Source organism: Pseudomonas sp. FP1742 (assembly GCF_030687145.1).
Classification (GTDB): domain Bacteria; phylum Pseudomonadota; class Gammaproteobacteria; order Pseudomonadales; family Pseudomonadaceae; genus Aquipseudomonas; species Aquipseudomonas frederiksbergensis_D.
In genome coordinates this window covers 1,725,071-1,838,869 of the sequence record NZ_CP117460.1, presented here as the reverse complement: position 1 = coordinate 1,838,869, position 113,799 = coordinate 1,725,071, and the positions used below count along the sequence as shown (strand labels likewise).

The 113,799-nt window shown below is 59.4% G+C and carries 113 protein-coding genes and 1 pseudogene (2 of these 114 only partly in view); 26 read left to right on the top strand and 88 right to left on the bottom strand.

Annotated features, from left to right (window positions below):
• A protein-coding gene (locus PSH64_RS08265; RefSeq protein WP_305480418.1) for a sorbosone dehydrogenase family protein crosses the window boundary here: on the top strand, positions 1-848 show its 3' portion. 466 nt of this gene lie to the left of the window's left edge; 848 of the gene's 1,314 nt are visible here — the last part of the coding sequence; its start codon lies off the left edge, out of view; it ends in the stop codon at positions 846-848.
• A 120-nt stretch (positions 849-968) separates the two neighbouring features.
• On the opposite strand, the gene PSH64_RS08260 is transcribed toward PSH64_RS08265, so the two are convergent.
• The 6 genes from PSH64_RS08260 to PSH64_RS08235 form a co-directional block, all read right to left on the bottom strand.
• Positions 969-1,631: an O-methyltransferase gene (locus PSH64_RS08260; RefSeq protein ID WP_305480417.1), complete on the bottom strand. Its 663-nt coding sequence runs from the start codon at positions 1,629-1,631 to the stop codon at positions 969-971.
• Between the two features lie 11 nt (positions 1,632-1,642).
• On the bottom strand, positions 1,643-2,179 hold the full coding sequence (locus PSH64_RS08255; RefSeq protein ID WP_305480416.1) for a C40 family peptidase: 537 nt from the start codon (positions 2,177-2,179) through the stop codon (positions 1,643-1,645).
• A gap of 165 nt (positions 2,180-2,344) precedes the next feature.
• On the bottom strand, positions 2,345-2,971 hold the full coding sequence (locus PSH64_RS08250) for a C40 family peptidase (protein WP_105339778.1): 627 nt from the start codon (positions 2,969-2,971) through the stop codon (positions 2,345-2,347).
• A gap of 226 nt (positions 2,972-3,197) precedes the next feature.
• On the bottom strand, positions 3,198-3,902 hold the full coding sequence (gene hda / locus PSH64_RS08245) for a DnaA regulatory inactivator Hda (RefSeq protein ID WP_007898944.1): 705 nt from the start codon (positions 3,900-3,902) through the stop codon (positions 3,198-3,200).
• Positions 3,903-4,289: 387 nt separating this feature from the next.
• Complete coding sequence (locus tag PSH64_RS08240) at positions 4,290-5,363, bottom strand: AI-2E family transporter (RefSeq protein WP_305480415.1); 1,074 nt, start codon at positions 5,361-5,363, stop codon at positions 4,290-4,292.
• Positions 5,364-5,395: 32 nt separating this feature from the next.
• Complete coding sequence (locus tag PSH64_RS08235; protein WP_105339780.1) at positions 5,396-6,454, bottom strand: DUF2066 domain-containing protein; 1,059 nt, start codon at positions 6,452-6,454, stop codon at positions 5,396-5,398.
• Positions 6,455-6,839: 385 nt separating this feature from the next.
• On the opposite strand from PSH64_RS08235, the gene purM reads away from it, so the two are divergent.
• From purM to PSH64_RS08210, 5 genes are all read left to right on the top strand, one after another.
• Entirely contained in the window at positions 6,840-7,898 is a 1,059-nt protein-coding gene (gene purM, locus PSH64_RS08230) for a phosphoribosylformylglycinamidine cyclo-ligase (RefSeq protein WP_105339781.1), read from the top strand.
• A complete protein-coding gene (purN, locus tag PSH64_RS08225) occupies positions 7,898-8,548 on the top strand; it encodes a phosphoribosylglycinamide formyltransferase (RefSeq protein WP_105339782.1) in 651 nt (216 codons plus the stop codon). Before purM ends, purN begins: the two co-directional genes overlap by 1 nt.
• Positions 8,549-8,556: 8 nt before the next feature.
• The gene (locus tag PSH64_RS08220; RefSeq protein WP_105339783.1) at positions 8,557-9,270 is read left to right on the top strand and encodes a DUF3108 domain-containing protein; all 714 of its coding nucleotides are present in this window, start codon (positions 8,557-8,559) and stop codon (positions 9,268-9,270) included.
• 231 nt (positions 9,271-9,501) lie between these two features.
• Complete coding sequence (locus PSH64_RS08215) at positions 9,502-9,918, top strand: OsmC family protein (RefSeq protein WP_007936063.1); 417 nt, start codon at positions 9,502-9,504, stop codon at positions 9,916-9,918.
• A gap of 61 nt (positions 9,919-9,979) precedes the next feature.
• Complete coding sequence (locus PSH64_RS08210; RefSeq protein WP_305480414.1) at positions 9,980-10,840, top strand: pirin family protein; 861 nt, start codon at positions 9,980-9,982, stop codon at positions 10,838-10,840.
• Between the two features lie 314 nt (positions 10,841-11,154).
• Here PSH64_RS08210 and htpG read toward each other — a convergent pair whose 3' ends face one another.
• The 3 genes from htpG to PSH64_RS08195 form a co-directional block, all read right to left on the bottom strand.
• A complete protein-coding gene (gene htpG / locus PSH64_RS08205) occupies positions 11,155-13,059 on the bottom strand; it encodes a molecular chaperone HtpG (RefSeq protein ID WP_305480413.1) in 1,905 nt (634 codons plus the stop codon).
• 81 nt (positions 13,060-13,140) lie between these two features.
• Positions 13,141-13,593, bottom strand: coding sequence for a PaaI family thioesterase (locus PSH64_RS08200; protein ID WP_105339786.1), 453 nt, complete (start codon positions 13,591-13,593; stop codon positions 13,141-13,143).
• Positions 13,590-14,066, bottom strand: a complete 477-nt coding sequence (locus PSH64_RS08195) for a PaaI family thioesterase (RefSeq protein WP_105339787.1) — start codon at positions 14,064-14,066, stop codon at positions 13,590-13,592. Before PSH64_RS08195 ends, PSH64_RS08200 begins: the two co-directional genes overlap by 4 nt.
• Positions 14,067-14,222: 156 nt before the next feature.
• Between PSH64_RS08195 and PSH64_RS08190 the strand changes: the two genes are divergently transcribed.
• Complete coding sequence (locus PSH64_RS08190) at positions 14,223-14,468, top strand: hypothetical protein (protein ID WP_105339788.1); 246 nt, start codon at positions 14,223-14,225, stop codon at positions 14,466-14,468.
• Between the two features lie 76 nt (positions 14,469-14,544).
• Here PSH64_RS08190 and PSH64_RS08185 read toward each other — a convergent pair whose 3' ends face one another.
• The 12 genes from PSH64_RS08185 to sdhC form a co-directional block, all read right to left on the bottom strand.
• A complete protein-coding gene (locus PSH64_RS08185; protein WP_105339789.1) occupies positions 14,545-14,946 on the bottom strand; it encodes an MAPEG family protein in 402 nt (133 codons plus the stop codon).
• Complete coding sequence (locus PSH64_RS08180; RefSeq protein WP_105339790.1) at positions 14,946-15,683, bottom strand: DUF599 domain-containing protein; 738 nt, start codon at positions 15,681-15,683, stop codon at positions 14,946-14,948. The genes PSH64_RS08185 and PSH64_RS08180 overlap by 1 nt, the downstream gene beginning before the upstream one ends.
• A gap of 164 nt (positions 15,684-15,847) precedes the next feature.
• Positions 15,848-17,161: a branched-chain amino acid transport system II carrier protein gene (gene brnQ / locus PSH64_RS08175; protein ID WP_105339791.1), complete on the bottom strand. Its 1,314-nt coding sequence runs from the start codon at positions 17,159-17,161 to the stop codon at positions 15,848-15,850.
• A gap of 359 nt (positions 17,162-17,520) precedes the next feature.
• Entirely contained in the window at positions 17,521-18,402 is an 882-nt protein-coding gene (sucD, locus tag PSH64_RS08170) for a succinate--CoA ligase subunit alpha (protein WP_007919877.1), read from the bottom strand.
• Positions 18,402-19,568: an ADP-forming succinate--CoA ligase subunit beta gene (sucC, locus tag PSH64_RS08165; protein WP_007919879.1), complete on the bottom strand. Its 1,167-nt coding sequence runs from the start codon at positions 19,566-19,568 to the stop codon at positions 18,402-18,404. Before sucC ends, sucD begins: the two co-directional genes overlap by 1 nt.
• Positions 19,569-19,767: 199 nt before the next feature.
• Positions 19,768-21,204 (bottom strand): dihydrolipoyl dehydrogenase, encoded by a 1,437-nt coding sequence (lpdA, locus tag PSH64_RS08160; protein WP_018925110.1) that lies wholly within the window; start codon positions 21,202-21,204, stop codon positions 19,768-19,770.
• Positions 21,205-21,314: 110 nt separating this feature from the next.
• On the bottom strand, positions 21,315-22,535 hold the full coding sequence (gene odhB, locus PSH64_RS08155; protein WP_105339793.1) for a 2-oxoglutarate dehydrogenase complex dihydrolipoyllysine-residue succinyltransferase: 1,221 nt from the start codon (positions 22,533-22,535) through the stop codon (positions 21,315-21,317).
• A gap of 42 nt (positions 22,536-22,577) precedes the next feature.
• Entirely contained in the window at positions 22,578-25,409 is a 2,832-nt protein-coding gene (locus PSH64_RS08150; RefSeq protein WP_105339794.1) for a 2-oxoglutarate dehydrogenase E1 component, read from the bottom strand.
• 262 nt (positions 25,410-25,671) lie between these two features.
• Positions 25,672-26,376, bottom strand: a complete 705-nt coding sequence (locus tag PSH64_RS08145) for a succinate dehydrogenase iron-sulfur subunit (protein WP_018925107.1) — start codon at positions 26,374-26,376, stop codon at positions 25,672-25,674.
• Positions 26,377-26,387: 11 nt separating this feature from the next.
• On the bottom strand, positions 26,388-28,160 hold the full coding sequence (gene sdhA / locus PSH64_RS08140) for a succinate dehydrogenase flavoprotein subunit (RefSeq protein ID WP_105339795.1): 1,773 nt from the start codon (positions 28,158-28,160) through the stop codon (positions 26,388-26,390).
• A 3-nt stretch (positions 28,161-28,163) separates the two neighbouring features.
• Positions 28,164-28,532 carry a succinate dehydrogenase, hydrophobic membrane anchor protein gene (sdhD, locus tag PSH64_RS08135; RefSeq protein ID WP_105339796.1) on the bottom strand — a complete coding sequence of 123 codons (369 nt, stop codon included), beginning with the start codon at positions 28,530-28,532 and terminating at the stop codon, positions 28,164-28,166.
• Positions 28,526-28,900, bottom strand: a complete 375-nt coding sequence (sdhC, locus tag PSH64_RS08130; RefSeq protein ID WP_305480412.1) for a succinate dehydrogenase, cytochrome b556 subunit — start codon at positions 28,898-28,900, stop codon at positions 28,526-28,528. Before sdhC ends, sdhD begins: the two co-directional genes overlap by 7 nt.
• 363 nt (positions 28,901-29,263) lie before the next feature.
• Between sdhC and gltA the strand changes: the two genes are divergently transcribed.
• Positions 29,264-30,553 carry a citrate synthase gene (gltA, locus tag PSH64_RS08125; RefSeq protein ID WP_105339798.1) on the top strand — a complete coding sequence of 430 codons (1,290 nt, stop codon included), beginning with the start codon at positions 29,264-29,266 and terminating at the stop codon, positions 30,551-30,553.
• Between the two features lie 569 nt (positions 30,554-31,122).
• On the opposite strand, the gene PSH64_RS08120 is transcribed toward gltA, so the two are convergent.
• The 3 genes from PSH64_RS08120 to PSH64_RS08110 form a co-directional block, all read right to left on the bottom strand.
• Positions 31,123-32,781 carry a cation acetate symporter gene (locus PSH64_RS08120; RefSeq protein WP_105339799.1) on the bottom strand — a complete coding sequence of 553 codons (1,659 nt, stop codon included), beginning with the start codon at positions 32,779-32,781 and terminating at the stop codon, positions 31,123-31,125.
• Entirely contained in the window at positions 32,778-33,089 is a 312-nt protein-coding gene (locus PSH64_RS08115; RefSeq protein ID WP_105339800.1) for a DUF485 domain-containing protein, read from the bottom strand. Before PSH64_RS08115 ends, PSH64_RS08120 begins: the two co-directional genes overlap by 4 nt.
• Before the next feature lie 295 nt (positions 33,090-33,384).
• On the bottom strand, positions 33,385-34,236 hold the full coding sequence (locus PSH64_RS08110; protein ID WP_105339801.1) for a glycine betaine ABC transporter substrate-binding protein: 852 nt from the start codon (positions 34,234-34,236) through the stop codon (positions 33,385-33,387).
• A 285-nt stretch (positions 34,237-34,521) separates the two neighbouring features.
• On the opposite strand from PSH64_RS08110, the gene PSH64_RS08105 reads away from it, so the two are divergent.
• Positions 34,522-36,117 carry a beta (1-6) glucans synthase gene (locus PSH64_RS08105; protein ID WP_305480411.1) on the top strand — a complete coding sequence of 532 codons (1,596 nt, stop codon included), beginning with the start codon at positions 34,522-34,524 and terminating at the stop codon, positions 36,115-36,117.
• Positions 36,118-36,193: 76 nt separating this feature from the next.
• On the opposite strand, the gene PSH64_RS08100 is transcribed toward PSH64_RS08105, so the two are convergent.
• Entirely contained in the window at positions 36,194-36,562 is a 369-nt protein-coding gene (locus tag PSH64_RS08100) for a hypothetical protein (RefSeq protein ID WP_105339803.1), read from the bottom strand.
• Between the two features lie 221 nt (positions 36,563-36,783).
• Between PSH64_RS08100 and PSH64_RS08095 the strand changes: the two genes are divergently transcribed.
• Positions 36,784-38,082 carry a serine/threonine protein kinase gene (locus PSH64_RS08095; RefSeq protein ID WP_105339804.1) on the top strand — a complete coding sequence of 433 codons (1,299 nt, stop codon included), beginning with the start codon at positions 36,784-36,786 and terminating at the stop codon, positions 38,080-38,082.
• Positions 38,075-38,863, top strand: a complete 789-nt coding sequence (locus tag PSH64_RS08090) for a VacJ family lipoprotein (RefSeq protein WP_305480410.1) — start codon at positions 38,075-38,077, stop codon at positions 38,861-38,863. Before PSH64_RS08095 ends, PSH64_RS08090 begins: the two co-directional genes overlap by 8 nt.
• Positions 38,864-38,942: 79 nt before the next feature.
• Here the strand turns inward: PSH64_RS08090 and PSH64_RS08085 are convergent, their stop codons facing one another.
• On the bottom strand, positions 38,943-39,857 hold the full coding sequence (locus PSH64_RS08085; protein ID WP_305480409.1) for a DUF808 domain-containing protein: 915 nt from the start codon (positions 39,855-39,857) through the stop codon (positions 38,943-38,945).
• 134 nt (positions 39,858-39,991) lie between these two features.
• On the opposite strand from PSH64_RS08085, the gene PSH64_RS08080 reads away from it, so the two are divergent.
• Positions 39,992-40,600: a TetR/AcrR family transcriptional regulator gene (locus PSH64_RS08080; RefSeq protein ID WP_305480408.1), complete on the top strand. Its 609-nt coding sequence runs from the start codon at positions 39,992-39,994 to the stop codon at positions 40,598-40,600.
• A 128-nt stretch (positions 40,601-40,728) separates the two neighbouring features.
• Here the strand turns inward: PSH64_RS08080 and PSH64_RS08075 are convergent, their stop codons facing one another.
• Both PSH64_RS08075 and PSH64_RS08070 read right to left on the bottom strand, forming a co-directional pair.
• Complete coding sequence (locus tag PSH64_RS08075) at positions 40,729-41,187, bottom strand: transposase (protein WP_305480407.1); 459 nt, start codon at positions 41,185-41,187, stop codon at positions 40,729-40,731.
• Between the two features lie 217 nt (positions 41,188-41,404).
• A complete protein-coding gene (locus tag PSH64_RS08070; protein ID WP_105339809.1) occupies positions 41,405-41,845 on the bottom strand; it encodes a heme-binding protein in 441 nt (146 codons plus the stop codon).
• A gap of 266 nt (positions 41,846-42,111) precedes the next feature.
• Between PSH64_RS08070 and gcl the strand changes: the two genes are divergently transcribed.
• The 6 genes from gcl (at position 42,112) to PSH64_RS08040 (ending at position 49,753) form a co-directional block, all read left to right on the top strand.
• Entirely contained in the window at positions 42,112-43,887 is a 1,776-nt protein-coding gene (gene gcl, locus PSH64_RS08065; RefSeq protein ID WP_018925088.1) for a glyoxylate carboligase, read from the top strand.
• A gap of 145 nt (positions 43,888-44,032) precedes the next feature.
• The gene (hyi, locus tag PSH64_RS08060; protein WP_105339811.1) at positions 44,033-44,815 is read left to right on the top strand and encodes a hydroxypyruvate isomerase; all 783 of its coding nucleotides are present in this window, start codon (positions 44,033-44,035) and stop codon (positions 44,813-44,815) included.
• Between the two features lie 148 nt (positions 44,816-44,963).
• Positions 44,964-45,854 carry a 2-hydroxy-3-oxopropionate reductase gene (locus tag PSH64_RS08055; protein ID WP_305480406.1) on the top strand — a complete coding sequence of 297 codons (891 nt, stop codon included), beginning with the start codon at positions 44,964-44,966 and terminating at the stop codon, positions 45,852-45,854.
• Between the two features lie 201 nt (positions 45,855-46,055).
• Entirely contained in the window at positions 46,056-47,336 is a 1,281-nt protein-coding gene (locus PSH64_RS08050; RefSeq protein WP_305480405.1) for a glycerate kinase, read from the top strand.
• Positions 47,326-48,741 carry a pyruvate kinase gene (gene pyk, locus PSH64_RS08045; protein ID WP_305480404.1) on the top strand — a complete coding sequence of 472 codons (1,416 nt, stop codon included), beginning with the start codon at positions 47,326-47,328 and terminating at the stop codon, positions 48,739-48,741. Before PSH64_RS08050 ends, pyk begins: the two co-directional genes overlap by 11 nt.
• A gap of 127 nt (positions 48,742-48,868) precedes the next feature.
• Positions 48,869-49,753, top strand: coding sequence for an urea transporter (locus tag PSH64_RS08040; protein ID WP_305480403.1), 885 nt, complete (start codon positions 48,869-48,871; stop codon positions 49,751-49,753).
• 42 nt (positions 49,754-49,795) lie between these two features.
• On the opposite strand, the gene PSH64_RS08035 is transcribed toward PSH64_RS08040, so the two are convergent.
• Positions 49,796-50,611, bottom strand: coding sequence for an alpha/beta hydrolase (locus PSH64_RS08035; protein WP_305480402.1), 816 nt, complete (start codon positions 50,609-50,611; stop codon positions 49,796-49,798).
• Positions 50,612-50,672: 61 nt separating this feature from the next.
• Complete coding sequence (locus tag PSH64_RS08030; RefSeq protein ID WP_305481123.1) at positions 50,673-53,246, bottom strand: autotransporter outer membrane beta-barrel domain-containing protein; 2,574 nt, start codon at positions 53,244-53,246, stop codon at positions 50,673-50,675.
• Positions 53,247-53,464: 218 nt separating this feature from the next.
• On the opposite strand from PSH64_RS08030, the gene PSH64_RS08025 reads away from it, so the two are divergent.
• Complete coding sequence (locus PSH64_RS08025; protein ID WP_305480401.1) at positions 53,465-54,289, top strand: ion transporter; 825 nt, start codon at positions 53,465-53,467, stop codon at positions 54,287-54,289.
• 106 nt (positions 54,290-54,395) lie between these two features.
• Positions 54,396-55,394 (top strand): sulfate ABC transporter substrate-binding protein, encoded by a 999-nt coding sequence (locus PSH64_RS08020; RefSeq protein ID WP_105339819.1) that lies wholly within the window; start codon positions 54,396-54,398, stop codon positions 55,392-55,394.
• Positions 55,395-55,552: 158 nt separating this feature from the next.
• Here the strand turns inward: PSH64_RS08020 and PSH64_RS08015 are convergent, their stop codons facing one another.
• On the bottom strand, positions 55,553-56,182 hold the full coding sequence (locus PSH64_RS08015) for a hypothetical protein (RefSeq protein ID WP_105339820.1): 630 nt from the start codon (positions 56,180-56,182) through the stop codon (positions 55,553-55,555).
• Between the two features lie 226 nt (positions 56,183-56,408).
• Between PSH64_RS08015 and PSH64_RS08010 the strand changes: the two genes are divergently transcribed.
• From PSH64_RS08010 to PSH64_RS08000, 3 genes and pseudogenes are all read left to right on the top strand, one after another.
• Positions 56,409-57,614, top strand: a complete 1,206-nt coding sequence (locus PSH64_RS08010) for an MFS transporter (protein WP_305480400.1) — start codon at positions 56,409-56,411, stop codon at positions 57,612-57,614.
• 244 nt (positions 57,615-57,858) lie between these two features.
• The gene (locus PSH64_RS08005) at positions 57,859-58,326 is read left to right on the top strand and encodes a helix-turn-helix domain-containing protein (protein ID WP_305480399.1); all 468 of its coding nucleotides are present in this window, start codon (positions 57,859-57,861) and stop codon (positions 58,324-58,326) included.
• Positions 58,323-58,397 (top strand): annotated as a pseudogene (locus PSH64_RS08000) (PIN domain-containing protein); the annotation flags it as partial. The gene PSH64_RS08005 and the pseudogene PSH64_RS08000, both read left to right, overlap by 4 nt.
• A 114-nt stretch (positions 58,398-58,511) precedes the next feature.
• Here PSH64_RS08000 and PSH64_RS07995 read toward each other — a convergent pair.
• The 10 genes from PSH64_RS07995 to ccmA form a co-directional block, all read right to left on the bottom strand.
• Complete coding sequence (locus PSH64_RS07995; protein WP_064619435.1) at positions 58,512-58,910, bottom strand: hypothetical protein; 399 nt, start codon at positions 58,908-58,910, stop codon at positions 58,512-58,514.
• A gap of 14 nt (positions 58,911-58,924) precedes the next feature.
• On the bottom strand, positions 58,925-60,127 hold the full coding sequence (gene ccmI / locus PSH64_RS07990; RefSeq protein ID WP_105339822.1) for a c-type cytochrome biogenesis protein CcmI: 1,203 nt from the start codon (positions 60,125-60,127) through the stop codon (positions 58,925-58,927).
• A complete protein-coding gene (locus tag PSH64_RS07985; RefSeq protein WP_018925074.1) occupies positions 60,120-60,593 on the bottom strand; it encodes a cytochrome c-type biogenesis protein in 474 nt (157 codons plus the stop codon). The genes ccmI and PSH64_RS07985 overlap by 8 nt, the downstream gene beginning before the upstream one ends.
• The gene (locus PSH64_RS07980; RefSeq protein WP_105339823.1) at positions 60,590-61,126 is read right to left on the bottom strand and encodes a DsbE family thiol:disulfide interchange protein; all 537 of its coding nucleotides are present in this window, start codon (positions 61,124-61,126) and stop codon (positions 60,590-60,592) included. Before PSH64_RS07980 ends, PSH64_RS07985 begins: the two co-directional genes overlap by 4 nt.
• Positions 61,123-63,126 (bottom strand): heme lyase CcmF/NrfE family subunit, encoded by a 2,004-nt coding sequence (locus PSH64_RS07975; RefSeq protein WP_305480398.1) that lies wholly within the window; start codon positions 63,124-63,126, stop codon positions 61,123-61,125. Before PSH64_RS07975 ends, PSH64_RS07980 begins: the two co-directional genes overlap by 4 nt.
• Before the next feature lie 3 nt (positions 63,127-63,129).
• The gene (gene ccmE / locus PSH64_RS07970) at positions 63,130-63,585 is read right to left on the bottom strand and encodes a cytochrome c maturation protein CcmE (protein ID WP_105339825.1); all 456 of its coding nucleotides are present in this window, start codon (positions 63,583-63,585) and stop codon (positions 63,130-63,132) included.
• Positions 63,582-63,758 (bottom strand): heme exporter protein CcmD, encoded by a 177-nt coding sequence (gene ccmD, locus PSH64_RS07965; protein ID WP_105339826.1) that lies wholly within the window; start codon positions 63,756-63,758, stop codon positions 63,582-63,584. Before ccmD ends, ccmE begins: the two co-directional genes overlap by 4 nt.
• A complete protein-coding gene (locus tag PSH64_RS07960; protein ID WP_305480397.1) occupies positions 63,755-64,510 on the bottom strand; it encodes a heme ABC transporter permease in 756 nt (251 codons plus the stop codon). Before PSH64_RS07960 ends, ccmD begins: the two co-directional genes overlap by 4 nt.
• A gap of 97 nt (positions 64,511-64,607) precedes the next feature.
• A complete protein-coding gene (gene ccmB, locus PSH64_RS07955) occupies positions 64,608-65,276 on the bottom strand; it encodes a heme exporter protein CcmB (RefSeq protein WP_105339828.1) in 669 nt (222 codons plus the stop codon).
• Positions 65,273-65,908: a cytochrome c biogenesis heme-transporting ATPase CcmA gene (gene ccmA / locus PSH64_RS07950; protein WP_105339829.1), complete on the bottom strand. Its 636-nt coding sequence runs from the start codon at positions 65,906-65,908 to the stop codon at positions 65,273-65,275. The genes ccmB and ccmA overlap by 4 nt, the downstream gene beginning before the upstream one ends.
• Positions 65,909-66,105: 197 nt before the next feature.
• Between ccmA and PSH64_RS07945 the strand changes: the two genes are divergently transcribed.
• Positions 66,106-67,680: a flagellar hook-length control protein FliK gene (locus PSH64_RS07945; protein ID WP_305480396.1), complete on the top strand. Its 1,575-nt coding sequence runs from the start codon at positions 66,106-66,108 to the stop codon at positions 67,678-67,680.
• Positions 67,677-68,006 (top strand): EscU/YscU/HrcU family type III secretion system export apparatus switch protein, encoded by a 330-nt coding sequence (locus PSH64_RS07940; protein WP_105339831.1) that lies wholly within the window; start codon positions 67,677-67,679, stop codon positions 68,004-68,006. The genes PSH64_RS07945 and PSH64_RS07940 overlap by 4 nt, the downstream gene beginning before the upstream one ends.
• A gap of 134 nt (positions 68,007-68,140) precedes the next feature.
• Here PSH64_RS07940 and PSH64_RS07935 read toward each other — a convergent pair whose 3' ends face one another.
• The 15 genes from PSH64_RS07935 to PSH64_RS07865 all read right to left on the bottom strand — a co-directional run bounded on the left by PSH64_RS07935 (position 68,141) and on the right by PSH64_RS07865 (position 83,368).
• Positions 68,141-68,533 (bottom strand): DUF2802 domain-containing protein, encoded by a 393-nt coding sequence (locus PSH64_RS07935; RefSeq protein ID WP_105339832.1) that lies wholly within the window; start codon positions 68,531-68,533, stop codon positions 68,141-68,143.
• Positions 68,534-69,019, bottom strand: a complete 486-nt coding sequence (locus PSH64_RS07930) for a chemotaxis protein CheW (protein WP_007938663.1) — start codon at positions 69,017-69,019, stop codon at positions 68,534-68,536. It abuts the gene before it with no gap.
• 74 nt (positions 69,020-69,093) lie between these two features.
• The gene (locus PSH64_RS07925) at positions 69,094-69,960 is read right to left on the bottom strand and encodes a CheW domain-containing protein (RefSeq protein ID WP_105339833.1); all 867 of its coding nucleotides are present in this window, start codon (positions 69,958-69,960) and stop codon (positions 69,094-69,096) included.
• Between the two features lie 30 nt (positions 69,961-69,990).
• Positions 69,991-70,779, bottom strand: coding sequence for a ParA family protein (locus PSH64_RS07920; protein ID WP_105339834.1), 789 nt, complete (start codon positions 70,777-70,779; stop codon positions 69,991-69,993).
• Positions 70,780-70,822: 43 nt separating this feature from the next.
• Positions 70,823-71,716, bottom strand: coding sequence for a flagellar motor protein MotD (gene motD / locus PSH64_RS07915; protein WP_105339835.1), 894 nt, complete (start codon positions 71,714-71,716; stop codon positions 70,823-70,825).
• A gap of 15 nt (positions 71,717-71,731) precedes the next feature.
• Entirely contained in the window at positions 71,732-72,472 is a 741-nt protein-coding gene (locus PSH64_RS07910) for a flagellar motor protein (RefSeq protein ID WP_007938659.1), read from the bottom strand.
• A complete protein-coding gene (locus PSH64_RS07905; protein WP_105339836.1) occupies positions 72,472-73,602 on the bottom strand; it encodes a chemotaxis response regulator protein-glutamate methylesterase in 1,131 nt (376 codons plus the stop codon). The genes PSH64_RS07910 and PSH64_RS07905 overlap by 1 nt, the downstream gene beginning before the upstream one ends.
• 49 nt (positions 73,603-73,651) lie before the next feature.
• Positions 73,652-75,904, bottom strand: a complete 2,253-nt coding sequence (locus PSH64_RS07900) for a chemotaxis protein CheA (protein ID WP_305480395.1) — start codon at positions 75,902-75,904, stop codon at positions 73,652-73,654.
• 37 nt (positions 75,905-75,941) lie between these two features.
• The gene (locus PSH64_RS07895; RefSeq protein WP_105339838.1) at positions 75,942-76,730 is read right to left on the bottom strand and encodes a protein phosphatase CheZ; all 789 of its coding nucleotides are present in this window, start codon (positions 76,728-76,730) and stop codon (positions 75,942-75,944) included.
• Between the two features lie 21 nt (positions 76,731-76,751).
• Positions 76,752-77,123, bottom strand: coding sequence for a chemotaxis response regulator CheY (locus tag PSH64_RS07890; RefSeq protein ID WP_003183998.1), 372 nt, complete (start codon positions 77,121-77,123; stop codon positions 76,752-76,754).
• 167 nt (positions 77,124-77,290) lie between these two features.
• Positions 77,291-78,031, bottom strand: coding sequence for an RNA polymerase sigma factor FliA (gene fliA / locus PSH64_RS07885; protein WP_007894214.1), 741 nt, complete (start codon positions 78,029-78,031; stop codon positions 77,291-77,293).
• The gene (gene fleN, locus PSH64_RS07880; protein WP_003222917.1) at positions 78,028-78,858 is read right to left on the bottom strand and encodes a flagellar synthesis regulator FleN; all 831 of its coding nucleotides are present in this window, start codon (positions 78,856-78,858) and stop codon (positions 78,028-78,030) included. Before fleN ends, fliA begins: the two co-directional genes overlap by 4 nt.
• 116 nt (positions 78,859-78,974) lie before the next feature.
• Positions 78,975-80,303, bottom strand: coding sequence for a flagellar biosynthesis protein FlhF (flhF, locus tag PSH64_RS07875; RefSeq protein WP_105339839.1), 1,329 nt, complete (start codon positions 80,301-80,303; stop codon positions 78,975-78,977).
• Between the two features lie 11 nt (positions 80,304-80,314).
• Positions 80,315-82,444, bottom strand: a complete 2,130-nt coding sequence (flhA, locus tag PSH64_RS07870; RefSeq protein ID WP_105339840.1) for a flagellar biosynthesis protein FlhA — start codon at positions 82,442-82,444, stop codon at positions 80,315-80,317.
• Positions 82,445-82,702: 258 nt separating this feature from the next.
• On the bottom strand, positions 82,703-83,368 hold the full coding sequence (locus tag PSH64_RS07865; RefSeq protein ID WP_305480394.1) for a hypothetical protein: 666 nt from the start codon (positions 83,366-83,368) through the stop codon (positions 82,703-82,705).
• A 442-nt stretch (positions 83,369-83,810) separates the two neighbouring features.
• Here PSH64_RS07865 and PSH64_RS07860 point away from each other — a divergent pair, with 442 nt between their 5' ends.
• Positions 83,811-84,095 (top strand): hypothetical protein, encoded by a 285-nt coding sequence (locus tag PSH64_RS07860; RefSeq protein ID WP_305480393.1) that lies wholly within the window; start codon positions 83,811-83,813, stop codon positions 84,093-84,095.
• A 30-nt stretch (positions 84,096-84,125) separates the two neighbouring features.
• Here PSH64_RS07860 and flhB read toward each other — a convergent pair whose 3' ends face one another.
• The 32 genes from flhB to pseF form a co-directional block, all read right to left on the bottom strand.
• On the bottom strand, positions 84,126-85,265 hold the full coding sequence (flhB, locus tag PSH64_RS07855; protein WP_305480392.1) for a flagellar biosynthesis protein FlhB: 1,140 nt from the start codon (positions 85,263-85,265) through the stop codon (positions 84,126-84,128).
• 3 nt (positions 85,266-85,268) lie between these two features.
• Complete coding sequence (fliR, locus tag PSH64_RS07850; protein ID WP_305480391.1) at positions 85,269-86,051, bottom strand: flagellar biosynthetic protein FliR; 783 nt, start codon at positions 86,049-86,051, stop codon at positions 85,269-85,271.
• 3 nt (positions 86,052-86,054) lie between these two features.
• The gene (gene fliQ, locus PSH64_RS07845) at positions 86,055-86,324 is read right to left on the bottom strand and encodes a flagellar biosynthesis protein FliQ (protein ID WP_007938648.1); all 270 of its coding nucleotides are present in this window, start codon (positions 86,322-86,324) and stop codon (positions 86,055-86,057) included.
• Positions 86,321-87,079, bottom strand: coding sequence for a flagellar type III secretion system pore protein FliP (gene fliP / locus PSH64_RS07840; protein WP_105339844.1), 759 nt, complete (start codon positions 87,077-87,079; stop codon positions 86,321-86,323). The genes fliQ and fliP overlap by 4 nt, the downstream gene beginning before the upstream one ends.
• On the bottom strand, positions 87,079-87,528 hold the full coding sequence (gene fliO, locus PSH64_RS07835) for a flagellar biosynthetic protein FliO (protein WP_305480390.1): 450 nt from the start codon (positions 87,526-87,528) through the stop codon (positions 87,079-87,081). The genes fliP and fliO overlap by 1 nt, the downstream gene beginning before the upstream one ends.
• On the bottom strand, positions 87,529-87,987 hold the full coding sequence (gene fliN, locus PSH64_RS07830) for a flagellar motor switch protein FliN (RefSeq protein WP_105339846.1): 459 nt from the start codon (positions 87,985-87,987) through the stop codon (positions 87,529-87,531).
• Positions 87,988-88,044: 57 nt separating this feature from the next.
• On the bottom strand, positions 88,045-89,013 hold the full coding sequence (fliM, locus tag PSH64_RS07825; protein ID WP_007938639.1) for a flagellar motor switch protein FliM: 969 nt from the start codon (positions 89,011-89,013) through the stop codon (positions 88,045-88,047).
• 9 nt (positions 89,014-89,022) lie between these two features.
• Positions 89,023-89,523, bottom strand: a complete 501-nt coding sequence (gene fliL, locus PSH64_RS07820) for a flagellar basal body-associated protein FliL (protein WP_105339847.1) — start codon at positions 89,521-89,523, stop codon at positions 89,023-89,025.
• Between the two features lie 225 nt (positions 89,524-89,748).
• Complete coding sequence (locus PSH64_RS07815; RefSeq protein WP_305480389.1) at positions 89,749-91,110, bottom strand: flagellar hook-length control protein FliK; 1,362 nt, start codon at positions 91,108-91,110, stop codon at positions 89,749-89,751.
• A 105-nt stretch (positions 91,111-91,215) separates the two neighbouring features.
• On the bottom strand, positions 91,216-91,563 hold the full coding sequence (locus PSH64_RS07810) for an Hpt domain-containing protein (protein ID WP_105339849.1): 348 nt from the start codon (positions 91,561-91,563) through the stop codon (positions 91,216-91,218).
• 32 nt (positions 91,564-91,595) lie between these two features.
• Positions 91,596-93,302 (bottom strand): fused response regulator/phosphatase, encoded by a 1,707-nt coding sequence (locus tag PSH64_RS07805; protein ID WP_105339850.1) that lies wholly within the window; start codon positions 93,300-93,302, stop codon positions 91,596-91,598.
• A gap of 5 nt (positions 93,303-93,307) precedes the next feature.
• Positions 93,308-93,613: an STAS domain-containing protein gene (locus PSH64_RS07800; RefSeq protein WP_105339851.1), complete on the bottom strand. Its 306-nt coding sequence runs from the start codon at positions 93,611-93,613 to the stop codon at positions 93,308-93,310.
• Positions 93,614-93,730: 117 nt separating this feature from the next.
• The gene (gene fliJ, locus PSH64_RS07795) at positions 93,731-94,180 is read right to left on the bottom strand and encodes a flagellar export protein FliJ (RefSeq protein WP_105339852.1); all 450 of its coding nucleotides are present in this window, start codon (positions 94,178-94,180) and stop codon (positions 93,731-93,733) included.
• Positions 94,181-94,186: 6 nt separating this feature from the next.
• Positions 94,187-95,545, bottom strand: a complete 1,359-nt coding sequence (fliI, locus tag PSH64_RS07790) for a flagellar protein export ATPase FliI (RefSeq protein ID WP_105339853.1) — start codon at positions 95,543-95,545, stop codon at positions 94,187-94,189.
• Complete coding sequence (gene fliH / locus PSH64_RS07785; protein ID WP_105339854.1) at positions 95,535-96,344, bottom strand: flagellar assembly protein FliH; 810 nt, start codon at positions 96,342-96,344, stop codon at positions 95,535-95,537. The genes fliI and fliH overlap by 11 nt, the downstream gene beginning before the upstream one ends.
• Before the next feature lie 7 nt (positions 96,345-96,351).
• Complete coding sequence (gene fliG, locus PSH64_RS07780) at positions 96,352-97,371, bottom strand: flagellar motor switch protein FliG (RefSeq protein ID WP_003184041.1); 1,020 nt, start codon at positions 97,369-97,371, stop codon at positions 96,352-96,354.
• Positions 97,364-99,151, bottom strand: a complete 1,788-nt coding sequence (gene fliF, locus PSH64_RS07775; RefSeq protein ID WP_105339855.1) for a flagellar basal-body MS-ring/collar protein FliF — start codon at positions 99,149-99,151, stop codon at positions 97,364-97,366. Before fliF ends, fliG begins: the two co-directional genes overlap by 8 nt.
• Before the next feature lie 15 nt (positions 99,152-99,166).
• Complete coding sequence (fliE, locus tag PSH64_RS07770; RefSeq protein WP_305480388.1) at positions 99,167-99,496, bottom strand: flagellar hook-basal body complex protein FliE; 330 nt, start codon at positions 99,494-99,496, stop codon at positions 99,167-99,169.
• Positions 99,497-99,774: 278 nt separating this feature from the next.
• Positions 99,775-101,160, bottom strand: a complete 1,386-nt coding sequence (gene fleR / locus PSH64_RS07765) for a sigma-54-dependent response regulator transcription factor FleR (protein ID WP_105339955.1) — start codon at positions 101,158-101,160, stop codon at positions 99,775-99,777.
• A gap of 5 nt (positions 101,161-101,165) precedes the next feature.
• On the bottom strand, positions 101,166-102,371 hold the full coding sequence (locus PSH64_RS07760) for a PAS domain-containing sensor histidine kinase (protein ID WP_181150616.1): 1,206 nt from the start codon (positions 102,369-102,371) through the stop codon (positions 101,166-101,168).
• 128 nt (positions 102,372-102,499) lie between these two features.
• On the bottom strand, positions 102,500-103,975 hold the full coding sequence (locus PSH64_RS07755; RefSeq protein ID WP_007894189.1) for a sigma-54 dependent transcriptional regulator: 1,476 nt from the start codon (positions 103,973-103,975) through the stop codon (positions 102,500-102,502).
• A gap of 172 nt (positions 103,976-104,147) precedes the next feature.
• Complete coding sequence (locus PSH64_RS07750; RefSeq protein ID WP_105339857.1) at positions 104,148-104,444, bottom strand: flagellar protein FliT; 297 nt, start codon at positions 104,442-104,444, stop codon at positions 104,148-104,150.
• A 10-nt stretch (positions 104,445-104,454) separates the two neighbouring features.
• Positions 104,455-104,850 (bottom strand): flagellar export chaperone FliS, encoded by a 396-nt coding sequence (fliS, locus tag PSH64_RS07745; RefSeq protein ID WP_105339858.1) that lies wholly within the window; start codon positions 104,848-104,850, stop codon positions 104,455-104,457.
• A 126-nt stretch (positions 104,851-104,976) separates the two neighbouring features.
• Positions 104,977-106,407: a flagellar filament capping protein FliD gene (gene fliD / locus PSH64_RS07740; RefSeq protein WP_105339859.1), complete on the bottom strand. Its 1,431-nt coding sequence runs from the start codon at positions 106,405-106,407 to the stop codon at positions 104,977-104,979.
• Positions 106,408-106,489: 82 nt separating this feature from the next.
• Positions 106,490-106,855, bottom strand: a complete 366-nt coding sequence (locus PSH64_RS07735; protein ID WP_105339860.1) for a flagellar protein FlaG — start codon at positions 106,853-106,855, stop codon at positions 106,490-106,492.
• Positions 106,856-106,927: 72 nt separating this feature from the next.
• A complete protein-coding gene (locus tag PSH64_RS07730) occupies positions 106,928-107,779 on the bottom strand; it encodes a flagellin domain-containing protein (protein ID WP_008072599.1) in 852 nt (283 codons plus the stop codon).
• Positions 107,780-108,033: 254 nt separating this feature from the next.
• Complete coding sequence (locus PSH64_RS07725; RefSeq protein WP_105339861.1) at positions 108,034-108,303, bottom strand: hypothetical protein; 270 nt, start codon at positions 108,301-108,303, stop codon at positions 108,034-108,036.
• Positions 108,300-109,592 (bottom strand): motility associated factor glycosyltransferase family protein, encoded by a 1,293-nt coding sequence (locus PSH64_RS07720; protein WP_105339862.1) that lies wholly within the window; start codon positions 109,590-109,592, stop codon positions 108,300-108,302. Before PSH64_RS07720 ends, PSH64_RS07725 begins: the two co-directional genes overlap by 4 nt.
• 97 nt (positions 109,593-109,689) lie before the next feature.
• Positions 109,690-110,616: a ketoacyl-ACP synthase III gene (locus PSH64_RS07715; protein WP_019648094.1), complete on the bottom strand. Its 927-nt coding sequence runs from the start codon at positions 110,614-110,616 to the stop codon at positions 109,690-109,692.
• Between the two features lie 230 nt (positions 110,617-110,846).
• Positions 110,847-111,899: a pseudaminic acid synthase gene (pseI, locus tag PSH64_RS07710; RefSeq protein WP_105339863.1), complete on the bottom strand. Its 1,053-nt coding sequence runs from the start codon at positions 111,897-111,899 to the stop codon at positions 110,847-110,849.
• The gene (pseG, locus tag PSH64_RS07705; RefSeq protein WP_305480387.1) at positions 111,896-113,395 is read right to left on the bottom strand and encodes a UDP-2,4-diacetamido-2,4,6-trideoxy-beta-L-altropyranose hydrolase; all 1,500 of its coding nucleotides are present in this window, start codon (positions 113,393-113,395) and stop codon (positions 111,896-111,898) included. The genes pseI and pseG overlap by 4 nt, the downstream gene beginning before the upstream one ends.
• Positions 113,392-113,799, bottom strand: partial view of a pseudaminic acid cytidylyltransferase gene (pseF, locus tag PSH64_RS07700; RefSeq protein WP_105339865.1) — the 3' portion only. Its footprint extends 288 nt past the window's final position; 408 of the gene's 696 nt are visible here — the last part of the coding sequence; its start codon lies off the right edge, out of view; its stop codon occupies positions 113,392-113,394. Before pseF ends, pseG begins: the two co-directional genes overlap by 4 nt.

Sequence of the window (113,799 nt, the reverse complement as noted above, 5' to 3'; positions counted from 1 at the left end):
TCGGCATGACCCTGGTTGGCAAAGACCTGTATGTCGCCGACACCGACCGTTTGCTGCGTTTTCACTATGAAAACGGCGAGACAGCGATCAAGGCACAGCCAATCAAAGTGGTCGATTTGCCGGGCGGCACGCGAAATCACCACTGGACCAAAAATGTCATCGCCAGTAAGGACGGCAGCAAGCTGTACGTCACCGTGGGTTCGAACAGTAACGTCGGCGAAAACGGCATGGATCAGGAGGAAGGTCGCGCGGCGATCTGGGAAGTGGATCGCGCCACCGGCAACCATCGGATCTTCGCTTCCGGGATTCGTAACCCGAACGGCCTGGCCTGGGAGCCTCAGAGCGGCGCACTGTGGACCGCAGTCAACGAGCGTGACGAAATCGGCAGCGACCTGGTGCCGGACTACATCACTTCAGTGAAGGACGGCGGGTTCTATGGCTGGCCTTACAGCTATTACGGGCAACACGTCGATGTTCGCGTCGAGCCGCAAAACCCTGATCTGGTCGCCAAGGCCATTGCACCGGACTACGCGGTGGGCCCCCATACCGCGTCCCTGGGCCTGACGTTTGCCGAAGGCAGCAAACTGCCCGCACCGTTCACTCAAGGAGCCTTCATCGGCCAGCATGGCTCCTGGAACCGCAAGCCACACAGCGGCTATAAAGTAATTTTCGTGCCGTTCAGCGCCGGCAAACCGAGCGGACAGCCGGTGGATGTGCTCACCGGCTTCCTCAACGACGAGGAAAAAGCCATGGGCCGGCCGGTGGGCGTGGTGATCGATCAGCAGGGCGGCCTGTTGGTGGCCGATGATGTGGGAAACAAGGTGTGGCGCGTTAGCGCGGCCAAATAATGGGATGACTGCAACATGAAAACCCTGTGGGAGCGGGCTCGCCCGCGATAGCGGCAGGCCAGGCTAAATCAATGTTGAATGTGCCGACGCCTTCGCGGGCAAGCCCGCTCCCACAGGGGATCAGCGTTTACGACAGATCGTGAGGCCATCGCCCAGCGGCAACAACGACAGATCCACCCGCGAGTCATCCTTCAAGGCACGATTGAGCGCCTGGATGGCTCGGGTGTCTTCGCTCTCGGGATTGGCCTCAAGCACCCGCCCGCTCCACAGCGTGTTATCGAACACCGCCAGACCACCGACCCGCAGCAAACGCAGCGCATGCTCCAGATAAGCCGGATAGTTGGCCTTGTCGGCATCGATGAAAATCAGATCGAAGTGCTCACCCTGCCCCTGCTGCTCAAGCTGTTCGAGGGTTTCCAACGCAGGTGCCAGACGCAGATCGATTCGCCCACCCACGCCTGCTTCCTGCCAGTACCGTCGGGCGGTGGCGTTGTAATCGCCAGGGAGATCGCAACAGATCAGCGAACCGTCATCCGGCAATGCCGCCGCCATGCACAAGGCGCTGTAGCCGGTGAAGGTGCCGACTTCCAGCAACCGCCTGGCGCCAATGAGTTTGACCAGCAATGCGAGAAACTGCCCTTGCTCTGGGGCCACCTGCCAGCGAGCCATGGGCAGCGCCTGGGTTTCGTCACGCAGGCGCTTGAGCAGCGGCGTCTCCCGCAGGGAAACGTCGAGCAGATATTGGTAAAGGGAATCGTCGAGATTGAGCGTGCGAGCGGTCATGACAACCTCCGCTATGGATTATGTGCCAAGTGCTCGGGTTGCAAGATGCGCTTGGCGCTTAGATAAGCTTTCTGCCAGTAAGCTTTGGACAAGCTGTCCAGCTTGACCGTGCCGCCCGTGGCAGGCGCGTGGACGAAGCGCCCTTCGCCGACGTAGATTCCGGCATGGCTGACCTGGGAGCCGCCATTGGTGGCGAAGAAGATCAGGTCGCCGGTTTGCAAGCCTTCCTTGCCGACGTTGGGAGCCTGCATGCCAATCATCTCGCGTGTAGAGCGCGGCAAGGAAATGCCTGCGACGTCGCGATAGACGTAACCGATCAGCCCGCTGCAATCGAACCCGGAATCCGGCGTGTTGCCGCCCCAGCGATAAGGTGTCCCCACCAGACCGAGCGCGCGAAACAGCACGTCTTCTGCCGCAGGGGAAAAGGCTTGGGAGGAACCGAAAACAATCGGCGCGCGAACCACCGGCGCAGGTGGCGGTGTGCGGCTGGCGCAGGCGCTGAGCAGCGCTGCGAAGAACATGAGTGCGAGGCGGGCCGACATCGTCATAAACAGAACATCCTGATCTGGCTGCGGCTTTTTCTGTCGAAACGACAGAAAAGAAAACCGCCTGCGCAGAACGCAGGCGGTTTGCCATCAATAATAGATCAGGATTCTAGCGGCTACGCAGCAAACTTCAAGTAAGACTTTAACTTCGCCTTACAAGTCGTACGTTTACTTGCGTGCGGTGACCATTGTCGGGGCCATCGCGAGGGCGCGCTTGGCCTCGATGAAGGTCTTGCTCCAGTAGCTGTCGCCCAGGCTATCGACCCGGACCCCACCGCTTTTGCGGCTGCTGGAATGGATGAACTGGTTGTCACCCACGTAGATCCCGGCGTGACTGACACGACCGCGACGACCATTGGTGGCGAAGAACAGCAGATCGCCCGGCTTGAGGGCGCTGCGAGCAACCAGCGGAGCATCAACGTTGATCATTTCGCGGGTGGAGCGCGGCAGGTTCATGCCGGCTTCTTCACGGAACAGATAACCGATGAAGCCGCTGCAGTCAAAGCCTGCCTCGGAAGTGCCGCCGAAACGGTAGCGGGTACCGATCAGGGACATGCCACGTTCGAGGATGCTGTCGGCCAGAACCGGAAGCTGGTACGACTTGCCGTCGGCGAAGTCTGCCAGTTCTTTATTGGTGGCCAGCTCTTCCTGGAAAAGAACGGAAGAAGACTGCGCGGTAACTGAATTTGAAACCCGCTGTTGTTGCTCTTGCTGAGACACTGGAGAGTGAGCAGCGCAACCGAACAACAGGGTGACGAGTGCGAGAGGCACGAGGGGTGCGAAGCGATTTAGCATGGGCACGACCGTGGCTGATAGTTGTAAAGAAGCCGAGACTATGCCCGCTATCGACTTCATTTGCAAATTCAATCGATCTTTATGTGACTTATCGGTTTCTCGTTAGCATCTAAGCGCTTAAGCCCGTTCTAGACATTCGCGCAGCCTGCAGCCCTGTAGGAAAGCGGATTTTCTGACGCCTGGAATATGCCGAAACCCGCGAAAAACCTGAGTCTCGCCAGGTTTTTTACCAACCCAGGGTTTCTTTCAGGAACGGGATTGTCAGCTTGCGCTGAGCTTGAAGAGAGGCCTGATCGAGGCGTTCAAGCAGCTCGAAAAGCGCACTCATGCTGCGGGTACCACGGGTCAAGATAAAATGCCCGACTTCGTCTGTCAGGTGCAGGCCACGACGGGAAGCACGCAACTGCAAGGCACGCAATTTGTCTTCGTCAGAAAGCGGACGCATCTGGAAGATGAGCGCCAGTGTCAGCCGAGACTTGAGGTCCGCCAGCTTCACCGGTAGTTCGCGCGGGGATGTCGACGCAGCAATCAGCAGACGCCGACCGCTGTCACGCAGACGATTGAACAGATGAAACAGCGCCTCTTCCCAATCCGCCTTGCCGGCGACTGCCTGCAGATCGTCCAGGCAGACCAGTTCGTATTGTTCGAGGTTGTCGAGGATTTCGATGCCGCGATCCAGCAACTCGGCCAACGGCAGGTACACCGCGGGCTCTCCCAACTGCTCGAAGCGCAGGCACGCCGCCTGCAACAAATGCGTGCGCCCTACCCCGTCCTTGCCCCAGAGGTAAATCAGGCTTTCCGTCCAGCCGGCATCGGCTTCGCAGAGCCGCTCGACATAGCCGAGTGCAGCGGCATTGGCGCCTGGGTAGTAATTGATAAAGGTGGCGTCATCACGCAGACGCACACCTAGGGGCAGCTGAATCGGTTTCATGCTGACTGAACAGTTCCAAAGGAACCGTTAGTGGCCTCTGTGTAAAGTTTGCGAAGTTTATACCCGTGAAGCTGACCGCACAATGCGACAGACCACAAGCAAAATCAAAGGTTTGCGTTAGGGGGCGTTCTCAATTGGTTTTCCCGCCGCGCCGTGTCTGCTGTTGTGCAGGGCAAGGCGCGAGAAGCGTGGTTTGGTCATTCCAAATAAGCTTCGAGCAACGCAGCCCTGCACAACAGCAGGCACGGCCCTTCGGGTTGTGCCTTAAAGCGGGCCAGGCTGCGTTGCAGGCCTTGGAAAGGGAACAACCATTTCCAGCGGCCTGCGCCTTGCCTGGCCCGCATTAAGGCGACAACGCGGCGGCCTGTCATGAGCGATCGAAATCCATTACAGCCTAGGCTCGTCGCTACCGCTGTAGATATCCGAATCCTTATACAAATCATGCATGTGGCGCACCAGGACCATGATCACCGCCGCCACCGGCAATGCCAGCAGCACACCGGTAAAACCGAACAGCTCGCCGCCGGCCAGAATCGCAAAGATCACCGCCACCGGGTGCAGGCCGATCCGGTCCCCCACCAGCAACGGCGTCAGAACCATGCCTTCCAGTGCCTGGCCGACCATGAACACCGCGACGATACCGATCATGGGATACAGATCGCCACCGAACTGGAACAGGCCGGCTATCAACGCCGCACCAATCCCGATGACAAACCCCATGTACGGCACGATCGCCGCCAGACCGGCAATCAGACCGATCAACAGTCCCAGCTCCAGCCCTATCATCATCAAGCCCGCGGCGTAAATCACACCCAGCGCCAGCATCACCAGCAACTGTCCGCGCACGAACGCCCCAAGCACTTCATGGCATTCCCCGGCCAGGGTCATGACACGCTCTTCACGATCACGGGGCAGCAGGCTACGGATCTTGGCCATCATCAGGTCCCAGTCACGCAGCAAGTAAAAACTCACCACCGGGATCAACACCAGATTGGCCAGCCAGCCGATCAACGCAAGGCCTGAAGCCGTTGCATGGCTCAGCACCACGCCGACAATGTCGGTGGTCTGCCCCATGTGCTCGCTGATCGCCGCCTTCAGCTTGTCGAACTTCCAGAAGCCCTCGGACAAGCCCAACTTCGATTGTGCCCACGGCAAGGCTGTGTGTTGCAGCCAATCGAGCATCTGCGGCGCCAGCTCATACAAGCGAAACAGCTGCTTGGCGAGCATCGGCACCAATACCAGCAGCAGCGTGGTGAGGATCAACGTGAACAACGCGAACACTGCCACCACGCCCCAGGTCCGCGACAGACCGAACTTCTCCAGCCGATCCACCAGCGGGTCGAACAGATAGGCCAGCAACAGCGCCACCAGGAACGGCGTCAGGATCGGATGCAACAGGTAAACAAACGCGCAAAGCAGGACCACCCCACCGAGCCAGAACCAACGCCGTGTATCGGCCATTTACCACTCCTGCTTCTATATAAAGAAAAAACCTACCAACGAAAACGCAACTGCGGTGTCGGTGCCGGGGCTGGCGCTGTGGTCGGCGCTGAACCGGCAGCTATCGGTTGAACCGGCGTCGCGGGCGCCGGCGTCTGACCGGCCGGGACTTCCTGCAATTTCGCCAGGGACAACTGGGCTCGCAACTGATCGGCGCTGCCGTTGACGCGATAAAGCACGCGGTCGCCATCGACACTCAGCAAACGCGCGCCAAATGGCTCCAGCAAACGCCCGAGCGTTGCATACCGCTCCAGACTCATCCCTTGCACTTCCAGCAATTGCTCGCCGGACGTCCCCGGCTTGGCGACGAAACGCGACGCCAGACGCTCGCTGACCGCCAGCATCACCGCATCGGCCACGGCGGCGGAATCGGCACCCTGCACGCTACCGGCTTCCTTCTGATCGCCCAACCACAGACGCCATTTCGCTTGCCACTGCCCCCCCTCTTCACGGGCATGCACCGCCAGCAAGGCATCGGCATTGTAACGGTCGGACGCACCCTGCAACGGCGCCGGGTCTGCGCTTTCCAGATTCGGTGCAGTGGCGACGATCTGTTCATTCAGGTCCGCCAGCGGCAAGCGCAGCGGCAGGCCACGGTGCTGAGCTGCCCGACGCAGCGGCGCAGCGCTGGCCTGACCATCGCCGACCAGGCTCGAACCTTCGGTGGAATCACTCAACCACCAGCCGAGGATCGACGGCCGATTGGCGCCCCACACGGCCAGCCCGGCACGACGCAAGGCCTGCTCGGTGGTGGCCGGGTCAAAATCGACTTTCAACACCTCCGGCGGCCCGGCGTCATAACCGAACTGACTGATGATCTGCTGAGGGTCTTTACGCACGGCCGCCAGGCCAGGGCTCTGCGCCGCCTTGGGATCGCCGGTCAAACGCAACACCAGCGTTTCCAGCGCCCGCTGAGTCGCCTGATCGCGCTCCTCCGGCGTCTGGCTGCTGACGGGCTCGCGTACTTGATAGAGGCCTTTGACGGTTTCGGCATGGCTGGTCAGGCTGACCACGGATAAACAGCCCACGAACAACAATTTAAGAAAACGCATGAAAGATTCCTGACGACAAGAGCGGCTGGAACAGACCGCATGAAGATGATTGAGCCTGGGCCTGTTGACCACAGACTCAAGCAAAACATTCACCGATCCCGGTAAGTTTTCGCACTGTCATAACGATAGACGGTTAACGTCGATACCTTATACAGCCATGTGGGACGCCACTAACACGGGCAATATCAGTTTTTTTAACGCGATATGCCCCTGCCCGTCGGCACGAGGATGGCCGCTGCCCCTCAAGCCTGATAAAATCGCGCGCCTTCGCAGACCGGCAACAGCCGGGTACTCTGAAATTCGCGTGAGGCAGTCGCCCCATCGATTTCGGCGTCCCCCGCTGGACTCGGTCGTTACCCCTGAATCCCCCCTAAAGGCCTGGATCATGAGCAAGCAACCCTCCCTGAGCTACAAGGACGCCGGTGTAGACATCGACGCCGGTGAAGCATTGGTCGAACGCATCAAGAGCGTCGCCAAGCGCACTGCGCGCCCGGAAGTCATGGGCGGCCTGGGCGGTTTCGGCGCCCTCTGCGAAATCCCGGCCGGTTACAAACAACCGGTGCTGGTCTCGGGCACTGACGGCGTCGGTACCAAGCTGCGCCTGGCGCTGAACCTGAACAAACACGACAGCATCGGCATCGACCTGGTGGCCATGTGCGTGAACGACCTGGTGGTGTGCGGCGCCGAGCCGCTGTTCTTCCTCGACTACTACGCCACCGGCAAACTGAACGTCGACACCGCCGCTCAGGTTGTGACCGGTATCGGCGCCGGCTGCGAACTGTCCGGTTGCTCCCTGGTCGGCGGCGAAACCGCTGAAATGCCTGGCATGTACGAAGGCGAAGACTACGACCTGGCCGGTTTCTGCGTCGGTGTCGTGGAAAAATCCGAAATCATCGACGGCTCGAAAGTCGCTGCCGGCGACGCCCTGCTCGCCCTGCCGTCTTCCGGCCCGCACTCCAACGGCTACTCGCTGATCCGCAAGATCATCGAAGTATCGGGTTCCGATATCGAGAGCATCCAGCTCGACGGCAAACCGCTGACCGACCTGCTGATGGCTCCGACCCGCATCTACGTGAAGCCGCTGCTCAAGCTGATCAAGGACACCGGCGCCGTCAAAGCCATGGCCCACATCACCGGTGGCGGCCTGCTGGACAACATCCCGCGCGTGCTGCCAAAAGGCGCTCAAGCGGTGGTTGACGTTGCGAGCTGGACCCGCCCGGCGGTGTTCGACTGGCTGCAAGAGAAAGGCAACGTCGACGAAACCGAGATGCACCGCGTGCTGAACTGCGGCGTCGGCATGGTTATCTGCGTGGCTCAGGAGCACGTTGAAACCGCGCTGAACGTCCTGCGTGAAGCTGGCGAGCAGCCATGGGTCATCGGTCAGATCGCCACCGCTGCCGAAGGCGCGGCCCAGGTCGAACTGAAGAACCTCAAGGCTCATTAATGTCCCAGACCTGTGATGTGGTGGTGCTGCTGTCCGGCACCGGCAGTAACTTGCAGGCCTTGATCGACAGCACGCGGACCGGCGACAGCCCGGCCCGCATCGCTGCGGTGATTTCCAACCGCGCCGACGCCTACGGCCTGCAACGCGCCAGGGACGCGGGTATCGATACCCGCACCCTGGATCACAAGGCTTTCGAAGGTCGCGAGGCCTTCGATGCCGCGCTGATCGAACAGATCGACGCCTTCAACCCCAAACTCGTGGTACTGGCCGGCTTCATGCGCATTCTCAGCGCTGGCTTCGTGCGCCACTACGCGGGTCGCCTGCTCAATATCCATCCCTCGCTGCTACCCAAATACAAAGGGTTACACACTCATCAGCGCGCGCTGGAGGCCGGCGACACGGAACACGGCTGCTCCGTGCACTTCGTCACCGAGGAACTCGATGGCGGACCACTGGTCGTACAGGCAGTAATACCGGTAGAGTTGCACGATTCGCCGCAGAGTCTGGCGCAGCGAGTCCATACCCAGGAACACCTGATCTACCCGATGGCCGTACGCTGGTTTGCCGAAGGTCGTTTATCACTCGGCGAACAAGGTGCTTTACTGGATGGGCAGTTACTCGCGGCCAGCGGCCACTTGATTCGAACCTAGGAGATTTTATGCGTCGTGCCCTGCTCTTCGCTTGCGCTCTGCTCGCCCTGCCGTTTGCGCAGGCCGCAGACCTTCAACCCTTCTCCGCCAGCTACACCGCCGATTGGAAACAGCTGCCCATGAGCGGCACCGCCGAGCGCAGCCTGACCAAGCAAGCCAATGGCGCCTGGAAGCTCAGCTTCAAGGCCTCGATGATGATCGCCAGCCTGACCGAAGAAAGCACCCTGACCCTGGACAAGGACACGTTGCTGCCGCAGTCCTACCACTTCGAACGTGGTGGCCTGGGCAAAGCGAAGAAGGCTGACCTGGATTTCGACTGGACCAACAAGATGGTCACCGGCATTGATCGCGGTGACGCCGTCAAGCTTCCGCTCAACCGCGGCATGGTCGACAAGTCCACCTACCAACTGGCACTGCAGCATGACGTGGCCGCCGGCAAGAAAAGCATGAGCTATCAGGTCGTCGATGCCGGCGAAGTCGATACCTATGACTTCCGCGTGCTGGGTTCGGAGAAAGTCGACACCAAGGCTGGCCAGATCGATGCGATCAAGGTCGAGCGCGTGCGCGATCCGACACAAAGCAAGCGCATCACCGTGCTGTGGTTCGCCAAGGATTGGGATTACCTGCTGGTCCGTCTGCAACAGGTCGAAACCGACGGCAAGGAGTACAACATCATGCTCCTCGACGGTACGGTCAACGGCAAGACGGTCAAAGGCAGCTGATCCGGACCGACATGAAAGCCCCGCAAACGCGGGGCTTTTTTTCGTCTGGTGTTTCGTTGGGAGGGAGCGATCAGCGCACAGTAAAACGTTGCTGGGCCAGTAGACGATCACCCTGGAACACCATGAAACGCCAAAGGGATCAAAAAGTGGAACGCCCGACTTGAGGAATACTCTATAAATTCAGGGTCTTTTTTGATCGAATGACTTTTCCTGATCCCTGCGAGGTTTCCCATGACTGTTACCGTCAATACTGTCTCCGCCGAAGGTTTTCGTCACAGCGTCCAGATCGATGACCATGAACTGTTTGCCGATGTCCCCAAGTCCAGTGGTGGTGAAGGCACCGCACCTGAGCCCCATGACTATTTCGACGCGGCCCTCGGCGCCTGCAAGGCCCTGACCCTGAAACTGTATGCGAAGAAGAAGGGCATTCCACTGACCGGCGTCGGGGTCGAGGTCAAGCGCGACAACAGTGAAGAGCAGAAAGGCAAATATGCCCTGCACGTCAAACTCACGCTCAAGGGCGTACTCACCGATGCCCAGCGCGACGAGCTGCACCGCGTGGCCGACCGCTGCCCGGTACACAAGCTGATGACCACCTCTGAAGTCAGTATCGAAACTCACCTGTCCGAAGGCGCCTTCAGCCAATAGCGGCAACGGCTGCGCAAGCGGGTTATGCTCCCTGCGTCACCCGCTCAGCCTGGAATGCACCATGAACACTCCGCTCGTGATCCGCCCCCGCGCCGAAGATGTCGAGGGCCAACCGATTTTTCGCCCATTGCCGTCGGCCAAATGTCGCAGCGTCGGGCCTTTCGTATTTTTCGACCACATGCTCGAAACCCGTTATCCACCGGGCAAAGGCATGAACATCCGTCAGCATCCGCATATTGGCCTGTCCACCCTCACCTACCTGTTCGAAGGACAAATCCAGCACAAGGACAGCCTCGGTTCCGATCAGGTGGTCAATGCCGGCGATGTCAGCTGGATGACCGCCGGCAGTGCGATTGCCCACGTCGAACGCACGCCCGAAGCATTGAAGAACAGTGGCGGTACGATGCACGGCTTACAGATCTGGCTGGCTTCGCCCAAGGACCGTGAGCACGGTCCAGGACACTACAGCCACCATCCAGCAGCCACGCTGCCCGTCAGCGAAAACCTTGGCGTGAAGATACGAATGATCGCCGGGAAGGGCTTTTGCCTTGAATCACCGGTCCCGGTGCTTTCGCCTACGCTGTATGCCGAATTGAACCTGCAAACGGCGACCACGCTGCTGATTCCCACCGAGCATGAAGAACGGGCGCTGTATGTGTTAAGTGGCGAGGCGCAGCTTGATGGCGAGTTGCTGGAGCCCTACACGCTAGTGGTGCTGCCGGCCGGGGAAGAAATGACACTGTTCGCCGAGAGCGACTGCCATGCCGTGCTGTTTGGCGGAGCGCCACTGGACGGGCCACGACGGATCAACTGGAATTTCGTGGCCAGCGATCCGGCATTGATCGATGAAGCACGTCGGCGCTGGGCGGCCGGGGATTGGCCGACAGTGCCGGGGGAAAGTGAGCGGATCGAACTGCCGTAGTGTCTGCATCGCCTGTCAATCCGTCATCGCGGGCAAGCCCGCTCCCACAGTTGACCGGGTCGTTCACAAAAATTGCATACGGCACAACTCCCTGTGGGAGCGGGCTTGCCCGCGAAGAGGCCCTGTCAGACAACGAGCCAGTCAGCGCCTGAAAACACATCTACCCTTGAACACTTCATCCTGCAGATTGTGCATCGACGTGAACGCGCGAGCCGCGGCTTTCGCGTCGCGCATCATTCACCGATGCACCACCACCGCCTCGCCCTGCCCCCAGAATGAAAAAACCCGCCGAAGCGGGTTTTTATACAACGCGGTTAAACCGACAGTTCAACCAACAGCTTGTTCAGCCGGCGCACATAAGCGGCCGGGTCTTTCAAGCTGTCGCCGGCTGCCAGGGCCGCCTGATCGAACAGGATGTGCGACAGGTCGCCGAAGCGCTCGTCGCTCTGCTCGTTGTCGAGCTTCTCGATCAGCGGGTGAGCCGGGTTGAATTCGAAGATCGGCTTCGAATCCGGAACCTTCTGACCGCTGGCTTCCAGGATCTGACGCATTTGCAGGCCCAGGTCCTGTTCGCCGATGGCCAGAATCGCCGGGGAATCGGTCAGACGGTGGGAAACCCGCACTTCAGCAACGGATTCACCCAAAGCAGTCTTGAGACGCTCAACCAGGCCTTCTTTGGACTTGGCGACTTCTTCCGCGGCTTTCTTGTCTTCTTCCGAATCCAGGTTGCCGAGGTCCAGGTCACCGCGTGCCACGTCGACAAAGCTCTTGCCGTCGAAGTCGTTGAGGTAGCTCATCAGCCACTCGTCGATACGGTCGGTCAGCAGCAGCACTTCGATGCCTTTCTTGCGGAAGACTTCCAGGTGCGGGCTGTTTTTGACTTGCGCGTAGGTTTCGCCGGTCAGGTAGTAGATCTTGTCCTGACCTTCCTTGGCGCGAGCCAGGTAGTCAGCCAAACCTACAACCTGTTCGCCATCGTCGCCCTGAGTGGAGGCAAAACGCAGCAGGCCGGCAATTTTTTCTTTGTTGGCGAAGTCTTCTGCCGGGCCTTCTTTCATGACCTGACCGAAGTTCTTCCAGAAGCCTTTGTATTGCTCAGGCTCGTTCTTCGCCAGTTTTTCCAGCATATCCAGAACGCGCTTGGTCAGCGCCGACTTCATGGAGTCGATGATCGGGTCTTTCTGCAGGATTTCCCGCGACACGTTCAGCGACAGGTCGTTGGAGTCGACCACGCCTTTGATGAAGCGCAGGTACAGCGGCAGGAACGACTCAGCCTGATCCATGACGAACACGCGCTGCACGTACAGCTTCAGGCCTTTCGGCGCTTCACGCTGGTACAGATCGAACGGAGCACGGGTCGGCACATAAAGCAGCGAGGTGTACTCGAGCTTGCCTTCGACCTTGTTGTGGCTCCAGCTCAGCGGGTTCTCGAAATCGTGAGCGACGTGTTTGTAGAACTCCTGGTATTCCTCGTCCTTCACTTCAGTGCGAGGACGAGTCCACAAGGCGCTGGCGCGGTTGACGGTTTCCCACTCAACGGCTGGCTTCTCTTCACCTTCAGCGGCGGCCACTTCTTTCGGCAACTCGATCGGCAAAGCGATGTGGTCGGAGTACTTCTTGATGATGTTGCGCAGACGCCAGCCATCGGCGAATTCGTCTTCACCGGACTTCAGGTGCAGAACGATGCGGGTGCCGCGATCAGCTTTCTCGACGGTGGCGATTTCAAATTCGCCTTCGCCCTTGGACGACCAATGCACGCCTTCGCCAGCAGCGAGGCCGGCACGGCGGCTGAATACGTCAACTTTATCGGCGACGATGAACGCCGAGTAGAAACCGACACCGAACTGACCGATCAGGTGCGAGTCTTTTTTCTGATCGCCAGACAGGTGCTTCATGAAATCGGCGGTGCCGGACTTGGCGATGGTGCCCAGGTGAGTGACCGCATCTTCACGGCTCATGCCGATGCCGTTGTCTTCGAGGGTGACGGTTTTAGCGTCCTTGTCGAAGCTCACACGGATTTTCAGTTCAGCGCCGCCTTCCAGCAATTCAGGCTTGGCCAGCGCTTCAAAACGTAATTTATCGACAGCGTCAGAGGCGTTCGAGATCAATTCGCGAAGGAAGATTTCCTTGTTGGAATACAGCGAATGGATCATGAGGTGCAGCAGCTGCTTCACCTCGGTCTGGAAGCCCAGGGTTTCCTTTTGAGTTTCCACACTCATGGTCATCAAACTCCAATCAGATGGCAGTGGCCGCGACCTTGAGGGTCGGCGGCGGGTTGTCCTCAGAGTTGGGGGCTGAGATCAGGATTTCAAGGGCTCTTCGATTTTGAAGTGGGCCCGGGCCGTGGCAATGGGCTCCGCTTCGGTACTTTGCCAGGCGGTAATCGCTACGTTTGCCACCCGCCGCCCCTGCCGGCAAACCTGGCATCGGGCCCAGGTATCGCGAAACTGCCCCGCGCGCAGGTAATCGAGGGAAAAGTCGATAATCTTCGGCACACCGGGCGAGCCGGTGCAAATCAGCAGGTGCAATGCTGCCGAGAGCTCCATGAACCCGGCGATCACCCCGCCATGAATCGCCGGCAGTAAAGGGTTACCAATGTTGTCCTTGTTGGCCGGAAGACGAAACAGCAACTCATCTCCTACCCGCGAGCATTCGACGCCGATCAGCTTGGCGTAAGGAATCAGGTGTAGCAGCGAGGCGTAGTCCCCCTGCGCATGAGCCTGTTGAAGTTGCTCCTTGAACGTGCCGGTCATTTCGCACCTCCAGCGATGACACCACCAAAACCTTTGGTGCCTTTGACGCCCTTGCCCATGCGCATGAAGGTCCCTACCACATGGGCAATGGGCTGTTCGGGGTCGTCCTGATAAGCAAAACCACGCGCGAAAATCACGTCGGTGGTTACTCGGTAACATTGGGCGAAGCCGTAAACGTCCTTGTGTGGCTCGGCGGCGTGCATGTAGTCGATGCGCAGGTCGAGCGTCGGACAGACTTCGAACTCGGGCAGCACACAGAGCGTGGCCATGCCGCAGGCGGTGTCCATCAGCGAGGTCAGCGCACCGCCATGAATCACCCCGGTTTGCGGGTTGCCGACGATCTGCGGGCTGTACGGCAAAATCACCGTCAACCCTTCATCGCTGGCGCTGTGGACGCGCATGCCAAGCACCTGACAATGCCGCAATGCCGAGAGGAATCGCGTCGCACGCTCAAAAACGGGGTTTTCAGCCATTTGATAAAACTCTTTTTAGTGTCCGGGCAAAGTAGCGGGCTAACGGGCAAAAGTTCCATGACAAAACAAACTTATATATCTGTGTGATTTGAGGAACTTAACCCTGATTGCTGTGCTCGAAAGGCCAGTAAATATTTTCCACCAGGAGAAACACCCATGCGTAAGACTTTAGCTATTGCCTTGATGTTGACCGCTTCCCTCGGTCTCGCCGCCTGCGATAAAAAATCCGAGGACAAAGCTCAAGATGCTAACCAACATGCAGAGCAAGCTCAGGAAAAAATGAGCGAAGCTCAGGATAAAGTGAACGACGCAGCGAAAGAAAACGCTGAAGCTGCCAAAGCTCAGGCCGAATCGAACGAAGCAGCAGCAAAAGAAGCCGCGCCAGCAGCACCTAAAAACTAAAAGCGTTTTTAGTGATAAAAGAAAACCCGCCAAGTGCGGGTTTTCTTTTATCTGAAATCTTGTTCGAATCGTGGCCTTAGAGCAAAACAGTCCTAAAAGTCGGACTAATCATCAGCAACAACGAAGACACTAATCCAACGAGCCACACCAGACTGCGCTGCCAGGCCAGATCAACCCAATAACACAGCAAATAGATAACCCGCGCGATCACGAAAATGATCGCCAGCGCATCGATCAGCCATCCCGCCGTTTGCGTGGTATGCGCCATCAACACCCCTACGGCAAACAGAATGAACGCCTCGATACTGTTCTGATGGGCCGCCAATGCCCGGGCGCCGAAACCGGTAAGTTGCGCCTGTTGTTGCCGTGGCAGGTGATTGTTGTAACCGCCCTGCTCTTTCATGGCCTTGGCCACTGGAATGCGAGCCACGTAAATCAACAAGGCGCTGATAAACACACACCAGAACGGAATACTCATCAAGCCGCCTCCTTGTTCAGCTCAGGCAATGGCGCCTCTGTTGGGGTATAGACCATCACGTCAAGAACGTCGGAGTGAAATTCGCGGCGATACAACACAAACACGACACCGGCGCTCATCAACATGAACAACCAGGGGCTGACAAACCACGCCAGCATGGTCATGCCGAAGTAATAGGAACGCAGACCGAAGTTGAACTGGTTGGCCGCCATGGAGATGACACGGGCGGCTCGGGACGCAAAGGCTTTACGCTCTTGCTCGGACACATGCCGCTCACCGATCATCGGTGCCGAGCCCACAAGGATGGCTGCAAAGTTGTACTGACGCATGCACCAGCTGAACGTAAAGAACGCATAGACAAACACCAGCGCCAGGCACAACAACTTGATCTCCGACATGCCTTGGGAAGCCTGTTGCACCATCGGGATATCCGCCAGCAACGATACAGCCCTTTCGGATGCACCCAATACCGTGAGAATACCGGCCAGGATAATCAACGTACTGGAAGCAAAGAATGAGGCGTTGCGCTCCAGGTTGCCGATCACACTGGCATCGGCAATACGGTTGTCGCGCAACAACATGCGGCGCATCCAGTCTTCGCGATACAGGTGCAGCACGCTGGCCAGGCATGCGGTATCACGGCCCTTCCATGTCGCGTAACGGGTGTAGCCACCCCAGCAGACGACAAACCAGAGCGCGGCGAGGATGTGGATCAGATTGGCGTGGACGAACGACATGCAGTTCCTTGTGATGTGTGGATGATGAAACCTGCGGATAGTGCTTCGACGTTAGCCCAAGTAAAAAGACACTGCATCACGCGCATAAAAAATGCCCCGTATCGATTGATACGGGGCATTTCCATTTGCACCTCAAACCCGCTTGTGGCGGACCATGAAGCGGCTTAAGCCAGTGCTTCTTCGCGCTTGCCCAGCAGCCGATCGCAGACCACGGCGACCACCAGGGTCATGACCGACGGCACCAGCCACGCCAGGCCCTGCTCGCTCAGCGGCAGGTGAGCCAGTTGAGCCGGCATCCAGTCAGCCAGACCGGCGCCCTTGAGCGCATCGATCATGCCGAAGATGAACGAGACCAGCATCACCGGACCGACGATACGGCCCTGCTCATGCCAGAAGTCCTTGCAGAAGCTCAGGGCTACCAAGGCGATGCATGGCGGGTAGATGGCGGTCAGCACCGGGATCGAGAACGCGATCAGCTTGGTGAGGCCCAGGTTGGACACCAGCAGGGAAAACGCGGCCAGGATGATTACCAGTGTCTTGTAGGACAGTGGCAGCACACGACTGAAGTATTCGGCACAGGCACAGGTCAGGCCGACCGCTGTCACCAGACAAGCCAGGGAGATCAGCACCGCCAGGAAACCACTGCCGAGCGAACCGAAGGTGTGCTGCACATAGGCATGCAATACCGCCGCGCCATTGGTAGCGCCGACGGCTACTTCATGGCTGCCCGAACCGAGTCGGAACAGACTGACGTAAACCAGCGCCAGACCCACGCCGGCAATCAGCCCGGCGATGATCGCGTAACGGGTGATCAACGCTGGCGATTCCACGCCTCGGGAGCGGATCGCATTGACGATGACAATGCCGAAGACCAGCGCCCCCAGGGTATCCATGGTCAGGTAACCATTGATGAAGCCCTGGGAAAACGGTGCCGCTACGTATTCAGGGGTGGCCACGCCGATATCACCGGCCGGCAACGCGAACGCAGCGATGCCGAGAACGGCCAGGGCGATGATTTTCAGCGGCGCGAGGAAACGTCCTACGGTATCCAGCAGACGGCCCGGGTAGAGCGAAATGAAGAACACCAGCAGGAAGTACACCGAGCTGTAGAGAAACAGCGCCAGGGGGCTCTCGCCGGTCAACGGCGCCAAACCCACTTCGAACGACACGGTCGCGGTGCGCGGTGTTGCGAACAACGGGCCGACCGCGAGGTAACACGCCGCTGCCAGCAGGCCGCCGGCAATCTTGCCGATCGGGCTGCTCAAGGCATCCATTGCACCACCGACCTTGGCCAGGGCGACAACGGTGATCACCGGCAGACCGACTGCAGTGATCAGGAAACCCAGCGCCGCCATCCAGACATTAGGCCCGGACTGTAAGCCGACGATAGGCGGGAAGATGATGTTGCCTGCCCCGACGAACAGGGCAAATGTCATGAAGCCCAGTGCCAGGATGTCCTGGCCTTTCAACACTTTCATTAAGGAAATACCACACTACTGAATCGGAATTTAGAGAGGGATTTCCCTTATGGGTGAGGGAAATGCTGTCGATCCGTATAGGACCGACCCGTTTAGCGCGCCGCTGCCTTGTGGGCCGCAGACGCAAAAATGGCCGCTAGCGTAACGAATTTGCCTGTCAAACGCACTATTACAGGGCGAACTATCCGATACGCGACATTTCAATGTCGCGTTTACATACCTAATTTTCACAACCGCCCTGCGGCAAGGGAGCAAGCTCCCTCGCCACAATAAGCGCTGCGAATATCTCAAACCCCGGAAATGACAAAGGCCACCCGAAGGTGGCCTTTGTCTGGTGAAGCGTCAGTTAAGCGCGAGGCTTACTTGACAGCCCAACCGGTCAGCTCGGCCAGGGCCTTGCCGATGTCTGCCAGCGAACGCACGGTTTTCACGCCTGCGTCTTGCAGAGCAGCGAATTTCTCGTCTGCAGTGCCTTTGCCGCCAGAGATGATTGCGCCAGCATGGCCCATGCGCTTGCCCGGAGGAGCAGTCACACCAGCGATGTAGGAAACAACCGGCTTGGTCACGTGCGCCTTGATGTAGGCAGCCGCTTCTTCTTCAGCCGAACCGCCGATCTCGCCGATCATCACGATCGCTTCGGTCTTCGGGTCTTCCTGGAACAGTTTCAGGATGTCGATGAAGTTCGAACCCGGGATCGGGTCACCACCGATGCCGACGCAAGTCGACTGACCGAAACCGGCGTCAGTAGTCTGCTTCACAGCTTCGTAGGTCAGGGTGCCGGAACGGGAAACGATACCGACCTTGCCTGGCAAGTGAATGTGACCTGGCATGATGCCGATCTTGCATTCGCCTGGAGTGATCACGCCTGGGCAGTTAGGACCGATCAGGACTACGCCCAGTTCGTCGCACTTGACCTTGGCATCCAGCATGTCCAGGGTAGGAATGCCTTCAGTGATGCAAACGATCAGCTTGATGCCGCCGAAAGCTGCTTCCAGGATGGAGTCCTTGCAGAAAGGAGCTGGAACGTAGATCACGCTGGCGGTGGCGCCAGTGGCAGCTACAGCGTCTTTCACGGTGTTGAACACTGGCAGGCCCAGGTGCTCGGTGCCGCCTTTGCCCGGAGTTACACCACCAACCATCTTGGTGCCGTACTCGATGGCTTGCTGGGTGTGGAAACTACCTTGCGAACCGGTAATACCCTGGCAGATAACTTTGGTGTCTTTATTGATCAGGACGCTCATTATTTGCCCTCCGCAGCTTTGACAACTTGTTGAGCAGCGTCGGTCAGGCTGGTAGCAGCGATGATGTTCAAACCGCTTTCTGCCAGTACTTTAGCGCCCAGCTCAGCGTTGTTGCCTTCAAGGCGAACAACAACCGGGATTTTCACGCCGACTTCTTTCACAGCGCCAATGATGCCTTCGGCAATCATGTCGCAACGAACGATGCCGCCGAAGATGTTGACCAGTACTGCAGCGACGTTAGTGTCGGACAGGATGATCTTGAACGCTTCGGTTACGCGTTCTTTGGTAGCACCGCCGCCCACGTCGAGGAAGTTGGCTGGTTTGCCGCCATGCAGGTTGACGATGTCCATGGTACCCATGGCCAGGCCAGCACCGTTGACCATGCAACCGATGTTGCCTTCCAGTGCTACGTAGTTCAGTTCGAACTTGGCAGCGTGCGCTTCGCGCGGATCGTCTTGCGACGGATCGTGGAAAGTCTTCAGCTTAGGCTGACGGTACATGGCGTTGGCGTCGATGTTGATCTTGGCGTCGAGGCAATGCAGATCGCCGTCAGCCTTGATCACCAGCGGGTTCACTTCCAGCAGAGCCAGGTCGTGATCCTTGAACAGCTTGGCCAGACCTACGAAGATCTTGGCGAACTGAGCAACTTGCTTGCCTTCCAGGCCCAGCTGGAACGCCAGCTCGCGACCCTGGAATGGCTGAGCGCCAACCAGTGGATCGATAGTGGCTTTCAGAATTTTTTCTGGAGTGTCGTGAGCGATTTTCTCGATGTCCACGCCACCTTCGGTGGAGGCCATGAACACGATGCGACGGCTCGAACGGTCAACGACAGCGCCCAGGTACAGCTCTTTAGCGATATCAGTGCACGATTCAACCAGGATCTTGGTGACTGGCTGACCATTGGCGTCAGTCTGGTAAGTCACCAGACGCTTGCCCAGCCACTGCTGTGCGAATGCCTTAGCGTCTTCTTTGCTGCGAACCAGCTTTACGCCGCCCGCTTTACCGCGACCACCGGCGTGAACCTGGGCTTTGACAACCCATTCGCTGCCGCCGATTTTGTCGCAAGCTTCTGCTGCTGCTTCCGGGGTGTCTACCGCGTAACCGGTGGATACTGGCAGGCCGTACTCAGCGAACAGCTGCTTACCCTGATACTCGTGAAGATTCATGCTTATTACCGTCTTCGTTAGGTACTGCGCATTCGGTGCTGCACTCATTCAAGTGCCGCACCACCTGTGACTGCTGCTTGCGTAACCTTTCCGGGTACCCGGTGCAGCTACGCAAGACTGCGTCCAGCGGACATTCCGCGGTGAGTCTTGCATGCAAGGCTCACGACGGGCCGTACCGCCGTGGTTTCTTATTATCCGCTTAGCGTTTCTTGCGGTTGGCAATGTGGATGGCGCCGCCATTCACTGCCAACGCTGCTTCGTGCAAGGCTTCAGACAGGGTCGGATGGGAGAAAACCATCATGCCCAGGTCTTCAGCGCTGGTGCCGAATTCCATACCGATCGCGCCCTGCTGAACCAGTTCTGCAGCGCTTGGGCCAATCACGTGGACGCCCAATACGCGGTCAGTCTTGGCATCAGCGATGACCTTGACGAAACCACCGGTATCGTTGGCGGCCATGGCACGGCCAGAGGCTGCGAACGGGAAGGTGCCGACGTTAACTTCTACGCCTTCAGCTTTCAAGGCCTGCTCGGTTTTACCGACCCACGCGATTTCCGGGTGAGTATAAATAACCGAAGGGATCAGGTCATAGTTCATCTGGGCTTTGTGGCCCTTGATGCGCTCGACAACCATGATGCCCTCTTCCGAGGCCTTGTGAGCCAGCATCATGCCGCGAACCACGTCACCGATGGCGTAAACGCCCGGTACGGTGGTGGCGCAGTGATCGTCAACGTGCACGAAACCGCGCTCGTCCAGGGTCACGCCGCAATCGGCGGCCAGCAGATCAGTGGTCACCGGACGGCGACCAACGGCGACGATCAGCTTGTCGAAAGTGATGTTCTGTTCGCCGTTGGCATCGGTGTAGTTCACAACGACTTCATCGCCGTTCACTTTGGAACCGGTCACGCGAGCGCCCAGCTTGATGTCCAGACCCTGTTTGGTCAGGGTTTTCAGCGCTTCCTTGGAAACAGCGGTGTCCGCTGCCATCAGGAAGGTGTCCAGGGCTTCCAGAACGGTGACTTCTGCACCCAGACGGGACCATACCGAACCCAGTTCCAGGCCGATGACACCGGCGCCGATCACGCCCAGGCGTTTTGGTACGGATTGGAATTCCAGAGCGCCAGTCGAGTCGACGATCACATTCTGGTCGACCGGAGCCGGTGGAATGTCGATCGGACGCGAGCCCGGAGCCAGGATGACGTTTTCGGCTTCGATGACTTCAACCGAACCGTCAGGCTTGGTGACTTCGACTTTCTTGCCGGCCAGCAGTTTGCCGTGGCCCTGGATCGAAGTGACGCCGTTCGCCTTGAACAGAGTCGCAACGCCGGAGGTCAGGCCTTTGACGATGTTGGCTTTACGGCCGACCATTGCTGGTACGTCCATGGTCACGCCAGCGTGGTTGATGCCGTGGATCGCGAAGCCGTCTTGCGCTTCGTGGAACTTCCAGGAGCTGTCCAGCAGCGCCTTGGATGGAATGCAACCGACGTTCAGGCAAGTACCGCCGAGGGCCAGTTTGCCTTCCTTGTCGGTGTATTTCTCGATACAGGCAGTGGTGAGGCCCAGTTGCGCTGCTTTAATGGCAGCCACGTAGCCGCCAGGGCCCGCGCCAATCACTACCACGTCGAATTTCTGAGTCATGTGTCATTCCTTCTCGAATCAAACCGGACGGCCCCTTTTGGGGACCGTCGTGGGACGAAGCTGGTCATTACGGAAGGGCCGTTCATCACTGAGCGGCCCGAGCAACGAAATCAGATATCCAGCAGCAAACGAGCCGGGTCTTCCAGCAGGTTCTTGATGGTCACCAGGAAGGTCACAGCTTCTTTACCATCGATCAGACGGTGATCGTAGGACAGCGCCAGGTACATCATCGGACGGATAACGACTTGACCGTTGATCGCCATAGGACGCTGCAGAATGTTGTGCATGCCCAGGATGGCCGCTTGTGGCGGGTTGACGATCGGCGTGGACATCATCGAACCGAAGGTACCACCGTTAGTGATGGTGAACGTACCGCCGGTCATTTCTTCCATCGACAGTTTGCCGTCACGGGCTTTCTTGCCGAAAGTGGCGATGCCGCCTTCGATTTCAGCCAGGCTCATCAGTTCGGCGTTACGCAGAACCGGTACAACCAGGCCGCGGTCGCTGGAAACAGCGACACCGACGTCGGCGTAACCGTGGTAAACGATGTCGGCACCGTCGATCGACGCGTTGACAGCCGGGAAGCGTTTCAGCGCTTCGGTGGCCGCTTTCACGAAGAACGACATGAAGCCCAGGCGTACACCATTGTGGGACTTCTCGAACAAGTCCTTGTACTTCGAACGCAGGGCCATGACTTCAGTCATGTCGACTTCGTTGAAAGTGGTCAGCATGGCCATGTTCGATTGAGCTTCAACCAGACGCTCGGCAACCTTGGCGCGCAGACGGGTCATCGGAACGCGTTTTTCTACGCGGTCGCCAGCAGCGAATACCGGAGCCGAAGCAGCCGGTGCGGCAGCCTTGGCAGGCGCGGCAGCCGGAGCGGCTTTCTTGGCGGCAACAGCTGCAACCACGTCTTCCTTGGTCACACGACCGCCTTTGCCAGTGCCGGCAACGGAAGCGATGTTGATACCGTTTTCTTCAGCCAGCTTGCGAGCAGCCGGTGCAGCAACAGGATCGTCTTCGCCCGCTTCGGCAGGAGCAGCGGCAGCGGCGGCAGGTGCAGCAGCGGCAGCCGGAGCGGCGGCGGCAGTGCCGCCCGCTACGATGGAGCCCAGCACTTCGTCGGACAGAACGGTGTCGCCTTCGTTCTTGACGATAGCGCCCAGCACGCCGTCAGCAGTAGCCAACACTTCCAGCACAACCTTGTCGGTTTCGATATCGACGATCAGGTCGTCACGCTTTACAGCGTCGCCCGGTTGTTTGTGCCAGGTGGCAACGGTGCCGTCGGCAACCGATTCCGGGAAAGTGGGGGCTTTGATTTCGATAGCCATTATCTGTGGGTCCTTAAATTCGGTTTCAGGTGCGCGAAGGCGTTAAACAGTGAAAGCATCTTGCAGCAGTTGTTCCTGCTGCTCGGCGTGCATCGAAGCGTAACCGCAAGCAGGTGCGGCGGAAGCCTCACGACCAGCGTATTCCAGGACCAGACCTTGTTTGTGGTTGGTCAGGCTGCGACGCATGTGATGCTGGCTGCTGTACCAGGCGCCCTGGTTCATCGGCTCTTCCTGGCACCAGACCACGTTTTCGAGGTTGGTGTAAGGGGCGAGCGCCTCCATCAGGTCGTCCTCAGGGAACGGATACAACTGCTCGATACGCACGATGGCGATGTCTTCACGACCTTCGGCACGGCGTTTTTCCAGCAGGTCGTAGTAGACCTTGCCGCTACACAGAATCATGCGGGTGACCTTTTTCGGGTCAAGTGCATCGATTTCCGGGATAACGGTCTGGAACGAACCTTCGGCCAGATCTTCCAGGGTCGAGATAGCCAGTTTGTGACGCAGCAACGACTTCGGAGTCAGGACCACCAACGGCTTGCGCAGCGGGCGAATCACCTGACGACGCAACAAGTGGTAGATCTGGGCCGGCGTGGTCGGCACGGCTACCTGAATGTTGTGCTCGGCGCACAGCTGCAGGTAACGCTCCAGACGAGCCGAGGAGTGCTCGGGACCCTGACCTTCATAACCGTGCGGCAGCAGCATGGTCAGACCGCAGAGACGGCCCCACTTGTGCTCGCCACTGGTGATGAACTGGTCGACAACCACCTGGGCACCGTTGGCGAAATCGCCGAACTGCGCTTCCCAGATGACCAGAGCGTTAGGCTCTGTGGTCGAGTAACCGTATTCGAACGCCAGAACCGCTTCTTCGGACAGCAACGAGTCGTACAGATCGAAACGCGGCTGACCTTTATACAGGTGCTGCAGCGGAATGTAGGTGCTGGCATCTTTCTGGTTGTGCAGCGCCGCATGACGGTGCGAGAAAGTACCGCGGCCTACGTCCTGGCCAGTGATACGAATCGGGTGACCTTCGAACGCCAGGGTCGCGTACGCCATGGTTTCAGCGTAACCCCAGTTGATCGGCAGGCCGCCGGCTTGCATCTTCTGACGGTCTTCGTAGATTTTCGAGACTTGGCGCTGAACCACGAAGCCTTCCGGGATTTCCAGCAGCTTGGCGGACAGTTCCTGCAAGGTTTTCAGATCGAAGCGAGTGTCGTGACGCGCGGTCCAGGCGTGGCCCAGATACGGACGCCAGTCCACGAACAACTCTTTGTTCGGCTCTTTGACCAGGCTTTTTACAACATGCAGACCGTTGTCCAGCGCGTTGCGGTATTCATCGACTTTCGCCTGAACACGCTCAACGTCCAGTACACCGCTCTGGGTCAGGCGATCGGCATACAGCTCACGGGTGGTGCGCTGTTTGGCGATTTGCTGATACATCAGAGGCTGGGTACCGCTTGGTTCGTCGGCCTCGTTGTGGCCGCGACGACGGTAGCAGACCAGATCGATCACCACGTCGCGCTTGTACTGCATGCGGTAGTCGATCGCCAGCTGGGTCACGAACAATACGGCTTCCGGATCATCACCATTCACATGGAGGATCGGCGCCTGGATCATTTTCGCGACGTCGGTGCAGTACTCGGTGGAACGCGAGTCTTCCGGATTGCTGATGGTGAAGCCGACCTGGTTGTTGATGACCAGGTGGATCGTACCGCCAGTCTTGAAGCCGCGGGTCTGCGACATCTGGAAGGTTTCCATGACCACGCCCTGACCGGCGAATGCCGCGTCACCGTGGATGGAAATCGGCAGAACCTTTTCACCGGTAGGGTCGTTACGACGATCCTGACGGGCGCGAACCGAACCCTCGACCACTGGAGAAACGATTTCCAGGTGAGACGGGTTGAAAGCCATGGCCAGGTGAACTTCACCGCCGGTGGTCATGACGTTGGACGAGAAGCCCTGGTGATATTTAACGTCACCGGAACCCAGCTCGACCTTCTTCTTGCCTTCGAACTCGTCGAACAGCTCGCGCGGGTTCTTGCCGAAGGTGTTGACCAGCACGTTCAGACGGCCACGGTGGGCCATGCCGATCACGATTTCCTTGGTGCCGTAGGAACCGGAACGCTGGATCAGCTCGTCAAGCAGCGGAATCAGGCTCTCGCCACCTTCCAGGCCGAAACGCTTGGTGCCCGGGTATTTGGTACCCAGGTATTTTTCCAGACCTTCAGCAGCAGTAACGCGCTCGAGCAAGTGGCTCTTGATGTCGGCAGAGTACGTCGGACGGCCGCGCACGCTTTCCAGACGCTGCTGGAACCACTGGCGCTGCTCGGAATCGACGATGTGCGTAAATTCAGCGCCGATGGTGCGGCAATATGTCTGCTGCAACGCTTCGTGAATTTCGCGTAGGCTCGCCTCCTCTTTGCCGATGAACAGGTCGCCGGCACGGAAGGTCGTATCAAGATCGGCATTGGTCAAGCCGTAATGATTGATTGACAGGTCTGCAGGTGCAGGACGCTGCCACAGCCCCAGCGGGTCAAGCTGGGCTGCCTGGTGGCCACGCATACGGTAGGCCTGGATCAATCGCAGCACTTCAACTTGCTTCTTCTCGTGCTCACTGCTCACGCTGCCGGCGGAAACCGGTTGGGCGCGGCGCTGGTTCTTTGCCAGCAAGACGAAATGATCGCGAATTGTGGAGTGCGAAACATCGGTGGCAGTGTTGCCATCAGCAGGCAACTTCTGGAAGTAGGTGCGCCACTCTTCTGGCACAGCGTTAGGGTCGTGCAGGTAGAGCTCGTAGAGCTCTTCCACATAGGCAGCGTTACTACCGGAAAGGTAGGCGCTGTTCCACATGCGCTGCATCACGCTTTCTTGCATGCTTGGTCACCCTCGGTTAGGGGAACACCACCGGCGTCGACACCGAGCAAACTTGCAGAAGTCCGAATGCAGCGACTAAAACAAGCCACTTAGGATCACGCTGATAGTCCGGGTACCAGCCCGGATGCCCCTGCTTGTCTCATTTCTTCAAAATAAGAGCCGCAGCCTTATGGGCTGCTGCTCAGGTTAAAACTACGGCGCCGGTTGAAGCCTGCGCCGCAGCATCTACGGGTACAGCGGTCCTACGGGTACAGCAGCTGAATCACACGCCGCTTTGCAGCAGCATGTTACGGATGTGACCGATGGCCTTAGTCGGGTTCAGGCCTTTCGGACAAACGTTGACGCAGTTCATGATGCCCCGGCAGCGGAATACGCTGAACGGGTCATCCAGCGAAGCCAGACGCTCGGACGTCTTGGTGTCGCGGCTGTCTGCCAGGAAGCGGTACGCTTGCAGCAGAGCAGCCGGGCCCAGGAACTTGTCCGGGTTCCACCAGAAGGACGGGCACGAAGTCGAGCAGCAAGCGCACAGGATGCACTCGTACAGACCGTCGAGCTTTTCACGCTCTTCAGGGGACTGCAGACGCTCGATGGCCGGAGCCGGCGTGTCGTTCTGCAGGTATGGCTTCACCTTTTCGTATTGCTTGTAGAAGATGCTCATATCGACGACCAGGTCACGGATAACCGGCAAACCTGGCAGAGGACGAACGATCAGCTTGTTACCTTTTACGACGGCAGACAGCGGCGTGATGCACGCCAGACCGTTTTTGCCGTTGATGTTCATGCCGTCGGAACCGCAAACACCTTCACGGCAAGAGCGACGATAGGAGAAACCTTCGTCCTGCTCTTTGATCAGGGCCAGCACGTCCAGCACCATCAGGTCTTTACCACCGGTATCAACCTGGAATTCCTGCATGAACGGCGCAGCGTCCTGATCAGGGTTGTAACGATAAACACTGACTTGCAACATGGCGGCCACCCTTAATAAGTCCGAATCTTAGGTTCAAAAGTCGGAACAGTCTTCGGCGAGAAGTTCACTGCACGCTTGGCAACGCGCTTCTCACCCGGGAAGTACAGGGTGTGGCACAGCCAGTTTTCGTCGTCACGGTCTTCGAAGTCTTCACGGGCGTGAGCACCGCGGGACTCTTTACGTACTTCTGCAGCGATGGCGGTAGCTTCGGCCACTTCCAGCAGGTTCTGCAGCTCCAGCGCTTCGATACGCGCGGTGTTGAACGCCTGGCTCTTGTCGTTGATCTTGACGTTGGCGATACGGCCACGCAGTTCAGCCAGTTGAGCAATACCCTTCTGCATGTATTCGCCGGTACGGAACACACCGAAGTAGTTCTGCATGCAGCTTTGCAGCTCACGACGCAGGGTTGCCACGTCTTCACCTTCGGTACGCTCGTTCAGAGCGGACAGACGTGCCAGGGCCGCGTTGATGTCGGCGTCGGTGGCGTCATCGTATTCGATACCGTCGGTCAGTGCTTTTTCCAGGTGCAGGCCGGCAGCGCGGCCGAATACCACCAGGTCAAGCAGCGAGTTACCGCCCAGACGGTTGGCGCCGTGAACCGATACGCACGCCACTTCACCCACTGCGAACAGGCCAGGGATGATTTCGTCGACACCTTCGTCGTTCTGGGTGATTGCCTGACCGTGAATGTTGGTCGGAACGCCGCCCATCATATAGTGGCAGGTCGGAACGACAGGAACCGGAGCAACAACAGGGTCAACGTGCGCGAAAGTCTTGGACAGTTCGCAGATGCCCGGCAGACGGCTGTGCAGCACTTCCTCGCCCAGGTGGTCGAGTTTGAGCATTACGTGGTCGCCATTCGGACCGCAACCGTTGCCGGCGATGATTTCTTTAACCATCGAACGGGCAACCACGTCACGACCGGCAAGGTCTTTGGCGTTCGGAGCATAACGCTCCATGAAACGCTCGCCGTGCTTGTTGATCAGGTAACCACCTTCACCACGGCAACCTTCGGTAACCAGTACACCGGCACCGGCGATGCCGGTCGGGTGGAACTGCCACATTTCGATATCTTGTACCGGTACGCCGGCACGCAGCGCCATACCAACGCCGTCACCGGTGTTGATCAGGGCGTTGGTGGTCGAAGCGTAGATGCGACCTGCACCGCCGGTGGCCAATACGGTGGCCTTGGCACGGATGTAGGTGGTTTCACCGGTTTCGATGCAGATCGCGATCACACCGACGAACTCGCCTTGACCGTTCTTTACCAGATCGACAGCGTAGTATTCGTTCAGGAACGTGGTGCCGGCTTTCAGGTTGCCCTGATAAAGGGTGTGCAACAGCGCGTGACCGGTACGGTCGGACGCCGCGCAAGTACGTGCAGCCTGGCCGCCCTTGCCGTAGTCCTTGGACTGGCCGCCGAACGGACGCTGGTAGATACGACCGGTCTCGGTACGGGAGAACGGCAGGCCCATGTGGTCCAGTTCGAAAACTGCGGCCGGACCTTCCTGACACATGTATTCGATAGCGTCCTGGTCACCGATGTAGTCGGAACCCTTGACGGTATCGTACATGTGCCAGCGCCAGTCATCGTTCGGATCCGCAGAGGCGATGGCGCAAGTGATGCCGCCCTGAGCCGATACGGTGTGCGAGCGAGTCGGGAAAACTTTGGTGATCACGGCAGTCTTGTGACCGCCTTGTGCCAGTTGCAGCGCAGCGCGCATGCCGGCACCGCCGCCACCAATAATGATGGCGTCAAAAGAAATCGTTGGAATGTTAGCCATGGATCAGATACCCCAGAGAATCTGCACACCCCAGACGAAGTAAGCGAACATCGCGACGCCGCATACTGCCTGGAAAAGGAAACGTACTGCAGTCGCGGACTTGCCCAGCGCCATCGGCGTCAGGTAGTCGGTCGCGATGGTCCACATGCCGACCCAGGCGTGAGCGCCCAGGGCCACAAGGGCCAGCAGACTGAAGATACGCATCCCGTTGTGGGCGAACAGACCATGCCATTGGGCGTAGCCAATGCCAGGGTTCGCAACGAGGTATCCGATCAGGAAGATGAAATAAGCCGCGAGAACAACCGCAGACACACGTTGCGCCATCCAGTCATAGAGGCCCGAACGCGAAAGGTTCGTAACGCTGGTTACCATATCCAAACTCCTGCCAGAATGATCAACACCACGGAAACGGCGATGATAATTTTCGAGCCCAGGCGGCCGCCTTCCAGCGTCTCACCGATGCCCATGTCCATGATCAAATGGCGCACACCGGCTACCAGGTGATACAGAAGAGCGGACAGGAGGCCCCATGCTACGAACTTGGCCAGCGGGCTGGTCAAGCATGCCTTCACCTCGACAAAACCTTCCTCGGAACCCAGAGACTTGCCCAATGCATACAGCATGAAGCCAAGGCCCAGGAAGAGGATGATGCCGGAAACACGGTGAAGAAACGACGTAACGCCGGTAATGGGGAGTTTGATGGTCCTTAGGTCTAGGTTTACAGGTCGTTGGCTTTTCACGGCTTTTTTTTCACACTGAAGAGCCCCTAACAATCAGGGCAAAGTTGTTGGGGAGTGCACTGGTCAGGTAACCACCACCCAGGGATGCGACCCCCAATAAAGCAGGCCCAAAAGCCCCTGGCGGTCGGTGGCCGAGTATAGACAGTTAGGCTACTAATGACAACGCGTTCACCTTCCCCTAATAGCGCATTGCACAAGTGGCATAAAAGGCGTAAATGGCAGGAAATTTCGAGGAAAAAGTCCGGTTAAAGCCTTCTGGAGCAAGACTTTAGGCAAATTGACATTCGAATTTATCTCACTATAGTGGTGCGGGCCCTGCGTGGGGGGTCTGTCTGATGATTTCAAGCATAAATAGGAGGCCACATGGCTGACAAAAAAGCGCAGTTGATCATCGAGGGCGCAGCCCCCGTCGAGCTGCCCATTTTAACCGGCACCGTTGGTCCCGATGTTATCGACGTTCGGGGCCTGACGGCCACGGGCCGTTTCACCTTTGACCCTGGTTTCATGTCGACCGCCTCCTGCGAGTCGAAGATCACCTATATCGATGGCGACAACGGCATTCTGCTGCACCGCGGCTACCCGATCGAACAGCTGGCTGAAAAGTCGGACTACCTGGAAACCTGCTACCTGCTGCTCAACGGCGAGCTGCCGACCGCAGAACAGAAGGCCCAGTTCGTCGGCACCGTGAAGAACCACACCATGGTCCACGAGCAGTTGAAGACCTTCTTCAACGGCTTCCGTCGCGACGCCCACCCGATGGCCGTCATGTGCGGTGTAGTTGGCGCCCTCTCGGCGTTCTACCACGACTCCCTCGACATCAATAACCCGCAGCATCGCGAAATCTCCGCGATCCGCCTGGTTGCCAAGATGCCGACCCTGGCCGCAATGGTTTACAAGTACTCCATGGGCCAGCCCATGATGTACCCGCGCAACGACCTGTCGTACGCGGAAAACTTCCTGCACATGATGTTCAACACCCCGTGCGAGATCAAACCGATCAGCCCGGTACTCGCCAAGGCCATGGACCGGATCTTCATCCTCCATGCCGACCACGAGCAGAACGCATCGACCTCTACCGTACGTCTGGCCGGCTCGTCGGGTGCCAACCCGTTCGCCTGTATCGCCGCCGGTATCGCCGCACTGTGGGGCCCTGCCCACGGCGGTGCGAACGAAGCCGTACTGACCATGCTCGATGAAATTGGCGATGTCTCGAACATCGACAAGTACATCGCCAAGGCCAAGGACAAGAACGATCCGTTCAAACTGATGGGCTTCGGTCACCGGGTTTACAAAAACCGCGACCCACGCGCCACCGTCATGAAGCAGACCTGCGACGAAGTACTGAAAGAACTGGGTATTACCAACGATCCGCAACTCGAACTGGCGATGCGCCTGGAAGAGATCGCCCTGACTGATCCGTACTTCATCGAGCGCTCGTTGTACCCGAACGTCGACTTCTACTCGGGGATCATCCTCAAGGCGATCGGCATTCCAACCAGCATGTTCACCGTGATCTTCGCCCTGGCGCGGACCGTCGGCTGGATCTCCCACTGGAAAGAAATGCTCTCCAGCCCGTACAAGATCGGCCGTCCGCGCCAGCTGTACACTGGCTACGAGTCGCGTGACATCACCCGGCTTGAAGACCGCAAATAAGACCTGTCTTGCGATAACGTCTTAAGTTGCACCGAGAACGGCCTCTATGTAGATAGAGGCCGTTTTTGTTTGTGCTGATCGGGCTCCGGAAAAGGAGCAAATACGTACCCACGCCCAACCAGGCCGGCCGGTAGGCCGCCTCGCTTTGGCTTTTGCGGTATCCGCCCCCTCGAGAGGCCGAGTGGAGATTCTGCGCAGTGGGCAACCCGGCATGGATGCCGGGTTAGCCGCCCCCCCCCGGCCATGGATGGCCGATGGCGGCGGGCCCACGGAGCAGGACCGGAGCGAGGGCATGCCGAGCCCAGGCGAGGCACCGAACGCAAGGGGCAAGAGCCCTTTGGTTACTTTGGGGCTTTTCCAAAGTGACCCGCTGTAAGAGCGGAACCCTAAGTGGCCGTTACCGCAGCAATGGATATGTACACCATCAAAAAACAAGCCGCCCGGCATATAGCCTTCGCGGGCAAGCCTCGTTCCTACAAAGTGCGATAACCGCCCATAAAAGCCCAATAAAAATGCCCCGATCTCTCGACCGGGGCATTCGTGTCAATGCAGCTTATATATAAGAAGCCTTAGTGCGAAACCGCCCCACTCGCCCCCAACCCTGTCTGCGAACGCACAAACTGCGGGAAGAACAGCGCCCGCTCGTTTACACCCTCAGCCGACTTGTCGGTGACCGAGAAGAACCAGATCCCGACAAAGGCAATGGCCATGGAGAACAGCGCCGGGTATTCGTACGGGAAGATCGCCTTCTCGTGACCCATGATCTGCACCCAGATGGTTGGCCCCAGCACCATCAAGCCAACAGCACTGACCAGCCCCAACCAACCGCCGATCATCGCACCGCGAGTCGTCAGTTTCTTCCAGTACATGGAAAGCAGCAGTACCGGGAAGTTGCAGCTCGCCGCAATGGAGAACGCCAGGCCCACCATGAACGCAATGTTCTGCTTCTCGAACAGAATGCCCAGGCCGATCGCCAGCACTGCCAGGGCGACGGTGGTGATTTTCGAGACGCGGATTTCGTCCTTGTCGTTGGCCTTGCCCTTCTTGATCACGCTGGCATACAGGTCATGAGACACCGCCGAGGCACCGGCCAGCGTCAGGCCAGCCACCACCGCGAGGATGGTTGCGAACGCCACCGCCGAGATGAAGCCCAGGAAAATACTGCCACCCACCGCGTTGGCCAAATGCACCGCCGCCATGTTGTTACCACCCAACAGCGCGCCAGCCGCATCTTTAAAGGCAGGGTTAGTGCTGACCAGCAAGATCGCGCCGAAGCCGATGATGAACGTCAGGATATAGAAATAGCCGATGAAACCAGTGGCATACAGCACGCTTTTACGCGCTTCTTTCGCATCACTCACGGTGAAGAAGCGCATCAGAATGTGCGGCAGGCCAGCGGTACCGAACATCAGCGCCAGACCGAGGGAGAACGCCGAAACCGGATCTTTCACCAGGCCGCCCGGGCTCATGATCGCTTCACCTTTAGGGTGAACCTTGATCGCCTCGGAGAACAGCATGTTGAAGTCGAAGTTGACGTGCTTCATCACCATCAGCGCCATGAACGAGGCACCGGACAGCAACAGTACCGCCTTGATGATCTGTACCCAAGTGGTCGCCAGCATGCCGCCGAAGAGCACGTACAGGCACATCAGGATACCCACCAGAATCACCGCAACGTAGTAGTCCAGGCCGAACAGCAGCTGAATCAGCTTGCCGGCACCGACCATTTGCGCGATCAGGTAGAACGCCACCACCACCAGCGAACCACACGCCGACAGCGAGCGGATCTGGGTTTGCCCCAGGCGATAGGACGCCACGTCGGCAAAGGTGTACTTGCCCAGGTTGCGCAGGCGCTCGGCGATCAGGAACAGAATGATCGGCCAGCCCACCAGGAAGCCGATCGAGTAGATCAGGCCGTCGTAACCGGAGGTGAACACCAGGGCGGAAATACCCAGGAAGGACGCCGCGGACATGTAGTCACCGGCGATCGCCAGACCGTTCTGGAAACCGGTGATCTTGCCGCCCGCCGCATAGTAGTCGGCCGCCGACTTGTTGCGTTTGGACGCCCAATAGGTAATGCACAAGGTTGCGCCCACGAACACCACGAACATCATGATCGCGGATACGTTAAGCGGTTGTTTCTGCACGGCACCCGTCAGGGCCTCAGCCGCCCAGGCGCCCGGTGCAAAGGCTGCGATGCTCAACAGAGCCATTAGACGCCGGATCATTGCTGAGCCTCCTTGAGAATTGCATTGTTCAAGTCGTCGAATTCGCCGTTGGCGCGTCGCACGTAGATGCCCGTCAGGACAAAGGCCGAAACAATCAGCCCGACACCGATCGGAATGCCCCAGGTCATCGATGACTCAGGGCTGATTTTCGCGCCCAGAATATGTGGCCCGTAAGCAATCAAAAGGATGAATCCGGAGTAAAGCCCAAGCATGATCGCTGAAAGAATCCAGGCGAATCGCTCTCTTTTGCTCACCAGCTCCTTGAAGCGCGGGCTGTTTTGAATCGAGAGGTAAATGCTGTCGTTCATTGTTTTTATCCTCGCAGCACAGATTTAGTTGGAACGTTATCCACTCTATGCGGCTGCCGGAGAGGTTCCAGACGACCTTAGTATTAGAACGACATGACAGAATCGCCATTTCCCAGGATGCATTAAACAATGTGGGAGCGGGCTTGCTCGCGAAAGCGGAGTGTCAGCCGACATCAACGCTGAATGACACTCCGCTTTCGCGAGCAAGCCCGCTCCCACACAAAAAAAACAAAAGGCCGCTTGGCAGTTACGCCAAGCGGCCTTGGGAGGTGCTGACTAGAGCCATCAGCTCAAATCATTTGGTCCAGTCGGCAACGCGATCCGGGTGTTTGGCCACCCAATCCTTCGCTGCGACTTCAGGCTTGGCACCGTCCTGGATCGCCAACATGACTTCGCCGATTTCGTCTTTCGACGCCCACTGGAAGTTCTTCAGGAACTTCGCGACTTCAGGCGCTTTGGTTGCCAGTTCTTTGCTGCCGATGCTGTTCACGGTTTCAGCCGCGCCGTAAACGCCTTTCGGGTCTTCCAGGAAGCGCAGTTTCCACTTGGCGAACATCCAGTGCGGCACCCAACCGGTGACAGCAATGGATTCGTTTTTCTTCTCGGCACGGGTCAGCTCGGCAATCATGCCGGCGCCGGAACTGGCCTTGAGAGTGTAATTGTCCAGGCCGTAATCCTTGATGGCCTGATCGGTCTTGAGCATCACGCCTGAACCGGCGTCGATGCCGACGATTCGACCCTTGAAGCTGTCGTCGGTTTTCAGGTCCGCAATAGACTTGGCCTTGACGTACTCCGGCACGATAAGACCGATTTTCGCATCCTTGAAGTTCGGGCCGTAGTCGACGACCTGATCCTTGTTCTTCGCCCAGTATTCGCCATGAGTCACTGGCAGCCACGCCGACAGCATCGCGTCGAGCTTACCGGTGGCCACACCCTGCCACATGATCCCGGTGGCAACGGCTTGCAGCTTCACGTCATAACCGAGTTTCTGTTTGATCACTTCTGCAGCCACGTTGGTCGTGGCAACGCTGTCCGACCAGCCGTCGACATAACCGATAGTTACTGCTTTGCCTTCAGCGCTGGCCATCGTAGAGCTGATCGCCAGCACCAAAGCGGCACTTGCGCCCAAGAGTCGTCGCATCTTCATCGTTACTTCCCCGAAAGTGCTGCACTCGACGGATGCCGAGTCGCTCAACGTATTGTTATGGTGCACAGCGCCCCCATCACGCCCACCGCAAACTCTTCCGAACATCAGCGGAGTACTGACGTATTGATCATCAACCCGACGCCAACAGTGACCTGCTCTGCCAGCGACCTCAAGGCATCGAGAAACGACATCAGAAGGCCATTAATCGCAACCACTAAAAAAGCAGAGGCCATCCCGCCTGAACTTTGCATGTCAAAACTATGCGGGCCACCAAGCGCGGGACAAATGCAGGTAACATGCCCGGCTTTGCTCCCAGACGGCCTGAACATGCCCGCGACATCACGTTTCCCATTTTTGGCTTATCTCTTCGCTTGCCTGCTGGGGCTTTTTGCCCTTGGCGGTTTCTGGTACGGCCTCGGCAAACCGGTGATCCTGCCGGATGTAGCCAGCTCGACGCACAAGCTGCAATGCGCCTCCTACACCCCCTTCGACAAAGACCAATCGCCATTCGATATGCCGTTCAAACTGCGCCCCGAGCGCATGGACGCCGACCTCGCCCTGCTGGCGACCCGTTTCGAATGCATTCGCACCTATTCCATGACCGGCCTCGAAGCCCTGCCCGGCCTGGCGCGCAAGCACGGCTTGAAGCTGATGATCGGCGCCTGGGTCAACAGCAACCCGGTGGACACCGCCAAGGAAATCGATCTGCTGATCGCCTCGGCCAATGCCAACCCGGACGTGGTGACCTCGGTGATCGTCGGCAACGAAGCCCTGCTGCGCAAGGAAGTCACCGGTGCACAGCTGGCAACGCTGATCAATAAAGTCAAAAGCCGGGTCAAGCAACCGGTGACCTACGCCGACGTCTGGGAGTTCTGGCTCAAACACCCGGAAGTCGCCCCGGCAGTGGATTTCCTGACCATCCATTTATTGCCGTACTGGGAAGACGATCCGTCGAACATCGATGCAGCGCTGCAACATGTGGCAGAAGTGCGCCAGGTGTTCGGCAACAAGTTCGCGCCCAAGGACGTGTTGATTGGCGAAACCGGCTGGCCGAGCGAAGGCCGTCAACGTGAAACGGCGCTGCCGAGCCGGGTCAATGAAGCCAAGTTCATTCGCAACTTTGTAATCATGGCCGAGCAGCAAGGTTGGCATTACAACTTGATCGAGGCTTTCGACCAGCCCTGGAAACGTGCCAGCGAAGGTGCGGTCGGGGGTTATTGGGGACTGTTCGACGCCGATCGCCAGGACAAGGGCGTACTCGCCGGGCCGGTCTCGAACGTGCCGTACTGGTCGCAATGGCTGGCGGTGGGTGGTTTGATCTTCATCGGCACGCTGATCCTCGGCGGTCGCGTTCGCAGCACTCGCGCGGCGTTGGTGCTGCCGCTGCTCGGTGCCCTGGCGGCCTGCTCGATCGGCGCCTGGAGCGACCTTGCCCGAGTCACCACCCGGTTTGCCAGTGAATGGTTGTGGGTAGCATTGCTGACGGGGTTGAATCTGTTGGTGCTGGCCCATTCCGCGCTGACCTTGAGCGCCCGCACCGGTTGGCGTGGACGCGCCTTCAATGCGCTGGAGCGTCGGGCCGGCTGGTGGCTGGCAGCGGCAGGTTTTGCCGCGGCAGTGATGATGCTGGAACTGGTGTTCGACCCGCGTTATCGCAGTTTCCCGAGTGTAGCGTTCATCCTGCCGGCGCTGGTGTATCTGTGCCGCCCGGTGAGCGTGCCGCGTCGGGAAATCGCCCTGCTGACCTTCATCATCGGTGCCGGCATTGCGCCGCAGCTGTTTCGTGAAGGTCTGCTGAATCAGCAGGCTTGGGGCTGGGCGCTGGTGAGTGTGTTGATGGTCGCGGCGTTGTGGCGCAGCTTGCGGGTTCGCAAGGGATAATCTTCAGCAGGCAAGCCCGTCTCCACAGGGTTTACGCAATCCTTGTGGGAGCGGGCTTGCTCGCGAAGGCTGATTATCAGGCACTACGAGAAGCCCGAACCAGACGCAAAGCAGCAATCACCACCGCAAACACCGCCAACGTGGTGGTGTACAACGCCAGTGCCGGAAACCCGAACACCAGCGCCAGTACCGCCAGCCACCACCCTGCCCGCCCCGGCAGCACAAAACCGGTCACGGCTGCCGCCAATGCCGCCCAGCCCAGCACCTTGAAATGAATCATCAAGCCCAGGTTCGAGCGCACCTGGCATTCCCAACGACTGGCCTCGTCAACGCAGATGCCGACCCATTGAGCATCCTCCATGAAGCCATAACGCGCGCCATAACTGGCGGCCAGCCACAATGGCAGAAGAACGAGCAGCAGAATCACGGGCAGACGGCGGGACATGAAGCACTCCAATAAACGAAATCGGCGGCCAGCTTAATCCCCCGCCCGTGGTAAGAAAACAACATCAATTAACTGTCCATGAAATAGCTGCAAAGTGTATCGTCCCGCTACCGTTGCTCCGAAATCAGGCCTGCTTGCCACCGAAGCATGGCACTTTGGTGCACATCCGATGGTCATAGCCTGCGAACTTCATCCGGCACCTTCCTCTAAGGGATCTAGTCATGCTCCGTTCCTTGCGCTTCGCCGCCCTGTTTGGCGGCTTGCTTTTAAGTGCGTCCGTACTGGCGGCCGACATTGATGCCGCCAGTTATGGCTACCCCCTGACCAACCCATTCGAGGCGACCATCGCCACGACACCGCCGGAGTTGCGCCCGGAATTGCCGCTGGACAGCGATATCAATCAAGAGGATCGCAGCGTCACATTGCGCCCGGAGCGTGAATTCAACCTGCCGGACAATTTCTGGCCGGTGAAAAAACTCACCTACCGCATCGCCACCCAGGATCATGCCGCCCCCTTGATCTTCCTGATCTCCGGCACCGGTGCACGCTATGACAGCACCCTCAACGAATACCTGAAAAAGCTCTACTACAAGGCCGGTTATCACGTGGTGCAGCTGTCGTCGCCCACCAGCTTCGACTTCATGAGCGCTGCCTCGCGCTTCGCCACTCCAGGCGTGACCAAGGAAGATGCCGAAGACATGTACCGGGTGATGCAGGCCGTGCGGGCGCAAAACCCGAAATTGCCGGTCACCGACTTTTTCCTGACCGGTTACAGCCTCGGCGCACTGGATGCGGCCTTTGTTGCGCACCTGGATGAAACCCGTCGCAGCTTCAATTTCAAGAAGGTCTTGCTGCTCAACCCGCCGGTCAACCTTTACACCTCGGTCACCAACCTCGACAAGCTGGTACAGACAGAGGTGAAAGGCATCAACAACACCACCACTTTCTATGAACTGGTGCTGAACAAACTGACCCGCTACTTCCAGCAGAAGGGCTACATCGACCTCAACGACGCTCTGCTCTACGACTTCCAGCAGTCCAAGCAGCACCTGAGCAACGAGCAGATGGCGATGCTGATCGGCACTTCGTTCCGCTTCTCGGCGGCGGACATCGCCTTCACCTCGGACCTGATCAACCGTCGCGGCCTGATCACGCCACCGAAATACCCGATTACTGAAGGCACCACCCTCACGCCATTCCTCAAACGCGCGCTGCAGTGCGATTTTGACTGCTACATCACCGAGCAGGTCATCCCGATGTGGCGCGCCCGCACCGACGGCGGCAGCCTGCTGCAACTGATCGATCAGGTCAGCCTGTACGCACTCAAGGACTACCTGCACGACAGCCCGAAAATCGCCGTCATGCACAACGCCGACGACGTGATCCTCGGCCCTGGCGACCTGGGTTTCCTGCGTCGGACCTTTGGCGACCGCTTGACTGTTTATCCATTGGGCGGCCATTGCGGCAACCTCAACTATCGCGTCAACAGCGACGCCATGCTGGAGTTTTTCCGTGGCTAAATACCCCCTGCTGATCGCCGCATTACTCTGTGCAGGCGTCGCCCATGCCGACAACAGCAAAGCCAACGCACCGGTTGTCATCGACAGCGACGGTTTCAAGGAACCGCTGAGCAAACTCAAATTCAACCCGGGGCTGGACCAGCGCGAGTTCGAACGTTCGACCCTCAACGCACTGAACGTCTATGACCCGCTGGAAGAGTGGAACCGCCGTGTCTACCACTTCAACTACCGGTTCGACCAATGGGTGTTCCTGCCCGTGGTCAACGGCTACCGTTACGTCACCCCTAGCTTCCTGCGCACCGGCGTCAGCAACTTCTTCAACAACCTCGGTGATGTGCCGAACCTGGCGAACAGCCTGCTGCAATTCAAGGGTAAGCGCTCGCTTAACACCACCGCGCGCCTGTTGCTCAACACCACCATCGGGGTCGCCGGCCTATGGGACCCGGCCACCGCCATGGGGCTGCCGCGCCAAAGCGAAGACTTCGGCCAGACGCTGGGCTTCTACGGTGTACCGGGTGGCGCCTATTTCGTACTGCCGATCCTCGGCCCGTCGAACCTGCGTGATACCGCGGGCCTGGCGGTCGATTACACCGGTGAATCGGCGATCAACTTCCTGAACGTTTCCGAAGTCAGCTCCAACCACCCGGAAATCTGGGCGCTGCGCGCCATCGACAAGCGCCACCAGAACAGCTTCCGCTACGGCCAGCTGAACACACCGTTCGAGTATGAAAAAGTGCGTTACGTGTATACCGAGGCGCGCAAGCTGCAGATCGCCGAGTAACTCCGCATGCAACAAAAAAGGCCATTCGATGTGCGTCGAATGGCCTTTTTTCATGTGCGGTGTATCAAACACCACAGGTTCAGGCTTTTACCGTTTTCCAGAGCTTGCCGACAGCCATCACCCCGATCAACACCGCCGCACCGGCCACAATCCCGGCCACTGCATTGAGCAACGTTGGCACGATGAACCCGGCCCCGCCGACACTTGCGGCGGCACTCTCGATCCAGTGATGAACCGCCGGCACGCCATGGGTCAGAATGCCGCCACCGACCAGAAACATCGCCGCCGTGCCGATCACCGACAGGCTTTTCATCATGTACGGCGCGGCGCGCAGAATCCCGCCGCCGATGCTTTGAGCCATCTGACCGGGTTTCTGTGTCAGCCACAGACCGAGGTCGTCGAGTTTGACGATACCGGCCACCAAGCCGTAGACGCCGATGGTCATGACGATGGCAATGCCCGACAGCACGATCACTTGCTGAGTCAACGAAGCGCCTGCCACTGTGCCCAGGGTGATGGCGATAATTTCCGCCGAAAGGATGAAGTCGGTACGGATGGCGCCTTTGATCTTGTCCTTTTCGAACGCCACCAGATCGACTGCCGGGTTGGCTACCGCCTCGACCAACTCGGCGTGTTCGGCCTGGTCTTCGGCTTTGCTGTGCAGAAATTTATGGGCAAGTTTTTCGAAGCCTTCGAAGCACAGGTAAGCGCCACCGACCATCAACAACGGCGTGACCAACCATGGCATGAACGCACTGATGGCCAACGCCGACGGCACCAGGATCAGCTTGTTGAGAAAAGAGCCCTTGGCCACCGCCCATACCACCGGGATTTCCCGCTCGGCACGCACGCCGGAAACCTGCTGGGCATTGAGCGCCAGATCGTCGCCCAGTACACCGGCGGTCTTCTTCGCGGCCATTTTGGTCATCAGCGCCACATCGTCCAGTACGGTGGCGATGTCGTCGATCAGCACCAGCAAACTGCTTCCTGCCATGAATCGGGTTTCCTTCTTGAATGAATGGTGCGCAGCATAACGCGACCCGAGGCTGCACGGGGCATTCTTGAGCGCCGCGCGAGGCCGGTGCTACCATGCGCAACCGCCAGAACAGGCAAGGAACTCCTTGGTTTATGAGCACTATCCGCGAGCGCAACAAAGAACTGATCCTGCGTGCCGCCAGCGAAGAGTTTGCCGACAAGGGCTTCGCTGCGACCAAAACCAGTGACATCGCGGCCAAGGCCGGGCTGCCCAAGCCCAACGTCTACTACTACTTCAAATCCAAGGAGAACCTCTACCGCGAGGTTCTGGAAAGTATCATCGAACCGATCCTGCAGGCCTCGACGCCGTTCAACGCCGACGGCGTGCCCGGCGAAGTGCTGAGCGGCTACATTCGTTCGAAAATCCGCATCTCCCGTGACCTGCCCTTCGCCTCCAAGGTGTTCGCCAGCGAAATCATGCACGGCGCCCCGCACCTGAGCCCCGACCTGGTCGAGCAACTCAACGGCCAGGCCAGGCACAACATCGATTGCATCCAGACCTGGATCGACCGCGGCCAGATCGCCCCCATCGACCCCAATCACCTGATGTTCAGCATCTGGGCCGCGACCCAGACCTACGCCGACTTCGACTGGCAGATCTCTGCGGTGACCAGCAAGGCCAAGCTGGATGAAGCCGACTATGAAGCCGCGGCGCAGACGATTATCCGGTTGGTGCTCAAAGGGTGTGAACCCGACCGATAAATCGCGGAGCGGCCTTCGCGAGCAAGCCCGCTCCCACATTGGATCTACTGCGTACACAAAATCTGTGAACAACAGAGATCAACTGTGGGAGCCGGCTTGCTCGCGAATGGGGCAACTCGGTTCCCCTATCAAACCCAAATGGCATCCCACAAAGGATAGTCACCCAATTTCTCAACCAGTCCCGCGCGCAAGGGGTTGGCAACGACATAACGGGCCACTCTCACCAAACTCTCCTCTTGCCGCAGTACATGATCATGAAAACTCTGCTGCCAAAGACTGCCTGTCCGTCCAGTCGCCGCATTGATCGATCGAGTACTCAAGGATTTCGCCTGGCACATCAATTGACCCAGTGATCCTTTTTGCAATTGAACAAGCCAATGAAAATGATCGGGCATGACGACCCAGGCCAATGAATCAGCAAAACCCTCGCTCTGTGCTTGCCTGAATTGATGTACGACCTTCCTGCCCAACGTGTAATCCTTGAAAACAGGCTCCCGCCCAAGCGTATTGGCCGTCAGTAGATAGATGCGGTTCTGCTCTGCATAGCGACCAATGCGCAGACGATGTGATGCTGACAGTTCAGGCATTCCTTTGCCCCCTTCATGGATGAAATCATGAAAAGGCTAGATCAGCGGACATAGGACAGTGGGGCAGACTTTTAGCTGGATGTGTCTGGGACATTGTCTTCGCGAGCAAGCCCGCTCCCACAGGGGATTTGCGGTGTTCACACATTTTGTGTCCACCGACGACCCAGTGTGGGAGCGGGCTTGCTCGCGAAAGCGGTAGATCAGTCAGCCTAAAAAATCAGGCAGCAATCCCCGCATCCGCCCTCAACCCCTGCCCCTCGATCGCCCTTATCGCACATTGCTCATCAACATCAGACAGATCCCCACTGATGCCCACCGCCCCCAACACAGTCCCGTCCTGATCCCGAATCAACACGCCGCCCGGTACCGGGACGACGCTGCCCTGCCCCAGGCTATTCAGCGCGGCGAAGAAGGCCGGGCGTTGTTGGGCGTCCTGTGCCAGCAGGCGTGAGCCCTTGCCCAGGGCGATCGCGCCCCAGGCCTTGCCAATGGCGATCTGCGGACGCAGCAGGCTGGCGCCGTCTTCACGTTGCAGGGTGATCAGATGCCCGCCGGCGTCCAGCACGGCAACGGTCAAGGGCGCGGCAGAGATGGCCCGCCCTGCGGTGATGGCCTGATCGGCCAGGTTGACTGCAACTTTCAAGGTTAAAGCGCTCATGGTGCCGTCCTCATTTTGTTATTGGGAAAGCCGTTGGATTGCTTTGTGTTGCGCAATCCGATGCAACAAATAGAACACAATGAATTATTTTTTTGTATACAATAATTCTAGAAAAGCGCCACATGCGACGAAAAGCCATAGTTCTTTGGGCTTCCGACGAATGAAACAGCCGCTTGAGAAAATGGATTGACCTGCGCCGTCCGCCGTGAATACACTCTGCGCAAAGCCACTTGTATACAATTACAAAACGTAAGAGGCACAAAACCATGAGCAAAATGAGAGCAATCGAAGCCGCCGTTCTGGTGATGCGCCGTGAAGGGGTCGATACCGCTTTCGGCATCCCGGGCGCCGCGATCAACCCGCTGTACTCCGCCTTGCAGAAGGTCGGTGGCATCGATCACGTCCTCGCTCGCCACGTTGAAGGCGCCTCGCACATGGCCGAGGGTTACACCCGCACCAAGGCCGGCAACATTGGCGTGTGCATCGGCACATCGGGACCTGCCGGTACCGACATGGTCACCGGGCTCTACAGCGCTTCGGCCGACTCGATCCCGATCCTGTGCATCACCGGGCAAGCACCGCGGGCCCGTATGCACAAGGAAGACTTCCAGGCCGTCGACATCACCAGCATAGTCAAGCCGGTCACCAAGTGGGCGACCACGGTTCTGGAGCCGGGCCAGGTGCCTTATGCGTTCCAGAAAGCCTTCTACGAAATGCGCTCCGGCCGTCCTGGCCCGGTGCTGATCGACCTGCCGTTCGACGTGCAGATGGCCGAAATTGAATTCGACATCGACGCCTACCAGCCGCTGCCACTGGCCAAGCCGAGCGCGACCCGCGTGCAGGTGGAAAAAGCCCTGGCCATGCTCGACCAGGCTGAACGCCCATTGCTGGTGGCCGGTGGCGGCATCATCAATGCCGACGCCAGCGAGTTGCTGGTGGAGTTCGCCGAGCTGACCGGTATTCCGGTGATCCCGACGCTGATGGGCTGGGGCACCATCCCGGACGATCACCCGCTGATGGTCGGCATGGTCGGCCTGCAAACCTCGCACCGTTATGGCAACGCCACGATGCTGAAGTCCGACGTGGTACTGGGCGTCGGTAACCGCTGGGCCAACCGTCACACCGGTTCGGTCGACGTTTACACCGAAGGCCGCAAGTTCATTCACGTCGACATCGAACCGACCCAGATCGGCCGCGTGTTCACCCCGGACCTGGGCATCGTGTCCGACGCCGCTGCCGCATTGACCGTGTTCATCGAAGTCGCTCGCGAATGGCAAGCCGCCGGCAAGCTGAAAAACCGCAGCGCCTGGCTGCAAGACTGTCAGCAGCGCAAAGCCAGCCTGCAGCGCAAGACTCACTTCGACAACGTGCCGGTCAAGCCGCAGCGCGTTTACGAAGAGATGAACCAGGTGTTCGGCAAGGACACTTGCTACGTCAGCACCATCGGCCTGTCGCAGATTGCCGGCGCGCAGTTCCTGCACGTCTACAAACCGCGTCACTGGATCAACTGCGGTCAGGCCGGCCCGCTGGGCTGGACCATCCCGGCCGCGCTCGGCGTGGTCAAGGCTGATCCGACCCGCAAGGTGGTAGCGCTCTCGGGCGATTACGACTTCCAGTTCATGATCGAAGAACTGGCCGTGGGCGCGCAGTTCAAGCTGCCGTACATCCACGTCGTGGTGAACAACTCGTACCTGGGGCTGATCCGTCAGGCCCAGCGCGGTTTCGACATGGACTACTGCGTGCAGCTGTCCTTCGACAACCTCAACGCTCCGGAACTCAACGGCTACGGTGTCGACCATGTCGCGGTCGCCGAAGGCCTGGGTTGCAAGGCGCTGCGCGTGTTCGAACCGGGTCAGATCCAGCCTGCCCTGCGCAAGGCTCAGGAGATGATCGAGGAGTTCAAGGTGCCGGTGATCGTCGAGATCATTCTGGAGCGCGTGACCAACATTTCCATGGGCACCGAGATCAACGCCGTCAACGAATTCGAAGACCTGGCGCTGGTCGGCAACGATGCGCCAACGGCGATTTCGTTGCTCGATTAAGAATGACCTGACACCTGTAGCAGCTGCCGAGGTACGAGGCTGCGTTGCGTGTCCGCAGGACCGCCATCGGGGGGCCGCTTCGCAGCCCAACGCAGCCTCGTACCTCGGCAGCTGCTACAGGCACATATTTTTACAGGAGACCACCATGCCGCGTTTCGCAGCCAACCTGTCCATGCTGTTCACCGAGCAGGATTTTCTTGCCCGTTTCGACGCTGCCGCCAAGGCCGGCTTCAGTGGCGTCGAATACCTGTTCCCTTACGACTTCAGCTCCGCCGACATCAAGGCCAGGCTCGATGCCAATGGCTTGACCCAGGTGCTGTTCAACCTGCCGGCCGGTGACTGGGCCAAGGGCGAACGCGGTATCGCGTGCCTGCCGGACCGGGTCGAAGAGTTCCGCGCCGGTGTCGACCTGGCCATTGCCTACGCCCAAGTGCTGGGCAACACCCAGGTCAACTGCCTGGCCGGTATTCGTCCGCAAGGCGTCGACGAGGCCACCGTGGAAAAAACCTTCGTCGCCAACCTCAAGTACGCGGCCGACAAGCTGCAAGCGGCGGGCATCAAACTGGTGATGGAAGCGATCAACACCCGCGACATTCCGGGCTTCTACCTGAACAACACGGCGCAAGCCCTGTCGATTCGCGAGCAGGTCGGCAGCGCCAACCTGTTCCTGCAATACGACATCTATCACATGCAAATCATGGAAGGCGACCTGGCCCGCACCATGGCCGCGCACCTGGACGAGATCAATCACATCCAGTTGGCCGACAACCCGGGGCGCAACGAGCCAGGCACCGGTGAAATCAACTACCGCTTCCTGTTCGAACACCTGGACCGCATCGGTTATCAGGGCTGGGTCGGTTGTGAATACAAGCCGCTGACCACCACTGAAGCGGGCCTGGGCTGGCTCAAAACCCATAACGCAATTTGACGCAATCCATGTGGGAGCGGGCTTGCTCGCGAAAGCGGTGTAACAGTCACATCGATGCTGAATGTTATGGCCTCTTCGCGAGCAAGCCCGCTCCCACCAAAAGCTTTCTCCTATTTGCTGAGCGACATAAAAACAAGAGGATTTTCTCATGGCTAAAATCGGATTCATCGGCACCGGCATCATGGGCCACCCAATGGCGTTGAACCTGCAGAAAGCCGGTCACAGCCTGTTCCTGTCGGCGCACCACGACCCCGCGCCTGCCGACCTGGTGGCTGCTGGCGCCGTCGCGCTGGCAAACCCGAAAGAAGTCGCCCAGGAAGCCGAATTCATCATCGTCATGGTGCCGGATACCCCGCAGGTCGATGACGTGCTGTTCCGCGCCGACGGTGTTGCGGCGGGCGTCGGCAAAGGCAAAGTCGTGATCGACATGAGCTCGATCTCGCCGACGGCCACCAAAACCTTCGCCGCCAAAATCAACGAGAAAGGCGCGCAATACCTCGACGCGCCGGTTTCCGGCGGTGAAGTCGGCGCCAAGGCCGCGACCCTGAGCATCATGGTCGGTGGTGACGCCGACGCCTTCGAACGTGCCCTGCCGCTGTTCCAGGCCATGGGCAAGAACATCACCCTGGTCGGCGGCAATGGCGACGGGCAAACCGCGAAAGTGGCGAACCAGATCATCGTCGCGCTGAACATCCAGGCTGTGGCCGAAGCGCTGTTGTTCGCCTCGAAAAACGGTGCTGATCCGGCCAAGGTCCGTGAAGCACTGATGGGTGGCTTCGCCTCGTCGAAGATCCTTGAAGTGCACGGTGAACGCATGATCAAAGGCACCTTCGATCCAGGCTTCCGCATCAGCCTGCACCAGAAGGACCTGAACCTGGCCCTGGCCGGTGCCCGCGAGCTAAACATCAACCTGCCGAACACCGCCAATACCCAACAGGTGTTCAGCACCTGCGCGGCCATCGGTGGCAGCAACTGGGATCACTCGGCGCTGATCAAGGGCCTGGAACACATGGCGAACTTCTCAATTCGCGATAAATAACGCCCTGCGCAAAAACCTGTGGGCGCGGGCCTGTGGCGAGGGGGCTTGCCCCCGTTGAGTTGCGAAGCAGCCCCAAAATCTCTGATACACCAAAGACTTTGTGAGCGCTACGCACTCAAACGGGGGCAAGCCCCCCCACCACAGGCCGCTCCCACAGGGAACCGAGTCGCCCTCCAATAACAAGAATTCCGGGAGCCCGCCATGTCGGTCGATCCGCAACAATTGCTGCGCGAGCTGTTTGCCACAGCCATCGACGCGGCCCATCCGCAGCACGTCCTTGAAGCCCATTTGCCAACCGACCGCAGCGGCCGGGTGATCGTTATCGGTGCCGGTAAAGCCGCGGCCGCCATGGCCCAGGTGGTCGAGCGCTGCTGGCAGGGTGAAGTGACAGGCCTGGTGGTGACCCGCTACGGCCACGGCGCCCCGTGCGAAAAAATCGAAGTGGTCGAAGCCGCGCATCCGGTGCCGGACGCTGCCGGTCTGGCCGTCGCGAAACGGGTTCTGGAACTGGTCAGCAACCTGAGCGAAGACGACCGTGTGATCTTCCTGCTCTCGGGCGGTGGCTCTGCCCTGCTCGCCTTGCCCGCCGCCGGCATCACCCTGGCCGACAAGCAATCGATCAACAAAGCGCTACTCAAATCCGGCGCGACCATCGGTGAGATGAACTGCGTGCGCAAGCACCTCTCGGCGATCAAAGGTGGGCGTCTGGGCAAAGCCTGCTGGCCCGCCACGGTTTACACCTATGCAATTTCCGATGTGCCGGGCGATCTCGCCACCGTCATCGCCTCCGGCCCCACCGTGGCCGACCCGAGCACCTCGGCTGAAGCGTTGGCGATCCTCAAGCGTTATGCCATCGAAGTCCCGGCCTCGGTGCGCAACTGGCTGCAAAGCCCCGAGTCGGAGACGGTCAAACCCGGCGATCCGAGCCTGGCCCGCAGTCACTTCCAATTGATCGCCCGTCCGCAGCAATCACTGGAAGCGGCGGCGGTGAAAGCCCGTCAGGCTGGTTTCAGCCCGTTGATTCTCGGCGACCTGGAAGGTGAATCCCGGGAAGTGGCGAAGGTCCACGCCGGCATTGCGCGGCAGATCCTCCAGCACGGCCAGCCGCTGGCGGCGCCGTGCGTGATTCTGTCCGGCGGCGAAACCACCGTCACGGTGCGCGGCAATGGCCGTGGCGGGCGTAATGCCGAATTCCTCCTGAGCCTGACCGACAGCCTCAAGGGCCTGCCCGGCGTCTACGCCCTGGCCGGTGACACCGATGGTATCGACGGCTCCGAAGACAATGCCGGCGCCCTCATGACTCCGGACAGCTACGCCCACGCCGCAGCTCTCGGTTTGAGCGCCAGCGATGAACTGGACAATAACAATGGCTATGGCTACTTCGCGGCGCTCGATGCACTGATCGTCACCGAGCCGACCCGCACCAACGTCAACGACTTCCGCGCCATACTGATCCTCGAGAGCCCTAAACATGACGCCTGACAAGAAGGTTAAAATCCTCGCCACCCTCGGCCCGGCCACCGACGGGATCGACGATATCCGTGAACTGGTGCGCGCCGGGGTGAATATCTTTCGCCTGAATTTCAGCCACGGCGATCACACCGACCACGCGCAGCGCTATCAGTGGATTCGTGAGGTCGAGCGCCAGCTGAATTACCCCTTGGGCATTTTGATGGACCTGCAAGGCCCGAAACTGCGGGTCGGCAAATTCGCCCAGGGCAAAGTGCAGCTATATCGCGGCCAGGCGCTGCGACTGGATCTGGATGCGACGCCGGGGGACGAGCGCCGGGTCAACTTGCCTCACCCGGAAATCATCGCCGCGCTGGAACCCGGCATGGACCTGCTGCTGGATGACGGCAAGCTGCGCCTGCGGGTGGTGACCAAGTACGCCGACGCCATCGATACCACGGTGCTCAACGGCGGCGAATTGTCGGATCGCAAAGGCGTCAACGTGCCACAAGCGGTACTCGACCTGAGCCCGTTGACCGCCAAGGACCGCCGTGATTTGAGCTTCGGTCTGGAGTTGGGTGTGGACTGGGTCGCGCTGTCGTTCGTGCAGCGCCCGGAAGATATCCGCGAGGCCCGTGCGCTGATCGGCGACAAAGCTTTTCTGATGGCGAAGATCGAGAAGCCATCGGCAGTGACTCAGCTGCGGGAAATCGCGGAATTGAGCGATGCGATCATGGTCGCACGCGGTGATCTGGGCGTGGAAGTACCGGCCGAAAGCGTGCCGCAGATTCAGAAAAACATCATCGGCACCTGCCGCCAACTCGGCAAACCGGTGGTGGTGGCGACGCAGATGCTGGAGTCGATGCGCTTCTCCCCAGCCCCGACCCGCGCCGAAGTCACCGACGTCGCCAATGCAGTGGCCGAAGGCGCGGACGCGGTGATGCTGTCGGCGGAAACCGCGTCCGGCGAGTACCCGCTGGAAGCCGTGCAGATGATGAGCAAGATCATCCGCCAGGTGGAAAACGGTCCCGACTATCAGACCCAACTGGACGTGAGCCGGCCGAAAGCCGAGGCCACGGTGTCGGACGCGATCAGTTGCGCGATCCGCCGCATCAGCAACGTGCTGCCGGTGGCGGTGCTGGTGAACTACAGCGAGTCCGGCACCTCGAGCCTGCGGGCGGCGCGGGAGCGGCCGACGGTACCGATCCTCAACCTGACGCCGAATCTGCAGACCGCTCGCCGGTTGACCGTGGCGTGGGGCGTGCACTCGGTGGTCAATGACCGGCTGCGGCAGGTGGATGAAGTGTGCTCGACGGCGCTGGAAATCGCCCAGGCGCAGGGGATGGCTCAGCGCGGGGATACGTTGCTGATTACGGCGGGGGTGCCGTTCGGGCAGCCGGGGTCGACCAACTCGTTGCGCATCGAGACGTTGATTTAGCGCCTGTACCGGCCTCTTCGCGAGCAAGCCCGCTCCCACATTTAATCTGTGGTCGACACAAGACCAATGTGGGAGCGGGCTTGCTCGCGAAGCTGGCGACTCGGTCCCTCAGACACACAGACCTAAAATGCCCACCAACCACTTCAACACCCACTGCCCCGACTGGGCCACCGCCCTGCTCAACGGCTTCAGCCAGATTTTCCTCCAGCGTCATCCGCTGTGCGGGCTGTTGTGTCTATTAGCGATTCTGTTCACCGCGCCCGCTCTGCTCGGCGGTGCGCTGCTGGGAGGTGTCGCCGGGTTGCTCACTGCGCAACGTCGCGGCTATGCCAAGGCCAATCGTCAGGCCGGGCTATTCAGTTACAACGGCATTTTGCTCGGTCTGCTGCTGAGCCTGTATTTCCCTTGGTCAGCGCTGTTGCCACCGCTGATCATCGCCTGCGGCGGCCTGAGTGCGATGCTCACCCAGCAATGGCTCAAAGGTGCCCGCGATCATCAATGTCTACCGGCCTACACCGCACCTTTCGTTGGGTTGAGTTGGTTGTTGCTCGGCTTTGCCGCGCCACAGCAATCCGTTTCTCTGATCGAACTGAACAGCCTCAACCTGCTCGCCGCCGAATTGAAAGGCCTGGGGCAAGTCATGTTTCTCGGCCATCCCCTGGCCGGCGCGCTGATTGCCGCCGGGTTGCTGATCGCCGACCGCCGTGCCTTTGCGTGGGCGCTGCTCGGCTCCGCCGCCGGCCTGGGTTTCGCCTTGTTGCATCACGACACCTCCAGCGCCTTGCAGGGCTTGAGCGGCTACAACCCAGTACTCGCCGCCCTCGCCTTCAGCGCGCAACGCCGCCAACGGTGGTTGCCGCTGCTCGGTATTCTGCTCGCGGTATTGCTCACACCGGGATTCGCCGCGCTGGGCCTGGCAACGCTGACCGCGCCGTTCATTCTTGCCTGCTGGCTGATTCGCGCAGGCATTCGGGTGTTGCGTCAGGCCGCTGTCGACGCCTTGCGCTATTGATCGCTGAATCAATGGGGGCGCCTGAAAGGGCTGAAATTGCATTCAGCGCAATGGATCAGTCTCACAAGCCATCGGCAGGTCCGACCGCGCGCCCCAACTTTCATCGTATCCCTGATCGTGGGTGGCGAGAGTTTCGACGGCTTCCAGGCATTTGCCCTGAAGCTGCGTGGTGTAGACCTGGAGCATTTGAGGCGGCACGACCTTGTCATTCAAACCAATGAAATGACGTTGCGGGAGCGCACGCAACTTGTCGCGAAATTGCAGAGGTGTCACCGGCTTCGAGAATGGCGCGAGCTGCATCAGCTCAGCCCACTTTACCGGGTCGAGATTCCCGGCAATTGTTTGCACTTGAGTGACGTCGTTACGAGTCCCCGCAAGGACCAAGGCAATCGCTGCGCCGCCCGAATATCCGACCAGTTCGAACTGCTCCACTGCAAAGCGGCTTTTCAGACGATCAAGGGCTGTGTTCATGGCCTCCATGACTGATGAATTGAAACGACCGGAAGTCCACAAATCAGTATTGCAACCCGGTGATGCCACGAACTGACAAGGGCGCGCCAGATAGGCACTGGGCCCCCGATCTCCAGCGGCCAATTTCGCCATCAAGGACACTCGAGGGGTCGGGTCGATACTCGGTTGAGATCGTGTCGCCCATGCCCGACCATCGCCTTCAATGTAAACACGCAGATGCTTGTAGCCCCCTGGTGGCGGTAGCAAGGCCATGAGTGTGTAAGGTGAACTATCGAGCGTGCCAGGACTAAGCGAGGAGCCTTGGCTTACCGCCTGCAAATCGACTTTACCCGCGCACCCGCTAAGCCCGAAAACCGTGAAACCGATAGCGGCCAGTGCTTTAAACATGGTTTGAACCTGTTGATCAGACGCAACGATCCGCCAGCGCGAACCGTTGCGATCCAGTCGATCAAAAAGCGTAGCGCGCTTCAACGGTAAAGGTGTCGGCGTTAAAACCGCTCTTCGCTTGATAGCTATAGTTGGTCCCCAGGGTTAGAGCATCAACTTGATACTTCACCCCTATGCGCCCTTCATAACTATCACGCACCGGACTGGCTCCCGCAACAATGAAAGGCGAGCCCCCCAGGATGAAACTGGAGGTCTGACTGATCTGGTCACCGATAAAGTCGTGGTAAGCCATCACGCTCGCTTCAGGTGTGAGGGTGCCATTGAGCAATGGCACGTCAGCGGCCATTCGCAACCCGGCGCCCAACTCGCCAATTTCGAAGCGCTGGGCATTGGAGTGCAAGGCGGCCGATGAGCCATGCTCATTAAAGCTGTCCAGCTGAATATTGGTGTAGCGTGCGGCAACACGCGGTTCGACAATCAGTTGGTCAGTGAGTTTGAAGGTGTAACCGCTCAAGGCGCTCAGTGCCCACGCGTCACTGTTGTAGCTGGCTTTGGCCGCGCTGTCGGCAATATAGCGTTTGCTGTCGTTGTCATTGCGCCCGTAACTGAGGCTGCCATCGACAAACCAGTTGCGCAGATCCCAGCTACCGTACAGCGTCAATGCCTGGCCCTGTACATCGGTCTTATTTCCAGTATCGGAGGTGACGTTGGTGTTCAGATACGAATAGGCCAGACCCACGGTGGAGTTGGCATTCAGCTTGCCGTCCGCCCCGACAGCAATACCGCTGCTGTTGGCCGAATAACCGGCGACTGCATCACGGCTGTCCTGATCCTGATTGCTGCTCAATCCCTGAACCCACACGCCGGTATCTGCCAGTGAATCCCCTGATGAGAGCCCCGAGCGCAGACCGGACACGCGGTTGCTGATCGCTCCATTCATCATCGCCTGACCCGATACTGCCGCATTGACCGCCCCACGGCTGACTTCCGGCGCCAGTTGCTCACCGAGCTTCGCCAGCGCCTCTTGGGAAGAGGCGTTGGCAAAGGCTTTGAAGACCGCATCATCACTGTTCAATTGTCCCAGCGGGCCATTCTTGAAGCGATTGAGGATCTGGCGGGTGCTGCGGGAGGTGCCGACGTTCCCCTGCTCTTCATCCACCTGACTGTCACTTTTCAGTGTGACCAGCGCGTTGACGGTCTGGGCATCGGTTGTATAGCTGGCGACGTTCAACAACGAGGACGAACTGGTAACGCTCAACCCGTTGTTCTGCAGGCTGCCGGCCTTGACCAGCGTGTATTGAGTGCCGGCAGCGGTCGGCGTGAAATCACCTGGTTTGGCATTCAACGTCACTTTGGAGGACTGAGCGAAGGTCGCCTTGCCGTCCACCGTCAAATAGGGCGTGCCGGGCGTGACGCGATCCGAAAGCAACATATCGATGCCACTGTTGGCTCCGACGTTCAGGTCACCGGTAATTACGACCCCCTGGTTCTGAAGGTTCAGGGATCCCGAAACGATGGAAACCGTGCTGCCAATCTTGCTACCGGTGTAATTGGCTTGACCCGCCACATTCACCCCATTGAGATTGAGCAGATCGCCCTTGATTGCACCGCCGGTCCAGTTCAGTTGCGCCAACCCTGCGCCATCGATGGCCGCCGCATGATTGCTGCGAATTTCGCCACCTTGCTGGTTGATCTCGAACGCTGATGTCTGGTCCGCATCGACCCGGATCGCAACACCGTCCGCAGTGATATTGCCGGAGTTGATAATGCCCCGAGCGCCAGACACAGCATTCTGCGTGAAAGTGGCACCGCCGAGCTTGATGCCAACGGCGTCTTCACCCGATGCCTCAATAGTCCCGGTGTTGAGCAAATAATCGACTGAACCATCCAAAAACCCGATAGCCTCGGCGTTCTTGCCGACGCTCATGATCGAGCCGCTGTTCTCGATCCTCAACGCGCTGGTTTGGGTCTCGACATGAAAAGCGGAGGCGTTCTGACCCGTGGCACGAATCGTTCCTGAGTTGAGAAGCTTGCCGGTGATGCTCACGGGATGCCCGGAATGGGAATCCAGAATCAGCCCCACGGCATCGTTGCCCTGCACATCGACAACACCACTGTTGATCAGATCGCCGCCAATAGTGGTCCCATGGAGGTAGATACCCTCAGGCGAGCCATAGATATTGGCTCCCGATGCCTGGGTGATGGAGACAGTCCCGGCGTTGATGACATTGCCGGTGATAGTGGTATTGGCGATCTCGATTCCCTCAGCGCTATTCACGTTGGAAAGAGAAAGCTTGCCGGCATTGATGAAGTCACCCTGAATGTTGCTGCCGCTGGAGTTGAAGAAACCGACATCCAGTCCGATCCCGGTCACCGTCGCGCCTTGAGCGTCGAAAGTGAAGTCGCCCCGGTTAATGAGTGAGCCCGCGACGGTGTTCTGGAAGAACGTGACACCTTTGTTGTCCGTGTTGCTCTGGCGAGTCCGTTGCCCGGTGAGAGTCAGCGTTTCATTAAGAGTTTGACCAGTCCAGTCCTTGAAACCCTGGCTCAGATCGTACTCGCTGGCAAAGGCCTGAACGGTCGAAGCGCTGACAACCATTGCCAGCACGCTTTTCTTGAAAAACTTGTTATCCATATCACTTCCGTGAGGTTCTGAAATCCATCGCCTGAAATCCAAGCCGCACATCAAGACAAAGGGTTTTGGTCTGTGGGAAGTCGATATATCGACGAGATAGTCAATTTCTGAAGCGATGAACGACCAAAACCGGCTAAACATGGCGTACCCAGCGTCCAGCTTGCGCAATCCTCGCCAATCACCCAGGCTTCTCTCATTTTCGGCTTGGGCACGACCTTATGGAAAACAACAACGACTGGCGCCATCGCCTCTACGTCATGATTTTCCAGAGCGACACAGTGGCTGGACGGCGCTTTGACAGCACGCTGTTGCTGATCATCCTCGCCAGCCTGGTGATCGTGGTGCTGGACAGCATCGACAGCGTTCACCAGAACTACGCCGACGTGCTGGCGTACATCGAATGGGGCTTCACCGTCATTTTCGTCATCGAATATGGCCTGCGCCTGTACTGCTCGCCGAAACCCTTGCGTTACGCCTTCAGCTTCTATGGGTTGGTGGATTTGCTGGCGATCGTACCCGGCATCCTCGCCCTGTATTACAGCGATGCGCAGTACCTGCTGATCATCCGGATCATTCGGATGTTGCGGATTTTCCGCGTGCTCAAGCTCAGCCCGTATCTGAAACAAGCCAACTATTTGATGTCGGCGTTGCGCGGCAGCAAGCAGAAGATCGTGGTGTTTCTGCTCAGCGTCAGCACCCTGGTGACGGTGTTCGGCACCTTGATGTACGTGATCGAAGGCCCGGAGCACGGCTTCACCAGCATTCCCAAAGGGATCTATTGGGCTATCGTGACGCTGACCACCGTGGGTTTTGGCGACATCGTGCCGAAGACGCCGCTGGGACAGGTGATTTCATCCCTGGTGATGATCACCGGTTACTCGATCATCGCCGTGCCGACGGGGATCTTTACCGCGGAACTGGCCAACGCCATGCGTGGTGAACAACTGCAACACGATTGCCCGATCTGCAAGAAAAACAGCCACGAACACAGCGCGGCGTTCTGCTCTCGTTGTGGCAATGCGCTGTTCAAGAAAATGGAATAAGCAAAGTGTTTTTTAATCTTTAAACGACTATGCGAGTCCGGCTATAGTCGCTGGCAAATTGCCAATACTTTCCAAAGAACATATTTGATAACACAAGGAATGCGCAGTGAAAAAACTCTTTGGCGCCTCACTTCTGGCCGCTGGCCTGGCCTTGAGCGGCGTGGCTCAGGCTGCACCGACCCTGCTGAACGTTTCCTACGACGTGATGCGAGATTTCTACAAGGACTACAACGCTGCCTTCCAGAAACACTGGCAAGCCGAGCACAACGAAAACATCACGCTGCAGATGTCCTTCGGCGGCTCCAGCAAACAGGCGCGTTCAGTGATCGACGGCCTGCCGGCTGACGTCATCACCATGAACATGGCCACCGACATCAACGCCCTGGCGGACAATGGCAAACTGGTCCCGGACAACTGGGTCACGCGCCTGCCGAACAACAGCGCGCCATTCACCTCGGCCACTGTGTTCATCGTGCGCAAAGGCAACCCCAAAGCCCTGAAAGACTGGCCGGACCTGCTCAAGGACGGCGTACAGGTGATCGTCCCCAACCCGAAAACCTCGGGCAACGGCCGCTACACCTACCTCTCGGCCTGGGGCTATGTGCTGAAAAACGGCGGTGACGAAAACAAGGCAAAAGCCTTCGTCGGCAAACTGTTCAAACAAGCGCCGGTGCTGGATACCGGTGGCCGCGCCGCCACGACTACTTTCATGACCAACCAGATCGGCGACGTGCTGGTGACCTTCGAAAACGAAGCGGAAATGATTGCTCGCGAGTTTGGTCGTGATCAGTTCGAAGTGATTTACCCGAGTGTTTCCGCTGAAGCCGAGCCGCCGGTGTCGGTGGTCGACAAAGTCGTCGAGAAGAAAGGCACTCGCGCCGCTGCCGAGGAATATCTGAAATACCTGTGGTCCCCGGAAGGTCAGGAAATTGCCGCCGCCAATTACCTGCGACCGCGTGATCCGGCGGTGTTGGCGAAGTACACCGATCGTTTCCCGAAAGTGGATTTCCTGTCGGTGGAGAAGACCTTTGGTGACTGGCGCACTGTGCAGAAGACCCACTTCAATGATGGCGGGGTTTTCGATCAGATTTACAGCGGTCAGTAATTCCTGAGCTCAATGAAAAACTTGAGCGACGACAATCCTGTGGGAATGTGGTTTGCCCGTGAAGAATGCACCGTGGTTTTTCAGGTATTACGCGTCATCGTTCTTCGCGGGCAAGCCACGCTCCCACAGGTTCTACGCCTTGACTGACTGGCATTACCCTACATCGGTGGGGTTACGCCGTCCTTGCCGGCTGCAATCGATTGGGCGGTGAGCGCCCCGTCGGCACTCTGGGTCACGAACGTCACGATCTTCACGCCCACCTTCAGCAGGCTGCGACTGCCCGGCATCAGATTGACGATCGGCACATCTTCCGGCACCAGAATCCTCTGCTGACCGCCCTTGTAGTTAACGGTCAGAACCCGGCCGTTGCTGACCACCAGATCACCCACGCTGCCGTTGGTCATGCTGCTGCCCTTGACCAGATCAAAAGGCCGATGGCCGTCGCCGCTGCCGGCCAGTTCCGGCGGGAAGACATGGACTTCCAGGGCTTTGAGAGTGCCGTCTTCCTGGGGCACGGCGGCCGAGCCGATGTAACTGCCGGGTTTGATGTCTTCGATGTTGGCCAGGGTGACGGCGCGGATTTTGGTGTCTTTGGTCAGGTTGATCACCACGTTTTCGCCGCTGCTGACGTGGACTTTCAACACGTCGGCGCTGACACCAGTGATCTCGCCGCGCACACCGATACGCATCCCCGGTGCGTCGCCGGCCTGAACAAGACCAGCCGTAAACAAGCTGATCAAGGTAACCACTGAAGCACCGCGGATCAGGTGACGGAACATCGCATTCATGTTGAAGTGCCTTCCGGTTTATGGAACGAAAGAGAACATAAGCACGCTATCGAAGAACAGTGAATGTATCATCGGATCCCGATGGTCGGGCACAGATTCATCGCAGACTGCTCATGGGCGTCACTCATTGCGCAAAGGAATGATGACTATCACTCCAAACCCTCTTCCGCCGCTCTAGCCAGCCGTTTAGCCTCTGCGCACTTCTTCTTGTTCAGCGAGCTACATTATGAATCCAGCGACTCAGGTGCCCCACGGTACCGCGACAATGACCCGAGGGATGGTGCTGCTCTTTGCCTTCTGTTGTGGCGCGATCGTCGCCAACATCTACTACGCCCAGCCGATCATCGGCCTGATCGCGCCGGACATCGGCCTGACCGACACCATGGCCAGCCTGATCGTTTCGCTGACGCAGATTGGTTATGCGCTGGGTCTGTTTTTCCTGGTGCCGCTGGGTGACCTGCTGGAAAACCGCCGCTTGATGATCATCACCACCGTGGTGGCGATTGCCAGTCTGCTGGGCGCGGCGTTCACCGATCAGCCGAATGTTTTTCTGCTGGTCTCGTTGTTGGTGGGGTTCAGTTCGGTGTCGGTACAGATCCTGATTCCGCTGGCCGCCCACCTGACGCCGGAAGCGTCGCGCGGCCGCGTGGTTGGCGGGATCATGGGCGGCCTGCTGCTGGGGATTCTGCTGGCCCGGCCGGTGTCCAGCGTAGTGGCCGACCACTTCGGCTGGCGCGCGATGTTCGTCATCGCCGCAGTGTTGATGGCAGCGATCAGCATCGTGCTGGCCCTGACGGTGCCCAAGCGCCAGCCTGATCACAGCGCCTCCTATGGCCAGTTACTGGGTTCGCTCTGGACGCTGTTGCGCCAACAACCGGTTTTGCGTCAGCGGGCCTTTTACCAAGCCTGTATGTTCGCCACCTTCAGCCTGTTCTGGACCGCCGTGCCGCTGGAACTGACGCGCAATCATGGCTTGTCGCAAACCCAGATCGCGATCTTCGCCCTGGTCGGAGCCATCGGCGCGATTGCCGCGCCCATCGCCGGTCGGCTGGCCGATGCAGGACACACCCGCAACGCCTCGCTACTGGCCATGCTGTTCGCCAGCCTGAGCTTCCTGCCGGCCTTCATCCACCCGGCCTACAGCGTCATCGGCCTGGCCGTGACGGGCGTGGTGCTGGATTTCTGCGTGCAGATGAACATGGTCCTCGGCCAACGCGCGGTTTACACCCTCGACGCCAAAAGCCGCGGTCGTCTGAATGCGCTGTACATGACCAGCATCTTCATCGGCGGCGCGTTCGGCTCATCGGTGGCCAGTGCGGTGTACGAACAGGGCGGCTGGTTGTGGATCGTGATTGTCGGCAGCGTGTTTCCGTTGCTGGCGTTGTTGCGGTTTTTGAGTGCTTCGGAGAAGCCTGCACTGGCGACGGCGTAACAACGTTAGAAACATCGTGAACAAACGTAAGTCCCTGTGTGAGCGGGATTGCCCGCGAAAGCGTCAGGTCAGTCGACATTTCTGCTAAATGTCACACCGCCTTCGCGAGCAAGCCTACACACCCGATCTCCAGCACTAACGCGACTGCATAAGGAGCTGAAAAGCCGGTCGTTTCGTTTATTGCGATTTTCGTTTGATTCGAATAGCCTTCCAATATCGATTATTCAGAATATTGGAAAGCATCATGTCACCAGTTATCCATCCCCCCCTTAACCTGCCCATGGAGCGTGAGGTCCAGGCCGCTATCGAAGGTCAGCGCACCTTGGCTGCCTACCTCGCCACCCAATTCGAAACTCAGCATATCCAGATTTTCGATGAGCAGAATGAAGCACACAGCGTCGAACTTCCCACCTCAGCGCTTCGGTTGCTTGTCGACATCCTGGCAGAGCTCGCTGCAGGCAACGCCGTCAAAGTGGTCCCGGTACACGCTGAACTGACCACCCAGGAAGCGGCGGACTTGCTCAATGTCTCACGCCCGCACCTGATCAAACTGCTGGAGTCCGGTGAGTTGTCCTACCACAAAACCGGCAAGCACCGACGTGTGCGCTTTACCGATTTGATGGACTATAAAACCCAGCGCGACATAGCCAGCGAGCAAGCAATGACTCTTCTCGCCGAGCAAGCACAAGCGTTAAGGACAGGATACGAGTGAGGCACTCCCCTTTTACCGCTGTATATGACGCATGTGTTTTGTACCCCGCTCCCTTGAGAGATTTTCTGATGTGACTCACGCGCTCAGAACACTTTCAAGTTCCTGGCACTGCAGTTGAATCGCTCAATCAAGATCTTTTCAAATGCCAAAAAGCAAAACGGCGATCCTCAGATCGCCGTTTCCATTCACTGCCCGAATTGTCTGCCCAACCCACCCGGTACGCCATGGATGTCTGTCTCTTCCCATGGCCCGTTCGGGCTGATCGAGCGGCTCCAGCCGTTGTCCCAGCGGTAGTAGGTGCGCTGGCGGTAGAAGGTGTTGGTCTGGTTGTCGAGGACGTAAACGCCGAGCTTCGCATCCCAATGGCTGTTGCCCCCCGGGGGCGGGGCGAAGCTGGCGGAGGTGCGTGGCACCGGCTTCGATGGTTTGCTCGGCGTGACCGGTTTGCTCGGTGTGGTCGGTTTGGTGCTCGGCTGCGAGGGCGGGATTGGCGGCAACCGTTCGGGTTCGTACTCCTGGACCGCACACGCGCTTAGCCCCAAAACCATCATGCTGAGGAGAGTGATACGAGCGAAGGCGGTCATGGTGGCGTTTCCTGTTATTTATCCGGGCTGTCGATGGTCAGTTTTTGTGGCGCGGTGGTGCTGGTGGCCAAAGGTTGGCTGCGACCGATCCATTCGCCGGCTGTTGGTTGGCCGGCGCGCGAGATACGCGCAACCAGTTGGACTTCGGGGAAGTTCGACAGTTTCAACTGGGGCATCATTGCATCGGCATCGCCCAGCTCGACGGTCGCCGGCAAGTCGGCGACCGTCAGACGCTTGGCGGCCAGCGGTGCGGGTGGGCCAGAGATGGCGCGGGCGAAGATGAACACGCTGTCGCCGGGCTGAACCTTGGCTTTCAAGTCCGGTGCCAGATCAACATGCACCTTGAGCATTGCTGCAGCTTTGGCCGCAGGCGCCTGAGCCACCTTGCCGCCGCTGGCTTCAAGCTTCTCGGCGGCCCGAGCGATGCCGCCTTGCAGCGCTACACGGGATTGGTCATCCGGGGGCAGTTGCACCAGCAGGCGATTCCAGTAGTCAATGGCGTCCTGATAACGCTCGCCTTCAAAGGCCGCAATGCCCAGCAACCCAAGGCTGGTGACTTCCTTCGGATCGGCTTTCAGTGCTTCGTCAGTCAGGGCCTGGACCTTGTCCGACCACTTCTTGCCATCGGCGAAGTATTGGGCCTGAGCCCACTGCCCGAGCAGTTCCGGCTGGCGACCGGCCAGGTTCACGGTACGTTCGAAGATTTTCGCCGCATCGCCAGGGCGGTCCTGAGCCATGTAAGTACGGCCGAGGAAGTACAGGCCTTCGGCGGAATCCGGTTGGGCCGCCACCGCACGCTCCAGGCGACGGGTCATCTCTTCCATCGACTGCGGTGCCTGGGCGAACTCGCGAGTCAGCTCGACTTTGTCGCTGGCACCGAAATGCAGGTACAGCCCAAGGCCCAACACGGGCACCAGAATCGCCGCCAGCAATGGCAACGGCTTGCCCAGACGTGACACCCGCGGGGCCTCGACGCCTTCGGTGTCGGCCAGCAGTTCACGGGCCGCTTCAGCGCGACCGGCGTCCATTTGTTCGGCGTTGAGCACGCCCTCTTCCTGCTGAGTCTGCAACTCAGCCACGCGTTCCTGATAAAGCGCGACGTTGAGCGCCGTACGATCCTCTTCAAGCTGGGCGCGACGACCGCGCAGAACGGGGATCAGCAAAAAACTCAGGGCTACCAGAAGCAGCAGGCCTGCAGCGAGCCAGAAATCAATCATGCTTGGTTTTATCCAACAGGTGGTCGAGGCGCTCGCGCTCATCAAAAGAAAGCGTGTCCGGGCTGTCAGCGCGTTGCACGCGACGACGGCGGACGATCACGGCGATGATCACAAAACCGCCCAGCAGCAGGCCGGCCGGGCCGAACCAGAGCAATGCGGTCTTGGCATTGAGGGCAGGTTTGTAGCGGACGAAATCACCGTAGCGGTCGACCATGAAGTCGATGATCTGCTGGTTGTCCTTGCCCTCGCCGAGCATGCGGAAAATCTCTTTGCGCAGGTCGGCGGCGATCGGTGCGTTGGAATCGGCGATGTCCTGATTCTGGCACTTGGGGCAACGCAGTTCCTTGGTCAGCTCGCGAAAACGTTCGCGATCGCCTTCTTTGGCGAACTCATAGGTATCGATGGCCGCGTGGGCCACGCCGGCCATGCTCAATCCCAGCACGGCGGCGGCAATCCAGCGCTTCATGGCTTGGCCTCGTCGACCAGCGCCTGATACTTGGCCGCCAGTTTTTCGCGCCAGACTTGCTCGTCGATCACCCCGACGAACTTGTCGCGGATGATGCCCTTAGCGTCGATGAAGAAGGTTTCCGGTGCGCCATACACGCCGAGGTTCAGGCCCAGGGTGCCCTCATCGTCACGAATGTCCAGTTGATACGGGTTGTGGAACTCGGCCAGCCACTTCAAGGCGTCTGCATTGGTGTCCTTGTAGTTGATGCCGTAGATCACCACGCCCTTCTCGGCCAGTTTGTTCAACACCGGGTGCTCGACCCGGCAGGAAATGCACCAGGTGCCCCACACATTGACCAGTGCCGGTTTACCCAGGATGTCCGCTTTGGTCAGGGTTTTGTCGCCCTGCACCGAGGGCAGGGAAAACTCCGGGAACGGTTTGTCGATCATCGCCGAGGGCAGCTCGGCCGGGTTCAGGTACAGACCCCGATACAGGAAAACAGCAACCACCAGAAAAATCGCCAGCGGCAACAGCAACAACCAACGTCTCATGCAGTGGCTCCCGTCATGCCGAGCGCTTCACGCACGCGGCTTTTTACCTTGACTCGATAACGACGATCCAGCGCCGCCAACAACCCGCCTACACCTGTGAGCAGCCCACCGAACCAGATCCAGCGCACGAACGGTTTGACGTGCACGCGAACCGCCCAGGCGCCCTCGCCCAACGGCTCGCCCAGTGCGACGTACAGGTCACGGGTGAAACCGGCGTCGATCCCGGCCTCGGTCATCATCGAGCTTTGCACGGTGTACAGGCGCTTTTCCGGGTGCAGCACGCTGACTTCCTTGCCGTCGCGGATCACCCGTACGGTGCCCTTGTCGGAGGTGAAGTTCGGGCCTTCGAAGTGCTTGGCGCCTTCGAACACAAACTGATAACCGGCCAGGCTCATGGACTCGCCCGGCGCCAGACGCAGATCACGCTCGGCACTGTTCTGGCTCGACAACACGACGCCCAGGGCGCACACGGCAATGCCCAAATGCGCGATCTGCATGCCCCAATAGCTGCGGGTCAGGGTCGGCAGGCCTTTGATCAGGCCCTTGTGACGGGTCTTGTCGAAAATGTCCCGCACACCGGCCAGCAATACCCAGGCGGCAAGCATGAAGGTCGCCAGCACCGCCCAGTTGAAATCGCCGTAAGCAACGCCCGCCACCACGGCCAGCGCGGCGCTGCCGAGTAATACCGGGGTCAGCATGCTCATCAGCCATTTGACCGGGGTGTCTTTCCAGCGCACCAGCATGCCGACCGCCATCACCACCATCAGTATCGCCATCAACGGAATGAACAGCGCGTTGAAGTACGGCGGGCCGACCGACAACTTGGCGCCGGTCATCGCATCGAGAATCAGCGGGTACAAGGTGCCGAGCAGGATCATCGAAGCCGCCACCACCAGCACCAGGTTGTTGCCCAGCAACAGGGTTTCCCGGGACCACAGGTTGAAGCCGACATGGCTCTTGACCACCGGGGCGCGCAGGGCGAACAGCGTCAGCGAACCACCGACCACAAACAGCAGGAAAATCAGGATGAACACGCCACGCGCAGGATCGGAGGCAAAAGCATGAACCGAAGTCAGCACGCCGGAACGCACCAGGAAAGTCCCCAGCAGGCTCAAAGAGAACGCGGCGATGGCCAGCAACACGGTCCAGCTCTTGAACACGCCACGTTTTTCCGTGACCGCCAACGAGTGAATCAGCGCGGTGCCCACCAGCCAAGGCATGAAGGAGGCGTTTTCCACCGGGTCCCAGAACCACCAGCCACCCCAGCCGAGTTCGTAGTAGGCCCACCAGGAGCCCAACGTGATACCGATACCGAGGAAAGCCCAGGCGACGATGGTCCACGGACGGGACCAGCGCGCCCACGCCGCATCGAGCCGACCGCCCAGCAGCGCGGCGATGGCAAAGGCGAAGGCCACGGAGAAACCGACGTAACCCATGTACAGCATCGGCGGGTGAACGATCAGGCCGATGTCTTGCAGCAATGGGTTGAGGTCGCGCCCGTCCGCCGGCATCTGCGGCAGGATCCGGGTGAACGGGTTGGAGGTCAGGATCAGGAACAGCAGGAAACCGGTGCTGATCATGCCCATCACCGCCAGCACCCGGGCCAGCATCACTTGCGGCAACTGCCGGGAGAACACCGACACTGCGAAAGTCCAGCCACCGAGGATCAGCGCCCACAGCAGCAACGACCCTTCGTGAGCGCCCCACACGGCGCTGAATTTGTAGTACCACGGCAGCGCGCTGTTGGAGTTGCTGGCCACATAAGCGACGGAGAAGTCGTCCGCCATGAATGCATAAGTCAGGCAACCGAAGGCGAACAGCAGAAACGCGAATTGCCCCCACGCGGCCGGCTGGGCCAGGCTCATCCACAAACGGTCGCCGCGCCAGGCACCGAGCAACGGCACCACGGCCTGCACCAGCGCGAGACACAACGCCAGGATCATGGCCAGGTGGCCGAGTTCGGGGATGAACAGCCCTGAACCATAGAGAGCGGAAGTCATCAATTAACCCTCTTTCGCGGGAGTCGGTGCCGACTGACCACTGTCTTTCAACGCCTTGGTCACTTCCGGCGGCATGTACTTCTCGTCGTGCTTGGCCAGCACTTCGTCGGCCACCACTACACCGTCAGCGTTGAGCTTGCCGAGGGCAACGATGCCCTGCCCTTCGCGGAACAGGTCCGGAAGAATGCCGCGGTAGCTGATGGTCACGGATTTGTTGAAGTCGGTGACGATGAATTTCACATCCAGGGAGTCGCCGGAACGTTGCAGCGAACCTTTTTCGACCATGCCGCCGGCGCGGATGCGCGTGTCTTGCGGCGCTTCGCCGTTGGCGATCTGGGTCGGGGTGTAAAACAGATTGATGTTCTGCTGCAGGGCGCTCAGGGCCAGGCCGACAGCAGCGCCGACACCCACCAGGATCGCGAAAATGATGACAAGACGCTTTTTACGCAGCGGATTCACTGGTCGTTCTCCCGGCGCAGACGTCGCGCCTCTTGTTGCAGATACCGCTTGCGGGCCAGGATCGGCGCCGCCACGTTAAGGGCCAGCACGGCCAGGCTTATGCCATAGGCTGACCAGACATACAGGCCGTGATGGCCCATGGCGAGAAAGTCGCCGAATGAAGCGAAACTCATCGAGCAGCCTCCAGACTGTTCTGTACTTCGGATTTCACCCAACTCGCCCGGGCTTCGCGCTTGAGCACTTCAAGGCGCATGCGCAGCAACAGCACTGCGCCGAAGAAACAGTAGAAACCCAACACCGTCAGCAGCAGCGGCAGCCACATCTCGGCAGGCATCGCCGGTTTTTCGGTGAGGGTGAAGGTCGCGCCCTGGTGCAGGGTGTTCCACCACTCCACCGAGTATTTGATGATCGGGATGTTGATCACGCCGACAATGGCCAGCACCGCGCAAGCCTTGGCCGCGCTGTCACGATTGCTGATGGCGTTGCCCAGCGCAATAAGACCGAAGTACAGAAACAGCAGAATCAACATGGACGTAAGTCGCGCATCCCAGACCCACCACGAACCCCAGGTCGGTTTGCCCCAGATCGCGCCGGTAACCAGCGCCACCGCGGTCATCCAGGCACCGACCGGGGCGGCGCATTGCAGGGCGACGTCGGCCAGCTTCATTTTCCACACCAGCCCGACAACGCCGCACACGGCCAGCATCACGTAGATCGACTGCGCCAGCATGGCGGCGGGAACGTGGATATAGATGATTCGAAAGCTGTTGCCTTGCTGGTAGTCCGGCGGTGCGAAGGCCAGGCCCCAGACCACGCCGACGCTGATCAGCAGCAACGCCGCGACGCTCAGCCAGGGCAGCAATTTGCCACTGATGCCGTAAAACCATTTGGGCGAGCCGAGCTTATGAAACCAGGTCCAGTTCATTGCTGTTTCCATCACGGTTGCTGTTCGTTATCACGAAACAGCCAAAGGGTTGGCCTTTCTTCAAAAGAAGTGGTTAAAAAATAACCAGGCCTCATTATTATTCGCCGACACTGATCTTCAGGCCAGCAGCTATTGCAAAAGGTGTCAGGGTTATCGCCAGGGCGGTCAGGCTACCAAGCCACAAGAGATAACCGGTCGCCGGCATGCCCTGCAAGGCCGCCTGCAAGGCGCCACTGCCGAGGATCAACACCGGGATGTACAGCGGCAGAATCAGCAGCGCCAGCAACAGACCACCACGCTTCAATCCTACCGTCAGCGCCGCGCCCACCGCACCGAGCAGGCTCAGTACCGGTGTACCCAGCAATAAAGAAAGCAGCAACACCGGCAGACAGGCGGCAGGCAAACCGAGCATCAATGCCAGCAACGGTGCGAGCAAAACCAGTGCCAGGCCGGAAAAGGCCCAGTGTGCCAGCACCTTGGCCAGCACCAGAAGAGGCAGGGGGTGCGACGAAAGGACCCACTGCTCGAGGGATCCGTCTTCGAAATCACTGCGGAAAAGCCCGTCCAGCGAGAGTAAGACCGATAAAAGCGCCGCTACCCAGACCAGTCCCGGAGACAAGGTTTGCAACAATTGAGTCTCGGGGCCGACCGCCAGCGGGAACAAGGAGACGACGATGGCGAAAAATACCAACGGGTTCGCCAATTCGGCGGGACGGCGGAACAGCAAACGGGCCTCACGGGCGACCAACAGGCCGAAAACACTCATACGGCCCAGTTCCCCAAATCAATGTCGCGATAGCCGGCCGGCATCCGGCTCAGCGTGTGGTGAGTGGTCAGCACCACCATGCCGCCGCGCTCACAGTGTGCGGCCAGGTGTTCTTCGAGTTGCGCCACGCCTTGTTTGTCGAGCGCGGTGAACGGCTCGTCGAGAATCCACAGCGGCGGGCTGTCCAGGTACAACCGCGCCAACGCCACACGACGTTGCTGGCCGGCAGACAGGGTGTGACAGGGAACATCCTCGAAACCGCGCAGCCCCACCGCCGCCAGTGCTTGCCAGATCGCCTCATGGGAGGCCGGATGGTGCAAGGCACAGAGCCAACTGAGGTTTTCCTCGGGGGTCAGCAGATCCTTGATCCCGGCGGCATGGCCGATCCACAGCAGGTTACGCGCCAGTTCGCTGCGTTGTTCGTTCAGCGGCTGGCCGTTGAGCAACACTTGACCGGCGGTCGGGTGCATCAAGCCGCAAAGCAGACGTAACAGGCTGGTCTTGCCACTGCCGTTGGGGCCGCTGATCTGTAACATTTCGCCACTGGCCAGTCGCAATTCGAGATTTTCGAAGAGCAGCCGAAGGTCTCGCTCACAGGCAAGGGCAACGGTTTGCAGGACAGGACTGGTCAAGGGTTCAAGGGCCTTATGCGGTTCAAGTCGGCTCTGGCGCGGCCGTTAAAGAGATGCAGCATAGATGCAATGACGGCTTGTTCTAGAGAGCTGCGTCAATCAATTGCAATGTTTTCGCCACTCAGCGGAAGACGGGCGGCATTATACATGCCGTGTCTCACTCTCAAGAGTGCAATTTCCTCAGGTTGTGTCCGCGTATGACAGGCGAAATGAACATCCTCCCGCTCCCGCCAACCACCCCGGCGACTTCGCGCCCATTGGTGGTCAGCGGCGAGTTGCTCAAGCTGCTGACGCCGATGGAGGGCCTGATCACGGCCGGTCAGACCGCCAAGGCCGAAGTGCTGTCGCTCAAACAGGCGGATCAAACCTTTCAACTGTTGCTCAAGGTCACCCTCGACAGCGGCCGTCAGACCACGGTCCAAGCCACCAGCACTCAGCCGCTGCCCCAGGGCGCCAGCCTGACGGTTACCCAACCGTCGGCGGGCAATCTGGCAGTCACGGTGCAACAGGCGATCGCCTCCAGCGTCGCCACCCTCACCCGTATCGACACCTCGCAACTGCCGGTTGGCACCTTGCTGCAAGGCAAAGTGCTGACCTCTCAAGTGATGCCGCAGGTGCCGGGCCAGCCGACGGTGTTTCGCTCGATGGTGAGCCTGCTCAACACCGCGCTGAGCGGCAGCACGTTGAGCATCGACAGCCCGACGCCGCTGCGCATCGGCACCTTGCTGAGCGCCCTGGTGCAGGACACCCAGACCCTGAAATTCGTGCCGCTGAGCAGCCGTCAGGAACAGTTGGCGGTAACCCAACAACTGGTCAGCCAGCAAAGTCGCCAGGGCTCCCTGGATGGCTTGATCAAAGTCCTGCAAAACCTGCCACCATCGGATCAGACCTCCACCGACCTGCGCGCCGCCGTGGACAAACTGCTCGCCGGCCTGCCGGACGTCCAGCAACTGAGTACGCCCAAAGGCCTGGCCCAGGCACTGGCCAACAGTGGCCTGTTCCTCGAAGCGAAACTGCTGACCGGGCAAAACCCGACGCTGACGCCGGACATGAAAGGCGACTTGCTCAAGCTGATCGCCCAACTGACGCCGGGCCTGCCGGCCAACACCAATCTCAATGCGATCATTGCCGCCAACACCCTGGTCCAGGCCATGCCGAGTTTCGTGCGCAATGCTCTCGGCATGCTCGGGCAGGTCAGCGCCAAGCCATCACCGACCAGTTTTCCGCTGCCCGAGCGCCTGCTACAAAGCGCCGAAGGCGAAAATGATCTCGAGCACCTGCTGCGCCTGGCTGCGGCGGCAGTTTCACGCTTGCAAAGTCATCAGCTGTCGAGCCTTGAGCAGACTGGCGTCACCAGTGACGGGCGGTTGATGAGCACCTGGCAACTGGAAATCCCCATGCGCAACCTGCAGGACATCGTGCCGTTGCAGGTCAAATTCCAGCGCGAAGAGGCCCCCGAAAAAGAACAACCGCGCGAACGCCGCGATGAACGCGAACCCAAGCAACCGCTATGGCGCGTCGAGCTGGCGTTCGACATGGAACCGTTGGGGCCGTTGCAGATTCAGGCCCAACTGATCCAAGGCAGCCTCTCCAGTCAGTTGTGGGCTGAACGGCCGTACACCGCGAGCCTGATCGAAAGCAATCTGGCCGCGCTGCGCCAGCGCCTGCTGGATTCCGGGCTGAACGTCGGCGATCTGGATTGCCACCTCGGCACACCGCCACAAGGCCCTCAAACCCGTCTCGAACAACGCTGGGTCGACGAAACCGCATGAACGAATCCACCGCACCGCGCCAGGCCATCGCCCTCAAATACGACGGCAGCCACGCCCCTACCCTCACGGCCAAAGGTGACGAAGAACTGGCTGAAGAAATTCTGCGGATTGCCCGGGATTACGAAGTGCCGATCTATGAGAACGCCGAACTGGTGAAACTGCTGGCGCGAATGGAATTGGGCGAGAGTATTCCCGAGGAGTTGTATCGCACGATTGCCGAGATCATTGCGTTTGCGTGGAATTTGAAGGGCAAGTTTCCCGAGGGGCACGATGCGCAGGCGTCGAGGATGGAGAAAGATATCACCGAGCGCGGGGATGATTACTGAGGTTTCGAGGACGCCTTCGCGAGCAAGCCCGCTCCCACAGAGGGTTGGTGGTGTTCAAGCATTTTGTGTCCACCACCGATCCACTGTGGGAGCGGACTTGCTCGCGAATAGCGATCTCAACGCAATTGCACAAATCAGTTTCTGTGCAACTTGCTCATCAACTCCGCCTCAGCCTGGGTCAACCCGCAAGACTGAGTCAGTTCATCGACGCTGGCCCCCATCCCCACCAGACGCGCGGCCTGGGCGAATGAAAGGCTCGACGGATCACGCTGCTCCAGCTGCGCCAGTTTGTCCGGCAACGGCCCGACCACCGCGCGCAGTTCGTGGAGGTCTTCACCCATGCGCACGTTGCCGTTCTGGTAGTCGTCGACGCGCTTGGCCAGGTCCTTGATGCGCTGATCACGCAGCGCATCGCCCTGGGCCTGTTGTGCGGCGATCTGCCTTTGAGCGCGGATGTACGCCAGGAACATCGCCAGCGTGCCTGCCCACAAAAGGAACAGGACAATGACAGCCACCTCAAGAATCAATCAGATACTCTCCAGTTCCGACCATTCTTCTTCGCTCATCATCTTGTCCAGCTCGACCAGGATCAGCAATTCGTTGTTCTTGTTGCACACGCCTTGAATGAACTTGGCGGATTCTTCGTTACCGACGTTCGGCGCGGTCTCGATTTCCGACTGACGCAGATAAACCACTTCAGCCACGCTGTCGACCATGATCCCGACCACTTGCTTGTCGGCTTCGATGATGACGATACGGGTGTTGTCGCTGACATCGACCGTACCGAGGCCGAAACGCTGGCGGGTGTCGATCACGGTGACCACGTTGCCGCGCAGGTTGATGATGCCCAGCACGTAGCTCGGGGCACCCGGCACCGGAGCGATTTCGGTGTAGCGCAGGACTTCCTGTACGCGCATCACGTTGATGCCGTAGGTTTCATTGTCCAGTTTGAAGGTGACCCATTGCAGGATCGGATCTTCGGAACCTTTTGCCGCCGTCGCCTTGTCATTCATACCCAGACCCCTCGAAAAACCGCCCTGGCGGTGTGTGTTCAGTGCACCGGCACTTGAAGGCCGATGCGTGTTTTTTATGTCGGTTTGTGGCTCGGCTTACTGCCGCCCATGTGCTTCGCCCCGCCGCTGGCGATCAATTCGGCCAGTTCGGCGACATCGAGCAAGGCGCACATGTGTTCAATCACCGTGCCGGCAAGCCATGGCCGCTGACCCCGGTGACTTCTCCATTTGATTTCATTCGGGTCCAGGCGCAACGAGCGGCTGACCTGATGCACCGCCAGCCCCCACTCATAGCCCTGAACCGAAATCACGTATTGCAGGCCCTGGCGGAAATCATCGCGGTAGCGGTCCGGCATGACCCAGCGAGCGGTATCCAGCACTTTCAGGTTACCGGCCTGGCTCGGCAGGATCCCCAGGAACCATTCCGGCTGACCGAACAACGGCGTCAGCTCGTGACCGGCCAAAGAGTAAATCGAGCCCAGGCACACCAGCGGCACCGCCAGGGTCAACCCGGCGACATCGAACAACAGGCATTCGAACGGCTCGGCCGCCCAGGCCGGACGACCGTCGGTTTCCACCGGCGGCGGTGTGTTGCTCGGCGGCAGATGAACTTCCACCACCGGCGGCACCAACGCTTGCAGCAGCGGTGCAATGGTCGAGACAGGCGCCAGAATCGGTGCCGGTGCTTCGATCACAGCCACCGGTGCCTTCACCACTGGCGCAACAACGGGGGCCGCGACCACTGCCGGCTTCTGCGCATCGCGCGCCTGCTCTTCGAGCACCGCCGCCTGGAACTCGTCCAGGGCAGCTTCAGCCTCGACAACCTCGGGCAGCGCCTCGACTTCAGGCATCAGCTCTTCGGTCGCGTCCTGCAGCAAGCCATCCAGATAAGACTGAAGGGCCAATTGCGGGCGCGAGGTGATCTTCACCGGCCGGGTCATGCGAATACCATCGTAGGAATCGGGCTCATCTCAAGCCACCTGCGGAACAAGTTGCTGGGCGAGCAGATGCTTGAGCAGTGCGCGGTAGGCGAGAACGCCACGGCTCTTGCCGTCGAATTGCGAAGGCGTCAGCCCCGCCCGACTCGCGTCGCGCAGGCGGGTGTCGATCGGGATGTAGCCTTGCCAGATTTCTTCCGGGTACTTGTCGCGCAGCACGCGCAGGGTGCCGAGAGAAGCCTGGGTGCGGCGGTCGAACAGGGTCGGCACGATGTTGAACGGCAGCGCCTGTTTGCGTGAGCGGTTGATCATTGCCAAGGTGTTGACCATGCGTTCCAGACCTTTGACCGCCAGGTGCTCGGTCTGCACCGGAATCACCAACTGCTGGCTGGCCGCCAAGGCATTGACCATCAGCACGCCGAGCAATGGCGGGCTGTCGATCACGGCGTAATCGAAATCCTGCCAAAGTTGCGCCAGGCTCTTGGCGATCACCAGGCCCAAACCACTCTGGCCCGGCGACTGGCGCTCAAGGGTGGCCAGCGCGGTGCTCGACGGCAACAGGGAAATGCGTTCGTCGCTGGTGGGCATCAGCAACTGACCGGGCAAGCCTTGCGGCACGCTGCCCTTGTGCAGGAACAGGTCGTAGCTGCTGTGTTCCAGGCTGTCGGGGTCGTAACCGAAGTAGCTGGTCATGGAGCCGTGGGGATCGAGATCGACCACGACCACGCGCTTGCCCGCCTCTGCCAGCAACCCGGCTAAAGCGATGGAGGAAGTGGTTTTACCGACACCACCCTTTTGATTGGCAACTGCCCAGACTCTCATTCGGATTGTTCCTCCCGGTCGAAAACGTCGACCGAGAAATAGCTCAACGTATTAATGCGGGTGACGGAGAATTGACGGCACTCTCGCGTCCCGGCGACTTGACCGGGGTAGGTGCAGTTTGTGTGCCAGCCCGCTTCAATGCGGCATCCGGTTGTGCATGGGCCGTTCCGGTACCGGTGAGACTGCGACGTACATCGAGATTGCGTGACACCACCAGCACCACCCGACGGTTACGCGCGCGACCTTCGGCGGTGGCGTTGTTGGCCACCGGCTGGAACTCGCCGTATCCCACCGATGCCAGACGACCAGGGTTCACACCCTGCATCGCCAGCATCCGCACGATGCTTGCCGAACGGGCCGAGGACAGTTCCCAGTTGGTCGGGTATTGCGCGGTACGGATCGGTTGATCATCGGTGAAGCCTTCGACGTGGATCGGGTTGTCGAATGGCCGGAGGATCGCGGCGACCTTGTCGATGATGTTGAACGCGATGTCGCTGGGCATGGCGTCGCCGCTGCCGAACAACAGGCTGGAATTGAGTTCGATCTCGACCCACAACTCATTGCCGCGCACGGTCATCTGATTGGAGCTGATCAAGTCGCCGAACGCCGCGCTGATGTCATCGGCAATGCTTTTGAGCGGATCGTTGGCGGCCTGGGCGATACCGGCGTCGATCTGTTCGCTGTCCTTGACCAATGGCTTGGCCGGGGTCACGGTCTGCGGTCGCTCTTCACCGATGGGAATCGGCTTGAGGGCGCGATCGGAGTCGGTAAACACCCCGATCAACGCCTCGGAGATGACCTTGTACTTGCCTTCGTTGATCGACGAGATCGAGTACATCACCACGAAGAACGCGAACAGCAAAGTGATGAAGTCGGCGTAGGAAACGAGCCAACGTTCATGGTTCACATGTTCTTCAGGTTGCCTGCGACGTGCCATGGTCCATGTCTCCCATCAATCCATAAAGCCCTGAAGCTTCAACTCAATAGAGCGAGGGTTTTCACCTTCGGCGATCGACAGGATCCCTTCCAGCAACATTTCGCGATAGCGCGACTGTCGCAACGCGATGGACTTGAGCTTGGCGGCAATCGGCAGCAGCACCAGGTTGGCACTGGCCACGCCGTAAATGGTGGCGACGAAGGCGACGGCGATGCCGCTGCCCAGTTGCGATGGATCGGCCAGGTTGCCCATGACGTGGATCAGGCCCATCACCGCACCGATGATACCGATGGTCGGCGCGTAGCCGCCCATGCTTTCAAAGACTTTGGCGGCTTCGATATCGCGGCTTTCCTGGGTGTAGAAATCCACTTCCAGAATGCTGCGGATCGCTTCCGGTTCCGCGCCGTCCACCAGCAGTTGCAGGCCTTTACGCGAGTAACTGTCGGGTTCGGCGTCGGCCACCCCTTCCAGGCCGAGCAAACCTTCCTTGCGGGCGGTCAAACTCCAGTTGACCACGCGATCGATGCCACCGGCCAGGTCCACGCGAGGCGGGAACAGGATCCAGGCGAGAATCTGCATGGCACGCTTGAAGGCACTCATCGGCGATTGCAGCAGCGCGGCACCGATGGTGCCACCGAGTACGATCAGCGCCGCCGGGCCGTTGGCCAGAGCGCCGAGGTGACCGCCTTCAAGGTAGTTGCCGCCGATAATGGCGACAAACGCCATGATGATCCCGATAAGGCTGAGTACATCCATCAGATGCAAGCCTCAACCAGATGCCGACCGATGTCGTCGAGGCTGTACACCGCGTCCGCGAGCTCGGCTTTGACGATGGCCATCGGCATGCCGTAGATCACGCAGCTGGCTTCATCCTGCGCCCAGATCGCACTGCCGCCCTGCTTGAGCAGACGCGCGCCTTCGCGACCGTCAGCGCCCATGCCGGTCAGCACCACCGCCAGAACTTTGTCGCCGTAGGATTTGGCCGCCGAACCGAAGGTGATGTCCACGCACGGCTTGTAGTTCAGACGCTCGTCGCCCGGCAGGATTTTCACCGCGCCACGGCCGTCGATCATCATCTGCTTGCCACCCGGTGCCAGCAGCGCCAGGCCCGGACGCAGGATGTCGCCATCCTCGGCTTCCTTGACGCTGATGCGGCACAGCTTGTCCAGGCGCTCGGCGAAGGCCTTGGTGAAGGCTGCCGGCATGTGCTGGATCAACACGATCGGTGCCGGGAAGTTGGCAGGCAACTGGGTCAGGACCCGTTGCAGTGCAACCGGGCCACCGGTGGAGGTGCCGATGGCGACCAGTTTGTAGGCTTTGCGTTTCGGCGCAGGAGATGACGGAGCTGCTGCATGGGGGCGCGCCGCAATCGGTGCCGGTGCCGGACGCGCAGGCGCGCTGCTGCCGTAGCTGCCAACGCTCGAAGGTGCAGGCGTCGGGGCTGGCGCAGCAACCGGTGCCGGTGGAGTGTAGGCGCTGACACGACGGTTACTGCGCGAGATGCTGAGAATCTTCTCGCACAGCAGTTGCTTGACCTTCTCCGGGTTACGGGAGATGTCTTCGAAATTCTTCGGCAGGAAGTCCACCGCGCCGGCGTCCAGCGCATCGAGGGTGACCCGGGCGCCTTCGTGGGTCAGCGAAGAGAACATCAACACCGGGGTCGGGCAGCGCTGCATGATGTGCCGCACCGCCGTGATGCCATCCATCATCGGCATCTCGTAGTCCATGGTGATCACGTCTGGCTTGAGGGCCAGGGCCTGATCGATCGCCTCTTTTCCGTTGGTCGCCGTACCGACGACCTGGATATTTGAATCCGCTGCAAGAATTTCCGAGACGCGGCGGCGGAAAAACCCCGAATCGTCCACCACCAGGACTTTGACTGCCATAAACACTCCGTTAGACGGGGCGAGGCTCTGGCGCCCCGCTCCCCCAGAATCAAATACGCCGTGCGGCGTAACGCTTGAGCATGCTCGGAACATCGAGAATCAGTGCAATGCGGCCGTCACCGGTGATGGTGGCGCCGGACATGCCCGGGGTTCCCTGGAGCATTTTGCCCAATGGCTTGATGACCACTTCTTCCTGGCCCACCAACTGATCGACGACGAAGCCGATTCGCTGAGTGCCCACCGAAAGGATCACCACATGGCCTTCGCGCTGCTCTTCGTGAGCGGCGGAGCTGACCAGCCAGCGCTTGAGGTAGAACAAGGGCAGCGCCTTGTCCCGCACGATCACCACTTCCTGGCCGTCCACCACGTTGGTGCGCGACAGGTCGAGGTGGAAGATCTCGTTGACGTTCACCAGCGGGAACGCGAACGCCTGGTTGCCGAGCATGACCATCAGCGTCGGCATGATCGCCAGGGTCAACGGGACCTTGATGACGATCTTCGAGCCCTTGCCCTTGGTCGAGTAGATATTGATGGTGCCGTTGAGCTGGGCGATCTTGGTCTTCACCACGTCCATGCCCACGCCACGACCGGACACGTCGGAGATCTCGGTCTTGGTCGAGAAGCCCGGCGCGAAGATCAGGTTGAAGCAATCGGACTCGCTGAGACGGTCCGCCGCATCCTTGTCCATCAAACCTTTTTTCACGGCGATACCGCGCAGGACATCAGCGTCCATGCCCTTGCCGTCATCGGAGATGGACAGCAGGATGTGGTCGCCTTCCTGTTCAGCGGACAGAATCACCTTGCCGCTGCGAGGCTTGCCCATCGCTTCGCGATCAGCCGGCTCTTCGATACCGTGGTCGACCGAGTTGCGCACCAAGTGGACCAACGGGTCGGCCAAAGCCTCGACGAGGTTCTTGTCGAGGTCGGTTTCTTCGCCGACCAGCTCCAGGTTGATCTCTTTCTTGAGCTGGCGAGCCAGGTCGCGAACCAGGCGCGGGAAGCGCCCGAAGACTTTCTTGATCGGCTGCATCCGGGTCTTCATGACCGCGGTTTGCAGGTCGGCCGTGACCACGTCGAGGTTCGACACGGCCTTGGACATGGCTTCGTCGCCGCTGTTGAGGCCCAGCCGGACCAGGCGGTTACGCACCAGTACCAACTCGCCGACCATGTTCATGATTTCGTCCAGACGCGCGGTATCGACCCGCACGGTGGTCTCGGCTTCACTGGCCGGTTTTTCCGCGGGTGGTGCGGCCGGGGCGCGAGCAGGCGCCGGTGCAGCAGCGGCGGCAGGCTTCGGCGCTTCGGCTTTTGGCTCGGGCGCTTTGGCCACGGGCGCTGGCGCCGCAGCCTTGGCAACCGGGGCCGCTACCGAAGAAGCGGCAGAACCGGTGCCCACTTCAGTGAACTTGCCCTTGCCGTGCAATTCGTCGAGCAGCGATTCGAACTCGTGATCGGAGATCAGATCGCTGCCGGCCGCAGCGGCGGTTGGCGCAGCCGGGGTCGGAACCGAAGCAATGGCCGATTCCAGAGCATCGACCGCAAAGGTGCCTTTGCCGTGCAACTGGTCGAGCAGTGCTTCGAACTCGTCGTCGGTGATGTCGGAGCTGTCGCCGGCCGCTTTCGGGGCCGCCGGTGCGGTAGGCGCGGCGGCCACGGCATCGGGGGCGAACTGGCCTTTGCCGTGCAATTGATCGAGCAACGACTCGAACTCGGCGTCGGTGATTTCGTCGCTGGCTGCCGCATCGCCAGTCGGCGCCGGCACTGGAACAACGGCGGGCGCCTCGGCCTGAGCCTTGACGGCGTTCAGCGAGTCCAGCAACTGTTCGAATTCGTTATCGGTGATGTCACCGGATTCACTTTCGGCGGCAGGCTCTTGCACCACGTCAGCGACAGGTGCAGCTTCATCAGCCATTTGCGGCTCGGCCAGACGGGCCAGCGCCGCGAGCAATTCAGGCGTGGCAGCCGTGATCGGGCTGCGTTCGCGGACTTCGCTGAACATGCTGTTCACCGCGTCCAGCGCTTCGAGAACCACGTCCATCAGTTCCGAGTCGACGCGCCGCTCACCCTTGCGCAGGATGTCGAACACGTTCTCGGCGATGTGACAGCACTCCACCAGCTCATTGAGCTGGAGGAAGCCGGCGCCCCCTTTTACAGTGTGAAAACCGCGAAAAATTGCATTGAGCAAGTCCGCATCATCAGGTCGGCTTTCCAGCTCGACCAGTTGCTCGGACAGTTGCTCTAGAATCTCGCCGGCCTCAACCAGGAAATCCTGAAGGATCTCTTCATCGGCGCCGAAGCTCATTAAGGGGGTGCTCCTACAGGTCTAAAAACCCAGAAAACTAAAATCCAAGACTGGATAGCAAATCGTCCACATCGTCCTGACCGGACACAACGTCTTCTCTTTTATCGGCATGAATCTGCGGACCTTCACCCTGAGAGAGATGTTTTTGCGGATCTTTTTCAGCCAGCATCGCTTCACGGTCATGTTCGATACCCGCAAAGCGGTCTACCTGGCTGGCCATGAGTACGAGCTTGAGCAGGTTGCTTTCAACTTCGGTGACCAGTTGGGTCACACGCTTGATCACCTGACCGGTTAGGTCCTGGTAATCCTGGGCCAGCAAAATGTCGTTGAGGTTGCTCGACACGACGCGGTTGTCTTCACTGCTGCGTGTCAGGAAACCGTCGACCCGCCGGGCCAGTTCGCGGAACTCTTCAGCCCCGACTTCGCGACGCATGAACCGCCCCCAATCCGTGCTCAGCGCCTGAGCTTCGTCGCTCAGGCTGTTGATCAGCGGCGTGGCGTTTTCCACCAGGTCCATGGTGCGGTTGGCCGCGGCCTCGGTCAGCTTGACCACATAGGACAGGCGCTCGGTGGCATCCGTGATCTGAGACACTTCCTCGGCTTGCGGCATGTGCGGGTCAATCTGGAAATTGACGATCGCGCTATGCAGCTCGCGGGTGAGCTTGCCTACTTCCTGATACAGGCCGCGGTCACGGGTCTGGTTGAGCTCATGGATCAGTTGCACAGCGTCGCCGAACCTGCCTTTTTCAAGGCTTTCGACCAGTTCGACCGCGTGTTTTTTCAGGGTCGACTCGAAATCGCCCTGTGAAGATTCGTTATGCTCCATAGCTCCCCCGTGCGCAGTACATCAGCCGATGCGTTCGAAAATCTTCTCGATTTTTTCTTTCAACGCCTGGGCTGTGAAGGGTTTGACCACATAGCCGTTAACACCGGCCTGGGCCGCTTCGATGATTTGCTCGCGCTTGGCTTCGGCGGTCACCATCAGCACTGGCAGATGCTTGAGCTTTTCATCGGCGCGCACGTGACGCAGCAGATCGATACCGGTCATGCCCGGCATGTTCCAGTCCGTTACCAGAAAGTCGATGCTCCCGCTGTTGAGAACCGGAATGGCAGTGGTGCCATCGTCAGCCTCGACCGTGTTGGTGAACCCAAGGTCACGCAACAGGTTTTTTATGATCCGCCGCATCGTTGAGAAGTCATCAACGATGAGGATTTTCATGTTCTTGTCCAATTCGACCTCCAAGCAGTCTTAAACGCGCCCAGCACCTGGACGCGCCATTTCAATCAATCCGGCAAAGCACTCAATGACTGTCTGGAGCACAACAGATCGAGACCGGTGCAGTTCAACCCCACACCGGCTCCATTCGCAGTGTCCCCACACTGCCTTCAGCGCGCTCGCCACTCCCCCAAACGCCCCCGCAAACGGGCCGCGCACTGGCTGTGTAACTGGCTGACCCGCGACTCGCTGACCCCCAGGACCTCACCGATTTCCTTGAGATTCAACTCCTCGTCGTAGTACAGCGCCAACACCAGTCGCTCACGCTCCGGCAAATTGGCAATCGCGTCCGCCAGCGCTGCCTGGAAGCGTTCATCTTCCAGATCGCGTGACGGCTCGAGATGAGCACTCGCGCCATCCTCATGCAGCCCTTCGTGTTCGCCGTCCTGCAACAGATCGTCGAAACTGAATAACCGGCTGCCCAGGGTGTCGTTCAAAATCCCGTAATAATCGTCGAGACTCAATTGGAGTTCGGCCGCAACTTCGTGATCTTTAGCGTCACGGCCGGTTTTAGCTTCAATCGAGCGAATCGCGTCGCTGACCATGCGGGTATTGCGGTGGACCGAACGTGGCGCCCAGTCCCCCTTGCGCACTTCATCGAGCATCGCGCCGCGGATTCGAATGCCCGCGTACGTCTCGAAACTCGCGCCTTTGCTGGCGTCGTATTTGGTTGATACTTCAAGCAGGCCGATCATCCCGGCCTGGATCAGGTCTTCGACCTGGACACTGGCCGGCAGACGCGCCAGCAAGTGGTAGGCAATGCGTTTGACCAATGGCGCGTAACGCTCGATCAGCTCGTACTGCGCGTCACGTGCCGACTTCTTGTAGAGGTTGTAACCGCTGGCTGTCATAGCACAGGTCCTGCCGTTTGTTGCACGAGGCGCTCGACGAAAAACTCCAAGTGCCCACGCGGGTTGGCCGGCAGTGGCCAGGTATCGACTTTTTGCGCGATGGCCTTGAACGCCAGGGCGCACTTGGAACGCGGAAAGGCTTCGTAGACCGCACGCTGCTTCTGCACAGCCTTGCGCACGCTTTCGTCGTAAGGCACCGCACCGACGTATTGTAAGGCGACGTCGAGGAAGCGATCCGTGACCTTGGTCAACTTGGCGAACAGGTTGCGCCCTTCCTGCGGGCTCTGCGCCATGTTGGCCAGGACGCGGAAGCGGTTCATGCCGTAATCGCGGTTAAGCAGTTTGATCAGCGCGTAGGCGTCGGTGATCGAGGTCGGCTCATCGCATACCACCAGCAAGACTTCCTGCGCGGCGCGTACGAAGCTGACTACCGAGTCCCCAATGCCCGCGGCGGTGTCGATCACCAATACGTCGAGGTTGTCGCCGATGTCACTGAATGCCTGGATCAGGCCGGCGTGCTGGGCCGGGCTCAGATGAACCATGCTCTGGGTGCCGGACGCGGCCGGGACAATGCGGATTCCGCCAGGCCCCTGCAACAGCACGTCGCGCAGCTCACAGCGGCCTTCGATCACGTCGGCGAGTGTGCGTTTGGGTGTCAGTCCCAACAGAACGTCGACGTTCGCCAGCCCCAGATCGGCATCCAGCAGCATGACGCGCCGGCCGAGCTCAGCTAGAGCCAGGGACAAGTTCACTGACACGTTAGTCTTCCCGACGCCACCTTTGCCGCCGGTCACCGCGATCACCTGTACGGGATGCATGCTGCCCATGTTATTTCTTTACCTTGTCTTACTTAGACGGAGGCCACATTACTGGCTGCGCGTTCACCATCGGAACAATGCATGGCAGACCATCGATGTAGGTACAAAAAATGTTCATTAATACCTCAGCCAACCTGCTTGGTCGGGCTGTGGTAAATATCAGCGAACATGTCAGCCATGGCTTCTTCGCTGGGTTCTTCCTGCATTTGCACGCTAACGGCGCGACTGACCAGTTGATGACGGCGCGGCAGATGCAAATCATCCGGGATCCGCGGACCATCGGTCAGGTAAGCCACCGGCAACTCATGACTGATAGCCAGGCTCAACACCTCGCCAAGACTTGCCGTTTCATCCAGTTTAGTCAGGATGCAGCCGGCGAGGCCGCAGCGTTTGTAACTGTGATAAGCGGCAGTTAGAACCTGTTTCTGGCTGGTGGTTGCCAGAACCAGATAATTTTTTGATTTGATGCCGCGCCCGGCCAGGCTTTCGAGCTGCATGCGCAGGGCCGGATCGCTGGCCTGAAGGCCGGCGGTATCGATCAGCACCACGCGTTTGCGCAGCAATGGTTCCAGCGCCTGCACCAGGGATTGACCCGGGTCGACGTGGGTCACCGACACGTTGAGGATCCGGCCCAAGGTCTTGAGCTGTTCCTGAGCACCAATGCGATAGCTGTCCATGCTCACCAGCGCGATGTTCTGCGCGCCGTACTTGAGCACGTAACGGGCCGCGAGCTTGGCCAGTGTGGTGGTCTTGCCCATGCCGGCCGGGCCGACCATGGCAATGACACCACCCTCTTCCAGCGGCTCGACTTCCGGGGTGGCAATCATCCGCGCCAGGTGCGCGAGCAACATGCGCCAGGCCTGACGAGGCTCTTCAATGTCGGTAATCAGCGCCAGCAGATCTCGCGACAACGGGCCGGACAGGCCGATACGCTGCAGACGACGCCAAAGATTGGCCTGAGCCGGACGGCTGCCTTGCAGCTGATTCCAGGCCAGCGAGCCAAGCTGCACTTCCATCAGTTCACGCAGGCTATTGAGTTCGAAACGCATCGAATCGAAGGCGCGCGGGTCCACACCGCCGGAGGCTGGCGCAGGGGCCGGCGCTGCACGACGAGGTTCGGCGTAGGTTGGCTCGATCAGCGGTTCGGCGGCGGTCAACGGCAGGCCGGCGAACAACTGGCGATTGGTGGTCTTGTCGCTCTCGCCATCGCCGCGCAGGCTCAGCTCGGCCTGGGCAGTGACGATCCGCGACTGGGTCTTGCGCAGCTCGTCCTCGAGTTCCATGTTCGGGACACGCGGGGCCAGCGCCGACAATTTGTAATCCAGGGCAGCCGTCAGCTCGACACCACCGGCGATCCGGCGATTGCCAATGATGGCGGCATCGGCGCCCAGCTCATCACGAACCAGTTTCATGGCCTGACGCATATCGGCGGCGAAAAAACGCTTAACTTGCATAAACCACTACCTCAGCCGTTGGGCCCTACTGTCGCAACGATGGTCACTTGCTTGTTGTCAGGAATTTCCTGGTAAGCCAACACGTGCAAGCCCGGGACTGCCAGCCGACCGAATCGCGAGAGCATCGCGCGAACCGGACCGGCCACCAGCAGAATCACCGGTTGACCTTGCATTTCCTGACGCTGCGCCGCATCGATCAATGAGCGTTGCAGTTTCTCCGCCATGCTTGGCTCCAGCAGAACACCCTCTTCCGAGCCTTGTCCTGCCTTCTGAAGACTATTGAGCAATATTTGTTCCAACCTTGGCTCCAAGGTGATCACAGGCAGCTCCGACTCAGTGCCTACAATGCTTTGCACGATTGCACGGGATACGCCGACACGCACCGCGGCCACCAAAGCGGCAGTATCTTGACTCTTGGCAGCGTTGTTCGCGATGGCTTCGGCGATGCTGCGAATGTCCCGTACCGGCACCTGCTCGGCCAGCAACGCCTGCAAGACTTTGAGCAGTTGCGACAGCGAAACCACCCCCGGCACCAGTTCTTCAGCCAGCTTCGGTGAGCTTTTGGCCAGCAATTGCATGAGTTGCTGGACTTCTTCGTGGCCGATCAGCTCGCTGGAATGCTTGTACAGAATCTGGTTCAAGTGGGTTGCCACGACCGTACTGGCATCGACCACGGTGTAACCGAGGGATTGCGCCTGGGCGCGCTGGCTGATTTCGATCCACACCGCTTCCAGGCCAAAAGCCGGATCTTTGGCGGTAATGCCGTTGAGCGTGCCGTAGACCTGCCCCGGGTTGATCGCCAGTTCCCGGTCCGGGTAAATCTCGGCTTCAGCCAGGATCACGCCCATCAGGGTCAGGCGATAGGCACTGGGTGCGAGGTCGAGGTTGTCACGGATATGCACAGTCGGCATCAGGAAGCCCAGGTCCTGGGAGAGCTTTTTACGCACACCCTTGATCCGCGCCAGCAACTGACCACCCTGGTTGCGGTCCACCAGCGGAATCAGGCGGTAGCCGACTTCCAGGCCGATCATGTCGATCGGCGTCACGTCATCCCAGCCAAGCTCCTTGGTTTCCTGAGCTCGGGCCGGCGACGGCAGCAGCTCCTGCTGACGCTTGACCTCTTGCAGGGCCTGAACCTTGACGGCGTTCTGCTTCTTCCAGAACAGGTAAGCGCCACCGGCCGCCAGGGCCGCCATGGACAGAAAGGAGACATGCGGCATGCCCGGCACCAGGCCCATCACCGCCATCAAGCCAGCGGCTACCGCCAAGGCTTTTGGCGAGGCGAACATCTGGCGACCGATCTGCTTGCCCATGTCTTCCGAGCCGGAAGCACGGGTCACCATGATCGCCGCGGCGGTCGACAACAGCAGTGATGGCAATTGCGCCACCAAACCGTCACCAATGGTCAACAGCGCGTAAACCTTGCCGGCGTCACCGAAGCTCATGCCGTGCTGGAAGATCCCGACCGCCATGCCACCGATCAGGTTGATGAACAGAATCAGCAGGCCGGCGATGGCGTCACCGCGCACGAATTTGCTGGCACCATCCATGGAACCGTAGAACTCGGCCTCCTGAGCTACTTCCATCCGGCGCAGTTTTGCCTGGTTCTGGTCGATCAGGCCGGCGTTCAAGTCGGCATCGATGGCCATCTGTTTGCCCGGCATCGCATCGAGGGTGAAACGCGCGCTCACCTCGGAAATCCGCCCGGCGCCCTTGGTCACCACGACAAAGTTGATGATCATCAAAATCGCGAAGACCACGATACCGACCACGTAGTTACCGCCGATCACCACTTCGCCGAAGGCCTGAATCACCTTGCCGGCGGCGGCATGGCCGTCCTGACCGTGGAGCATCACCACCCGCGTCGAGGCCACGTTCAGCGCCAGTCGCAACAACGTCGCCACCAGCAGAATGGTCGGGAACACCGCAAAATCCAGTGGCCGCAAGGCGTACACGCAGACCAGCAACACAACGATGGACAAGGCAATGTTGAAGGTGAAAAACACGTCCAGCAGGAACGGCGGCACCGGCAACATCATCATGGCCAGCATGACCAGCAGCAACAGCGGCACACCCAGATTGCCCCGACTGAGGTCGGCAATGTTTGTGCGGGCATTGCTGATTAACTGAGAGCGATCCACCGGTTTTCCCCGTTCCTTTAACGCAAACTTTTGACGCCTGAAGCAGGCGCAGGGCGGCTACTGCAAGAAGCCTTCCAACTTTTGCAGAGGCGGAAAATAGAGGGATTTATTGGGCTTTTGTAACAGCTGCCAAGCCTGCGAGGCTGCGTTCGAGCCGGGGTCGCGCGCTCGAAAGTCCCCGCAAGGGTTTTACGACGACTGCGCAGCCGGACACAGTTTCCCGTGCTCGGCAACCGCAACAACAGAGCATTTGATAAGTCAGCCCGCGGTCAGCACCTGTTTGTCAGTGATTGGACCAAAACTCAATGCTTTGCCATTGATGTAACGTACGCCCTTGAGCATTTCGACACCGTCGATTACGACGGACTCTTCTTGGGTGTACATGAGCGTCACCCTCGAAACAGGCGTCAGTTTTTCAGACTCTTTCTCGAGCTGTTCTATCAGGGTAAGCGCCCAATGAAAGGGGATAATCCCAAGATCTTTGATCTCGATCTGGCGCCCCTCGTCTTCCCAGCGAAAGTCCTGTCGTGCCGTGATGGACAACTTGTCACCAACTATTGTGAACTCCGGCTTGCTATATCGCCTTTCCATCTCCCCACCGATCCAGCCCTCCATGTATGAATCACGATTCGTGAAGAGTTCGAAAAGCTTTGCGTTGTTGACGATCGTCCCGGCATCACTATTAAACGGACGGTAGTTGTTATGATAGGCCAGCCCTCCCAATTCGGGCCGAATCGCGTTAGTTGCCTCTTTCAAATAGTCCGGAATGTAGACGTTCGCCATCTGCACAAAATGCGTGAAATCCAGAACCAAATTGAAAGTAACGGTGTAACCGATCGCCCGTTCGCGAAGATTTTCCTCCAACCTCCCCGACACAAACTCCACTTCCATCCCTTGCAGTTTCCGATATTCAAGATTTTCCATGACTGCCTCCTCGAGGACTCTGATGCGATACCAATCCTTGACACTCGTATCAAACAATCAGAGACGCCACAGCAAGGATATAAATTGGGTGAAACCCCATGGGTATGACAGCGCTAGATGGCACTGACTGTCTACTGTCAAAACTAACAGGTATGCGGGACTCCCGGGCAAACGGAGTGCGGGGTAACACCGCTAATCCATCTCTCAAGAAGCACGCCATAAATCCGACAGAATCAGCAGACCATTCTTGAGCGTATCTGGGTACCACCCTGACCTACAAAGCGCGCTCAGAAATTCGAAACAATCCCCCTGACTAAACAGGCTGGCCTACATCTAGCCGCTTGTCGGATTTTAGTACCCATCTGTAATTTCTGATAGTAGACAGCCCACCCAGTGCCTGTTTGACTCTCATATCCTTTTACACAAGCAGGGGGTATGTGACATGAACTCCCAATCATTGAAACAGCAAGTACTTGAAATTTTTACGACATGGAAGATGCCTCACGCCTCATCTTTCAGCCTTTTGTTCATCAATACCCTTAAAGGCTTCATCGCTTATTTTTTTGACGAAAACGACAAGGAGATAGGCCAAGTAAATGAGCCAGGGAACGATAATGAAAACAAGCCAAAAAAACTAGAATTCGGGCACAAAGGCATCAGTAAGATCGCACGAGTCGAACCTGACGGAGCGAATCTGATTATCGACAATATCCTAGCCATTCCCTGACTTTTGACATTCATCGCAAAGGCGCCCCGATCAGGAATCGCGCCGCAAATCCGGCGGAATCGGCAAATCGTCCTTGAGCGGATCCGGCCGCTTGCCCTTGCCCGCGCGGTACTGGCGGATCTGGTAGACGTAAGCCAGTACCTGAGCCACCGCCAGATACAGCCCGCCAGGAATTTCCTGATCCAGTTCCGTGGAGTAGTAGATCGAACGCGCCAGGGCCGGCGACTCCAGCAACAGCACTTCGTTGGCCACCGCTATTTCGCGAATCTTCAAGGCCAGGAAGTCGCTACCCTTGGCGATCAGCATCGGCGCCCCGCCCTTTTCCGGATCGTACTTGAGCGCCACAGCGTAGTGAGTCGGGTTGGTGATCACCACGTCGGCATCAGGGATCGCGGCCATCATCCGCCGCTGCGACATCTCGCGCTGTAGCTGGCGAATGCGTTGCTTGACCTCCGGCCGCCCTTCCTGATCCTTGTGTTCGTCACGGATTTCCTGCTTGGTCATCAACAGCTTTTTGTGGCTTTCCCACAGCTGCACCGGCACGTCGACCGCAGCGATGATGATCAGCCCGCAAGCCATCCACAATGTGCTCCAGCCCACCACTTGCAGACTATGGATGATCGCCATGTCCAAGGGTTCATGGGCGATGCGCAGCAGATCATCGATGTCCGACGACAACACCGCCAGCGCCACGAACAATACGATGAAGAACTTGGCCAGGGCCTTGAGCAGCTCCACCAGCGCCTTGGCCGAGAACATCCGCTTCAGGCCAGCGCCGGGGTTCATGCGACTGAACTTGGGCGCCATGGAGCCTGCCGCGAACAGCCACCCTCCCAGGGAGATCGGACCGATCAGCGCGGCCAGCAGCAACGTGATCATGACCGGCTGAATCGCCAACAGAGCGATCTGCCCCGAGTGCAGCAGGAAGATGCCCATGTTGCGCTGATCCAGAATCGCTTCCCGCGACAGCGTGAAGTTTATCCGCATCAATTCCATCAAGTCCTGGGCCAACGCGCCGCCAAAAATCAGCAAGGCGCCGGCGCCGGCCAGCATCACCGCCAGGGTGTTGAGCTCCTTGGAGCGCGCAATTTCACCCTTCTCACGGGAGTCCTTCTTGCGCTTCTCCGTGGGGTCTTCTGTTTTGTCCTGACCGCTTTCGCTCTCAGCCATGACTCAGCGCGCCCGTGCCAGTTCGCGTAACAACTGCAAGGCCTCGGCGGCCAGCGGTTGATACTGATTGAGAATGTCCGCCAGGCCGACCCAGACGATGAACAAGCCGAGCACCAGGGTCAGCGGAAAGCCGATCGAGAAGATGTTCAGCTGCGGTGCCGCCCGGGTCATCACGCCAAACGCGATGTTGACCACCAGCAACGCGGTGATTGCCGGCAGCACCAGCAACAGCGCCGCACCGAGTACCCAGCCGAGCTTGCCGGCCAGCTCCCAGAAATGATTGACCATCAAGCCGCCACCGACCGGCAGCGTGGTAAAGCTTTCGGTGAGGACTTCGAACACCACCAGGTGGCCGTTCATCGACAGGAACAACAACGTCACCAGCATGGTGAAAAACTGCCCGATGACCGCCACCGACACGCCGTTCGTAGGGTCGACCATCGAAGCGAAACCCATGCCCATCTGGATCGCCACAATCTGCCCCGCCACCACGAACGCCTGGAAGAACAGTTGCAAGGAGAAACCGAGAACCGCACCGATGATGATCTGCTCGGCAATCAGCAGCAGTGCACTCAAGTCCAGCGCATTGACCGGCGGCATCGGTGGCAGACCGGGGGCAATCACGAAGGTGATCGCCAGGGCGAAGTACAAACGCACGCGTTTGGGCACCAGCGCCGTACCGAAAATCGGCATGACCATCAGCAATGAACCGACGCGAAACAACGGCAACATGAACGTCGCCACCCAGGTGCTGATCTGGGTATCGGTCAGCTGCAGCAGCGACATGGCTTAACCGATGACCTGAGGAATGCTGTGGTACAGCTGCAGAATGTACTCCATGAAGGTCTGCACCAGCCACGGGCCGGCAACGATCAGCGTCACCAGCATCACCAGCAGGCGCGGCAGGAAGCTCAGGGTCTGTTCGTTGATCTGGGTAGCGGCCTGGAACATCGCCACCAACAACCCCACCAGCAAGCTCGGAATCACCAGCACCGCGACCATCATGGTGGTCAGCCACAGTGCTTCGCGAAAGATGTCTACGGCAACTTCCGGCGTCATGGTGAAACACCGCCGAAGCTGCTGGCCAACGTGCCGATGATCAACGCCCAGCCATCCACCAGCACGAACAGCATGATTTTGAACGGCAGGGAAATGATCAGCGGCGAGAGCATCATCATACCCATCGCCATCAGCACACTGGCCACCACCAGGTCGATGATCAGGAATGGTATGAAGATCATGAAGCCGATCTGGAATGCGGTTTTCAGCTCCGAGGTCACGAACGCCGGCACCAGAATCGTCAGCGGCGCCTGATCCGGCGTAGCAATGTCGGTGCGCTTGGACAGGCGCATGAACAGCTCCAGGTCACTGCTGCGAGTCTGGGCCAGCATGAAATCCTTGATCGGCACCTGAGCCTTGGCGACAGCATCCTGAGCGGTGAGTTTCTCCGCCAGGTACGGCTGCAAGGCATCCTGATTCACCCGGTCGAACACCGGCGCCATGATGAACATAGTGAGGAACAGCGCCATGCCGGTGAGGATCTGGTTCGACGGCGTCTGCTGCAAGCCCAGGGCCTGACGCAGGATCGAGAAGACGATGATGATCCGGGTGAAACTGGTCATCAGCATGACGAACGCCGGGATGAAACTCAGCGCGGTCATGATCAGCAGGATTTGCAGGCTGACCGAGTATTCCTGCGCGCCTTGGGCGTTGGTGCCCAGGGTGATCGCCGGGATCGACAACGGATCGGCGGCCAACGCCAGCGGCGCGGCCAGCATCAGGGCCAGCGTCAAGACGATGCGTAACGCACCCATTACTTCTTATCCTTCTGATCCTTGCCCAACAGCTCCAACAGACGCTGGGCGAACTCGGGAGTCGTTTTTTCAGTCCCGCCCGGCACCTGCACCGGCTCCTTGAGCACATGCAACGCGGTGATGGTGCCGGGGCTCAGGCCGAGCAGAATCTGTTCGTTGCCCACCTGCACCAGCATCAATCGGTCACGGGGGCCAAGCGCCCGGGAACCGATCAGCTCGATCACCTGCCCCTTGCCCGCCGGCCCGGCCTGCTGGACCCGGCGCAGCAGCCAGGCGAGGAGGAAGATCAAGCCCAGCACCAGCAGCAAGCCGAACACCAACTGCGTCAATTGCCCGGCCACACCGCTGCTGACGGCCGGCGCGGCGGCTGTCGCTGCCGGTTCGGCTGCCAGTACGCTGAATGGCAATGCCAGCGCGAACCCGAGCGCCCCTCCCAGAACCTTTTTCACTCAGCGCAGCTTCTTGATGCGTTCGCTTGGGCTGATCACGTCGGTCAGGCGGATGCCGAACTTTTCGTTGACCACCACCACTTCACCGTGGGCGATGAGCGTGCCGTTGACCAGCACGTCCAGCGGCTCACCGGCCAGGCGATCGAGCTCGATTACCGAACCCTGGTTGAGTTGCAACAGGTTGCGGATGTTGATGTCGGTGCTGCCGACTTCCATGGAAATCGACACCGGGATGTCAAGAATCACGTCCAGGTTCGGACCGTCCAGTGTCACCGGCTCGTGGCTCTTCGGTACGCTGCCGAACTCTTCCATCGGCAGACGATTGGAGCCCGACGCACCGGTATCGGCCGCCAGCAGCGCATCGATGTCGGCCTGCCCGGCGTCACCGGTTTCTTCCAGGGCAGCAGCCCACTCGTCGGCCAGTGCCTGGTCGTCCTGGGCGTTCATATCGTCGTTCATCATTTGTCCTCGGCGGGCAACAATTCAGTTAAATGCGTAGGGGGGTACGAGCGCCGGTCAGCGGCGCTCGATCGGCTCGATCACTTGCAACGCGAGGTTGCCTTTGTGCGAGCCCATCTTGACCTTGAAGGCCGGCACGCCGTTGGCGCGCATGATCATTTCTTCCGGCATCTCGACCGGGATCACATCCCCGGGCTGCATGTGCAGGATGTCCCGCAGGCGCAGCTGGCGACGGGCAACGGTGGCACCGATAGGCACGTCGACATCCAGCACGTCCTGGCGCAAGGCGTTGATCCAGCGCTCGTCCTGATCGTCGAGGTCCGACTGGAAACCGGCATCGAGCATCTCGCGCACCGGCTCGATCATCGAGTACGGCATGGTCACGTGCAGGTCGCCGCCACCGCCATCGAGTTCGATGTGGAACGTCGACACCACAATGGCTTCGCTCGGGCCGACGATGTTGGCCATGGCCGGGTTCACTTCCGAGTTGATGTACTCGAAGTTCACTTCCATGATCGCCTGCCAGGCTTCCTTCAAATCGACGAAAGCCTGCTCCAGCACCATGCGCACCACACGCAGTTCGGTGGGGGTGAATTCACGCCCTTCGATCTTCGCGTGACGGCCGTCGCCGCCGAAGAAGTTGTCCACCAGCTTGAACACCAGTTTGGCGTCGAGGATGAACAGCGCGGTGCCGCGCAGGGGTTTGATCTTGACCAGGTTGAGACTGGTCGGCACGTACAGCGAGTGCACGTATTCGCCGAACTTCATCACCTGCACGCCACCGACGGCAACGTCCGCCGAGCGGCGCAGCATGTTGAACATGCTGATGCGGGTGTAGCGGGCGAAACGCTCGTTGATCATTTCCAGGGTCGGCATGCGTCCACGGACGATGCGATCCTGGCTGGTCAGGTCGTAGCTTTTGACACTGCCGGGTTCGGCAGCGTTATCGGTCTGTACCAGACCATCGTCGACGCCATGCAACAGCGCATCGATCTCATCCTGGGACAGCAGGTCCTGCACGGCCATGTCGTGTTCCTACTGCAGTACGAAATTAGTGAAAAGCAACTGTTCGATCACCACTTTGCCCAGCTCTTTCTGGGCCACTTCCTGGACGCTGGCCGTGGCCTTCTGACGCAACATCTCCTGGCCGACCGGGGTCGCCAGCGTGGCGAAATCCTGAGCGGAAAACAGCATGACCAGGTTATTGCGGATCACCGGCATATGGACTTTGAGTGCCTCCAGATCGGCCTGATTGCGGCCCAGCATGGTGATGCTCACCTGCATGTAGCGTTGACGGCCGTTCTGGGTGTAGTTGGCCACGAAGGCCGGAGCCATGGGCTCGAAGATCGCCGGCTGCTTGCCGGCCACTGCGGTTTCAGCCGCAGCGGCAGGCTTGCTCTGGGCGCTGTGCATGAAGAACCAGGTCGCCCCCACGGACAAGCCGATCGCCAGCAGCAGGGCCACGACGATCACAATGATCAGCTTGATTTTGCCTTTGGTTGCGGGGTCTCTTACTACTGCTTCGCTCTTCGCCATGCCAATAATCCGTCACTATTCGGGTTTTCACAGTCGCACGGCAAGGCAAGAGCAAGTGTTATGCCAGAAGTGTCGGTAGGTGGGGGAGACGGCGAATGATCGGCGAACACCAATCAAATGTGGGAGCGGGCTTGCTCGCGAATGCAGTGTGACAGCCAACATAGATGTTGAATGTTAAATCGCATTCGCGAGCAAGCCCGCCCCCACAAGGTTTTCTGCGTTTGATCAGGCGTAGTAGTCGACGGCGCTGGAGCCAATCACGCTGGTGGTGTTGGCGGCTACTTCAGCGACGGTCGCGGGAAGCTCTTCATCGACGGAATCGAGGCGACCGCCACTGGCATTGGTGCGCCCGCCCTGCCCCTGTTGAGCCTGTTCCTGCCCCCGGCCCTGCCAGCCGCGGGACTGATCGGAAACGTTGACGTCGACCTGGCCCATACCCTGCTGCGCGAACATGTCCCGCAGGCGATGCATTTGCCCATCGAGTGCTTCGCGAACACTTGGATGAGCGCTCATGAAGGTCACTTGGGTCTGCTGATCCGGAACCATGTTCACCCGAATATCGAGACGCCCCAGTTCGGCCGGCTGCAACTGGATATCCGCCGCCTTGAGATTGGCGCTGGACAGGTACATGACCCGATTGACCACCTCTTCGGTCCAACCGCTCTGATGCATGGCGATCGGCTGGTTCACCGGCAATGCATTGGCAGTCTTGGGCGTTGCCGCCTGCGTCAGTGCCGCCAGACGGTTGGCGAAGTCATCGACGCGGGTATCGCTGCTGGCGGACTTGAGATCCTTGAGGCCGTCATCGATCAGGCCACTGAACGCCTTCTCGCCACCCTGGCTGGTACTGTCCTTGTCGGCCTGCACATCGAGCATGCTTGCCATGCCCGCGGCAAAGTTCTGCGCCGAGGTCAGCTCGCCGTCGGCTTGAGCCGGGGTCGGGGCCGATTTGGGCTGGGCCTGGCTGGTGGCCGAAACGTGCCCGCTCTGCTCCATGGCCATGCGCACGGCCGGCAGTGCATCGAGCGGATCGGCTTCTGGATCAAAATCAGAATCGGCGGTCGCGGTGGTCGGCGTCGCGGCAACAGCGGCTGCGACGGGTGCTTCAACGACTGACTGCACGGTGGCGACAACCGATGGAGTTTCCGGCACAAGGGCTGGCAGCACCGGCTGCACCACTTGCATCAACGCCGGATCGAGGGCTGGATCGACAGGCGCGGTATCGACTACCGGCGTCGCCGGCTCGGCGGTGTCCGGCGCGTCATCGCTGGCGGTCTTGTCAGCGGACTGCGCCGGTTTATCGGCGGGCAAGGATTTGCCGCTATCGGCAACCGTCGGTTCCGGGGCGGCAGACGAGTCGTTGCCCACGTCCTTTTTGCCAGTGTTGTCCGAGGCTTTGTCACGTACGGGTTTAGCCGATCCGTCCGCCGTGGCCGAGGCCTTGTTCTGGGCCTGATTGGCGTAGACCTGAGCGAAGCTGGACGCCTTGTCCCCGGGCTCAGCCGTCGACGCCGGGGTATTGACGGACGCGGCTTGAGTCTTGGCCGCGGCGGCGGCCTGAAGAAGAATGTTGGGGGTAACGGGCATGGAACGGTCTCCGCTGCACTGGGATCGTAGGTACAGATGAGTGAGTTGACTGCAAGGGTCGAGCCAGCTTTGTTCGCTGGCCGCCAAAAGCGCCGGATGGTTGTCTTATTCAGCCAGGGAGCGCTGGCGTTCAGCCTCGAAGAGCGGTCGGACAATCGCGAATTCGCCGTCGATTTCTCCGACCAGCGCTTCAATGCCATCGAGGCTTTTTTGCTTGGCTCGCTGCTCCAGCTCATGGCACAGCTCCGCCAGCCGGGTAGCGCCCATGTTGCTGCTACTGCCCTTGAAGCTGTGCGCAGTGGCGCCCAACTGATCGGCATTGTCCGCCTGGCGCAGCAGACTCAAGCGCTCTTCGGAATCGGTGAGAAAGGTATCGAGCAATTCTGGATACCCGTCCTCCATAACTTCCTGCAACGCGCTCAGCACGTCACGATCCAGATGTGTGTCGTCCACTTGTTCACTCCTTTGATCAAGAATGCCTGGGATTATGCCTGAGCCTCCCAGAAAAACTCCACGCGAGCACTGCGCCCATTATCGGACCAGCTCGCATGATGACTCAACTGGCGGATCAAACTGACGCCACGTCCCGACAAACGGACATCATCGACGGGACGCTCCATCACCCGTGCCACATCGAAGCCCCTGCCACTGTCTTCGACCCGGATCGTCAGGCAACCGCCCTCACCTTTTGGCGTCACCTGCAAATGCACCCGTACATAGCCGTCCTGCAACTCGTCCAGGCGCGCATTGCGCTGCTGATAATAGCGCGCAAACCCCGAAGCATCGCGTTTGAGACTCGAATCCAGACCCAGCACGCCATGTTCCAGGGCATTGGAGTAAAGCTCGGCCAGCACGCTGTAGAGTGCACCACTCTGAGCCCGCAGGCCATGCACCTCAAGCAGCAATTGCAACAGATACGGCAGCGGGTTGAAACGTTTGAGGGTGGCGGTGCGGAACTCGAAACTTACCGACCAGTCCAGCGGGCTCGACTGGCCGCTGTCGGAATACACCGGCGCCGGGGGGCTCAGTTGCGCAGCTTCCAGCAGACGGACTTCAACCATGCTCACGTCATCGCGAGCCTCGCCGCGAAAGTCCCGCAGGGCCTGCTCGATTTCTTCGAACAGCGCATCAGGCTGACGATTGGCTGCAAACACCTGCTCCAATCGCTCTACGCCAAATAACTGCTCATTGGCATCGCAGGTATCGATCACCCCATCGGACAACAGAAACACCCGATCCCCGACGGCCATCGGGAACACCTCGGTGCGGTCGTCGAAGGTTTGCGAGCTCAACACGCCCAGCGGCAAGTGCCGTGCCGTGAGCGCTGTACGCTCGCCGCTGGCGACGCTGTGCAGGTAACCGTCCGGCATCCCGCCGTTCCAGACTTCCAGCGACCCTCGCTGAAAGCTCAGGCACAGCATGGACGCGCAGCAGAACATGTCCACCGGCAGGATGCGCTTGAGCTTGGCATTCATCTCGCGCAGGGTTTCGGACAAGCCGTACCCCTTGGCGGTCATGCCATAGAAGACTTCGGCCAACGGCATGGCACCGACAGCAGCCGGCAAACCATGACCGGTGAAATCGCCAAGCAACACATGCATGTCGCCGGCCGGGGTGAACGCGGCCAGTAACAGATCGCCGTTGAACAGCGCATAGGGCGATTGCAGGTAACGGATGTTCGGCGCATTCAGGCAACCGGAGTGGGCCACCTTGTCGAACACAGCTTTGGCCACACGCTGTTCGTTGAGCAGGTAATCGTGGTGCCTGGCGATCAAATCGCGCTGCTCCAGCACCGTGGCCTGCAAACGCCGCAAGCGGTCCATTGCCTTGATCTTGGCCGCGAGGATCACCTGGTTGTAAGGCTTTGCCAGAAAGTCGTCGCCCCCGGCCTCCAGACAACGTGCCAGGGCTTCGCTCTCGGTCAGCGACGTCAGAAAGATGATCGGCACCAGGGTTTCGCCGGCCAGCGCCTTGATCCGCTGCGCGGCCTCGAAGCCGTCCATCACCGGCATCATGGCGTCCATCAGCACCAGGTGCGGTCGCCGCGAGCGAAACGCCTCGACCGCCTCGGCGCCATTACTGGCCGTCAGCACTTCATGGCCCTGACGACGGACGATGGTCGATAGCAGCATGCGATCGGCCGCACTGTCTTCAGCAATCAGTATCGTCAGCGGCTCGAGCGGCGGCTGCATGACGGTCAACTGATGTCGAACAGTTTGTCGAAGTTGGAGATGGCGAGGATCTTGCGCACATCCGAATTGCTGTTAATCACCCGCACATCGGATTGGTCACCACCGGCGTGATCACGCAGCAAAAGCAGCATGCCCAGAGCGGAACTATCGAGATAGGTGGCGTCCTTCAGGTCCACGATAATGGACTCGGGTTTCTTGTTGAGTCGCTCGTAGGACTCGCGAAACTCCTGATGCCGACCGAAATCAAATCGCCCCTTGATCGAAATCGTCAGTTTTTGCCCATCCGGGGATACTTCTGTAACGACTGACATTTGACGGCTTCCTTGTCATTGACGAACGTACGTGTAGAAGGTTTAGCACTTGGCGAGGGCTGGAGCAAGGCTGAAGAATTGTACGGTTGGTGAAATCGCCTTCGCGGGTTACCTGGTTCAATACGGATTCTGGCGCGGCAACCGCTGGGACAGTTCATCCAGCAACTTCTGCTCACGCTTGTCCTCCAGTTGCCGCGCCTCATCCATGTAGCGCTGAACCAGTTTGCGCAAGCCTTCGACCCGGGCGAACGCCTGCTGCCAGGCTTCACGGGCCTTGTTCAGGTTGTTTTGATGCCAGTTCAGACTCTGGCGCTGCTGGTCGATGGCCGTGCCCAATTGCGCCAGAAAGCCCTGATAACCCAACAACCACTGGCCCGAGACACCGCCACTGCCGCGCACGATCCATTGTTCCTGGTAGTCGAGACGGAAGGCTTCGAGGTCGGCGAGTTTGCTTTCCGCCAGACGGACCTGCCCCTGGAAGTGCCCCAGGCGCTGGACGGCGGTTTTCTCGGCCTTTTCAGCCATGTCCACCACAGGCGCCAGGCGTGCTGCTCGGCTCAGGGCCATGATCGGTTAACCGCCCGGCGCTGGCGCGAAGACCGACGCGAGATGGGCTTCGCTGGCGCCCATGCTGATGTTGTCGTTCAAACCCTGGCGCAGGTACAGGGCCATGGCCGGTTGCAGATTGATCGCGGCATCGGTTTCCCGGTCACCACCGGGCACATAGGCGCCAACGCTGATCAGGTCGCGGCTCTGCTGATAGCGCGACCAGTATTGCTTGAACATCTGCGCATGGTTCAAGTGCTTGATGCCGACCACCGATGGCATCACCCGACTGATGGACGCTTCGATATCGATGGCCGGGTAATGCCCTTCCTCGGCCAGTCGCCGGGACAGCACGATGTGCCCGTCGAGCACGCCCCGCGCAGAGTCGGCGATCGGGTCCTGCTGGTCATCGCCTTCGGACAGTACGGTGTAGAACGCAGTGATCGAACCGCCGCCCTTTTCGGCGTTACCGGCCCGCTCCACCAGTTTCGGCAACTTGGCAAACACCGACGGCGGATAGCCCTTGGTCGCCGGCGGTTCGCCGATGGCCAGGGCGATTTCCCGCTGGGCCTGGGCGAAACGGGTCAGGGAGTCCATCAGCAACAGGACATTCTTGCCCTTGTCGCGGAAATACTCGGCGATCCGCGTGCAGTACATGGCCGCGCGCAGACGCATCAGCGGCGCATCGTCCGCCGGTGAAGCTACCACCACCGAACGCTTGAGCCCCTCTTCACCGAGGATATGCTCGATGAACTCTTTAACTTCACGACCCCGCTCGCCGATCAGCCCGACCACGATAATGTCGGCCTCGGTGAAGCGGGTCATCATGCCCAACAGCACACTCTTGCCCACGCCGGTACCGGCAAACAGCCCGAGGCGCTGACCGCGACCGACCGTCAACAAACCGTTGATGCAGCGAATGCCCACGTCCAGCGGCTCGCTGATCGGTTCGCGCTTGAGCGGGTTGATGGTCGGGCCGTCCATCGGCACCCAGTCTTCGGCCTTCATCCCGCCCTTGCCGTCCAGCGCGCGCCCGGCGCCATCGAGCACCCGCCCGAGCATGCTCATGCCCATCGGCAAGCGACCGTTATCGGCCAGCGGAACCACACGCGCCCCAGGGGCGATGCCGGCGACACTGCCGACCGGCATCAGAAAGACTTTGCTGCCGGAGAAGCCCATGACTTCGGCTTCGACCTGCACCGGGTGATAGCTGTCATCGTTGATGACCATGCAGCGGCTGCCCATGGCGGCGCGCAACCCTTCAGCTTCGAGGGTCAGGCCGACCATGCGCAGCAGACGACCTTCGAGGATCGGCGCGCCAGCCAGCTCCGTGGCCTCGGCGTAGCTACCGAGACGCTTGGCGAAGCTGGTGCGATCAAGGCGCATCGGGATCGTCCAGTTCCGGCTCGACCGGGGCGACAGCCGGCTTTTCGTCACTCGGCAATTCCAGACTCAGGTCTGGCGCGGCCGGGTGCAGCGCCTGATCGTGGAGTTGGTCAAACAGCTTGGCCATGACCTGGGTCACACGGGTTTCGATGGTCGCATCGATACGACTGTGTTCAGTCTCGACCCGACAACCGCCCGGCAACAAGGATTCGTCCTCGACGATGCGCCAGGTTTCTTCATGGCGCTCGCGCAGGGCTTTGACCTGTTCGAAATCCTGCGGGTTGACGTACAACCGCACATTGCCCACACCCAGTGGCAAGAGCTTGAGCGCTTCACGCATGACGTGTTCGATCTGGGTCGAGTCGATGGCCAGTTCGCGCTGAATCACTTGTTTGGTGATGTGCTGCACGAGGTCGACCAGGGACTTTTCAATCTGGGTATCCTGCTCGGCAATGGGCTCGAACAGGTTGAGCATCAGCTGTTCCAGGTGCGCGAGCTTGGCCGTCAATGCCACTTCGGCTTCCTGACGGACCTTGAGCATGGTGCTGTGAAAACCTTCTTTCTCGCCAACCGCGAAGCCTTCGTTGTAGGCCTCCTGGCGAATGCTTTCGAGTTCTTCGAGTGTCAGTGGCTGGACTTCTTCCAGCGGCACCTCTTCCATTTCCGGCGGTTCGGGCTCAGGTTCCGGCTCGGGTTCCGGCACAAACGGGTCGAAGCTGGGCAGCGCCCAGACGTCGAAACCTGCGACGTCCTTGCCACGGATCAGGTCGGTCTGGGACTCATCATGTTTGGACGACATAGTGACCTTAGATCATCTCTTCGCCGCCCTTCCCGCCGAGAACGATTTCTCCGGCTTCGGCCATACGGCGGGCAATGGTGAGGATTTCTTTCTGCGCCGTTTCCACGTCGCTGACGCGCACCGGGCCTTTGGCCTCGAGGTCGTCGCGCAACAGTTCGGCGGCCCGTTTGGACATGTTCTTGAAGATCTTTTCCTTGACGCCTTCGTCCGAGCCCTTGAGGGCCAGCACCAGCACGTCGGAGGACACTTCGCGCAACAGCGCCTGAATGCCGCGGTCGTCGACATCGGACAGGTTGTTGAACACGAACATGAGGTCTTCGATCTGACCGGACAGGTCTTCGTCGACTTCGCGGATCGAGTCCATCAGCTGACCTTCGATCGAGCTGTCGAGGAAGTTCATGATGTCTGCCGCGCGTTTGATCCCACCCAGGGTGGTGCGCGAGGCATTCGAGTTGCCGGAGAACTGCTTCTCGAGAATCTGGTTGAGTTCTTTCAGGGCCGCCGGCTGCACGGTGTTCAGCGAAGACACCCGCAGGATGATATCCAGCCGCACCTTATGGTCGAAGTTGCCCAGCACTTCACCGGCCTGGTCCGGATCTAGATACGCCACCACGATCGCCTGGATCTGCGGGTGCTCGTAACGGATCACGTCGGCGACGGCGCGCGGTTCCATCCACTTCAGGCTGTCGAGGCCACTGGTGTTGCCGCCCAGCAGGATCCGGTCGATCAGGCCGTTGGCCTTGTCTTCGCCCAGGGCCTGGGTGAGCATTTTGCGCACGTAGTCATCGGAGCCGACGCCCAGGCTGGTCTGGTCGCCGACGATGTCGACGAACTCGCTCATGACCTGTTCGACCTGCTCGCGGTGCACGTTACCCATCTGGGCCATGGCCACACCCACACGCTGGACCTCCTTGGGCCCCATGTGGCGCAGCACTTGTGCGGCGTCGGTAGAACCCAGGGACAGCAGCAGAATCGCGGCTTTATCAACCCGGGACAGTTTGGCGACAGCGGCTCGGTTATCACTCATCTGCGTTAATCCACTCTTTCACGACCTGGGCCACGCGACCCGGATCTTCTGCCACCAGACTCTTGATTGCGTTCAACTGCGCGTCATAGCCTTCGCTCGGGCTCGGCAGCAGGATGCTGGTCGGGCCACCGAGGCTGACGCGGTCGTTGGCCAGTTCGCCGTCCAGGCCGCCCATGCCACCGAGTTCCACGTCGCTGCCAAAGCCTGCGAGTTGCTTGCCTTTGCCGCCACCGGTGATGTTGTTGAGCACCGGACGCAGCACACCGAACACCAGCACCAGGATGAACAATACGCCCAGCACTTGCTTGACGATGTCCCAGAACCACGGCTGGGAGTAGAACGGAATATCGGCGATCACTTCGCCGCGCTCGGCGGAGAACGGCATGTTGATCACACTGACGCTGTCGCCGCGGCTGGCGTCGAAACCGACCGCGTCCTGCACCAGGCGGGTGAAGCGCGCCAATTCATCGGCGCTCCACGGCGCCCGCGTGGTTTCGCCATTGGCCGCGTTGACCTTGACCTGATCGTCCACCACCACCGACACCGACAGGCGATTCAAACGGCCCTGCTGTTGCTTGGTGTGGCTGATGGAACGGTCGAGTTCGAAGTTCTTGGTGGATTGTTGACGCTTGTCCGCCGGGTACGGCGCCAGCATCGGCTGACCGGTGGCCGGGTCCATGATTTGCTGACCGTTGGCATCGAGCAGTGGCTGGCCAGGCTGCACCATGCCGGCCGACGCGGTGGCGCCACCAGTGGTTTGCGGCGCCGAGGCAGGCGACGGCGGCTGGTTGCTCAAGGCACCCGGCACACCTTGCGGGCCATTGCTGGCGGTACGTTGTTCGTTGACCGACTGCTCGCTGCGCAACGCCGGTTGATCCGGGTTGAACTGCTCGGAAGTCGATTCGACGGCGCTGAAATCCACATCGGCCGAGACTTCGGCTTTATAGCGGTCGTTGCCCAGCACCGGTTGCAGGATGTTGTGCACGCGCTGAGTCAGCATGCTTTCCATGCGACGGCTGTAATCGAACTGCTTGCCGGCCATGGTCAGCTCGGAGTTTTCCGCCTGATCCGACAGCAGATTGCCCTTCTGGTCGACAACGGTGATCTGCGATTTGCTCAGTTCGGGAACGCTGGTCGCCACCAGATTGATGATGGCGACGACCTGGCCTGGCTCCAGCGAGCGACCGGAATACAGTTCAACCAGAACAGAAGCGCTGGGCTTGCGTTCGTCACGTACGAACACCGAGCTTTTCGGAATCGCCAGGTGCACGCGGGCACCCTTGACGTTATTCAGGCTGGAAATGGTCCGGGCCAGTTCGCCTTCGAGGCCGCGACGATAACGGGTCGCTTCCATGAACTGGCTGGTACCCAGCCCCTGTTCCTTGTCGAGGATCTCGAAACCGATGTTGCCGTCGCTGGGAGTGACACCAGCGGCCGCGAGCTTGAGCCGCGCACGGGACAGGTCATCGGCCTTGACCAGCAAGGCACCGGAGTTCGGTTCGACGGTGTAGGGAATGTCGGCGGCGGCCAGGGTTTCCATGACCTGTTTGGCGTCCATGCCGGCAAGGCTGCCGTACAGAGGCCGGTAGTCCGGCTGCTGGGACCACAACACCACGGCAAAACCAATCGCCACGCTCGCAGCCAGGCCGACCAACAGGCCCACCTGACGCAACATGGTCATCTCGGAGAGGTTTTCCAGGAAAGACAACCCGAACAGCGGCGGTTTGCCGTCTATTGGAGTGGCCTTGGCCGGAACATTATCGGCGATTGCTTCTGCCATGACTCAATCTCGTCCTTAAACCGGCATCTGCATGATGTCTTGGTAAGCCTGAACCAGCTTGTTACGCACTTGGGTCAGCGCCTGAAAAGACACGCTGGCCTTCTGTGAGGAAATCATCACGTCCGTCAGGTCGACGCCGCTTTTACCGATCTCGAAGGCACTGGACAACTGATTGGACGCCTGCTGGGTGTCGTTCACTTTATTGACGGCCTGACCGAGCATGTCGGAAAAGCTGCTGCCACCCACTTCAGGGACAGCGGCAGTCGATTTCGGCGTAGACATGGCATCCATTTGCATGGCCCGCATATCCAGCATCAACCGATTGAATTCAATACCTTGGCTCATGGTTTCTCTCTTTGACGAGCTACGTCTTTTGGCTACCCGCAATTTTTTGACACTCACTCGGCGGGTAGAGAGGTGTTAGCAACAAGGGTGCCAGCTCCGTGGCCGCTCTAAACAAAAGCCTTCCGGGCTTTGCATTCACCGTGAATCAGCGCCAAACAAATGTGGGAGCGGGCTTGCTCGCGAATACGGTTTTCCATTCAACAGAGATGCTGGCTGGTCTACGGCTTTCGCGAGCAAGCCCGCTCCCACATTTGGATCGGTGTTGCTTGCGTCAACTTTCAGGTGGCGAACAAATACGCTTCCACGTCCATTCCGGCGTCGCGCATCTGTGCCAGTTTGTAGCGCAAGGTGCGCGGGCTGATGCCCAGTCGCTCGGCGGCTTCCTTGCGACGGCCGCGCTCGGAGCGCAAGGTGTCGATGATCATCTGGAACTCGCGGCGGCGCAGATCATCGCCGAGGGCGCCCGCTGATTCGGCTTCGACTTCGACAACCCGTGCCGGCATCGCTGCCAATACCGGCAACGGCGCACATGCAACAGGCCCGGCCAGGCAGAAATCCTGTGGCTGGATCAAACCACCCTGCTGCAAAATCAGGGCACGCTGAATCGCATTATCCAGCTCACGCACGTTGCCCGGCCACGGATAGCCGATCAGGCACGCTTGCGCCTCGGGCGAAAGTTTTGCCGCGGCATGCTTCATTTTATTGACGTGTTTGGCCAGCAGGCGCTCGGCCAGCGGCAGGATGTCGGCGGTGCGCTCGCGCAGCGGACGCCAGGCCAGCGGGAACACCGACAGGCGATAGTAGAGGTCTTCGCGAAAACGCCCCGCCGCCACTTCACCGGCCAGGTCGCGGTTGGTGGTAGCGACTACTCGAATGTCCAGCGTGATCGGCTTGCGCGCGCCGACGCGCTCGACTTCACGCTCCTGCAATACACGCAGTAACTTGGCCTGCAGGCCGAGGGGCATTTCAGAAATTTCATCGAGCAGGATCGTCCCGCCATCGGCCTGCTCGAACTTGCCGGCCTGCGCCGCGATGGCGCCGGTGAACGAACCCTTTTCGTGACCGAACAAGGTAGCTTCAAGCATGTTGTCCGGGATCGCTGCGCAGTTGATCGCAATGAACGGCTGACTGGCGCGATGGGAGTGCTGATGGATGTAACGCGCCAGCACCTCCTTACCGGTCCCGGACTCACCGGAGATCAACACCGTGGAATCACTGCGCGCCACCCGTGCGGCCAACTCCAGCAATTGCGCACTGGCTGGCTCGAACGCCACCGGCCCCTCGCTCTCGGCCGCGCCGAGATTGCCCAGCGCATGACGCGCCACCAGATCGAGCAAGGCTTTGGGCTCGAATGGCTTGACCAGATAATCCGCCGCGCCCTGGCGCATGGCATCGACCGCACGCTCCACAGCGCCGTGAGCGGTCATCAGCAACACCGGTAGTTGCGGCTGCCGCGCCCGCAATAACCCAAGCAATTGGTGACCATCCATGCCCGGCATGTTGACGTCACTGACCACCAGGTTAAATGCTTCGGCGCCGACCGCGGTCAGCGCCTCTTCCGCCGAGCCGACAGCGGTGTAATCGTGCCCGGCAAGCAACAGCGTATCGGCCAATGCTTCCCTTAGCGCGCGGTCATCCTCGACCAGTAAAACCTTGATGGCCATGTCCTTCACTTCGCTCCCTGAGCGCTGGGCTGTTCAGCAGAAAAAAGCGGCAGGATCACCTGCGCACAAGTGCCGCGACCCGGCCGCGAGCGCAACTGCAATTCTCCCTGATGAGCACGGGCCACTGCCTTGACCACCGTCAGCCCCAGGCCCGTGCCGGTGGTTTTGGTGGTGAAAAACGGCTCGCCCAAACGCGCCAGCACCTTCGTGTCGATGCCACTGCCGCTGTCGCTGACCGATACGCGCAGGTTGTTGTCGCGGGTATACAGGTGAACCTTCAAACGGACATCGCCGGCACTGGCTTGAATGGCGTTCTCGATCAGGTTGAGGATCGCTCCGACCAGCGTGTCGCGATTGCACAGCAACTCACCGGCATGACTGTCGCATTGCCAGCGCACCGGCAGATCCTGAACATGAGTCAGCGCCGCCGCTTGCAGCGACTGCATCAACATTTTTGGGGTGACGCGATCGGTCAACGGCAGCTCGCCGCGAGCGAACACCAGCATGTCGCGCACCTGGTGTTCCAACTCATGCAGACGCTCTTTCAGGCGTCCGGCAAAACGCTGCTGCGTGGCGACCGGCAGTTCCTGCTCAGTCAAATGACTGGCGTAGAGCAACGCAGCGGACAATGGCGTACGAATCTGATGGGCCAATGACGCGACCATACGCCCCAGAGACGAGAGGCGCTCATGGCGGGCCAGTTGATCTTGCAGATGACGGGTTTCAGTCAGGTCGTTGAGCAATACCAACTGGCCGGGTTCGGCATCCAGCGAGCGCGTGGCGATCGACAGGCGCCGACCGTCCTTGAGGGAAATTTCATGACCGTCGTCTTCACGCGGCGCAAAGCATCGCGCAATGACGTGACGCCACAATTCGCCTTCGAGGGGCAGGCCGAGCAGCTCACACGCGGCGGGGTTGGCTTCGCGCACAATGCCTTGGGCGTCGATGACGATGACGCCGCCGGGCAATAGATCGAGGAGGTTTTGCAGACGGTTGGCCAGGCGTTCTTTTTCCGCCAGCTCCTGCATGCGCTGGGCGCTGACCACCGCCAGCTCGCCCTTGAGCTCGGTGACCCGGGCTTCGAGCATGCTGTAGGAATCGGTCAATTGGCTCGACATCTGGTTGAACAGCGCAAATGCCTGCTCAAGGCCAAGCCGGCTTGCCTGCTCTACGGACGACGGTTGCCCCAAAACATCAGGGACAGGAGACATCTGGGCGGCTTGGGGCATCGTGCACTCTCGCGTGGTTGACCGTCAGTTAAACGGAACGTTGCGAGGGATGTAGCAATACCCGTGCCTAAAAAAAACTGCCTATAAATGAAGGAGTTGAAAAACAGGCGTCAATCATCCGCCTGTTCATCGCCATCACGACGGCTCATGCCGTACTTGCGCATCTTCTCCACCAGGGTCGTGCGACGAATACGCAGCCGTTCGGCCGCCCGCGCCACAATGCCATTGGCATCATCCAGTGCCTGCTGGATCAACCCTTGCTCCAGACCGCCGAGGTAATCCTTCAGGTCCAGGCCTTCCGGCGGCAGCAGCGCATTGGCGGTGAAGTCCGGGGTATGACCGTTGATGGCCACCCGCTCTTCAAGGTCACTGCGCAAGCTGTCGACCAACTGCTCGTCTTCATCGTCGACGTAGCGGAATTTCTTCGGCAACTCGACCACGCCGATCACCCCGTACGGGTGCATGATCGCCATGCGCTCCACCAGGTTGGCCAGCTCGCGAACGTTGCCCGGCCAGCCGTGACGGCACAGCGACATGATCGCCGCCGAGTTGAACCGGATCGAACCGCGCTTCTCGTGCTCCATGCGCGAGATCAACTCGTTCATCAGCAGCGGGATGTCTTCGACACGCTCGCGCAACGGCGCCATCTCGATCGGGAACACGTTCAGGCGATAGTAGAGGTCTTCGCGGAAGGTGCCGATCTCGATCATGCTTTCGAGATTCTTGTGGGTCGCCGCGATGATCCGCACATCGACGCTTTGGGTCTTGTTGCTGCCCACGCGCTCGAAGGTGCGCTCCTGCAAGACGCGCAACAGCTTGACCTGCATCGGCAGCGGCATGTCGCCGATTTCGTCGAGGAACAGCGTACCGCCGTTGGCCAGCTCGAAACGCCCGGCACGGCTGGTGATCGCCCCGGTGAAGGCGCCCTTCTCGTGCCCGAACAATTCGCTTTCCAGCAACTCAGCCGGGATCGCCCCGCAGTTGACCGGAACGAATGGCGCGTCACGGCGCTTGGAGTGGTAGTGCAGATTGCGCGCAACCACTTCCTTGCCGGTGCCCGACTCGCCGAGGATCAGCACGCTGGCATCGGTGTCGGCGACTTGCTGCATCATCTGACGGACGTGTTGAATCGCCCGGCTGGTGCCGACAAGGCTACGGAAAAGATTCGGTTCACGATGACGACCGCGCTCACGGGCCTGGTCATACATCTCGCGATAGACCTGGGCACGGTGCAACGAATCGAGCAATTTGCTGTAGCTGGGTGGCATTTCGAGGGTCGAAAGCACTCGGCGACGCTGGTCTTCCGGCAAGTCAATGGAAGAATTATCACCCATTAACAAAACTGGAAGGAACTCATCCCAGGTTGAGAGTGTCTTTAACAGGCCCAAAAGTGCACCAGGAGCATTTACCGTCCCGATGAGGACACAGATTACTTCACGACTTGATGACAAAGAGCCGACCGCCTGCTGCCAGTCATGGCTGCCGCAGGGTAAATTTTCTTCGCCAAGAAAATTTAAAATCACCGCCAAGTCGCGGCGGCGGACGCTATCGTCATCAATCAGCAGAATTTTGGTTTCACGCCACATGCAATAGCAACTTCCCTAGTCAACTCAATGCCCAAAATGAGGGGCAAGCTAGACGCTTGCAGACACGTTGTGCCTGTAGACGCCTGAAATCTGGAACCAGCCACTAGTTAAGTCAAAAAACCGTGCACAGTCAAATTTATGGCGCACTATGTTTGGATTAACTGAGGGTTAATTAACCAAACAGATGGTAAACCTTTGCCGCGTTCTGCGCTTGGTGGATCTGCGACATCTCGTCGACTATCGCCTGACGCTCCCCCGTCGCCGCTGCCAGAAGCTGCTTATACACCCCCAGCAACTCCTCAAGGTTGTCGCGCAACGCGGTCTCGTCCACCGAAGCTTCACTCAAGACGTCTTCCATGCAGGAACGACAAGCCAGGTCCAATTCACCGATGGCTTCCCAGTTGCGCTCGGCCAATGCCTCGACCAGGGCGTCCCGGGTTTGTTCGATTCGCTGCAATACAAGACTCATGGTGATCTCCTTAAAACTGCGGGCCCGGCGCGGCAATGGCGTCCCAACCATCTTTGACCGTACGGAGCAGGTCGGCGACTTCGTCGAGGATCCTGGGATCGGTCTTGATGTTGGCTTCAGCCAGACGCTTCATCATGTAGGTATACAGGTTATCCAGCTCACCCACCGATTCAGCCTGATTTTCCAGATCCAGGCCTTCACGCAGACCACCGATGATGCCGATGGCCTTGCCGATCAGAACACCTTTGTTCGGAATATCCTTGCGCTCCATCGCGCCTTTGGCCTGGGCGATACGATCCAGACCGCCTTCCATCAGCATCTGCACCAGACGATGAGGGCTGGCTTCGGAAGTTTGCGCCTGAGCGCCAATCTTCTGGTATTGGCGAAGGGCTAACATTGGATTCATGTTGTACCTCATCAGAATTCTGTGGTTCGCATAATCAGTGTATCGACGACGCGTCAAAAAACTTTAGATTCAAAAACAAAAAGCCCGGAGCGTGAAAACGCTGCCGGGCTTTTGGCACTCTAAGGGTTACGAGTTCTTCTGCTGCGCAGTCATGGCTTCAAACATCGAAGTGATGTTACTGGCGGTGGCTTTCAGCTTGCCGACAAGCGTATCCATGTCATTGTACTTTTTGGTCAGTACCGCGGTCAGGGTTTCGATTCGGCGGTCCAGCGCTGCCTGGTCATTGGTCAGACGCTTCTTCGTCACATCAAGTGCCTTGGAGCGCGCATCCAGAATCGAGTCGACGCTTTTCCCGTTGACCATTTTCGACTCAGTGAATGGTTTGATCACATTGTTCATGCGCTCAATCAGACCGTTGGTTCCGGTAAACAGCGTCTGAACCTCACCACCCAGCTTCTTGTCATTCATGGCTGCGGTAAATTTCGTCGAGTCGAAATCCAGCGCACCCGTCTTCTGATTCGTGGTAATCCCCAGTTGCGACAGTACAGTCAGCTTATCCCCGGCACCAGTCTGGGACAGCGGCCCGCGCAGGGCATCGAGAATCGAACGCGGCAACGGGTCACCGGTCAGCGCCGCGGCTACGGTCAGCTTGCCATCGTCGTCCAGAGACGGCTTGGTCAAAGAAGTCACAGCATTAGCGACAGCGTTGTACGCGTCGACGAACTTCTGGATCGAAGCCTTCAGACCGTCGTTGTTGGACGCGACGTTGACCGTCGACTTGCCGACCGTCAGCAGGTTCAGCGTCAATCCCGAAATCGACTTGTCGACCGTATTGGACGAACTGGTCAGCGACAGCCCGTCGACGGTGAATGCAGCATCCTGTGCCAGGCTGCCGATAGCCCCCGAAGAAGTGGCAGTCGGTGTGGCGGCCATCAGGGTCGTTCCATCGATTTCCAGACCGGCGATGCCGCTGGCGGAAATATCGGAACCTGCGCCCGTAGTGGTAGACCCCAGCACCAGTCGCGAGCCGAAACTGTCGGTCACGATGTTGGCGCTCAAGCCACTGGACTGATATTGGGTGTTGATCGAGTCACGCACAGATTGCAGGGTCGCACCTGCCCCTACGGTGACCGGGTAGCTTTTGCCATTTTGGGTGATGGTCAGCGTACCTGCCGGGATCGCACTGCTTGTGCCGCCGGCAAACGCCGCGCTGGCAACTTTCGACGAGGTCGCAAGTTTGGTGACCTCCACGGCATAGCTACCGGAAACAGCCGCGTTACTGGACGTGGCGGTCAGTACCTTGACATCGGAGGACGTTGCCGCAAAACCGGTGAACTGAGGGCTTGTGGTGCTGCCCAGGTCAGAGAGGGTTTTCTGGAACGTCGCCAGCAGCGACTTCAAGGTACCAATCCCGGAAATGCTCGCCGTATTGGTGGTGGTCCCACGGTCGATCTGACCTTGTTTGGCCGCTTTGTCGGCGTTCACCAAGGCCTTGACGATAGCACCGGTATCAAGGCCGGAGCCTAAACCCGTGCCCGGTAGAATTGGACTTGCCATGTGGAACTCCCTTCAGTGTGTCGCCGGCCTTTTGACCACTACAACGCCCAAAAGAACATAGCAACAAAATTCGTGCCAGCTGTCAGACTTTTGCGCTGAACAACAGGCTGCTTGCATCATTCAAACTATTGGCCAGCTTCAGGACTTCTTCGTTGGGGATCTGACGGATCACCTCACCGGATTCGCTGGCAATGACCTTGACGACCACTTTGCCCGAAGGCTCGTCGATCGAGAATTCCAGATTGCGTTTGACCGACTGAACGAACTTTTCAATTTCCTGAACGGCCATCTTCAGCTTGTCCTGTTCGGTCTGGTCGTTTTTACCTTCTTCCTTGACGGCAACCAATGGCGCAATTTCCGCTCGAGGTTTCTCCGCAGGCTTATCGGCAACAGTCGTCGCCTGCTGGGCCGCAGGATAAGACAAGTTCAGCTTGACGCTCATATCCATGTCCATCACCTCTTAAAGTAAAAAGCGAGAGAGCGCGACATGCGCACTCCCCCGCTAAAACTCACCCGACTATTACTGAAGCAGTTTCAGTACAGCGGATGGCAGTTGGTTGGCCTGGGCCAGAACTGCGGTGGAAGCTTGTTGCAGAGTTTGTTGCTTGGTCAGCTGAGCAGTTTCGGCAGCGAAGTCGGTATCTTGTACGCGACCCAGTGCAGCACTGGCGTTTTCGTTGATGTTCTGCAGGTTGGAGATGGTGCTCGACAGACGGTTTTGTGCAGCACCGAGGTCAGCACGGCTGGAGTTGATCTTGGCCAGAGCGGCGTCGATTTTGGTCAGCGCGTTGTTCATCGAAGCTTCGGCGGTAGCCGAGTTGTTACCAGTGATCTGTACGGTAGCCGAGTCAACCGACAGGGTAGCTGCGTCGAAGCCGCTGTCCAGGGTCAGGGTGATCTGGTTGGTAGCGCCAGTGTTGGAACCAACCTGGAAGGTCATGGTGCCAGCAGTGCCGTCGATCAGGTTCTTGCCGTTCAGGTTGGTCGACTTGGCGATACGAGTCAGCTCGTCCGACATCGAAGCGAATTCTTTGTTCAGAGCCGCACGGTCAGCAGTGCCGTTCGAGTCGTTTCGCGATTGAACAGCCAGTTCACGCATACGCTGCAGAATGTTGGTCGATTCTTGCATCGCGCCTTCAGCGGTCTGAGCGATCGAGATACCGTCGTTGGCGTTTTTGATAGCCATGGTCTGACCGCGGATCTGCGAAGTCATACGGGTAGCGATTTGCAGGCCGGCGGCGTCGTCTTTGGCGCTGTTGATTTTCAGGCCGGAAGACAGGCGAGTCATCGACGTCGACAGAGCGTCGGAAGCGCGGTTCAGGTTTTTCTGAACGTTCAACGATGTGACGTTGGTGTTTACTGTTAAAGCCATGACGAATTCCTCGTTGGTTGGGTACTGCGGCTTCCGGCCCTGGCAACCGCCGGGTATGGCCTAGAGAACCTTCGTAATAGTTATCGTCGGGATTGCAACTTGCTTTAGGGGATTTTGAAAAATATTTGCCATCACGTTGCCACCCCTCGTAAATCAAGGGGCTGACAGTGTTCGGACAGCGAAAAAAATGACGTCAGGATAATGCCGGTGACGAACTGGCGAGAACTCGCCTGCACCGGCAGAAGAGAAATTGTTTAAATGGACAGACTGTCGCGCAGCAACCTGACCAGCTCGTATTCCAGGTAGTCGGCCAGCGCCAGCCAGTTCTGCGCCTCCTGACACTCGAACATCTGGCTGAGCAACAGCACCCACTGCTGCTGAGTAAGCTGCGGCATCAGATCGAAGGACGACTGCAGCGCTTCGATCAATTCGATCATCGCCAGCCCTGCTTCTACATCACGTCCCAAACGGAACAATGCAGCACAGTGCTCTGAGTCGACGACAAAGGATTGAAGCCCGCTCATGACGCCAACTCCGGATGAAAAGCCGTTCCGGCGATCATTGCCCCTGCCCGACTGCTGTTATAGAAGCGCACTTGCGGATGGCCGGCGATAAATCGCTCCAGTTCACACAGATAGCTACGGAAATTGAGCTGGGTCTTGATACGTTGACCATGACCATCGAGCACCCAGTGCTTGGCCGCTTTCAGTTGTGGCCCCAGGTCACCATCGTTCCAGCCCGCGTGGGTCTTATCGTTGGGGAAGGCAAAGTCAGCTCCGAACAGGGTGATCTGCGCCGCGCCCATCTTCACCGCCAAGTCCACCGCGGGATGAATCACGCTGCCGCCGACATATAGCTCGCCCTTGGGTAATTGACGACGTAGTTGCTGGTAGATCGGGCTAGCGGAATAACCGGCGTATCGCGGCCCTTGCCAGGCAGCCAGAACCTGAGGGTCGACCATGGGCATATAGGCCAGGGTAATGTCGACCGTATCTTCGGGCGGTAGATGCCGGGCCGAGATGCGTTGGTCGATGCTGACCACCACATCGGGTCGGATCCCGTGATTGAGCAGCGGTCGGTAAGCAGTGTCGACGCAGATGAACAATGGCCGATCGGCCTGATTGCGAATCGCGTGCAAGGTCTCGAAATGCTGCTCGAGGCTAGGCCCCGTGGCAATGACGAAGACCTCTTGCCCTTTGCGCGAGCCGAATAACTCGGCCACATCTCGATCGCCCTGCACCAACTCCAGACTCGCCTGCAAGCGCTCGACGATGTCCGGGGCCTGAGGGTCGAACTCGCGATTATTGAAGGCCAGGTGAGTTTCGCTAATCAAACGGTCACGGATCCTGGCATTGAAGTCATCGGCCAATACCAGCTCGGACGGCAAGGCAAAGAACGGCAGCTGGATTTCTTTCAGATCACCGGCATACAGCAACTCGACTCGCGGATCGCTGAGCCACTGCTGCTGATCGAGCAGTTGCAGCACTAGCGCAAACACCGCGCCGTTGAGGATGTGCACATGCAAACGCTCAAGCCCGTCGCGCTGCAGTATCTCCATCTGCAAATCGCCTAGACCGGTGCCGTAGACATGCAGCACCGGACTGTCGATGGGCAGGCTGTCGGCCTGAAGCCTGGCCTCGCGGGTACGGTCATGGCGACTGGTCAACTGAATGCCGTTGATGCTCAGGGTCGAGCCGAGCCCTTCCACCAGATCGGCCTGCAGCGGCCCCGGATCTTCAGTCAACAGACGCTCAGCCACGGCCGGCCAGCGACGCTGGATGAGGTCGGCGTTGGGTTGAAAAAACTCGCTCATGGCGCCTCGCTGTAATTCGGGCAAAAAAAATAGCGCTCAAGGTTACACCTTGAACGCTATTTTTGTGTCTGGCTTTCTTTGACTAAAGAACCGAGGTTCAAGGACGATAGATGATCGCCGACCCCCAAGACAAACCAACACCGAAACCGCTGAGTGCCACACGTTTCCACTTGGAATCGAGCACGTGTTTTTCCAGCAGCAATGGAATGCTCGACGACACGGTGTTACCGGTCTCGACCATGTCCTTGAGGAACTTCTCGGGCTCGCCCTCGAAGCGTCGTGCCACGGCGTCGACAATCGCCGCACTGCCCTGGTGAATGCAGAAAGCATCGATATCGTCGGCCGTCAGGCCCGAGTCAGCAAGGAGCTCATGCAAATGCGCCGGCACTTTGAGCAGCGCAAAGTTGAAGACCTGACGGCCATTCATGAAGAACACGCCATCGGTGACCTTCAGGTGCGGCGCGCCGGAACCGTCGGTGCCGAACTTGGCCTTGCCCAACTGCCATGGCGCGTCTTCGCCCATCCAGGTGGCAGTGGCGGCATCGCCGAACAACATAGTGGTATTGCGATCTTCCGGGTCGACGATCTTCGAATACGGATCGGCGGTCACCAGCAAGCCATTTTTCAGGCCGGCGGCTTCCATGAAACCCTTGATAGCGTAGATGCCGTAGACATAACCGGAGCAGCCCAGGGAAATATCGAACGCCGCCACGGTCGTTGGCAGGCCCAGCTTGTCCTGAACGATGGCGGCGGTGTGCGGCAGACCTTCTTCGTCGCCGTTCTGGGTCACGACGATCAGCACGTCGATCGCTTCGCGCTTCAATTCAGGGTTGTTGGCGAACAGCGCATTGACTGCTTCGACACACAGGTCCGAGGTTTCTTGCCCGGCGTCTTTGCGCGGCAGGAAGGCCGAACCGATCTTGCCCAGGATGAATTCTTCATCCTTTTCGAATTTTGCACCTTGTGCGTAATTGTCCACGCCGGCTACAGGAACGTAGCTCGCAATGCTCTTTATGCCAATCATTACGGCTTCCCAATAATAAACAGCCCAATACCACCGCTCGCAAGGAATCGAGGGGCGCCGACAAACACCGAAAAAACGTCGCCCTCAAGGAGGTGACAGCGGGAAGAGTAAAAGGCCATCACTGAGCCAAAAACAGGCCAGGCGCCCTCTTCCCTATTTATACAATACAGTGAAGATGCGCGTTATGACTCGCAGGTCACGCTATTTTGCCGAATCAGCCCCACAAGCGGTTATTCGACCAACGACCAGTCCAGCGGCGTTCCACGCTTGATCGCCTGGCGGGCGCGGCGGCCCAGAAGGGTTTCAGCGTGTTTCGGGGCCAGCCCCAGGCCTGGACGGATGGCCCGCAGATTGGCGGCGGTAAAAGGCTCTCCGGCGACCATATCCTGGGTGATATACAACGACCGGCGGTACACCAAGGATTTGCGCTCGGCTTCAGTCACGCCGTAATGCACCTGGCCCATGGCCTGCCAGGCCCGTTCGGTTTCGATCACCAGGCTGGCGAGTTCGGCCGGTTCCAGGGAGAAACTGGCGTCCACCCCACCGGCGGCACGATCGAGGGTGAAGTGTTTTTCCACCACCGTCGCCCCCAGCGCTACGGCGGCGACAGACACCCCGACGCCCATCGAATGGTCGGACAAACCGACTTCACAGCCAAACAACTCGCGCAGATGAGGAATCGTGCGCACGTTGCTGTTGGCGGGCGTTGCCGGGTATGTGCTGGTGCACTTGAGCAACACCAGGTCCTTGCAACCGGCCTCTCGAGCGGCACGCACGGTTTCATCGAGCTCGGCGAGGCTGGCCATGCCGGTGGAAATGATCAGGGGCTTGCCGGTGGCCGCGACCCGCCGGATCAACGGCAGATCGGTGTTCTCGAAGCTGGCGATCTTGTAGGCCGGCACGTCGAGGCTTTCGAGGAAGTCCACCGCGGTGTCATCGAAGGGTGTGGAGAACGCCAGCATGCCCAGTTCTTTGGCCCGGGCAAATATCGGCGCGTGCCATTCCCACGGCGTGTGGGCCTTTTCGTACAGCGCATACAGCGAAGAACCGGCCCACAGGCTGTTGGGGTCCTTGATGAAGAACTCGCCTTCGGACAGGTCCAGGGTCATGGTTTCGGCGGTATAGGTTTGCAGCTTCAAGGCATGCGCGCCGGCCTTGGCCGCGGCTTCGACGATGTGCAGCGCCACGTCCAGCGACTGGTTATGGTTGCCGCTCATCTCGGCAATGATGAAGGGCGGCGCATCGGCACCGATCGAGCGGTCGCCGATCTTGAAACTGGTCATGTGTGATCCTTTAAAACGCGCGTGAACGCACAAGCACTCTGAGTGAAACCTGCCTCGCGGAAAACCTTCAGCGATGGCTGATTGGCCGGCAGTACCTGAGCGGTGATAGCCTCAAGTTGTGGCCAATGGGCCGTGACGAAGGCTTCGCCCCGCGCCAGCAGCGCCCTGCCCCAGCCCAGACCGAGTCGGCCTTCGAACAGATAAATCGAGACTTCGGCCCGAGCATCGTCGAGATCATAACGCAGCACACCCACCGGGCCGTCATCCGCCTCGGCAATCAACAGCAGTCGCTGGGGGTTACTCAGGCTCGCAGCCAGCCAGGTCTGATGCCGCTGCCAATCGATGACGTGGCTGTCCAGCGACCAGCGCCGCACCGCCTCGGCATTACGCCCCTCAAACAACAGTTGCGCATCGTCCTGCGTGGCCCGACGCACCTGCAGTACCGCCCCCGCCAGCGCGGCCGCCACCCGCAACGCGCCACGGCCATCGACCAACTGCCGCGAACGTTCGGCCAGACTCTGACGAAAAACCTGATTGCCCACGACAAAACCGATGGCCTGGCGCAACTGCTCGACACTGACGTGCTCGCGGTTGCCCAGGAACACATGAGCCCCCGAGGTCGCCATTACCTCGCCGTTGGCCTGCTGATTATTCGAGACTGCAATGCAGATCGTCGGCAGCCCCATGGCCGCCCGCTCCCAGCTGGTACCGCCGCCAGCACCGATGAACAGGTCGGCCTCGGTCATCAGCCGGTAGAAATCGCTGACAAAACTGTGCAGGCGCCAGTTCGGACGATAGGCCGCCAGCGCCTGCATCTGCTCCCAGGCCGGGTTGTCGGCGCCCGCGACGAAATCGACCTCCAGCTCATGGAGGTCCGCCAGCGCCAACATCGCGTGATGGGTCTGCATGGCCGCATCGAAACCGCCGAAGTTCACCAGCACGCGCCTGGCCCGAGGCTTGATCTCGATCGCCGGACAACAGAACTCATCACGCAGCATCGCAAAACGTGGGCCGAGCAAAGTCTGGCAGTCGGACGTCAACAGCGAGGCATAGGCCTCTGGGGTGCCCGACAGATTTTGATTGAGCAGCAGATCGACGCGGTACTGCCGAGTGGCCAGGTCATCCACCGCCGCGATCCGTGGTGCCCAGCGGCGGGCCGCGGTCTGCCAGTGATGATCGAGGCCATAATGGTCGACGATGATCCAGTCGAAAGCCGGATGACTTTCCAAGGCCTGCGCCAGCGCGGCGATGTCCGCCTGCCAGGGCAGCATCGACTCGATGGCCTGCTGCGGATCCTCATCGGCGTAGCGGTCGGGCAGCGCGAAGGTCTCGAAGCCTTCGCTTGCCAGGCTGTCCAGTCGATGCCCCGGCAACAGGCGGCAGGCGAAAGCAACGTGCGCGCCCTGTTTGCGCAGCACCCTGGCCAGGGTCAGGCAGCGGGCAATGTGGCCACTGCCGATAATCGGCGATGCGTCGGCGCGGATCAGCACCCTCATTGCAACTCACCTCCGGCCTTCAAGGCGGCGTAAAGGTATTCAGCGCGTTTCCAGTCTTCAAGGGTGTCGATGTCCTGTACCAGGTAGCGCGGCAGAATCACCGGCAGGCTCGCCGGCGAGAACAGCACATCGCCACGCAACCAGGCCTCGCTGCGCCCCCAGTAGAACTGACCGGCGTCTTGAAAGGTCTCGGGCAAGTCCTGGGAGCGGGTATCACGAAATTCCGGGTAGAGCGAGGTCAAGGCGCCCTGCCCGTCGAGGGTCAAGGCACGCTGCACCGGGAAACCAAAACCAGAGACTGAAAACGCAAAGGATTTGTCCGGGTGCTGCACCAGCAATTCATGCCCCTGACGCAGATAACGTGCCTGCAACAATGGCGCCGTCGCGTAGAGGCAGCAGGCATA

Excerpts from the sequence above, each read along its gene's own strand:
- purM (WP_105339781.1), top strand. The coding sequence starts at position 6,840 with ATGAGCAAGCAACCCTCCCTGAGCTACAAGGACGCCGGTGTAGACATC.
- PSH64_RS07800 (WP_105339851.1), bottom strand. The coding sequence starts at position 93,613 with ATGTCAGTCGTTACAGAAGTATCCCCGGATGGGCAAAAACTGACGATT.
- PSH64_RS08110 (WP_105339801.1), bottom strand. The coding sequence starts at position 34,236 with ATGAAGATGCGACGACTCTTGGGCGCAAGTGCCGCTTTGGTGCTGGCG.
- pseG (WP_305480387.1), bottom strand. The coding sequence starts at position 113,395 with ATGAGGGTGCTGATCCGCGCCGACGCATCGCCGATTATCGGCAGTGGC.
- PSH64_RS07755 (WP_007894189.1), bottom strand. The coding sequence starts at position 103,975 with ATGTGGCGTGAAACCAAAATTCTGCTGATTGATGACGATAGCGTCCGC.
- PSH64_RS07865 (WP_305480394.1), bottom strand. The coding sequence starts at position 83,368 with ATGGAAAATCTTGAATATCGGAAACTGCAAGGGATGGAAGTGGAGTTT.
- purN (WP_105339782.1), top strand. The coding sequence starts at position 7,898 with ATGTCCCAGACCTGTGATGTGGTGGTGCTGCTGTCCGGCACCGGCAGT.
- PSH64_RS08120 (WP_105339799.1), bottom strand. The coding sequence starts at position 32,781 with ATGATCCGGCGTCTAATGGCTCTGTTGAGCATCGCAGCCTTTGCACCG.
- fleR (WP_105339955.1), bottom strand. The coding sequence starts at position 101,160 with ATGGCCATCAAGGTTTTACTGGTCGAGGATGACCGCGCGCTAAGGGAA.
- PSH64_RS08115 (WP_105339800.1), bottom strand. The coding sequence starts at position 33,089 with ATGAACGACAGCATTTACCTCTCGATTCAAAACAGCCCGCGCTTCAAG.
- PSH64_RS07860 (WP_305480393.1), top strand. The coding sequence starts at position 83,811 with ATGAACTCCCAATCATTGAAACAGCAAGTACTTGAAATTTTTACGACA.
- motD (WP_105339835.1), bottom strand. The coding sequence starts at position 71,716 with ATGGCACGTCGCAGGCAACCTGAAGAACATGTGAACCATGAACGTTGG.
- odhB (WP_105339793.1), bottom strand. The coding sequence starts at position 22,535 with ATGGCTATCGAAATCAAAGCCCCCACTTTCCCGGAATCGGTTGCCGAC.
- PSH64_RS07815 (WP_305480389.1), bottom strand. The coding sequence starts at position 91,110 with ATGCCCGTTACCCCCAACATTCTTCTTCAGGCCGCCGCCGCGGCCAAG.
- PSH64_RS08030 (WP_305481123.1), bottom strand. The coding sequence starts at position 53,246 with ATGGATAACAAGTTTTTCAAGAAAAGCGTGCTGGCAATGGTTGTCAGC.
- fleN (WP_003222917.1), bottom strand. The coding sequence starts at position 78,858 with ATGGGCAGCATGCATCCCGTACAGGTGATCGCGGTGACCGGCGGCAAA.
- fliQ (WP_007938648.1), bottom strand. The coding sequence starts at position 86,324 with ATGACGCCGGAAGTTGCCGTAGACATCTTTCGCGAAGCACTGTGGCTG.
- PSH64_RS07960 (WP_305480397.1), bottom strand. The coding sequence starts at position 64,510 with ATGAACTGGACCTGGTTTCATAAGCTCGGCTCGCCCAAATGGTTTTAC.
- PSH64_RS07750 (WP_105339857.1), bottom strand. The coding sequence starts at position 104,444 with ATGAGTCTTGTATTGCAGCGAATCGAACAAACCCGGGACGCCCTGGTC.
- PSH64_RS08185 (WP_105339789.1), bottom strand. The coding sequence starts at position 14,946 with ATGAGTATTCCGTTCTGGTGTGTGTTTATCAGCGCCTTGTTGATTTAC.
- PSH64_RS08055 (WP_305480406.1), top strand. The coding sequence starts at position 44,964 with ATGGCTAAAATCGGATTCATCGGCACCGGCATCATGGGCCACCCAATG.
- PSH64_RS07715 (WP_019648094.1), bottom strand. The coding sequence starts at position 110,616 with ATGATTGGCATAAAGAGCATTGCGAGCTACGTTCCTGTAGCCGGCGTG.
- pyk (WP_305480404.1), top strand. The coding sequence starts at position 47,326 with ATGACGCCTGACAAGAAGGTTAAAATCCTCGCCACCCTCGGCCCGGCC.
- PSH64_RS07975 (WP_305480398.1), bottom strand. The coding sequence starts at position 63,126 with ATGACTTCCGCTCTCTATGGTTCAGGGCTGTTCATCCCCGAACTCGGC.
- fliA (WP_007894214.1), bottom strand. The coding sequence starts at position 78,031 with ATGACAGCCAGCGGTTACAACCTCTACAAGAAGTCGGCACGTGACGCG.
- fliH (WP_105339854.1), bottom strand. The coding sequence starts at position 96,344 with ATGTCGTCCAAACATGATGAGTCCCAGACCGACCTGATCCGTGGCAAG.
- PSH64_RS07985 (WP_018925074.1), bottom strand. The coding sequence starts at position 60,593 with ATGAAGCGCTGGATTGCCGCCGCCGTGCTGGGATTGAGCATGGCCGGC.
- PSH64_RS08075 (WP_305480407.1), bottom strand. The coding sequence starts at position 41,187 with ATGCCTGAACTGTCAGCATCACATCGTCTGCGCATTGGTCGCTATGCA.
- fliP (WP_105339844.1), bottom strand. The coding sequence starts at position 87,079 with ATGGGTGCGTTACGCATCGTCTTGACGCTGGCCCTGATGCTGGCCGCG.
- PSH64_RS07920 (WP_105339834.1), bottom strand. The coding sequence starts at position 70,779 with ATGAGAGTCTGGGCAGTTGCCAATCAAAAGGGTGGTGTCGGTAAAACC.
- PSH64_RS08150 (WP_105339794.1), bottom strand. The coding sequence starts at position 25,409 with ATGCAAGAAAGCGTGATGCAGCGCATGTGGAACAGCGCCTACCTTTCC.
- PSH64_RS08190 (WP_105339788.1), top strand. The coding sequence starts at position 14,223 with ATGCGTAAGACTTTAGCTATTGCCTTGATGTTGACCGCTTCCCTCGGT.
- PSH64_RS08095 (WP_105339804.1), top strand. The coding sequence starts at position 36,784 with ATGCTCCGTTCCTTGCGCTTCGCCGCCCTGTTTGGCGGCTTGCTTTTA.
- PSH64_RS07980 (WP_105339823.1), bottom strand. The coding sequence starts at position 61,126 with ATGAGACGTTGGTTGTTGCTGTTGCCGCTGGCGATTTTTCTGGTGGTT.
- PSH64_RS07730 (WP_008072599.1), bottom strand. The coding sequence starts at position 107,779 with ATGGCTTTAACAGTAAACACCAACGTCACATCGTTGAACGTTCAGAAA.
- fliR (WP_305480391.1), bottom strand. The coding sequence starts at position 86,051 with ATGTCGCTGCTGCAGCTGACCGATACCCAGATCAGCACCTGGGTGGCG.
- PSH64_RS08260 (WP_305480417.1), bottom strand. The coding sequence starts at position 1,631 with ATGACCGCTCGCACGCTCAATCTCGACGATTCCCTTTACCAATATCTG.
- sdhD (WP_105339796.1), bottom strand. The coding sequence starts at position 28,532 with ATGGTAACCAGCGTTACGAACCTTTCGCGTTCGGGCCTCTATGACTGG.
- PSH64_RS07945 (WP_305480396.1), top strand. The coding sequence starts at position 66,106 with ATGACAGGCGAAATGAACATCCTCCCGCTCCCGCCAACCACCCCGGCG.
- PSH64_RS07930 (WP_007938663.1), bottom strand. The coding sequence starts at position 69,019 with ATGAATGACAAGGCGACGGCGGCAAAAGGTTCCGAAGATCCGATCCTG.
- PSH64_RS07890 (WP_003183998.1), bottom strand. The coding sequence starts at position 77,123 with ATGAAAATCCTCATCGTTGATGACTTCTCAACGATGCGGCGGATCATA.
- brnQ (WP_105339791.1), bottom strand. The coding sequence starts at position 17,161 with ATGAAAGTGTTGAAAGGCCAGGACATCCTGGCACTGGGCTTCATGACA.
- PSH64_RS08200 (WP_105339786.1), bottom strand. The coding sequence starts at position 13,593 with ATGACCGGCACGTTCAAGGAGCAACTTCAACAGGCTCATGCGCAGGGG.
- sucD (WP_007919877.1), bottom strand. The coding sequence starts at position 18,402 with ATGAGCGTCCTGATCAATAAAGACACCAAAGTTATCTGCCAGGGTATT.
- PSH64_RS07900 (WP_305480395.1), bottom strand. The coding sequence starts at position 75,904 with ATGAGCTTCGGCGCCGATGAAGAGATCCTTCAGGATTTCCTGGTTGAG.
- PSH64_RS07905 (WP_105339836.1), bottom strand. The coding sequence starts at position 73,602 with ATGGCAGTCAAAGTCCTGGTGGTGGACGATTCGGGGTTTTTCCGCCGC.
- htpG (WP_305480413.1), bottom strand. The coding sequence starts at position 13,059 with ATGAGTGTGGAAACTCAAAAGGAAACCCTGGGCTTCCAGACCGAGGTG.
- flhF (WP_105339839.1), bottom strand. The coding sequence starts at position 80,303 with ATGCAAGTTAAGCGTTTTTTCGCCGCCGATATGCGTCAGGCCATGAAA.
- fliG (WP_003184041.1), bottom strand. The coding sequence starts at position 97,371 with ATGAGTGATAACCGAGCCGCTGTCGCCAAACTGTCCCGGGTTGATAAA.
- PSH64_RS08235 (WP_105339780.1), bottom strand. The coding sequence starts at position 6,454 with ATGCGTTTTCTTAAATTGTTGTTCGTGGGCTGTTTATCCGTGGTCAGC.
- PSH64_RS08025 (WP_305480401.1), top strand. The coding sequence starts at position 53,465 with ATGGAAAACAACAACGACTGGCGCCATCGCCTCTACGTCATGATTTTC.
- sdhA (WP_105339795.1), bottom strand. The coding sequence starts at position 28,160 with ATGGCTAACATTCCAACGATTTCTTTTGACGCCATCATTATTGGTGGC.
- gltA (WP_105339798.1), top strand. The coding sequence starts at position 29,264 with ATGGCTGACAAAAAAGCGCAGTTGATCATCGAGGGCGCAGCCCCCGTC.
- PSH64_RS08180 (WP_105339790.1), bottom strand. The coding sequence starts at position 15,683 with ATGTCGTTCGTCCACGCCAATCTGATCCACATCCTCGCCGCGCTCTGG.
- PSH64_RS08220 (WP_105339783.1), top strand. The coding sequence starts at position 8,557 with ATGCGTCGTGCCCTGCTCTTCGCTTGCGCTCTGCTCGCCCTGCCGTTT.
- fliS (WP_105339858.1), bottom strand. The coding sequence starts at position 104,850 with ATGAATCCAATGTTAGCCCTTCGCCAATACCAGAAGATTGGCGCTCAG.
- PSH64_RS08195 (WP_105339787.1), bottom strand. The coding sequence starts at position 14,066 with ATGGCTGAAAACCCCGTTTTTGAGCGTGCGACGCGATTCCTCTCGGCA.
- flhB (WP_305480392.1), bottom strand. The coding sequence starts at position 85,265 with ATGGCTGAGAGCGAAAGCGGTCAGGACAAAACAGAAGACCCCACGGAG.
- fliN (WP_105339846.1), bottom strand. The coding sequence starts at position 87,987 with ATGAACGACGATATGAACGCCCAGGACGACCAGGCACTGGCCGACGAG.
- PSH64_RS08210 (WP_305480414.1), top strand. The coding sequence starts at position 9,980 with ATGAACACTCCGCTCGTGATCCGCCCCCGCGCCGAAGATGTCGAGGGC.
- PSH64_RS07940 (WP_105339831.1), top strand. The coding sequence starts at position 67,677 with ATGAACGAATCCACCGCACCGCGCCAGGCCATCGCCCTCAAATACGAC.
- fliM (WP_007938639.1), bottom strand. The coding sequence starts at position 89,013 with ATGGCCGTGCAGGACCTGCTGTCCCAGGATGAGATCGATGCGCTGTTG.
- gcl (WP_018925088.1), top strand. The coding sequence starts at position 42,112 with ATGAGCAAAATGAGAGCAATCGAAGCCGCCGTTCTGGTGATGCGCCGT.
- PSH64_RS08255 (WP_305480416.1), bottom strand. The coding sequence starts at position 2,179 with ATGACGATGTCGGCCCGCCTCGCACTCATGTTCTTCGCAGCGCTGCTC.
- hda (WP_007898944.1), bottom strand. The coding sequence starts at position 3,902 with ATGAAACCGATTCAGCTGCCCCTAGGTGTGCGTCTGCGTGATGACGCC.
- PSH64_RS07725 (WP_105339861.1), bottom strand. The coding sequence starts at position 108,303 with ATGAGCGGGCTTCAATCCTTTGTCGTCGACTCAGAGCACTGTGCTGCA.
- ccmD (WP_105339826.1), bottom strand. The coding sequence starts at position 63,758 with ATGAGTTTCGCTTCATTCGGCGACTTTCTCGCCATGGGCCATCACGGC.
- PSH64_RS08070 (WP_105339809.1), bottom strand. The coding sequence starts at position 41,845 with ATGAGCGCTTTAACCTTGAAAGTTGCAGTCAACCTGGCCGATCAGGCC.
- PSH64_RS08080 (WP_305480408.1), top strand. The coding sequence starts at position 39,992 with ATGAGCACTATCCGCGAGCGCAACAAAGAACTGATCCTGCGTGCCGCC.
- fliD (WP_105339859.1), bottom strand. The coding sequence starts at position 106,407 with ATGGCAAGTCCAATTCTACCGGGCACGGGTTTAGGCTCCGGCCTTGAT.
- PSH64_RS08105 (WP_305480411.1), top strand. The coding sequence starts at position 34,522 with ATGCAGGTAACATGCCCGGCTTTGCTCCCAGACGGCCTGAACATGCCC.
- PSH64_RS08240 (WP_305480415.1), bottom strand. The coding sequence starts at position 5,363 with ATGGCCGATACACGGCGTTGGTTCTGGCTCGGTGGGGTGGTCCTGCTT.
- PSH64_RS08040 (WP_305480403.1), top strand. The coding sequence starts at position 48,869 with ATGCCCACCAACCACTTCAACACCCACTGCCCCGACTGGGCCACCGCC.
- PSH64_RS07735 (WP_105339860.1), bottom strand. The coding sequence starts at position 106,855 with ATGGATATGAGCGTCAAGCTGAACTTGTCTTATCCTGCGGCCCAGCAG.
- fliL (WP_105339847.1), bottom strand. The coding sequence starts at position 89,523 with ATGGCGAAGAGCGAAGCAGTAGTAAGAGACCCCGCAACCAAAGGCAAA.
- PSH64_RS08050 (WP_305480405.1), top strand. The coding sequence starts at position 46,056 with ATGTCGGTCGATCCGCAACAATTGCTGCGCGAGCTGTTTGCCACAGCC.
- PSH64_RS07895 (WP_105339838.1), bottom strand. The coding sequence starts at position 76,730 with ATGGAGCATAACGAATCTTCACAGGGCGATTTCGAGTCGACCCTGAAA.
- fliI (WP_105339853.1), bottom strand. The coding sequence starts at position 95,545 with ATGCGCCTTGATCGCACCAGCTTCGCCAAGCGTCTCGGTAGCTACGCC.
- PSH64_RS07925 (WP_105339833.1), bottom strand. The coding sequence starts at position 69,960 with ATGACCCGGCCGGTGAAGATCACCTCGCGCCCGCAATTGGCCCTTCAG.
- ccmB (WP_105339828.1), bottom strand. The coding sequence starts at position 65,276 with ATGAGTGTTTTCGGCCTGTTGGTCGCCCGTGAGGCCCGTTTGCTGTTC.
- PSH64_RS08100 (WP_105339803.1), bottom strand. The coding sequence starts at position 36,562 with ATGTCCCGCCGTCTGCCCGTGATTCTGCTGCTCGTTCTTCTGCCATTG.
- PSH64_RS08215 (WP_007936063.1), top strand. The coding sequence starts at position 9,502 with ATGACTGTTACCGTCAATACTGTCTCCGCCGAAGGTTTTCGTCACAGC.
- PSH64_RS07805 (WP_105339850.1), bottom strand. The coding sequence starts at position 93,302 with ATGCAGCCGCCGCTCGAGCCGCTGACGATACTGATTGCTGAAGACAGT.
- fliE (WP_305480388.1), bottom strand. The coding sequence starts at position 99,496 with ATGAGCCAAGGTATTGAATTCAATCGGTTGATGCTGGATATGCGGGCC.
- PSH64_RS08010 (WP_305480400.1), top strand. The coding sequence starts at position 56,409 with ATGAATCCAGCGACTCAGGTGCCCCACGGTACCGCGACAATGACCCGA.
- PSH64_RS07910 (WP_007938659.1), bottom strand. The coding sequence starts at position 72,472 with ATGGATGTACTCAGCCTTATCGGGATCATCATGGCGTTTGTCGCCATT.
- PSH64_RS08085 (WP_305480409.1), bottom strand. The coding sequence starts at position 39,857 with ATGGCAGGAAGCAGTTTGCTGGTGCTGATCGACGACATCGCCACCGTA.
- PSH64_RS07720 (WP_105339862.1), bottom strand. The coding sequence starts at position 109,592 with ATGAGCGAGTTTTTTCAACCCAACGCCGACCTCATCCAGCGTCGCTGG.
- fliJ (WP_105339852.1), bottom strand. The coding sequence starts at position 94,180 with ATGGCCCTGAGCCGAGCAGCACGCCTGGCGCCTGTGGTGGACATGGCT.
- pseI (WP_105339863.1), bottom strand. The coding sequence starts at position 111,899 with ATGACCAGTTTCAAGATCGGCGACCGCTCGATCGGTGCCGATGCGCCG.
- PSH64_RS08015 (WP_105339820.1), bottom strand. The coding sequence starts at position 56,182 with ATGAATGCGATGTTCCGTCACCTGATCCGCGGTGCTTCAGTGGTTACC.
- lpdA (WP_018925110.1), bottom strand. The coding sequence starts at position 21,204 with ATGACTCAGAAATTCGACGTGGTAGTGATTGGCGCGGGCCCTGGCGGC.
- PSH64_RS08035 (WP_305480402.1), bottom strand. The coding sequence starts at position 50,611 with ATGTTTAAAGCACTGGCCGCTATCGGTTTCACGGTTTTCGGGCTTAGC.
- sucC (WP_007919879.1), bottom strand. The coding sequence starts at position 19,568 with ATGAATCTTCACGAGTATCAGGGTAAGCAGCTGTTCGCTGAGTACGGC.
- PSH64_RS08005 (WP_305480399.1), top strand. The coding sequence starts at position 57,859 with ATGTCACCAGTTATCCATCCCCCCCTTAACCTGCCCATGGAGCGTGAG.
- PSH64_RS08250 (WP_105339778.1), bottom strand. The coding sequence starts at position 2,971 with ATGCTAAATCGCTTCGCACCCCTCGTGCCTCTCGCACTCGTCACCCTG.
- PSH64_RS07760 (WP_181150616.1), bottom strand. The coding sequence starts at position 102,371 with ATGTCTCCTGTCCCTGATGTTTTGGGGCAACCGTCGTCCGTAGAGCAG.
- hyi (WP_105339811.1), top strand. The coding sequence starts at position 44,033 with ATGCCGCGTTTCGCAGCCAACCTGTCCATGCTGTTCACCGAGCAGGAT.
- PSH64_RS07995 (WP_064619435.1), bottom strand. The coding sequence starts at position 58,910 with ATGACCGCCTTCGCTCGTATCACTCTCCTCAGCATGATGGTTTTGGGG.
- fliF (WP_105339855.1), bottom strand. The coding sequence starts at position 99,151 with ATGGCAGAAGCAATCGCCGATAATGTTCCGGCCAAGGCCACTCCAATA.
- PSH64_RS08145 (WP_018925107.1), bottom strand. The coding sequence starts at position 26,376 with ATGTTGCAAGTCAGTGTTTATCGTTACAACCCTGATCAGGACGCTGCG.
- ccmI (WP_105339822.1), bottom strand. The coding sequence starts at position 60,127 with ATGATTGATTTCTGGCTCGCTGCAGGCCTGCTGCTTCTGGTAGCCCTG.